The sequence below is a fragment of the Stenotrophomonas sp. genome, from assembly GCF_032056425.1.
GTDB lineage: Bacteria > Pseudomonadota > Gammaproteobacteria > Xanthomonadales > Xanthomonadaceae > Stenotrophomonas.
On record NZ_DAMBCN010000003.1, the window covers coordinates 182,021 to 291,270 of the forward strand.

The window sequence follows — 109,250 nt, forward strand, 5'->3', positions numbered from 1 at the left end:
GTGTGGAAAACCCTGGCGCGCTCTGGTCGTCGCCCACCCTGGTGGGCGCGCGGCAGGTCCATGCCCACCAAGGTGGGCATCTACCAAAGCCCGGTTCCCAAACGAACAAGGCCCGCCAATGGCGGGCCCTGCGTTCAATGTCCTGCGTTGCAGCCTGCGCTTACAGCGCGCTGCCACCAAACTTGTGGGTGTACTGAAGGTTAATCGTGCGCCCCACCGTGTCGAACCAGGACACGTCGTAGTACGGGTAGGCCGTGTACGAGGCATCCTTCGGCGGCATCTTGTTGAACACATTCACCACCGACAGCGACAGGCGCGCGTGGTCGTCGAAGCGATACTGCACCGACGCGTTGTAGCGGCAGGTCGCCTTGATGTACGGGCTGTCACCGCTGTCCCAGTCGAACACCTGGTCATAGCTGTCCGAGGTCGGCAGCTTGCCCAGCCGCGAGCCGTACACCGTGGCCGACCACGCCGCCTTTTCCCAGGTCACGCTCAGGCTGGTCTTGGTGCGCGGAATGTCGAAGCCACTGTTCACTGCGAACTGGTCTTCCACCGGGTCGCCCGGGAACTGCTGGAAGTCGTGCTTCTTCACCCAGGTGTGGTTGCCGTTGAAGGAGAACTCGCCGATGCCGGTCTGCACGCGCCAGCGCAGGCCCACGTCCACGCCCTGGGTGCGCTCGCGGGCGATGTTCACCGGGTTCACGTGCACGCCGTACAGGCGGCCGTCGTCGGTGCGGGTCACCCGGGCCAGAGCGTCCACGCAGGTGGCCGAGGTGGCGTCCAGCTCGCCCAGGCGGCAGGCTGCCTCGTCGCGCAGGATCGCATCCACGTTCATGTCCTGCACCTGGTTGCGCATGTCGATGTCGAACCAGTCCGCGCTGATGTCGAAGCCGCCGCCGGGCGACCAGACGAAGCCGGCGCTCCAGGAGGTGCTGGTTTCCGGATCGAGGCGACGGTTGCCTTCGCGGCTGCGGATCAGGTTCTCTTCGTAGTCACTGCAGTCGTCAGCGCCGTCGGACAGGCAGCCGTAGTAGTCGTTGCCAGCCGTCTCGTCATTGCCAGGGCCGGCGTACACGTAGTGCAGGTCCGGCGCACGGAAGGCGGTGCCGTAGGAGCCGCGCACCAGCAGGGTATCGATCGGGCGCCATTCCAGGCCGCCGCTCCAGGTGGCCTTGCCGATCGTGTTGCCCGAATAGCGGTACTGGTCGTATCGGCCGGCCACGCTCAGGTTCACGCTGTCCAGCAGCGGCATGCGCAGCTCGGCGGCGGTGGCCCAGCGGTTGCGCGAGCCCTGGCCGTCCGAATCCTTCCAGCTGTAGTAGTAGTACTGCGTAGCCAGCGGATCGGGATTCAGCGCGTAGGCCTGCTGGCCCACTTCCACGGTGGCGGCAAAGCCGGCATCGCCGCCGGGCAGGCCGAACAGCGCACCGTTGGTCAGGGTGAACGCGGCGGTCTCGGTGCGCGATTTCGGCGTATAGGTGGTGCGCGCAGCGATCGAATCGTATTCGGCGCGCGTCAGCGGGCGATACAGGCGCTCCGGATCGGCGTTGTAGATCGGGAAGCCGTCGTCGTCCTCGCCCAGCTGCGGGCCCAGGAACAGATCGTTGGCCTTGGCCGCCACGATCTGCGGCCAGCTGATCCGCGACTGGTACTGCGAATGGCTCAGGGCCGCTTCGTAATCCCAGTTGCCGGCCAGCTTGCCCTTGAAGCCGGTAGTCACGCTGAAGGTCTTCTGCGTGCTGCGCACCATGCCATTGCGCAGGCCGCCCATTTCCTCCGGCGAGAACTGGCGCTGCCAGAACTCGATGTCACCGGTGGCTGCGTTGTTGAAGTAGCCCGACTCGTCACCATCGGGCGCCATGCGGCCCCAGGAAGTGACATCGCGCATCAGCGCCAGGCTGTGGTAGCCCAGCTGCACATCGGCGAACCACTGCTGGCCGTTGTCGAAGTCGTAGCTGAGCGAAGCATAGCCGTTGGCGCCGCGGCGCTTGCTGAGGATGGTGCCGTAGCCGATCGACGCGTCACTGCCGCAGTAGTAGCCGTAGCGCGGGCGGAAGGCATGGTAGGTGCTGCCGTTGTTCTGCCCGGCCAGGGCATCGCAGGTCGCTGCACCCGGGTCCAGGTAGTCATCGTTGTAATCGGTGCGCAGGTAGGCGCGGCGCGCGATGCGCGAGCCCTCGGTCGGCCCGTCCTGGGTGGAGTCCTGCTGTTCGCGCTCGTACGCCCACAGCGGGGTCTGCGACTGCAGTTCCACGCTGTACACCGCATTGAAGTTGCCGCGGCTGAAGCCACTGGCCACGCTCATGTTGAACGAATCACCGCCACCTTCGGTGGTGGTGCCCATGCGCACGTCTACCGTGGTGCCATCGGCCTGCTTCTTCAGGATGAAGTTGACCACGCCGGCGATCGCATCCGAGCCGTAGATGGCCGAGGCGCTGCCGGTCAGCACTTCGATGCGCTCGATCATGCCCAGCGGGATGTTGGACACATCGGTGAAGTTGCTGCGCCCCTGGAACGGCATCGGGAAGTCGGCAATGCGGCGGCCGTTGACCAGCACCAGGGTGTGGTTCGGCCCCAGCCCGCGCAGATCGACCTGCTGTGCGCCAGGGGAGAAGTCCGCACCGCTGGACGACTGCTGGCTCTGCGTCTCACCGCCGTTCTGGGTCATCGCACGCAGCACGTCCGGCACGCTGGTGAAGCCGGCCGACCGGATCTGCTCGGCGCTGATCACCGTGATCGGCGCCGGGCCTTCCACCTGCGCACGTGGAATGCGCGAGCCGGTGACCTGCACCGCATCGAGCTGTTGAACCGAAGAGGTTGCTGGGGACTGGGCTGCTGCCGAAGCGGCCACACCCATCAACGCCAGCTGGATCGACCACGCCATCGCCTGTCTACGCATGAAGAATTCCCGGAAGTGATGCCGGCCCGCAGAGGAGGGGCCCTGTCCCCCATTCAGTTTTCCCGGATGGGCGCGCGCATTTAACGCCTTTTTTATGTTCTTGACTACTGGCTTTCTATCTGGCAAAGAATGAAAACGGTTGCAAGTCGATTCTGTTCAGGGAGATCAACATGCGACAGGTTTTTTCCCGTCCTTGGTTTCGCCTGGCCCTGTGCACAGGGCTGGCGCTGGCGTGGGTGCTCCCGACCGCAGCGCAGAGCGCGCAGGAACCCGGCTTCGCCTATTACGAGGCGGGCGACCTTGACGCACCCCGGCCCGGCCCACGTGCGCCCGCCATGATGCTGATGGGCGGGGGCGAGTGGGTACCCGAGGCCTTCCATTGGTGGTTGCGGCAGGCCGGCAACGGACGGGTCCTGATCCTGCGCGCCTCCGGCGGCGACGATCTGCAGGAGCGCCTGTACCACGACATCGGCGGTGCCACCGCGGTGCAGACCCTGGTCTTCGACAGCCGACGTGGCGCTGACGATCCGGCGGTCCTGCGGGTGGTGGCTGCCGCCGACGCCATCTTCATCGCCGGCGGCGACCAGGCGCGCTACATCCGTTTCTGGAAAGGCACCGCACTCAACCGCGCGCTCAACGCACACATACGCGCCGGCAAGCCCATCGCCGGGACCAGTGCCGGGCTGGCCATCCTCGGCGGCTATGCCTATGGCGCGCTGGATGGCGGCAGCATCGATTCGGCCAGTGCGCTGGCCGATCCCCGCGGCGCGGCCGTCACCCTCGACCACGGCTTCCTGCAGATGCCGTACCTGCAACGGGTGGTCACCGACACCCACTTCGACAAGCGCGACCGGCTGGGGCGTCTGATCGTGTTCGTCGCCCGGGCCGCGCAGGACAGTGGCGACCCGGACATGGTCGGTATCGGCGTGGACGAAGATACGGCCCTGTGCGTCGAACCCGATGGTCAGGCGCGTGTGTACAGTGCGGACGGGCAGGGCCGGGTCTGGGTGGTGCGGCCGGGGCGTGGCGCTGACCACATGGTCGAGGGCGAGCCGCTGCGTTTCCAGGCCGTGCCAGTGACGGTGGTTGCCTCCGGTGGCCGCCTGCGGCTTGATGATTTCCAGGCCGACGGGGACGATCAGATGCTGGCAGACGTCGATGACGGCCAGATCGAGCTCACCCGACGGTAGCGCCGGCCAATGCCCGGCCAGACCGAACCTCATTCCCCTGGAGATGCACCTGATGAAACTGCGCATGGCCCTGTCCGCGCTGCTGTCGCTTCCCCTGCTGGCCCACGCCGCGCCTTCGCCTTCGCCGCTGCTGGTCATCCACGGCGGCGCCGGCGTGGAGCGCAGGGACCTGTCACCGGCCGGGGAGAAGGCTGCGCGCGATGCGCTGAAGGCCGCGCTGCTGAAGGGCCACGCCGAGCTGGCGGCAGGTCGCCCGGCGCTGGCCGCGGTGACGGCTGCGATCACCGTGCTGGAGGACGATCCGACCTTCAATGCAGGCAAGGGCGCGGTGTTCACCCATGACGGGCGCAATGAACTGGATGCGGCGGTCATGGATGGCGTCAGCCAGGCGGCCGGCGCGGTGGCAGGCGTGCAGCGCGTGCGTAATCCGATCCTGCTGGCGCAGGCGGTCATGCAGAAGTCGCCGCACGTGATGATGGTGGGGCAGGGCGCCGAGGCGTTTGCCACCGAGCAGGGCATCGGCCTGGTCGATCCGTCGTACTTCCGCACCGACAAGCGCTGGCAGCAGCTGCAGCGTGCGCTGAAGGAAGAGGCCAGCGGCCAGGCCCATGCCGACCTGGAAACGGCCCGGCACTTCGGCACGGTCGGCGCAGTGGCCCTGGATGCGCAGGGCCATCTGGCTGCAGGAACATCCACCGGCGGCATGACCAACAAGCGCTATGGCCGCGTGGGTGATTCGCCGATCATCGGCGCCGGTACCTGGGCCGATGCGCAGTGCGCGGTATCCGGCACCGGCTGGGGCGAGTACTACATCCGTACCGCCGCGGCGCACGAGATCTGCGCGCGCATCCGCTACCAGGGCCAGTCGCCGGCACAGGCGGGCAGGGCGGTGATCAACGAGACCATTCCGAAGATGGGCGGCGACGGCGGCGCGATCGTGCTGTCGGCGGACGGAAAAATGGCCACGCCGTTCAACACCCAAGGCATGTATCGGGGCTGGATTGGCGCCGACGGCGTGCCACATGTCGCTATTTTCGCCAGCGAGTCCCTGCCGCTCCCAGGGCAATAACGTTGTGCATCAAGGGGTTTGCAACAACGTGTGAAAAAAGTGGAAAAAAGCGTTGACAGCACCCCGCCCCATCAGCAGAATAAGCGGCTCACCACCACACACCGCACCGCTTCGGCGGCACGGGATGGGGCGGTAAGGAGGGATACCCAAGCGGCCAACGGGGGCAGACTGTAAATCTGCTGGCTTACGCCTTCGGTGGTTCGAATCCACCTCCCTCCACCAGTTTCACGTTGTGACATTCCCGGCGCGGGAGTAGTTCAATGGTAGAACCTCAGCCTTCCAAGCTGATGGTGCGGGTTCGATTCCCGTCTCCCGCTCCATTGAATGAACTTTGAATATTATCGAGTTCGTGTCATAATGCAAAACTCGGCTCACGTAGCTCAGTCGGTAGAGCACTTCCTTGGTAAGGAAGAGGTCGAAGGTTCGATTCCTTTCGTGAGCACCATCTTAAGCATCACCTCTCAGACGAATTCGAGATAAGCAGCCATGGCCAAGGGTAAGTTCGAGCGCACCAAGCCGCACGTCAATGTCGGCACCATCGGTCACGTCGACCACGGCAAGACCACGCTGACCGCCGCACTGACCAAGATCGGTGCCGAGCGCTTCGGTGGTGAATTCAAGGACTACTCGGCGATTGATGCCGCGCCGGAAGAAAAGGCGCGTGGCATCACGATCTCGACCGCGCACGTCGAATACGAATCCACCACCCGTCACTACGCCCACGTTGACTGCCCGGGCCACGCTGACTACGTCAAGAACATGATCACCGGTGCCGCCCAGATGGACGGCGCGATCCTGGTGTGCTCGGCCGCTGACGGCCCGATGCCGCAGACCCGCGAGCACATCCTGCTGTCGCGTCAGGTCGGCGTGCCGTACATCGTCGTGTTCCTGAACAAGGCCGACATGGTTGACGATGCCGAGCTGCTGGAACTGGTCGAAATGGAAGTCCGCGAACTGCTGAGCAAGTACGAGTTCCCGGGCGACGACACCCCGATCATCTCGGGTTCGGCTCGTCTGGCGCTGGAAGGCGACCAGAGCGACATCGGCGTGCCGGCGATCATCAAGCTGGTCGACGCGCTGGATACCTGGATTCCGGAACCGGAGCGTGCCGTCGACAAGCCGTTCCTGATGCCGGTGGAAGACGTGTTCTCGATCTCGGGCCGCGGCACCGTGGTGACCGGCCGTATCGAGCGCGGCGTGATCAAGGTCGGCGAAGAAATCGAAATCGTCGGCATCCGTCCGGTGCAGAAGACCACCGTGACCGGCGTTGAAATGTTCCGCAAGCTGCTGGACCAGGGTCAGGCAGGTGATAACGCCGGTCTGCTGCTGCGCGGCACCAAGCGTGACGACGTCGAGCGCGGTCAGGTTCTGGCCAAGCCGGGTTCGATCAAGCCGCACACCAAGTTCGAAGCCGAAGTGTACGTGCTGTCGAAGGACGAAGGTGGCCGTCACACCCCGTTCTTCAAGGGCTACCGTCCGCAGTTCTACTTCCGTACCACCGACATCACCGGTGCGGTCGAGCTGCCGGAAGGTGTCGAGATGGTGATGCCGGGCGACAACATCAAGATGGTTGTCACCCTGATCAACCCGGTCGCCATGGACGCCGGTCTGCGCTTCGCCATCCGCGAAGGTGGCCGTACCGTCGGTGCCGGCGTGGTTGCCAGCATCCTCGAGTAATCCTGCAAGGCCGGCGGTTGCATAGCACTGCCGGTTGCGCGAGTGGCGGGCCGGGAACCTCGGTCCGCCTTCGCCGTCTAAGGGAAGGCAAGTTTCAATCTGTACGCCAGTAGCTCAATTGGCAGAGCAGCGGTCTCCAAAACCGCAGGTTGGGGGTTCGAGTCCCTCCTGGCGTGCCATCTGCCACCCTATCCAGCGGCCCAGCCGTCGCTAAAGCAGATATAGCCTGATGAATAGCAAGATCGAACACTCCAAGGATGCTTCCGCCACCGGTGGGGATATCGTCAAGTACGCCCTGGCCTCGCTGCTGGTGCTGGCTGGTCTGTTCGTCTGGTTCTGGTTCTCCGCTGACTCCGGTCGTGCCACCCAGCTGGGGGCGTGGACGGGTCAGCTGCGTGCGTTGGCGGTCGTGGTCGGTCTGGTTGGCGGTGTCGGCGTGTTCATGCTGACCGGCAAGGGGCGCGACACCCGCGAATTCCTCTCCGAGTCGCGCTTCGAGCTGCGCAAGGTGGTCTGGCCGACGCGCCAGGAAGCCATTCGCATGACCTGGGTCGTGATTGTCGTCGTGGTCATCCTCAGCCTGCTGCTGGGTGGCTTCGACTTCCTGATCCAGAAATTGACTCAGTGGTTCCTGAGCCGCTAAGGAGAAATGCATGAAGCGTTGGTATGTCGTTCACGCCTATTCGGGCTTCGAGAAGTCGGTTGCGCAGGCACTGCGTGATCGCATCGCCCGTGATGGCATGGAAGAGCGCTTCGGCGACGTCCTGGTCCCGACCGAAGAAGTGGTCGAGATGCGTGCCGGCCAGAAGCGTCGTTCCGAGCGCAAGTTCTTCCCGGGTTACGTGCTGGTCCAGATCGAGACCCACGAAGAAGCCGGTATCCCGCGCATCGACAACGAAAGCTGGCACCTGGTCAAGGAAACCCCGCGCGTGATGGGCTTCATCGGTGGCACCGCGGATCGCCCGCTGCCGATCGCCGATTCCGAAGCCGAGTCCATCCTGAATCGTGTTCAGGAAGGCGTGGAGAAGCCGCGTCCGAAGGTGCTGTTCGAACCGGGCCAGATGGTCCGTGTCACCGACGGCCCGTTCAACGATTTCAATGGTGTCGTCGAAGAAGTCAACTACGAGAAGAGCCGTCTGCGCGTCTCGGTGCTGATCTTCGGTCGTGCCACCCCGGTCGAGCTCGAGTTCGGCCAGGTCGAAAAGGCCGTCTAAACGACCCTGTAGAGTCGAGCCATGCTCGACTCCCGGCTTCGGAGGATGGTGCAGTCGAGCATGGCTCGACTCTACAGAAGGAACCGGGCCTGGCCCGGTTTCCTTGTTTACATGCCGCTTCAGGCACGTGAAGAAAAAACCTGTTATAGTGCGCGGCTCCCGCTGGGATGCCAGCGGAGCCAGGCCGCCGCAAGGTGGCCTTCGGCATGATTTCAAAACGCGATGCCGGGACGCGTGATTCCCGGTCCGATGGGGAGCCTGTTGTCGAAAGGCGCTAGCACCCGGAGAGCACTCAAATGGCAAAGAAAGTTGTCGGTTACATCAAGCTGCAGGTGAAGGCCGGTCAGGCCAACCCCTCGCCGCCGGTCGGTCCTGCGCTGGGTCAGCGCGGCCTGAACATCATGGAATTCTGCAAGGCGTTCAACGCTGCCACGCAGAAGCTCGAGCCGGGTCTGCCGGTTCCGGTGATCATCACGGCCTACTCGGACCGTACGTTCACCTTCATCACCAAGAGCACCCCGGCCACCACCCTGCTGAAGAAGGCCGCTGGCATCTCGTCGGGCTCCAAGCGCCCGAACACCGAGAAGGTCGGCAAGGTCACCCGTAAGCAGCTGGAAGAGATCGCCAAGGCGAAGGAACCGGATCTGACTGCCGCCGATCTGGACGCCGCCGTGCGTACCATCGCTGGCTCTGCCCGTTCCATGGGCCTCGTGGTGGAGGGTTAAGAAGATGGCACAGACCAAGCGTGAGAAGGCCATCAAGGCCGCCGTTGTCCCGGGCAAGTCGTACGCCTTCGAGGACGCGATCAACATCCTGAAGTCCGCCACCAAGGCCAAGTTCGTCGAGTCGATCGACGTTGCCGTGCGCCTGGGCGTTGACGCGAAGAAGTCCGACCAGCAGGTCCGTGGCTCCACCGTGCTGCCGGCGGGTACCGGCAAGTCGGTCCGCGTTGCCGTGTTCGCTCCGGCCGGTGCCAAGGCTGACGAAGCCCTGGCCGCTGGCGCCGAAGCCGTCGGTATGGACGACCTGGCTGAGAAGATGCAGGCCGGCGATCTGAACTACGACGTCGTCATCGCGACCCCGGACGCCATGCGCGTTGTCGGTAAGCTGGGCACCGTGCTGGGCCCGCGCGGCCTGATGCCGAACCCGAAGGTCGGCACCGTTTCCCCGAACCCGGGCGAAGCCGTGAAGAACGCCAAGTCGGGCCAGGTCCGTTACCGCACCGACAAGGCCGGTATCATCCACTGCACCATCGGCAAGGCCGACTTCGCCGAAGACGCGCTGAAGTCGAACCTGACCGCGCTGCTGCTGGACCTGATCAAGGCCAAGCCGGCGACCTCGAAGGGCACCTACCTGCAGAAGGTTTCGGTCAGCTCGACGATGGGCCCGGGCGTCACCGTCGACCAGTCGTCGCTGACCCTGAAGTAATTGTTTCAAGCGGTCACGGTACCCTCGGGCATCGTGACCGTGACATTTGAAGGCATCCCCGGCAGTTCATCGCCGGTGGTAGCCGTCAAAGACCGCAGGCGCGGTCGTGGCAGTACCGGCGACGGGCACGGAAGCTCGAACTGGCAGGGAGTCGCCGCCGGCACCGCACTGACCGCTTAATCGATTCCCCGGAATCAACCTGCGTAGATGGTGCCCTTCTGGAGTTTTTCTGGTTCACGCACGTCTGGGATCTTCCCCGATTGCACTCCAGGTCTGGAACGGCCCACCCCCGGAACATCATTCCGATGTTCCCGGCGTCCAGGACGGATGCCGCACAGGACCGCACACGGCAGGAGCCGTAAGCGGAGTTCAACTGGAGGAGTGCAATGGCTCTCAATCTGTCCCAGAAGCAAGAAGTAGTCGCCGAGCTGGCAGACGTCGCCGCCAAGGCCCACTCCTTGATCGCAGCCGAATACGCTGGCACCACGGTCGCCCAGATGACCGCGATGCGCAAGCAGGCTCGCGAAACCGGCGTTTTCTTGAAAGTTGTCAAGAACACCCTGGCGTCGCGTGCTGTTGAAGGCACCGAGTTCGCAGTGGCCCAGGACCAGATGGTTGGTCCGCTGCTGTACGCGTTCTCGCTCGAGGAGCCCGGCGCAGCCGGTCGCCTGATCAAGGAAGCCGCCAAGGGCAACGACAAGCTGAAGGCTAAGGTCGTCGCCATCGGTGGTGAAGTGTTCCCGGCAAGCCACGTCGATGTGCTGGCCTCGCTGCCGACCCGCGACCAGGCCCTGGCCATGCTGGCCCGCGTCCTGACCGAGCCGGTCACGATGTTTGCCCGCGCCATCAAGGCCGTTGGCGAGAAGCAGGGTGGTGGCGATGTCGCCGCTGACGCTGCCGAGCCGGCCGCCGAGACCGCCTGAGTTTCGACTTATCGTGGTTCCTGACGGAACCTCAACCCAGAAAATCATCCAAAGGTATCAATCATGTCCCTTACCAACGAACAGATCGTCGACGCCATCGCCGAGAAGTCCCTGATGGAAGTGATGGAGCTGGTCAAGGCCATCGAAGAGAAGTTCGGCGTCTCCGCCGCTGCTCCGGTTGCCGTGGCTGCTGCCGCTGGCCCGGCTGCTGCTGTTGAAGAGCAGACCGAATTCACCGTCACCCTGAAGACTGCCGGCGACAAGAAGGTCGAAGTCATCAAGGCCGTCCGCGCCATCACCGGCCTGGGCCTGAAGGAAGCGAAGGACCTGGCCGAAGCCGGTGGCGTCCTGAAGGAAGGCGCTTCGAAGGACGAAGCCGAGAAGATGAAGAAGGACCTGGAAGCTGCTGGCGCGACTGTCGAAGTCAAGTAAGCACTTCCCTTGCATCGTCATCGATTCACGGCGATGCAGCCAAGGCTGGGGGCGTAAGCCCCCGGCCTTTGGTCGTTCCTGCGGTGTAGTAGATCCACGCCATGCGTGGATGCAACAAGCGGCAAAAAGCCCAACACGGGCTGCAGTCAATCCCCGGCCGGCCAGCGCAACGCGCGGCAGCAGGGGCGTGGTAGCAGACGAGTTGGCAGTTGGAAGTAGCGGGAGAAGGCGTGCTGGTGCCGGCAATACCAGCGACTTCCAACTGACAATTTCAAGTTCCCTTCGGGTTGTGGACGCACGGCCCGCACAACAAGGTGGAAGACCTCATGACGTCCTATTCGTTCACCGAAAAAAAGCGCATCCGCAAGGATTTCGGCAAGCAGCGCTCGATCCTGGAAGTTCCCTTCCTGCTCGCCATCCAGGTGGATTCCTACCGTGATTTCCTCCAGGAAAACGTCGATCCGGCCAAGCGCGCCGATTACGGCCTGCACGCTGCGCTGAAGTCGGTCTTCCCGATCGCCAGCTACAGCGGCAACGCCGCCCTGGAATACGTCGGCTACAAGCTGGGCGACCCGGTCTTCGACGAGCGTGAGTGCCGCCAGCGTGGCATGAGCTACGGCGCGCCGCTGCGCGTGACCGTGCGCCTGGTCATCTACGACCGTGAGTCGTCGACCAAGGCCATCAAGTACGTGAAGGAGCAGGAGGTCTATCTGGGCGAAATCCCGCTGATGACCGAAAACGGCACCTTCATCGTCAACGGCACCGAGCGCGTCATCGTCTCGCAGCTGCACCGCTCGCCGGGCGTGTTCTTCGACCACGACCGTGGCAAGACCCACAGCTCGGGCAAGCTGCTGTACAGCGCCCGCATCATTCCTTACCGCGGCTCCTGGCTGGACTTCGAGTTCGACCCGAAGGACGCGCTGTTCACCCGTATCGACCGCCGCCGCAAGCTGCCGGTGTCGATCCTGCTGCGCGCGCTTGGCTACAGCAACGAAGAGATGCTGGCCGAGTTCTTCGAGATCAACACCTTCCACATCAACCCGGATGAAGGCGTCCAGCTGGAGCTGGTGCCCGAGCGCCTGCGTGGCGAAACCCTGGGCTTCGACCTCGCCGACGGCGACAAGGTCATCGTGGAAGCCGGCAAGCGCATCACCGCGCGCCACATCAAACAGCTGGAAGCCTCGGGCATTGCCGCCCTGGCCGTGCCGGATGATTACATCGTCGGCCGCATCCTGTCGCACGACGTGGTCGACGCGTCGACCGGTGAACTGCTGGCCCAGGCCAACGACGAAATCAGCGACGAGCAGCTGCAGAACTTCCGCAAGGCCGGCGTCGATGCGGTGGGCACCCTGTGGGTGAACGACCTGGATCGTGGCCCGTACCTGTCCAACACCCTGCGCATCGATCCGACCAAGACCCAGCTGGAAGCCCTGGTCGAAATCTACCGCATGATGCGTCCGGGCGAGCCGCCGACCAAGGATGCCGCGCAGAACCTGTTCCACAACCTGTTCTTCACCTTCGAGCGCTACGACCTGTCCGCGGTCGGCCGCATGAAGTTCAACCGTCGCGTGGGCCGCAAGGAAACCACCGGCGAAGCCGTGCTGTACGACCGCAAGTACTACGGCGAGCGTAACGACGAAGAATCCAAGCGCCTGGTTGCCGCCCACGGCGACAGCTCCGACATCCTGGACGTGATCAAGGTCCTGACCGAGATCCGCAATGGTCGCGGCGTGGTCGATGACATCGATCACCTGGGCAACCGTCGCGTGCGTTCGGTCGGTGAAATGGCCGAGAACGTGTTCCGCGTGGGCCTGGTCCGCGTCGAGCGCGCGGTCAAGGAACGCCTGTCGATGGCCGAATCCGAAGGCCTGACCCCGCAGGAACTGATCAACGCCAAGCCGGTTGCTGCGGCCATCAAGGAGTTCTTCGGCTCCTCGCAGCTGTCGCAGTTCATGGATCAGAACAACCCGCTGTCGGAAGTGACCCACAAGCGTCGCGTCTCGGCCCTGGGCCCGGGTGGTCTGACCCGTGAGCGCGCCGGCTTCGAAGTGCGCGACGTGCACCCGACCCATTACGGCCGCGTCTGCACCATCGAAACCCCGGAAGGCCCGAACATCGGCCTGATCAACTCGCTGGCCGTGTACGCCCGCACCAACCAGTACGGTTTCCTCGAGACCCCGTACCGCAAGGTCGTGGACGGCAAGGTGTACGACGAAGTCGAATTCCTGTCGGCCATCGAAGAAAACGAGTACGTCATTGCGCAGGCCAACGCGCTGACCGATGCCAACAGCGTGCTGACCGAGCAGTTCGTTCCGTGCCGCTTCCAGGGCGAATCGCTGCTGAAGCCGCCGGCGGAAGTCCACTTCATGGACGTCTCGCCGATGCAGACCGTGTCGATCGCGGCCGCGCTGGTTCCGTTCCTGGAGCACGATGACGCCAACCGTGCACTGATGGGCGCCAACATGCAGCGCCAGGCCGTGCCGACTCTGCGTGCGCAGAAGCCGCTGGTGGGTACCGGTATCGAACGCGCCGTGGCCCGTGACTCGGGTGTGACCGTGAACGCCCGTCGCGGTGGCGAGATCGTGCAGATCGACGCCGCCCGCATCGTGGTGAAGGTGGTTGAAGAAGAAATCGTCGGCGCCACCGATGCCGGCGTGGACATCTACAACCTGGTCAAGTACACCCGTTCGAACCAGAACACCTGCATCAACCAGCGTCCGCTGGTCCAGGTGGGCGACATCATCGCCCGCGGCGACGTGCTGGCCGACGGTCCGTCCACCGACATCGGCGAACTGGCCCTGGGCCAGAACATGCTGATCGCGTTCATGCCGTGGAACGGCTACAACTTCGAAGACTCCATCCTGCTCTCCGAGCGCGTGGTGGAAGAGGATCGTTACACCACGATCCACATCGAAGAGCTGACCTGCGTTGCACGTGACACCAAGCTGGGGCCGGAGGAAATCTCCGCCGACATCCCGAACGTTTCCGAGCAGGCGCTGAACCGCCTGGACGAAAGCGGCGTGGTGTACATCGGTGCCGAAGTCCGCGCCGGCGACATCATGGTCGGCAAGGTCACCCCGAAGGGCGAAAGCCAGCTGACCCCGGAAGAGAAGCTGCTGCGCGCGATCTTCGGCGAGAAGGCTTCGGACGTGAAGGACAGCTCGCTGCGCGTTCCGCCGGGCATGGACGGCACCGTCATCGACGTGCAGGTCTTCACCCGTGATGGCATCGAGAAGGACAAGCGCGCCCGTCAGATCGAAGAATCTGAAATCAAGCGCGTCAAGAAGGACTTCGACGACCAGTTCCGCATCCTGGAAGCGGCCATCTACATGCGTCTGCGTTCGCAGATCGTGGGCAAGGTGGTCAACGGTGGCGCCGGCCTGAAGAAGGGCGACGTGATCTCCGACGCCTTCCTGGACGGCCTGAAGAAGGCCGACTGGTTCGCCCTGCGCATGAAGGACGAGGACGCTTCGGAAGCCATCGAGCGCGCGCAGAAGCAGATCCAGGCGCACGAGAAGGAATTCGAGCGTCGCTTCGCCGACAAGCGCGGCAAGATCACCGCCGGCGACGACCTCGCCCCGGGCGTGCTGAAGATGGTCAAGGTGTTCCTGGCCGTGAAGCGCCGCATCCAGCCGGGCGACAAGATGGCAGGCCGCCACGGTAACAAGGGTGTGGTGTCCAACGTGGTGCCGGTCGAGGACATGCCGTACATGGCCTCGGGCGAAACCGTGGACATCGTGCTGAACCCGCTGGGCGTGCCGTCGCGTATGAACATCGGGCAGATCCTGGAAGTGCACCTGGGCTGGGCAGCCAAGGGTCTGGGTCGCAAGATCCAGGCGATGATGGAAGCCCAGGCGGCCGTGGCCGACCTGCGCAAGTTCCTGGACGACATCTACAACCACGATGACACCAACGTGGCCAACCGTGTCGACCTGTCGCAGTTCAGCGACGAGGAACTGCTGCGCCTGGCCCGCAACCTGACCGACGGCGTGCCGATGGCCACCCCGGTGTTCGACGGTGCCACCGAAGCGGAAATCAAGCGCATGCTGGAACTGGCCGACCTGCCGAGCAGTGGCCAGACCCAGCTGTACGACGGCCGCACCGGTGAAGCCTTCGATCGCCACACCACCGTTGGCTACATGCACTACCTGAAGCTGAACCACCTGGTCGACGACAAGATGCACGCCCGTTCGACCGGTCCGTACTCGCTCGTTACCCAGCAGCCGCTGGGCGGCAAGGCGCAGTTCGGCGGCCAGCGCTTCGGTGAAATGGAAGTCTGGGCGCTGGAAGCCTACGGCGCGGCCTACACCCTGCAGGAAATGCTGACGGTGAAGTCCGATGACGTGCAGGGCCGCAACCAGATGTACAAGAACATCGTCGACGGTGAGCACGAGATGGTCGCGGGCATGCCGGAATCCTTCAACGTGCTCGTGAAGGAAATCCGCTCGCTGGCCATCAACATGGAACTGGAAGACAACTGACCCATGCCGGCGCGGCGGTCACCGCCGCCGCGCCGCTGGCAGTGAACTGAAAGCCCATCGACACAGCATTCCTCCTTTCGGAGAACACCATGAAAGACCTGCTCAACCTCTTCAACCAGCAGCGCCAGACGCTGGACTTCGACGCGATCAAGATCGCGCTGGCCTCGCCGGACCTGATCCGCTCGTGGTCCTTCGGCGAAGTGAAGAAGCCGGAAACCATCAACTACCGTACCTTCAAGCCGGAACGTGACGGCCTGTTCTGCGCCGCCATCTTCGGCCCGGTGAAGGACTACGAGTGCCTGTGCGGCAAGTACAAGCGCATGAAGCACCGCGGCGTGGTCTGCGAAAAGTGCGGCACCGAAGTGACCCTGGCCAAGGTGCGCCGCGAGCGCATGGGCCACATCGACCTGGCTTCGCCGGTCGCGCACATCTGGTTCCTGAAGTCGCTGCCGTCGCGCATCGGCCTGATGCTGGACATGACCCTGCGCGACATCGAGCGCGTGCTGTACTTCGAAGCCTACGTGGTGACCGAGCCGGGCCTGACCGCCCTGGAACGCCGCCAGCTGCTGACCGAAGAACAGTACCTGCAGGCCCGCCAGGAGCACGGTGACGACTTCGACGCCGCCATGGGCGCCGAGGCCGTGTACGAACTGCTGCGCACCATCGACCTGCAGTCGGAAATGACCCGCCTGCGCGAAGAAATCGCCAGCACCGGTTCGGAAACCAAGCTGAAGCGACTGACCAAGCGCATCAAGCTGATCGAAGCCTTCCTGGAATCGGGCAACCGTCCGGAATGGATGGTCATGACCGTGCTGCCGGTGCTGCCGCCGGACCTGCGTCCGCTGGTTCCGCTGGACGGCGGCCGCTTCGCGACCTCCGACCTGAACGACCTGTACCGCCGCGTCATCAACCGTAACAACCGCCTGCGCCGCCTGCTCGAACTGAGCGCGCCGGACATCATCGTGCGCAATGAAAAGCGCATGCTGCAGGAATCGGTCGATGCGCTGCTGGACAACGGCCGTCGTGGCCGTGCCATCACCGGCACCAACAAGCGCCCGCTGAAGTCGCTGGCCGACATGATCAAGGGCAAGCAGGGGCGCTTCCGCCAGAACCTGCTCGGCAAGCGCGTCGACTACTCGGGCCGTTCGGTCATCGTGGTCGGCCCGTACCTGCGCCTGCACCAGTGCGGCCTGCCGAAGAAGATGGCGCTGGAGCTGTTCAAGCCGTTCGTCTTCGCCAAGCTGCAGCGTCGTGGCCTGGCCACCACCATCAAGGCCGCCAAGAAGCTGGTCGAGCGCGAAGAAGCCGAAGTCTGGGACATCCTGGAAGAGGTCATCCGCGAACACCCGGTGATGCTGAACCGTGCGCCGACCCTGCACCGTCTGGGCATCCAGGCGTTCGAGCCGGTGCTGATCGAAGGCAAGGCCATCCAGCTGCACCCGCTGGTCTGCACCGCGTTCAACGCCGACTTCGACGGTGACCAGATGGCCGTCCACGTGCCGCTCTCGCTGGAAGCCCAGCTGGAAGCGCGTGCGCTGATGATGTCGACCAACAACATCCTGTCGCCGGCCAACGGCGAGCCGATCATCGTGCCGTCGCAGGACGTCGTGCTGGGTCTGTACTACATGACCCGCTCGCTGGAAAACAAGAAGGGCGAGGGCATGGCCTTCGCCAACATCGCCGAAGTCAAGCGCGCCTACGACAACCGCGTGGTGGAACTGCACGCCAAGGTCAAGGTCCGCATCACCGAGGTGGTGACCGACGAAGACGGCAACAAGCAGAACAAGACCTCGATCGTGGACACCACGATCGGTCGCGCCCTGCTGGCTGAAATCCTGCCGGAAGGCCTGCCGTTCGCGCTGGCCAATGTCGAGCTGACCAAGAAGAACATCAGCCGCCTGATCAACTCCAGCTACCGCCAGCTGGGCCTGAAGGACACGGTCGTGTTCGCCGACAAGCTGATGTACACCGGCTTCGCCTACGCGACCCGCGCCGGCGTCTCCATCGGCATCGACGACATGCTGATCCCGGACGAGAAGAAGGGCATCCTCACCGAGGCCGAAGCCGAAGTGCTGGAAATCCAGGAGCAGTACCAGTCGGGCCTGGTCACCGCCGGCGAGCGCTACAACAAGGTGGTCGACATCTGGTCGCGCACCAATGAACGCATCGCCAAGGCGATGATGGACACCATTGGTACCGAGAAGGTGGTCAATGCCAAGGGCGAAACCATCGACCAGAAGTCGATGAACTCGCTGTACATCATGGCCGACTCCGGTGCGCGTGGTTCGCAGGCGCAGATCCGTCAGCTGGCCGGCATGCGCGGCCTGATGGCCCGTCCCGATGGCTCGATCATCGAGACGCCCATCAAGGCGAACTTCCGCGAAGGCCTGAACGTGCAGGAGTACTTCAACTCCACCCACGGTGCCCGTAAGGGTCTGGCCGATACCGCGCTGAAGACCGCGAACTCGGGTTACCTGACCCGTCGTCTGGTCGACGTGGCGCAGGACGTGGTGATCACCGAGGTGGATTGCGGTACCACCGAAGGCCTGATCATGACCCCGATCGTGGAAGGCGGCGACGTGGTCGAGCCGTTGAAGGACCGCGTGCTGGGTCGTGTGGTTGCCGAGGACGTGTTCCTGCCGGGCAACGACGAAGATCCGATCGTGACCCGCAACACCCTGCTGGACGAAGCCTGGGTGGCCAAGCTGGAAGATGCCGGCGTGCAGACCATCAAGGTCCGCTCGACCATCTCCTGCGAATCGGCCTTCGGCGTCTGCGCCCGTTGCTACGGCCGTGATCTGGCCCGTGGCCACCTGGTCAACATCGGTGAAGCGGTCGGCGTCATCGCCGCCCAGTCCATCGGCGAGCCGGGTACCCAGCTGACCATGCGTACGTTCCACATCGGTGGTGCGGCGTCGCGAGCTGCTGCGGTCGACAACATCACCGTCAAGACCACCGGCTCGGTCAAGTTCAGCAACCTCAAGTCGGTCGAGCACGCCAATGGCTCGCTGGTGGCAGTGTCGCGCTCGGGCGAAATCTCGGTGCTCGATGCCCACGGCCGTGAGCGTGAGCGTTACAAGCTGCCGTACGGTGCCACCATCACGTCCAAGGACGGCGATGCGATCAAGGCTGGCCAGACCGTGGCCAACTGGGATCCGCATAACCACCCGATCGTGTCGGAAGTAGCCGGTTTCATCCGCTTCATCGACTTCGTCGACGGCGTCACCGTCATCGAGAAGACCGACGAACTGACCGGTCTGGCCTCGCGCGAAATCACCGATCCGAAGCGTCGTGGTGCACAGGCCAAGGACCTGCGCCCGATCGTGCGCATCGTCGATGCCAAGGGCAATGATCTGTCCATCCCGGGTACCGATCTGCCGGCGCAGTACCTGCTGCCGCCGCGTTCGATCGTCAACCTGCAGGACGGCGCGCCGGTGGGCGTGGGCGACGTGGTTGCCAAGATCCCGCAGGAAGCGTCCAAGACCCGCGACATCACCGGTGGTCTGCCGCGCGTGGCCGATCTGTTCGAAGCGCGCAAGCCGAAGGATCCGGCCGTGCTGGCCGAGCGTTCGGGCATCATCAGCTTCGGCAAGGACACCAAGGGCAAGCAGCGCCTGATCATCAAGGACACCGATGGTTCGGAACACGAAGAGCTGATTCCGAAGTACCGCCAGGTGATCGTGTTCGAAGGTGAACACGTGACCAAGGGCGAAACCATCGTGGACGGCGAGCCGAGCCCGCAGGACATCCTGCGCCTGCTGGGTGTCGAACCGCTGGCCGCCTACCTGGTGAAGGAAATCCAGGACGTGTACCGCCTGCAGGGCGTGAAGATCAACGACAAGCACATCGAAGTCATCACCCGCCAGATGCTGCGCAAGGTCGAGATCACCGACCAGGGCAGCAGCAAGTTCCTGAACGGTGAACAGGTGGAGCGTCAGCGCGTGATCGAGGAGAATGCGCGCCTGGCCACCCGCAGCGAGCTGCCGGCGCACTTCGATCCGGTGCTGCTGGGTATCACCAAGGCTTCGCTGGCCACTGAATCGTTCATTTCGGCGGCGTCCTTCCAGGAAACCACCCGCGTGCTGACCGAAGCTGCCGTCCGCGGCACCAAGGACAACCTGCGTGGCCTGAAGGAAAACGTCATCGTCGGCCGTCTGATTCCGGCCGGTACTGGCCTGTCGTACCACAGCAGCCGCCGCCGCGACGCGTCCGGCCTGACCGAATCGGAAATGCAGACCCTGGCCGGTGCTCCGGCTGCGGTTGAAGCGCCGGTGGTCGAGGCGGAAGCTGAACAGGCTTCGGAAGACTGATACACCGGTCCGGCCTCACGGCCGGACCACCCGGGTGGTAGCGTCGACTGTCAGTCGACTGCGCCGATCGGGCCAAGGACAGGGCAGGGTGGACCGCTCGCGGTTCACCCCGCCAACCTGAACGGGGTACATGGAGGCCCCCCAGTAACGTTCCGGGATCAGGAACGGGCTTGACAGAACGCGTTTGACTGCGTTCCTGACAGGTTGCTACAATCGTCTGTCTCAGCAGGCCAGAATTTTGGCCTGCTTTAACATTTCCGCATCTCTGGCCGGATTTCCGGCCACCAATCAGAAGAACCTACTGATGGCGACGATCAACCAGCTGGTCCGCAAGCCGCGGCAAGCTACCACGTACAAGAGTGCCTCGCCGGCGCTCGACAAGTGCCCGCAGCGCCGTGGCGTCTGCACCCGCGTCTACACCACCACCCCGAAGAAGCCGAACTCGGCTCTGCGCAAGGTTGCCAAGGTCCGCCTGACCAACCAGGAAGAAGTCATTTCCTACATCGGCGGTGAAGGCCACAACCTGCAGGAACACTCCGTGGTCCTGATCCGTGGCGGTCGCGTCAAGGATCTGCCGGGTGTGCGTTACCACACCGTTCGTGGCTCGCTCGACGCCGCCGGCGTTGCCAAGCGTCGCCAGGCCCGTTCCAAGTACGGCGCCAAGCGTCCGAAGGCCTAAGGGGAGAGCACTATGTCGCGTAAGGGTAATACTCCGCAGCGTTCCGTCCTGCCGGATCCGAAGCACGGAAGCGAAACCATCGCCCGTTTCATCAACATGGTCATGCAGAGCGGCAAGAAGTCCGTCGCTGAAAAGATCGTGTACGGTGCCATGGACGTCATCTCCGAGAAGAACGCCAACTCGATCGAGCTGGTGCAGAAGGCTCTGGACAACGTCGCTCCGGCGGTCGAAGTGAAGTCGCGTCGCGTCGGCGGCGCTACCTACCAGGTGCCGGTCGAAGTGCGCGCCTCGCGCAAGATGGCCCTGGCCATGCGTTGGCTGATCGACTCCGCGCGCAAGCGTGGTGAGAACACCATGCCGAAGAAGCTGGCTGCTGAACTGATCGACGCCGCGGAAAACCGTGGTGGCGCCATCAAGAAGCGCGAAGAAACCCACCGCATGGCCGAAGCCAACAAGGCCTTCGCCCACTACCGCTGGTGAGTTTGACGGCCTTGTAAAACAGGCAGGGCAGCACCATCACGGTGCTGCCTCGCGGCCCCAGAAGGGCTGCGCCAATCCGAAGGCCGCCGCAAGGCGGCGTTCGGCCATCCGAAATCCAAGAAATCTGAGAGGCTCCCCGTGGCCCGTTCCACTCCCATCGAGCGTTACCGTAACTTCGGCATCATGGCTCACATCGATGCCGGCAAGACCACCACGTCCGAGCGCATCCTGTTCTACACCGGCAAGAGCCACAAGATCGGTGAAGTGCATGACGGCGCCGCCACCATGGACTGGATGGAGCAGGAACAGGAACGTGGCATCACGATCCAGTCCGCTGCCACCACCGCGTTCTGGAAGGGCATGGACAAGTCCCTGCCGGAGCACCGCTTCAACATCATCGACACCCCCGGGCACGTCGACTTCACCATCGAAGTGGAGCGCTCGCTGCGCGTGCTCGACGGTGCGGTGTTCGTGCTGTGTGCCGTCGGTGGCGTGCAGCCGCAGTCGGAAACCGTGTGGCGCCAGGCCAACCGCTACAAGGTGCCGCGCATCGCGTTCGTCAACAAGATGGACCGCACCGGCGCCAACTTCTACAAGGTCCGTGACCAGCTGAAGGCCAAGCTCGGCGCCGTTGCCGTGCCGATGCAGCTGCCGATCGGCGCTGAAGACGGCTTCAAGGGCGTTGTCGACCTGCTGAAGATGAAGGCCATCCATTGGGATGAAGCCTCGCAGGGCATGAAGTTCGAGTACGGCGACATCCCGGCCGACCTGCAGGAAAAGGCTGAAGAAGCCCGTACCTTCATGATCGAGACCGCGGCTGAAGCCAGCGAAGAGCTGATGGAAAAGTACCTGGGCGGCGAAGAGCTGGCCGAGTCGGAAATCATCAACGCGCTGCGTACCCGTACCCTGGCCACCGAAATCGTCCCGATGTACTGCGGTTCGGCGTTCAAGAACAAGGGCGTGCAGGCCATGCTGGACGGCGTGATCCAGCTGCTGCCGTCGCCGGTTGACGTGCCGGACGTGACCGGTACCGACGTGGATGACGAAAACGTCGCCATGACCCGCAAGTCCGACGACAAGGCTCCGTTCTCGTCGCTGGCCTTCAAGATCATCACCGACCCGTTCGTCGGCGCGCTGACCTTCTTCCGTGTCTACTCGGGCACCCTGAATGGCGGCGACACCGTGCTGAACTCGGTGAAGGGCAAGAAGGAGCGCATCGGCCGCATCCTGCAGATGCACTCGAACAACCGCGAAGAAATCAAGGAAGTTCTGGCCGGTGACATCGCCGCGGCCGTGGGCCTGAAGGACACCACCACCGGTGACACCCTGTGCGCGGTCGACCAGCCGATCATCCTGGAGCGCATGACGTTCCCGGAGCCGGTGATCTCGATGGCCGTCGAACCGAAGACCAAGTCGGACCAGGAAAAGATGGGTCTGGCCTTGGGCCGTCTGGCGCAGGAAGATCCGTCGTTCCGCGTCAAGACCGACGAAGAATCCGGCCAGACCATCATCTCGGGCATGGGCGAGCTGCACCTGGACATCATCGTCGACCGCCTGAAGCGCGAGTTCAACGTTGAAGCCAACGTCGGCGCGCCGCAGGTGGCCTACCGCGAAACCATCACCCTGGCTGACGTGAAGTCGGACTACAAGCACGCCAAGCAGTCTGGTGGTAAGGGTCAGTACGGTCACGTCGTGATCGAACTGTCGCCGATCACCGCTGAAGATCGTGCCGATGCCAAGATCGCTCCGCTGATCAAGGACGACTTCCTGTTCATCAACGACATCACCGGTGGTGTGATTCCGAAGGAATTCATCCCGTCGATCGAAAAGGGCCTGCGCGAAACCATCACCAGCGGTCCGCTGGCTGGCTTCCCGGTCGTGGACGTCAAGGTGAAGCTGGTGTTCGGCTCGTACCACGACGTCGACTCGTCGGAAATGGCGTTCAAGCTGGCCTCCTCGATGGCCTTCAAGCAGGGCTTCTCCAAGGCCAAGCCGGTCCTGCTGGAGCCGATCATGAAGGTCGAGATCGTGACCCCGGAAGACTACCAGGGTGACGTGATGGGCGACGTCAGCCGTCGTCGCGGTGTGCTGCAGGGTTCCGACACCACCGGTGACGGCTCCGCTTCGATCATCAACGCGATGATCCCGCTGGGTGAAATGTTCGGCTACGCCACTGCGCTGCGTTCGCAGACCCAGGGCCGCGCCACCTTCACCATGGAATTCGACCACTACGAGCCGGCGCCGAACAACATCGCCGAAGCCGTCATGAAGAAGGGCTGAGCCTCGCTCAGCCTCTCCTGAAAACCACTTTCAATATCAAGGTAAACAACAATGGCAAAGGGTAAGTTCGAGCGCACCAAGCCGCACGTCAACGTCGGCACCATCGGTCACGTCGACCATGGCAAGACCACGCTGACCGCTGCACTGACCAAGATCGGTGCCGAGCGCTTCGGTGGCGAGTTCAAGGATTACTCGGCAATCGACGCTGCTCCGGAAGAGAAGGCTCGTGGTATCACGATCTCGACCGCGCACGTCGAATACGAATCCACCACCCGTCACTACGCCCACGTTGACTGCCCGGGCCACGCTGACTACGTCAAGAACATGATCACCGGTGCCGCCCAGATGGACGGCGCGATCCTGGTGTGCTCGGCCGCTGACGGCCCGATGCCGCAGACCCGCGAGCACATCCTGCTGTCGCGTCAGGTCGGCGTGCCGTACATCGTCGTGTTCCTGAACAAGGCCGACATGGTTGACGATGCCGAGCTGCTGGAACTGGTCGAAATGGAAGTCCGCGAACTGCTGAGCAAGTACGAGTTCCCGGGCGACGACACCCCGATCATCTCGGGTTCGGCTCGTCTGGCGCTGGAAGGCGACCAGAGCGACATCGGCGTGCCGGCGATCATCAAGCTGGTCGACGCGCTGGATACCTGGATTCCGGAACCGGAGCGTGCCGTCGACAAGCCGTTCCTGATGCCGGTGGAAGACGTGTTCTCGATCTCGGGCCGCGGCACCGTGGTGACCGGCCGTATCGAGCGCGGCGTGATCAAGGTCGGCGAAGAAATCGAAATCGTCGGCATCCGTCCGGTGCAGAAGACCACCGTGACCGGCGTCGAAATGTTCCGCAAGCTGCTGGACCAGGGCCAGGCAGGCGACAACGCCGGCCTGCTGCTGCGCGGCACCAAGCGTGACGACGTCGAGCGCGGCCAGGTTCTGGCCAAGCCGGGCACCATCAAGCCGCACACCACCTTCGAAGGCGAAGTGTACGTGCTGTCGAAGGACGAAGGCGGCCGTCACACCCCGTTCTTCAACGGCTACCGCCCGCAGTTCTACTTCCGTACCACCGACATCACCGGTAAGGCCAACCTGCCGGAAGGCGTCGAGATGGTGATGCCGGGCGACAACGTGAAGATGGTTGTCGAGCTGATCAACCCGGTGGCAATGGACGAAGGCCTGCGCTTCGCCATCCGCGAAGGCGGCCGTACCGTCGGCGCTGGCGTGGTCTCGAAGATCATCGCGTAATCTGGTAGTATCTGCGCCCCGATGTTGCCTGGGTAGGGCATCGGGGCGTATCAAATGGGAAAGCAGGCACAGGATGTGCCTTGTGTTCCCCGGACCAGGAACGGTCAATGCCATTCAGGCGGCGTCAACAGGCAGCTGTTGACAGCTGCCTTGCGTGCCATTATGCTTCCACGTCTGGGCAGACCGGGAAACTGGCCTGCCTACGTTTTTGGGGTCTATGGATTGACCTTGTCGGCCTGCAGGAGTGCGGGCCGTCTGTATTCAGGGATTTCACGGGACAAAGCAACCCAGAGGCTTTGTCTGTCGCTCTTTTAACGAAGGAACCTACCGCCATGGCGGACCAAAAGATCCGGATCCGGCTGAAAGCGTTCGATCATCGTCTGATCGACCGTTCGGCCAGCGAGATCGTTGAAACGGCCAAGCGGACCGGCGCGCAAGTGCGTGGCCCGATCCCGCTGCCGACCAAGATCGAGCGTTACACCGTCCTCGTTTCCCCGCACGTCGACAAGGACGCGCGTGACCAGTACGAGACCCGCACGCACAAGCGCGTGCTCGATATCGTTGACCCGAATGACAAGACCGTGGACGCGCTGATGAAGCTCGAACTGGCTGCCGGCGTCGACGTTCAGATCAAGCTGACCTGAGGACTACGACCATGACGAAGAAGTATTCGTTGGGCTTCGTGGGCCGCAAGGCTGGCATGAGCCGCGTGTTCACTGAAGATGGCCGCTCCATCCCGGTGACCCTGATCGAAGCAACCCCCAACCGCATCGCACAGATCAAGACCGTCGAAACCGACGGCTACAGCGCCGTGCAGGTGACCGTCGGCGCGCGTCGCGCTGCCCTGGTCAACAAGCCGGAAGCCGGCCACTTCGCCAAGGCGAAGGTGGAAGCGGGTCGTGGCCTGTGGGAATTCCGCGTTGAAGACGCGCAGCTCGGCGATTTCGCCGTTGGCGGCGAAGTCAAGGCGGACATCTTCGAAGTCGGCCAGATCGTCGACGTCCAGGGTGTCACCAAGGGTAAGGGTTTCCAGGGCACCATCAAGCGCCACAACTTCCGTATGGGCGATGCAACCCACGGTAACTCGCTGTCGCATCGCGCGCCGGGTTCGCTGGGTCAGCGCCAGACCCCGGGTCGCGTTTTCCCGGGCAAGAAGATGTCGGGCCACATGGGCGCGGTGCAGCAGAGCACCCAGAACCTGGAAGTGGTCAAGGTCGACGTCGAGCGCGGTCTGATCGCAGTTCGCGGCGCCGTTCCGGGCGCGGCGGGTGGCGACGTGATCGTCCGTCCGGCGAGCAAGGCATAAGGAGAGATGACGATGGAACTCGTTATCACGGGTAGCAACAACAAGGTCTCGGTCTCCGACGCCGTGTTCGGTCGCGATTTCAGCGAAGATCTGGTCCACCAGGTCGTCGTTGCTTACCGCAACGCCGGTCGCGCCGGCACCAAGGCGCAGAAGACTCGCTCCGAAGTGGCAGGTACCACCAAGAAGTCGAAGAAGCAGAAGGGCGGCGGCGCGCGTCATGGCGCACTGACGGCTCCGATCTTCGTCGGCGGCGGTGTCACCTTTGCGGCCAAGCCGCGCAGCTTCGAGCAGAAGGTCAATCGTAAGCAGTACCGTGCCGCCATGTGCGCGATCCTGTCCGAGCTGAACCGTCAGGGCCGTCTGACCATCGTGGAGTCCTTCGACGTCGAAGCGACCAGCACGAAGGGTCTGATCGCCAAGCTGGCCGGCCTGGAAGTGGGCAAGCGCCCGCTGATCGTCACCGAGGAAGCCTCCGAACACCTGTACCTGTCGGCTCGCAACGTTCCCTACGTGGAAGTGCGTGACGTGCAGGGCCTGGATCCGGTGTCCCTGGTTGGTGCCGACACGGTCGTCATCACCGCTGACGCGGTCAAGAAGGTCGAGGAGTGGCTGGCATGAACAGCAACGAAAAAATCTTCAGCGTGCTGCGTGCCCCGCGTGTCTCCGAAAAGACCGCGCGCCTGCAGGAACTCTCCAACCAGTATGTCTTCGAAATTTCGAACGAAGCCACCAAGGCCGATGTAAAGGCCGCGGTTGAGCAGCTGTTCGACGTCAAGGTCGAAGCCGTCAACGTGGTCAACGTCAAGGGCAAGAACAAGTCCTTCCGTAACCGTGCTGGCCGCCGCGGCGATTGGCGCAAGGCGTACGTTCGCCTGGCCGACGGCCAGTCGATCGATGTAACGGCCAAGGCCTGAGGTACATCCCATGCCATTGATGAAATTCAAGCCCACTTCCCCCGGCCGCCGTTCGGCCGTGCGCGTGGTCACTCCCGACCTGCACAAGGGTGCTCCGCACGCCGCGCTGGTCGAGTCGCAGAGCCGCTCGGGTGGTCGTAACCACCATGGCCGCATCACCGTGCGTCACGTCGGTGGTGGCCACAAGCAGCACTACCGCATCATCGACTTCAAGCGCAACAAGCTGGGCATCCCGGCGCGCGTGGAACGCATCGAATACGATCCGAACCGCACCGCCCACATCGCCCTGCTGTGCTACGTCGACGGTGAGCGCCGCTACATCATCGCCCCGAAGGGTCTGAAGGCTGGTGATCAGGTGATCGCTGGTTCGGACGCCCCGATCAAGGCCGGCAACACCCTGCCGCTGCGCAACATCCCGGTCGGTACCACCATCCACTGCATCGAACTGAAGCCCGGCAAGGGCGCTCAGATCGCCCGCGCCGCTGGTGCGGCCGTGCAGCTGGTTGCCCGCGAAGGCATCTACGCCACCCTGCGCCTGCGCTCGGGTGAAATGCGTAAGGTTCCGGTCGAGTGCTGCGCCACCATCGGTGAAGTCGGCAACGACGAGCACAGCCTGGAAAAGCTGGGCAAGGCCGGTGCCAAGCGTTGGCGCGGCGTCCGCCCGACCGTTCGTGGTGCTGCCATGAACCCGGTTGACCACCCGCACGGTGGTGGTGAGGCGAAGGCCGGCCAGGGTAACCCGCATCCGGTCACCCCGTGGGGTGTTCCGACCAAGGGTTACAAGACGCGCCATAACAAGCGCACTCAGCAGTTCATCGTCCGCGATCGTAGGGGCTAATCGACCATGGCACGTTCACTCAAGAAGGGCCCGTTCGTCGATCACCACCTCGTCAAGAAGGTGGAGGCCGCTGCGGGCAGCAAGAAGCCGATCAAGACCTGGTCGCGCCGTTCGATGATCCTGCCTGACATGGTAGGCATCACCATTGCCGTGCATAACGGCAAGAACCACATCCCGGTTCTCGTCAACGAGAACATGGTCGGCCACAAGCTCGGCGAATTTGCCATCACCCGGACCTTCAAGGGTCACGGTGGTGACAAGAAGTCGGGCAAGTAAGGAGAGATGACAATGGAAGCGAAAGCCATCCTGCGCACTGCGCGCATCTCCCCGCAGAAGGCTCGTCTGGTCGCTGACCAGGTGCGCGGTCTGCCGGCCGAACGTGCGGTCAACCTGCTGAAGTTCTCGGACAAGAAGGCTGCCCACCTGATCAAGAAGGTGGTGGAGTCGGCTATTGCCAACGCCGAGAACAACCAGGGCGCCGACGTCGACGAGCTGAAGGTTCAGACCATCATGGTTGATGAAGGTCCGACCCTGAAGCGTTTCATGGCGCGGGCGAAAGGCCGCGGTACCCGCATCCTCAAGCGCACCAGCCACATCACTGTGGTTGTGGGCGCCGGCAAGTAAGCGGATAAGGAAAAGACCATGGGTCATAAAGTTCATCCGATTGGTATCCGTCTCGGTATTTCCAAGGACTGGAACTCCAAGTGGTACGCCAACAAGGCCGAGTTCGCTGGTTACCTGGCAGCCGACCTGAAAGTGCGCGACATGCTGCGCAAGAAGCTGGCTCAGGCCGGCATCAGCAAGATCCTGATCGAGCGTCCGGCCAAGACCGCTCGCGTGACGATCCACACCGCCCGTCCGGGCGTGGTGATCGGCAAGCGCGGTGAGGACATCGAGAAGCTGCGCAAGGAAGTGAGCGAAATGATGGGCGTCCCGGCGCACATCAACGTCACCGAAGTGCGCAAGCCGGAACTGGACGCGCAGCTCGTTGCCGAGTCGATCGCCCAGCAGCTGGAGCGTCGCATCATGTTCCGCCGTGCAATGAAGCGCTCGGTCGGCAATGCGATGCGCCTGGGTGCCCTGGGCATCAAGGTCAACGTCGGTGGCCGCCTCAACGGTGCAGAAATCGCCCGTTCGGAGTGGTACCGCGAAGGCCGCGTGCCGCTGCACACCCTGCGTGCCGACATCGACTATGGCTTCGCTGAAGCCAAGACGACCTACGGCATCATCGGCATCAAGGTCTGGATCTACAAGGGCGAGGTCTTCGATTTCTCCCAGGTTGGCCAGGAAAAGCAGGACGACACCCCGTCGCGCAACGATCGTCACGATCGCGGCGACCGCGGTGACCGTCAGCGCCCGGCTCGTGAAGCGAGGTAACGACAATGTTGCAACCCAAGCGAACCAAGTACCGCAAGGTACACAAGGGCCGTAACGAAGGCCTGAGCTGGAGCGCCAACGCTGTCAGCTTCGGCGAGTACGGTCTGAAAGCAACCGCCCACGGTCAGCTGACCGCGCGCCAGATCGAAGCGGCCCGCCGCTCGATCAGCCGCTACGTCAAGCGCGGCGGCAAGATGTGGATCCGTGTGTTCCCCGACAAGCCCATCACCAAGAAGCCCATCGAAGTTCGAATGGGTTCGGGTAAGGGCAACGTGGAATACTGGGTGGCCCAGATCCAGCCCGGCCGCATGATCTATGAAATCGAGGGTGTTACCGAAGAAGTGGCACGCGAGGCATTCCGCCTGGCCGCCGCCAAGCTCTCGGTCACCACCACTTTCGTGACCCGGACGGTGCGCTGATGGATATCAAAACTCTCCGTGAAAAGTCGGCTGACGAACTCAAGGCCCACCTGATCGACCTGCGTAAGGAACAGTTCTCTGTCCGTATGCAGCAGGTCACCGGCCAGCTGCCGAAGACCCACGACATCCGCCGGGTCCGTCGCGAGATTGCTCGCGTCAAGACCCTGCTCGGCAGCACGAAGTAAGGATGGCCGCTATGAGCGACAATACTGAAAACAAGGCGCTGCGCACGGTCGAAGGCCGTGTCGTCAGCAACAAGATGGACAAGACGGTTACCGTCCTGGTTGAGCGTCAGGTCAAGCACGCGCTGTACGGCAAGTACATCAAGCGCTCGACCAAGCTGCACGCCCACGATGCCGACAACGCCTGCAAGGAAGGCGATGTCGTCCGCGTGACCGAGATTGCTCCGATGTCCAAGACCAAGAACTGGCGCGTGGTGGAAGTCATCACGCGTGCGGCTGAATAAGGAGTCTGAATCATGATCCAGATGCAGAGCTACCTTGACGTCGCGGACAATTCGGGTGCCAAGCAGGTGATGTGCTTCAAGGTGCTGGGTGGTTCCAAGCGCCGTTACGCCGGTATCGGCGACATCATCAAGGTCACCGTGAAGGATGCGATTCCGCGCGGCAAGGTCAAGAAGGGTGAAGTGTATGACGCCGTCGTGGTGCGTACCCGCAAGGGTGTGCGTCGCGCCGACGGCTCGCTGATCCGCTTCGACGGCAACGCTGCCGTTCTGCTGAACAACAAGCAGGAGCCGATCGGTACCCGTATCTTCGGGCCGGTGACCCGTGAACTTCGTTCGGAGAAGTTCATGAAGATCGTCTCGCTCGCTCCCGAAGTGCTGTGAGCGACAGGAGATAATCATGGCTAACCGTATCAAGAAGGGCGACCAGGTTGTCGTCAATGCCGGCAAGGACAAGGGCGAGCGTGGCGAAGTGCTTCGCGTCGACGGCGACCGCGTGGTCGTTGCCAACGTGAACATCGTCAAGCGCCACACCAAGCCGAATCCGCAGGCAGGCGTTGCCGGCGGCGTGGTCGAGCGTGAAGCGTCGATCCATATCTCCAACGTGAATGTGCTGAACCCGGCTTCGGGCAAGGGCGAACGCGTTGGCTTCAAGGTGCTGGAGGATGGACGCAAACTGCGTGTGTTCCGCTCCAGCGGTGAGGCGCTCGACGCCTGAGGAATGTGAAGATGACTTCCCGTCTCGAAAAGTTTTACAAGGAAGAAGTGGTGCCGGCGCTGATGAAGCAGTTCGGCTACACCAATCCGATGGAAGTGCCGAAGCTGGTCAAGGTCACCCTGAACATGGGTGTCGGCGAAGCGGCCACCAACAAGAAGATCCTGGAAAACGCCGTCGGCGACATGACCAAGATTTCCGGCCAGAAGCCGGTTGTCACCAAGTCGCGTATCTCGGTTGCGTCGTTCAAGATCCGTGATGGTTGGCCGATTGGCTGCAAGACCACGCTGCGTCGCCACAAGATGTACGAGTTCCTGGACCGCCTGATCAACATCTCGCTGCCGCGCGTGCGCGACTTCCGTGGTGTTTCCGGTCGTTCCTTCGACGGTCGCGGCAACTTCAACATGGGTGTGAAGGAACAGATCATCTTCCCGGAAATCGACTTCGACGCTGTCGACGCGATCCGCGGCATGGATATCGCCATCACCACCACTGCGAAGACCGACGCGGAAGCGAAGGCGCTGCTGGCAGCGTTCAAGTTCCCGTTCCGTAACTGATCTGTCGAGGAAACCGAAATGGCAAAGACCTCCATGGTCAACCGCGACATCAAGCGGGAAAAGCTGGCCAAGAAGTACGCTGAAAAGCGTGCGGCTCTGAAGAAGATCGTGTCCTCCCAGGATGCGACCTACGAAGAGAAGATCGACGCCGCAACCAAGCTGGCCAAGCTGCCGCGCGATTCGTCGCCGAGCCGTCAGCGCAACCGTTGCGAGCTGTCGGGCCGTCCGCGTGGCGTCTACAGCAAGTTCGGCCTGGGCCGCAACAAGCTGCGTGAAGCCACCATGCGTGGCGACGTGCCGGGCCTGCGCAAGGCCAGCTGGTAATCCCAGCCGGTCCTGCGATCAGGAGCCCCTTCGGGGGTTCCTGAACAGGTCAGGGCAGGCATTCAGCCTTGCCCAAGCAAAAAACCCGAAGAGCCCGGCGCAAGTCGGGCTCTTTTGGCGTATACTCCCGCGTCTTGCCCTGCGCGAGCGGGGTTGTAGGGGTAGGCCATTGGCCTGCCGCAAGAAGGGACCTGGCCCGTTTCCAGGAGACAACAGATTTTCGCGAAAGCGGATATCGGTGCACTCAAAGGTATTCATATGAGCATGACTGATCCCATCGCCGACCTGCTGGTCCGCATCAAGAATGCGGCCGCGGTTGGCAAGCAGACGGTGAAAGCCCCGTCGTCCAAGATCAAGGTTGCGATCGCCCAGGTCCTGAAGGACGAGGGTTACATCACCGACCTGCGCGTGACCCAGCTGGAAAACAACAAGTCCGAGCTGGAAATCGTGCTGAAGTATTTCGAAGGCAAGCCGGTCATCGCGACCCTGAAGCGTTTCTCGCGTTCGGGCCTGCGCCAGTACCGCGGCAAGAGCGAACTGCCGAAGGTCATGAACGGCCTGGGTATCTCCATCATTTCCACCTCCAAGGGCATCATGACTGATGCGCAGGCGCGCCAGCTGGGCGTCGGCGGCGAAGTCCTGTGCTTCGTGGCCTAAGGCGAGAGGAGTAAGAATATGTCCCGCGTAGCCAAGAAGCCCATCGACCTGGGTAAGGTTGAACTGAACGTCCAGTCCGAATCTGTCACCGTCAAGGGCCCGAAGGGCACCCTGTCGCTGCCGAAGCCGGCCGGCATTGCAATCAACGTCGAGAACGGCGTTGCCACCCTGAGCGCCGAGAATGCGGAGCTGATCCCGCTGACCGGTACCGTCCGCGCCATCCTGTCCAACATGGTCAAGGGTGTTTCCGAAGGCTTCGAGCGCAAGCTGGAGCTGGTCGGCGTGGGTTACCGTGCTGCCATGCAGGGCAAGGACCTGAGCCTGTCGCTCGGCTTCTCGCACCCGGTGGTGTTCGTTGCTCCGGAAGGCATCACCATCTCCACCCCGACCCAGACCGAGATCCTGGTCCAGGGCGCCGACAAGCAGGTCGTTGGTGAAGTTGCCGCCAAGATCCGTGCGTTCCGCAAGCCGGAACCGTACAAGGGCAAGGGCGTGAAGTACTCCGACGAAGTCATCATCCGTAAGGAAGCCAAGAAGGCCTAAGCGCGAGTCCCTCACCAGGGAAAAGCCTGACCTTCAGCTTTCAAGGAAAACACATCATGAACAAGAACATCGCCCGCCTGCGTCGCGCCAAGTCGACCCGTGCTCACATCCGCGAGCTGGGTGTGGCCCGTCTGTCGGTGCTGCGCACCGGCCAGCACCTGTACGCACAGGTCTTCACCGCCGACGGCTCCAAGGTGCTGGCTGCTGCCAACACCACCCAGGCCGACATCAAGGACGGCCTGAAGAACGGCAAGAACGCCGACGCCGCTGCCAAGGTTGGCCGCATCGTTGCCGAGCGCGCCAAGGCCGCTGGCATCGAGAAGGTGGCCTTCGATCGTTCGGGTTACCGTTACCACGGCCGCATCAAGGCCCTGGCTGACGCCGCCCGCGAAGCCGGCCTGCAGTTCTAAGAGGTCAGGGCAGGGGACCTTCGTCTCCTGCCCGCCTGCTCGCCCGCCTGAGTGAGGCGGGGCGGCGCCGCTCTTCTGCAGCGGCCCACCGCAACAACGCGGTACTTCACAACCATAAGCGGCTTCGAGCCGTACATACCCAAACAACCAAGGAATCAAGATGGCAGAAGAACGTCAGCAGCGGGGTCGCGATCGCGACCGCAACCGCGAAGAGAAAGTCGACGACGGCATGATCGAGAAGCTGGTCGCGGTCAACCGCGTCAGCAAGACCGTCAAGGGCGGTCGCCAGTTCACCTTCACCGCCCTGACTGTGGTCGGCGACGGCGAAGGCAAGGTCGGTTTCGGTTACGGCAAGGCGCGCGAAGTGCCGGTCGCCATCCAGAAGTCGATGGAACAGGCTCGCAAGAACCTGGTCAGCGTTGACCTGAACAACGGCACCCTGTGGCACACCATCAAGGATGGCCACGGCGCTGCACGCGTGTTCATGCAGCCGGCTTCGGAAGGTACGGGCGTCATCGCCGGCGGTGCCATGCGCGCCGTGCTGGAAGCGGTGGGCGTGAAGAACGTGCTGGCCAAGGCCACCGGTTCGCGCAACCCGATCAACCTGGTGCGTGCCACCGTGAAGGGCCTGACTGCTGCGCAGTCGCCGGCTCGCATCGCGGCCAAGCGCGGCAAGAAGGTGGAGGAACTCAACCATGGCTAATGAGTCCAACAAGACTGTGAAGGTGCGCCTGGTGCGCGGCCTGCGTGGTGCTCAGTCGCGTCACCGCCTGTCGGTACGTGCTCTGGGTCTGAACAAGCTCAACGATGTGCGTGAACTGAAGGACAGCCCGCAGGTTCGCGGTCTGATCAACACCGTTCACTACCTCGTCAAGGTTGAGGAGTAATCGATCATGACTCTGCGTCTCAATGAACTGAGCCCGGCACCGGGCGCCCGCACCGAGCGCATCCGCGTCGGTCGCGGTATCGGCTCGGGCCTGGGCAAGACTGCCGGCCGCGGCCACAAGGGTTCGTTCGCCCGTAAGGGTGGCGGCAAGATCAAGGCTGGCTTCGAAGGCGGCCAGACCCCCATGCAGCGTCGTCTGCCGAAGATCGGCTTCCGTTCGCCGATCGCCAAGGACACCGCTGAAGTGCTGCTGTACGCGCTGGACAAGCTGCCGGCCGGTGAGATCGACTTCGCCGCCCTGCGTGCTGCCAAGCTGGTGCCGAGCACTGCCAAGAAGGCCAAGGTCGTCGTCAAGGGCGAAGTGACCAAGGCGTTCACCCTGAAGGGTATTGCTGCCACGGCTGGTGCCAAGGCCGCGATCGAAGCTGCCGGCGGCAGCGTAACGGAGTAAGAAAATCATGGCGCAAGCTGGCATCGGTAACCTCGCGGGCGGAATGGGCAAGTTCACTGAACTTCGCCAACGTTTGCTGTTCGTCGTCGGGGCTTTGATCGTCTATCGCATTGGCTGCTACGTGCCGGTGCCGGGCGTCAATCCCGATGCCATGCTTGCCATGATGCAACAGCAGGGCGGCGGCATCGTGGACATGTTCAACATGTTCTCGGGCGGCGCCCTGCACCGTTTCAGCATCTTCGCGCTGAACGTGATGCCGTACATTTCGGCATCGATCGTGATGCAGCTGGCCGTCCACATCTTCCCCGCGCTGAAGGCGATGCAGAAGGAAGGTGAGTCCGGTCGCCGCAAGATCACCCAGTATTCGCGCATCGGCGCCGTGCTGCTGGCAGTGGTGCAGGGCGGTTCGATCGCGCTGGCCCTGCAGGGCCAGGTCTCGCCGTCGGGCGCTCCGGTTGTCTACGCGCCGGGCATGGGCTTCGTGCTCACCGCCGTGATCGCGCTGACCGCCGGCACCATGTTCCTGATGTGGGTTGGTGAGCAGGTGACCGAGCGCGGCATCGGCAACGGTGTGTCGCTGATCATCTTCGCCGGCATCGTGGCCGGCCTGCCGACCGCGGTCATCCATACCTTCGATGCCTACCGCGACGGCAACATCCAGTTCATCCAGCTGCTGCTGATCGCCATCGTGGTGCTGGCCTTCACCTTCTTCGTGGTGTTCGTCGAACGCGGCCAGCGCCGCATCACGGTGAACTACGCACGTCGCCAGGGTGGCCGCAACGCGTACATGAACCAGACTTCGTTCCTGCCGTTGAAGCTGAACATGGCGGGCGTGATTCCGGCCATCTTCGCCTCCAGCCTGCTGGCCTTCCCGGCCACGCTGACCATGTGGGCCGGCCAGGCCGCCAACCAGAGCACCTTTGGCCAGATCCTGCAGAAGGTCGCCAATGCCCTGGGCCCGGGCGAGCCGCTGCACATGATCGTGTTCGCTGCGCTGATCACCGGCTTTGCGTTCTTCTACACCGCGCTGGTGTTCAATTCGCAGGAAACCGCCGACAACCTGAAGAAGTCCGGCGCGCTGATTCCGGGCATCCGTCCGGGCAAGGCCACCGCCGACTACATCGACGGCGTGCTGACCCGCCTGACCGCAGCCGGTTCGGCCTACCTGGTGATCGTCTGCCTGCTGCCGGAACTGATGCGCACGCAGCTGAACGCCTCGTTCTACTTCGGCGGTACTTCGCTGCTGATCGTGGTGGTGGTGGTGATGGACTTCATCGCCCAGGTGCAGGCGCACCTGATGTCGCACCAGTACGAGAGCCTGCTGAAAAAGGCCAACCTGAAGGGCGGCAACCGCGGCGGCTTTGCTCGCGGCTGATCAGCCTGTTATACTTTCGTCTTCCTGACGTGATGGTCCCTCCGCTTCGCGGACCCCGGCCACACAAACGAAGGGCGGCCCCCGCAGCGGTTCCGGGTGGGGGTGTGATGAGGTGGTCCCGCGCAGGAGTAGCGCGGGCGGCCCCGGAGGAAACTCCAGGTCCAACCCCATCCGGCGCCGGAGCCTGGGCACACTCCCCAGGCCGGGTTCATGAAACCAATGGTTTCACGGGCTTCCATGTAAACCGGAACCTTGTTAGTATCGCTAGTTCACTTTTTTGATCCATCCTGCCGGATTGGCGCGCCCACGGTGCGCTGTCGGCCATCACTCAGCTGGAGAACCGCGTCATGGCGCGTATTGCAGGCGTCAACCTGCCAGCCCAGAAGCACGTCTGGGTCGGGTTGCAAAGCATTTACGGCATCGGCCGTACCCGTTCGAAGAAGGTCTGCGAAGTCGCAGGCGTTGCTTCGACCACCAAGATCCGCGATCTGTCGGAGCCGGAAATCGAGCGCCTGCGCGCCGAAGTCGGCAAGTACATCGTGGAAGGCGATCTGCGCCGTGAGATCGGTATCGCGATCAAGCGCCTGATGGACCTGGGCTGCTACCGCGGCCTGCGTCACCGTCGTGGCCTCCCGCTGCGTGGCCAGCGCACCCGTACCAACGCCCGCACCCGCAAGGGTCCGCGCAAGGCGATCAAGAAGTAAGGGACTGACAAATGGCTAAGCCCGCTGCTAAGACCAAGAAGAAGATCAAGCGCGTCATCACTGATGGCGTTGCCCACGTCCACGCTTCGTTCAACAACACCATCGTGACCATCACCGACCGCCAGGGCAACGCTCTGTCGTGGGCGACCTCCGGTGGCGCTGGCTTCCGCGGTTCGCGCAAGTCGACCCCGTTCGCAGCCCAGGTGGCTGCCGAAAAGGCCGGTCGTGCTGCGCTGGACTACGGCGTGAAGTCGCTGGAAGTCCGCATCAAGGGCCCGGGTCCGGGCCGTGAGTCGGCCGTGCGTTCGTTGAACAACGTCGGCTACAAGATCACCAACATCATCGACGTGACGCCTATCCCGCACAACGGGTGCCGTCCGCCGAAGAAGCGTCGCGTCTAAAGGGAGCGATAAGAAATGGCTCGTTATATCGGTCCTACCTGTAAGCTCGCCCGTCGCGAAGGCGCCGACCTGTCCCTGAAGAGCCCGGCGCGTGCGCTGGACTCCAAGTGCAAGCTGGAGCAGAAGCCCGGCCAGCACGGCGCCACTGCCCGCAAGGGCAAGCTGTCCGACTACGCCACCCAGCTGCGTGAAAAGCAGAAGGTCAAGCGTATCTACGGCCTGCTGGAGCGTCAGTTCCGCAACTACTACAAGAAGGCCTCGACCAAGAAGGGCAACACCGGCGAGAACCTGCTGCAGCTGCTGGAAACCCGCCTGGACAACGTCGTCTACCGCATGGGCTTCGCCGTGACCCGTCCGGCTGCCCGTCAGCTGGTGTCGCACCGCGGCGTCACCGTGAACGGCAAGTCGGTCAACCTGGCTTCGTACCAGGTCAAGGCTGGCGATGCCATCGCTCTGTCGGAAAAGGCTGCCAAGCAGCTGCGCGTCCAGGAAGCCCTGACCGTCGCCGCCCAGCATGACCTGAGCCCGTCGTGGGTCGAAGTGGATTCCGGTAAGTTCACCGGCATCTTCAAGGCTGTTCCGGATCGTTCGGACCTGCCTGCGGACATCAACGAAGCGCTGATCGTCGAGCTGTATTCGAAGTAATTCACATTGGAGAGCCCCCGGCGACGGCCGGGGGTTCACTAGGAGAACCCGCAACATGACGGTTACCGCCAACCAGGTTCTGCGTCCTCGCGGTCCGCAGATCGAACGCCTTACCGACACCCGTGCAAAGGTCGTTATCGAACCTTTGGAGCGGGGTTACGGGCATACGCTGGGCAATGCCCTGCGTCGCGTGCTGCTGTCGTCCATCCCGGGCTTCGCCATCACGGAAGTCGAAATCGACGGCGTGTTGCACGAGTACACCACGGTCGAAGGTCTGCAGGAGGACGTGCTCGAAGTCCTGCTGAACCTGAAGGACGTGGCCATCCGTATGCATTCCGGCGACAGCGCCACCCTGTCCCTGTCCAAGCAGGGTCCGGGCGTTGTCACTGCTGCTGACATCAAGGTCGACCACAATGTGGAGATCCTGAACAGCGATCACGTGATCTGCCACCTGACCAAGGACACGGCGATCAACATGCGTCTGAAGATTGAACGTGGTTTCGGCTACCAGCCGGCTGCCGCGCGTCGTCGTCCGGACGAAGAAACCCGTGCCATCGGCCGCCTGGTCCTGGATGCCTCGTTCTCGCCGGTCCGCCGCGTCGCCTATGCCGTGGAAGCGGCCCGCGTCGAACAGCGTACCGACCTGGACAAGCTGGTCATCGATATCGAGACCAACGGCACCATCGATGCCGAGGAAGCCGTGCGCACCGCCGCCGACATCCTCAGCGACCAGCTGTCGGTGTTCGGTGACTTCACCCACCGCGACCGCGGTGCGGCCAAGCCGGCCAACAACGGCGTGGATCCGGTGCTGCTGCGCCCGATCGACGACCTGGAGCTGACCGTGCGTTCGGCCAACTGCCTGAAGGCGGAAAGCATCTACTACATCGGCGATCTGATCCAGAAGACCGAGGTGGAGCTGCTGAAGACCCCGAACCTGGGCAAGAAGTCGCTCACCGAAATCAAGGAAGTGCTGGCCCAGCGTGGCCTGTCGCTTGGCATGAAGCTGGAGAACTGGCCGCCGGCCGGCGTCGCCAGCCACGGCATGCTGGGCTGATAAGGCCCCCTGCTGTACCTGGAGGCTCCACCGGAAACGGTGGAGCCTTCATCTGGTTTACGAAACACGCCACGACGAACCCAACGTTCGCGGGCAGGTCGTCCAGGACGGATGACCAGGACCATCCGCAGTCCGTGCAGCAACGCCAGGAAGGCGACATCGATCCACAACGCCTCATCATTAACCAAGGAATTCCACCATGCGTCACCAGAAGTCTGGCCGTAAGTTCAGCCGCACCAGCGCCCACCGCGAAGCAATGTTCAAGAACATGGCTGCCTCGCTGTTCAAGCACGAGCTGATCAAGACCACCCTGCCGAAGGCCAAGGAACTGCGCCGCGTTGCCGAGCCGCTGATCACCCTGGCCAAGGTCGACTCCGTCGCCAACCGCCGTCTGGCCTTCGCCCGCCTGCGTGACAACGAAGCCGTGGGCAACCTGTTCACCATCCTGGGCCCGCGCTACGCGAACCGTCCGGGCGGCTACCTGCGTCTGCTGAAGTGCGGCTTCCGCGCCGGCGACAACGCGCCGATGGCCTACGTCGAACTGGTCGACCGTCCGGCCGTGGCCGAGGAAGTGGCCGAGTAATCGGACCGCTCCAACGCGACACAGCGAAAGCCCGGCTACTGCCGGGCTTTTGCGTTTCCGGGGTCGGATCCGGTGCCGTAGGCGCGGGCTCTGACCCACACCGTTCCGACAGGCGTCACCTGCAGCGGTTCGAACGGCGCGGACTGTCGGTTACGCTTGGCGCCTGATCCATTCGAGCGTTGCTGATGAATCCTCTGCGTTGGCCCTTCCGCGCCCAGTTCCTGCTGGGCTTCCTGATCTGCGCAGGCCTGCTCGGCTACGCCATCTTCCTGCAGTTGAAGATGGGGCTGGAGCCCTGTCCGCTGTGCATCTTCCAGCGCCTGGCCTTTGCCGCACTCGGCCTGCTGTTCCTGATCGGTGCGCTGCACGGGCCGTCGAACCGGCCCGGCCGCGCCACCTATGGCGTGCTGGCCTTCATCGCCGCGGCGGTCGGTTTCGGCATTGCCGCGCGCCACGTGTACGTGCAGCTGCTGCCGCCGGAAATGGGCGCAACCTGCGGCCCGCCGCTGAGCTTCCTGAGCGAAACGATGGGCCCGCTGGAAGTGTTCCGCACGGTGCTGACCGGCACCGGCAACTGCGGCAACATCGACTGGACGTTCCTGGGCCTGACCATGCCGATGTGGTCGGGTGTGTGGTTCGCGCTGCTGGCGCTGTGGGCGCTGCTGGTGTCGCTGCGCAAGGTCAAGCGCTGAAGCAGGACGGGGTCGGATCCCTTTGCATCGCAAAGGGCTCCGACCCCATTCCCGGTGCGGGGTCAGAGCCCTTTCCTGCGGAAAGGGATCCAACCCCTGTCTCCTCAGAAGTCCTGCTGCAGGCTGAGGTAAGCGCCGCGGCGCGGGCCCCACTGCGGGGCGAACACACCTACGCCGCCGCCATCACGCAGCTGGTAGCTGCGGTCCAATGCGTTGATCACCGCCACCTGCACGTGCAGCGGGTGGCCACTGTCGGCGTTGAAATCGTGCCCGGCGCTCAGGTTCACCTGCAGGTACGACGGCAGCTCGCCGCCATTGGGTACGGTGTCGGTGTCCGAACGCAGGCCGCTGCCGAACACGTAGTTCGCGCCCACCCGATTGTGCCCAGCGAAGGCATAGCTCAGGCCGCCGGACGAGGTCAGCCGCTGGTCGTGGTCCAGGTGGATCCAGTGCTCCGCGGCATAGGCCAGCGCGTCCGGATCCAGGTTGTACTGGCCGGTAACGACGTCGGTGCCGATGGCCTTGCTCAGTGCCGCATTGAAGTAGGCGCTGAAAGGCCCGTTGCTGTAGTCGGCGCTGAATTCCAGCCCACGGATGTGGCCGCGGCGGTAGTTGAAGGTGGAGTAGATGTAGGCGGCGCCGAACTGGCCTTCGTCCTGCAGGCGGTCCACCCGGCGGTCGTAGGCATCCAGACCCAGGGTGAGGTGATCGCCGACCTGCTGTGAAACGCCGATGTCGTAATAGTCGCTGCGCTCGGCCAGCGGTGTGGTCGAGCCGCCGGCGGGCTGTGCGTTGGTGGTGCCGTCGTAAAGGGCGATGTCGGTGCTGCCGATCAGTTCGCTGGCCGGTGGCGTGAAGTAGCGCGAGTAGCCGGCGTGGACGGTGGTGCTGTCGCTGGCGTTCCAGACCACGCCCAGGCGCGGGCTCAACTGGCCTTCGGTATGGCCGAAGGCCGTGTAGCGGTCGCCGCGCAGGCCGTAGTTCACGGTCCAGTCGTCACCGATGCGCCATTCGTCCTGCACATACAGCGCGGCGGTGCGCGCGGTGAATGCATTGGCATCGGCAATCTGCAGCGGCGTGGTACTGGCCTGCTGGCCCTGCGCATCTACCGGGAATACCCAGCTGGCGTTGCTGGCCCGCGCATCCTCGTGGTTGCCGTACAGCCCATAGCGCAGGGTGTGGTTCATGCCCAGCGGCGTGGAGAAATCGGCCTGCACGGTGCTGGCGCGGTTGCTGCGCTGCACCTGCGATGCGACGCCACTGAACACCAGGTCGCCGGCGACGTCGGGATTGAAGCCCACATCGCTGTAGCGCTGGCCGGCCGAGAGCTGGTAGGCGGTGTCGCCCAGGTTGCCCTGCAGCACCAGCATGCCGAAGCGGGTGGCTTCGCGCTGGGCTTCGTCCAGCTGGCTCGAGTCGAAGGTGGTGGTGTCCAGATAACCGAACTGCGGCTCCTGGCCGGGGTTCACCGGAATCTGGAAGCGGTTGTTGGCAAAGCCGGCGAACAGGCTCAGGCGCGTGCTGTCGTTGACCAGATAGGTCAGGTCGGCAAATGCCTTGCCCTGGTGGGTGTCGTCATGTTGCGGCCGGCGCGCGTTGGTCGGGCTTTCCAGGCCGACGTCGTTCTGGTCGTAGTTGCCGGTCAGGAACCAGCTCCAGCGGCCCTGGGTGCCCCACCACGAGGCGTTGGGGTTCACCTTGCCGTAGGAGCCGGTGGTGAGGCCGACGCTGCCGCCATTGCCCAGCTCGGCGCCGCTGCGGGTGGTGATGTCGACCACGGCGGCTGTGCGCTCGCCGAACTGGGCCGGGAGTGCGCCGTCCATCAGGCGGATGCTCTTGATGGTGCGGGCATCCAGGGTCTGGCCGAATCCGGAAATGGATTCGGGCAGCAGCACGCCATTGATCCGGTACTGCAGGTTGGCGTGGTCGCCGCGCACGTGTACGCCGCCGTAGGAGTCCTGGACCACGCCAGGGGCCTGCAGCAGCACCTGGCTGAGCGGGGCTGCGGCGCCCAGCGGCTGTTTCTGGATGTCCTCAGCGGTGATCTGGTACTGGCTGCTGCCGATATCCGGCGACAGCGCGTTGCGTGCCTGGTCGAGCTGGGCACTGACGGTGACCACGTCCAGGTCTTTCACGGCCGGAGACGCGGCGTCGGCCGCCAGGGCCAGGGTGGGCAGGCTGGCCAGGGCCAGGGCGAACGTGACGGCCTTTGCGAGCGGGGAGGGCTTCATGGTCGGGAGAGGGTCAAAGGGAGGGAGGGGCGGTCCATGACGGGAAGTGTTACTTCATAACAACTGAGTGCGGATCATGCGCCTGCGCGGGGCCGATGGAGCATGCCGGTTGTGGCGGATCGGCATGCGCTTTCTGCGCCGTTCAGCTGGTCGGCGACGGGCGGGCGCTTTGCGCCGGCCGCGCCCTCTGCGACCATGAACGTCCCCCTCCCGTTTCCCCGGATGTCCGCAATGAGCCTGTCCGCTGTTCCGCCTGCCGTTGACCCCGCTGCCCCTGCCGTCGGCGCTGGCTGGTCGCCGGAAAGCTGGCGCGGCAAGACCGCCCTGCAGATGCCGAGCTACCCGGACCCGGTGGCCCTGGATGCGGCCCTGCATGAACTCAAGCGGCTGCCGCCGCTGGTGACCTCCTGGGAGATCCTGGCGCTGAAGCAGCAGTTGGCCGACGCGCAGGAAGGCAAGCGCTTCCTGCTGCAGGGCGGAGACTGCGCGGAGAATTTCAGCGACTGTGAGTCGGGCACGATTTCCAACCGGCTGAAGGTGCTGCTGCAGATGAGCCTGGTGCTGGTGCATGGCCTGCGCCAGCCGGTGATCCGCGTGGGTCGCTTCGCCGGCCAGTACGCCAAGCCGCGCTCGGCCGACACCGAGACCCGCGACGGTGTGACCCTGCCCAGCTACCGCGGCGATGTGATCAACGCGCCGGCGTTCACCGAGGCGGCGCGCCTGCCGGACCCGAGGCGGATGCTGCAGGCGCACGCCCATTCGGCGATGACGATGAACTTCGTGCGTGCGCTGATCGACGGCGGCTTCGCCGATCTGCATCACCCCGAATACTGGAACCTGGATTGGGTGCGGCATTCGCCGCTGGCCGCCGAGTACCAGAAGATGGTGGCCTCGATCGGTGACGCCGTGCATTTCATGGAAACCCTGGCCGGGGCCCGGGTGCACAACCTCAACCGCATCGATTTCTACACCTCGCATGAAGCGCTGCTGCTGCACTACGAGCAGGCGCTGACCCGACAGGTGCCGCGCCAGCAGGGCTGGTTGAACCTGAGCACGCATTACCCATGGATAGGCATGCGCACGGCGGCGCTGGACGGCGCGCACGTGGAATACCTGCGTGGCGTGCGCAATCCGATCGCGATCAAGGTGGGCCCGTCGGTGCAGCCGGACCAGTTGCTGCGCCTGATCGACGTGCTCAACCCCGAGGACGAACCGGGCCGCCTGAGTTTCATCCACCGCATGGGCGCAGCGCAGATTGCGGAAAAGCTGCCGCCGCTGCTGGATGCGGTCAAGCGCGATGGCCGTCGCGTGCTGTGGGTGTGCGATGCCATGCATGGCAATACTGAAAGCACGGCGAACGGTTTCAAGACGCGCCGCTTCGACAATGTGCGCAGCGAGGTGGAGCTCTCCTTCGATCTGCATGCGGCGGCGGGTACGCGGCTGGGCGGCGTGCACCTGGAGCTGACCGGCGAGGATGTGACTGAATGCACCGGCGGTGCGCGTGAACTGACCGAGCGCGACCTGGAGCGTGCCTACCGTTCGACGGTGGACCCGCGCCTGAACTACGAACAATCGCTGGAGATCGCGATGGCGATCGTGCGCAAGCAGGAACAGGCACGGTAAGGGATTTTTGGGCAGGGCTTGCAGCCCTGCACCTGCTGCAATCAACGGCAACGGCAACGGCAACGGCAACGGCAAAAGCAAAAGCGGGTTTTCCGCGGGTGGGCGGGGCGGTGTCGCAGTGCGGGGACGCCGCAAGTACGTCCGTGTAGGCTTGGCCGCCGCATCCATGCGGCGGACACCCCGCACTGCGACACCGCCCCGCCTCTGACAGGTTCACGCGGCTGTTGGTAGGTGTCGACCTTGGTCGACACGGTTTTTCTGTCAGATATCGAATGAATCATCCACGCATGCAATCGCTGGAGATCGCGATGGCGATCGTGCGCAAGCAGGAACAGGCGCGGTAAGGGGTTTTTGGGCAGGGCTTGCAGCCCTGCACCTGCTGCAATCAACGGCAACGGCAAAAGCGGGTTTTCCGCGGGTGGGCGAGGCGGTGTCGCAGTGCGGGGACGCCGCAAGTACGTCCGTGTAGGCTTGGCCGCCGCATCCATGCGGCGGACACCCCGCACTGCGACACCGCCCCGCCTCTGACAGGTTCACGCGATCTGTCGGATCGGCACGGGGTCGGATCCCGTTGCGCAGCAACGGGATCCGACCCCGGATTCATTTCGATTCCGATTGAGATTCATCCACGCATGGCGTGGATCTACCAGACCGCGGAAATCTGTCGAAGGCGGGGTGGGTCCGGTTGCGGGGGTATCCGCGCCATGGATGGCGCGGCTAAGCCCCCATGGACGGGTTTACGGCGTCCCCCGCAACCGGACCCACCCCGCCATCCCACGGATACTCAGCTTTTGCCGTTGCTGCTGCCGTTGCTCCAGGCAGGTGCAGGGCCGCAGGCCCTGCATCAAACCCCACCCGCTGACGTGATGCTCATGCCGCCTGCGCGACCCTGTGGGTTCATGCAAAGAGCGAGGGTCTGCGGTGGGCTGGCAACATGTGCAGGACTATCTGTGGCCGATTGGTGCGGCGCTGCTGCTGGGTGGCCTGGCCGCGTGGGGCGTGCTGGCCCTGTATCGCCGCCTGCGCGGGCGTGACCGGCGGCGGGCGCGCATCGGCCGGGTGATCGGGCCGCCGTTGGCGATGGCACTGCCGCTGTTGCTGCTGGTGCCCGCGCTGCAGGCCACGCCATTGCCCGAGCGCATGCTGGACCAGGTCCTGCGGGGTGTGCATATCGGCCTGACCGCCTGCTTCATCTGGCTGCTGGTACGGGGCGTGGCGGCCGGTGAGCGCGCGATCCTGCGCAGCCATCCCATCGATGTGTCCGACAACCTGGAGGCACGCCGCATCCAGACGCAGACGCGCGTGCTCAGCCGCGTGCTGATGGGCGGCATCATCGTGCTCGGCGCGTCGCTTGTGCTGCTTACCTTCCCGATGGTGCAGAAGATCGGCACCGCGCTGCTGGCGTCGGCGGGGCTGATCGGTCTGGTTGCCGGTATCGCGGCCAAGCCGGTGTTCGGCAACCTGATTGCCGGTCTGCAGATCGCCGTCACCCAGCCGATCCGGCTGGATGATGTGGTGATCGTGGAAGGCGAGTGGGGCCGCATCGAGGAAATCGGCAGCAGCTACGTGGTGGTACGCATCTGGGACGAGCGGCGCATGGTGGTGCCGTTGACGTGGTTCATCGAACATCCGTTCCAGAACTGGACGCGGCGCAGTGCCGATCTGTTGGGTACGGCCTTCCTGTGGCTGGACTATCGCGCGCCGATCGCCGCGATCCGTACCGAGCTTGAGCGCATCTGTCGCGGTGAAGCGCTGTGGGATGGCCGTGTCTGCGTGACCCAGGTGACCGAAACCAGCGAGCGGGCGATCCAGGTGCGATTGCTGGTCAGTGCGCGCAACTCCGGTGATGCGTTCGATCTGCGCTGCCTGGTGCGCGAGCGCATGCTGGATTTCCTGGCCCGTGAACACCCGCAGGCGCTGCCGCAGGTGCGGGCACGGTTGCACCAGGACGATGAGATGGACATGCCGCGCGGGCCGCGCGCGCGTACCGCCGATGTGCGTTCGCCCGGCGCGGAGGATGGCGAGGCGGCGATCGTGCCGGTGGAATCGCTGCCCGATCGGTAGCGCCAGGCCCTGCCCGGCGAGCGCAGCGGTGGTGCCCGATCAGGGATCGCCGGTGTCGATCAGTGCATCGGTGTCGAAATGCGGCGGCCTGCGCGCGCGGGTGCGCTGTTCATAGGCATAGCCCATTTCGATCAGCTTCGGCTCGCTCCACGCGGTGCCCATGAACAGCAGGCCCGCCGGCAGGCCGTCGATCTGTCCCATCGGCACGGTCAGGCTGGGGTAGCCGGCCACGGCGGCGACGCTGTAGCTCTCGCCGGGGAAGTCGTCGCCGCGGCTGCGCAGCGGCCAGGCGGTGCCGGTGGTGGGCGCTACCAGCGCGTCCAGCCGTTGTGCCGCCAGTGCTGCGTCAATGCCTTCCGGGCCGGCCAGGCGACGGGCATCGCTGCGCGCGCGGATGTAGGCAGGGTCGGACAGGCCCGGGGTGGCGTTGGCCTCCTCCAGCAGTGACTGGCCGAAGCGGCCCAGTTCCTGTCCGCGGTTGGCCTGGTTGAAGGCAATCAGTTCGGACAGGCTGCGCAGTGGCGCGTGGTAGGTCGCAAAGTAGCGCTCCAGGCCCGCCTTGAACTCGTACAGCAGCACCAGGCGCTCGGCATCGGCCCAGGCGCCGGCGTTGGGCAGTTGTACCGGCACCACCACGGCGCCAGCGCGACGCAGTTCGGCCGCGGCCTGCTGCATCAGCGGCGCCATGCCGGGGTACTGCCACAGCGGTGTCTGCAGCAGTCCGATGCGCTTGCCGCGCAGGCCGTCCGGGTCCAGCCGTGCGGTGTAGTCGTAGACCGCTCGGCCGGGCGTGGTGGCGGTGGCCGGATCGGCCGCATCGCGACCGGCAATGGCGGTCAGCACGGCGGCTGCATCGGCCACGCTGCGGGTCATCGGCCCGGCCGTGTCCTGGCTGAAGCTGATCGGGATGATGCCCTCGCGGCTGACCAGACCGACGGTGGGCTTCAGCCCGACCACGCCATTGATCGCGGCCGGGCAGACGATGCTGCCGTCGGTTTCGGTGCCGATCGCTACGCTGCCCAGGTTGGCCGCGACGGCCACCGCACTGCCGCTGCTGGAGCCGCAGGGCGAATGGCTGAGGCGGTAGGGATTGCGGGTCTGGCCGCCGCGTGCGCTCCAGCCGGACACCGAATTGGCGTCGCGGAAGTTCGCCCATTCGCTCAGGTTGGTCTTGCCCAGCACCACGGCCCCGGCCTCGCGCAGGCGCCGCACCAGATAGGCGTCGCCGGGGCGGAAGCCCTGCAGGGCCAGCGAGCCGGCGCTGGTGGCCATGGGCGCGGCGTTGATGTTGTCCTTCAGCAGCACCGGGATGCCATGCAGGGGGCCGCGCAGGCGCCCGCTGCGGCGCTCACGGTCGCGCTCGCCGGCTTCCTTCAGGGCATCGGGATTGAGCTCGATGACCGCACGCAGGCGCGGCCCGGTCCGGTCCAGTGCGGCGATGCGCTGCAGGTAGGCGCCGGTCAGGGTGACGCTGTCCAGTTCCCCGGCGACCATGCGCGCCTGCAGATCGGCCACGTCGGTTTCTGCGTACGGGAAGGGCTGGGTGGCGGCCGCCGGTTCGGCGGCGTGGGCGCTGGGCGCGGGCGAGCTGCAGCCTGCACTGGACAGTGCCGCCAGGAGGAGGATCAGACAGGTGGGCAGGATCGGCAGGGACAGGCGCATGGCTGGGCGTGCGAGGCTCCGGCAGCCAGTCTAGCCGCTGCTCAGCGCTTGCGCTTGCGCAGGTCGCGCGCCAGCACGTAGACCACCACCAGATTGATGACCAGCACACTGGCCGAGGCCCAGCCGGGGTGGCGGATGATGGCGTAGATATCGAAGGGCAGGTAGATCGAGGCGGTCAGGCAGCCCAGCCATGAGGCCCAGGCCTTGGCCTTCCACAGGCCCCAGGCTTCGACCAGGTGCAGCAGGCCGTAGCCGATCATCGCCGCCGCGGCCAGGTGCACCGCGTCGGGACTGATCATGTTCAACAGCGAGGGCAGGGTGCCGTGATCCGGGTCCAGGCTGAAACGCCGGATCAGGGCATTGACCCCGTCGCGAAGTGGCTGCGGACCGAGCATTTCCAGCCCGGTCGCCGCCAACAACGCCAGCATCGCCTTGCTCGCTTCGAGCAGGGCGATGACATGGAGACCCGGATGCCGATGCGGATCCGGGTTGTAGCCGTTCTGGCTCACGGTCTGCTGGCTCAGCCGCCGCGCGATGCCTTCTTGCGGTCGCTTTCGGTCAGGAACTTCTTGCGCAGACGGATCTCCTTCGGGGTGATCTCGACCAGTTCGTCGTCTTCGATGAAGTCCAGGGCCTGTTCCAGCGAGTACTTGATCGCCGGGGTCAGCTGGATCGCATCGTCCTTGCCCGAAGCGCGCATGTTGGTCAGCGGCTTGGTCTTGATGGCGTTGACGGTCAGGTCGTTGTCCTTGGAGTGGATACCGACCAGCTGACCTTCATACACGTTGTCGCCTTCAGCAGCGAAGAGCTTGCCGCGTTCCTGCAGCGGGCCCAGCGAATAGGCGGGGGTGACGCCCGGCGCATTGGCGATCATCACGCCGTTGATGCGCTTGGCGATGGCGCCCTGTTCCTTCGGACCGTAGTGGTCGAACACGTGGAACAGCAGGCCCGAACCCTGGGTGAGGGTCTTGAACTCGTTCTGGAAGCCGATCAGGCCACGGGCCGGGATCGAGTATTCCAGGCGCACGCGGCCCTTGCCGTCCGGCTCCATGTTCTTCAGCTGGCCCTTGCGGGTGCCCAGCTTTTCCATCACGCCGCCCTGGTGCACTTCTTCGATGTCCACCACCAGCTGCTCGATCGGCTCCATCATCTGGCCGTCGATTTCCTTGATGATGACTTCCGGGCGCGACACGGCCAGCTCGTAGCCTTCGCGACGCATGTTCTCGATCAGCACCGACAGGTGCAGTTCGCCACGGCCGGAGACCAGGAACTTGTCGGCGTCTTCCAGCTGTTCGACCTTCAGGGCCACGTTGTGGACCTTTTCACGGTCCAGGCGGTCCTTGATCTGGCGGCTGGTCAGGAACTTGCCACCGGACAGGTCCTTGTTGCCGGCGAACGGCGAGTTGTTCACCTGGAAGGTCATCGAGATGGTCGGCTCGTCGACGGTCAGGGCCGGCAGGGCTTCCGGGGTGTCCGGGTGGCACAGGGTGTCGGAGATGGTCAGCTCCGGAATACCGGAGATGGCGACGATGTCACCGGCTTCGGCGGTGTCCTGCTCGATGCGCTCCAGGCCCAGGAAGCCCAGCACCTGCGCGACCTTGCCGTTACGCTTCTTGCCTTCACGGTCGATGACCGCGACCTGCATGTTCTTCTTCAGGGTGCCGCGCTGGATGCGGCCGATGCCGATCACGCCCACGAAGTTGTTGTAGTCCAGCTGGCTGATGCGCATCTGGAAGGCGCCTTCCGGATCGACTTCCGGCTTCGGCGCGTGCTGCATGATCGCTTCGTACAGCGGGGTCATGTCGCCGTCGCGCACGGTGTCTTCCAGGCCGGCATAGCCGTTCAGGGCCGAGGCGTAGACGATCGGGAAGTCCAGCTGCTCGTTGGTGGCGCCGAGCTTGTCGAACAGGTCGAACACCTGGTCGATCACCCACTCCGGACGCGAGCCCGGGCGGTCAACCTTGTTGACCACCACGATCGGCTTGAAGCCCATCGCGAAGGCCTTCTGGGTGACGAAACGGGTCTGCGGCATCGGGCCGTCCATCGCGTCGACCAGGATCAGCACGGTGTCGACCATCGACAGCACGCGCTCGACCTCGCCGCCGAAGTCGGCGTGCCCCGGGGTGTCGACGATGTTGATCCGGTTCTTGATACCGGTCTTCTTGTCTTCCCAGGTGATGGCGGTGTTCTTGGCCAGGATGGTGATGCCGCGTTCCTTTTCCTGGTCGTTGCTGTCCATCACGCGCTCGGCGAGGACGGTGCGCTCGGACAGGGTGCCGGACTGCTTCAGCAGCTGGTCGACCAGGGTGGTCTTGCCATGGTCGACGTGGGCGACGATGGCGATGTTGCGAAGATTTTCGATGGACATGCGAAAGGGGGCCAGTCGGCGCCGGATTTGGAAAAAGAAGTCCAACATTATACGTCTAACTTGACGCTTGGCGAAAACCCATGTTGCAGGACCGCCCAAACCCCATTCAGGTGGGGCCTGAACGCGGGGCAGGGGCTGCGCCGATGGTAGAAGCCGCCAGCGCCACGGGGCAGGTGTAAACTAGGTGGCTAGACGCGTTCCCCTCTGCATCAAGGATCTTCATGTCCCTCATCGCCACTTTCGACACCACCCAGGGCCCGATCAAGGTCGAGCTGTTCGCCGACAAGGCGCCGCTGACCGTCGCCAACTTCGTGAACCTGGTCAAGCACGGCTTCTATGACGGCCTGATCTTCCACCGCGTGATCGCCGACTTCATGATCCAGGGCGGCTGCCCGCAGGGTCGTGGCACCGGCGGCCCGGGCTACAAGTTCGAAGACGAAACCAACAACGGCGTGAAGCACGAGGTCGGCTCGCTGTCGATGGCCAATGCCGGCCCGAACACCAACGGCAGCCAGTTCTTCATCACCCACATCAAGACCGATTGGCTGGACGGCCGCCACACCGTGTTCGGCAAGGTGCTGGAAGGCCAGGCCATCGTGGATTCGGTCAAGCAGGGCGACGTGATCCATTCGATCACCCTGGAAGGCGACGTCGATGCCGCGCTGGCCGCCAAGGCCGACCGCGTGGCCGAGTGGAACAAGCTGCTCGCCGCCTGATCCCCCTTTGAAACGGCCACCCACGGGTGGCCGTTTCCACGTTCCCCGCCGCCCGCCAGGCCTGCGTGGCCACGCCCGCGGCGTCCCATCAAACGCTTGCAAGCAAGAGGAAACCCCCATGAAAGCACCCGTTCGTGTTGCTGTGACCGGCGCTGCCGGCCAGATCGGCTACGCCCTGCTGTTCCGCATCGCCTCCGGCGAAATGCTGGGCAAGGACCAGCCGGTCATCCTGCAGCTGCTGGAACTGCCGGTGGACAAGGCCCAGGCCGCCCTGAAGGGCGTGATGATGGAACTGGAAGACTGCGCCTTCCCGCTGCTGGCCGGCATGGTCGGCACCGACGATGCCGAAGTGGCGTTCAAGGACGCCGACATCGCCCTGCTGGTCGGCGCGCGTCCGCGCGGCCCGGGCATGGAGCGCAAGGACCTGCTGCTGGAAAACGCCAAGATCTTCACCGCCCAGGGCGCGGCGCTGAACAAGGTCGCCAGCCGTGACGTGAAGGTGCTGGTGGTCGGCAACCCGGCCAACACCAATGCCTACATCGCCATGAAGTCGGCCCCGGACCTGAAGCCGGAAAACTTCACCGCCATGCTGCGCCTGGACCACAACCGCGCGCTGAGCCAGCTGTCGAACAAGCTGGGCAAGCCGGTTGGCGGCATGGAAAAGCTGGTGGTGTGGGGCAACCACAGCCCGACCATGTACCCGGACTACCGTTTCGCCACCGCCGATGGTGCGTCCATCGCCGATGCGATCAACGACCAGGAATGGAACGCCAACACCTTCATTCCGACCGTGGGCAAGCGTGGCGCAGCCATCATCGAAGCCCGTGGCTCGTCCTCGGCCGCTTCGGCTGCCAACGCCGCCATCGACCACGTGCGTGACTGGGTGCTGGGCAGCAACGGCAAGTGGGTCACCATGGGCGTGCCGTCCGACGGTTCCTACGGCATTCCGGAAGGCGTGATCTTCGGCTTCGCCGTGACCACCGAAAACGGCAAGTACACCCTGGTGAAGGATCTGCCGATCGACGACTTCAGCCAGAAGTACATCGACAAGACCCTGGCCGAGCTGGAAGAAGAGCGCTCCGGCGTGGCCCACCTGCTGGGCTGATACGGGCCTCGGCCGGTAGGTGCCGACCGTTGGTCGGCGCAGAACGCGGGGAAGCTTCGGCTTCCCCGTTTTCGTTTGCATGGGCACGGAAACTGATGATCCACCTGCATTACATCGATGAGGCGCTGCTGCTGGCCGAGAAGCCGGCCGGCCTGCTGTCCGTGCCGGGCCGCAGCGAAGAGAACCAGGACTGCGTGGTGGCGCGCCTGCAGGCGCTGTACCCGGACGCGTTGACCGTGCACCGGCTGGACCAGGTCACGTCCGGCCTGCTGCTGCACGCACGCGGCAAGGCGATGCAGGCAGCGTTGTCGATGCAGTTCGAGCAGCGGCGCGTGAGCAAGCGTTACGAGGCGGTGCTGCAGGGCCTGCTGGCCGACGATGCCGGCGAAGTGGAGCTGCCGTTGATCGTGGATTGGCCGAACCGGCCGAAGCAGATGGTCGACCACGACCGCGGCAAGCCGGCGCTGACGCGCTGGCAGGTGCTGGCGCGGGATGCGCAGGCGGGCACCACGCGCGTGGCGCTGGAACCGGTGACGGGCCGCAGCCATCAGTTGCGCCTGCACATGGCCAGTGTCGGCCATCCCATCGTCGGTGACGTGCTGTATGGCGCCGCGCCGGCGCAGCGGGTGCATCTGCATGCGTGCGCGTTGGCGTTCACGCATCCGGTGACGGGTGCTGCACTTGCGTTCGAGTCCGCGGCGCCGTTCTAGGGGCTTCGGCAGGGCTTGCAGCCCTGCACCTGCTTGGATCAACGGCAACGTCAAAAGCAAAAGCAAAAGCGGGCATTCCGTGGGATGGCGGGGCGGTGTGGGCTTGCAGGACACGCCGTAAACCCGTCCATGGGGGCTCGTAGGCGCCATCCATGGCGCCTGCGGTCCTGCAAGCCCACACCGCCCCGCCCCTGACAGGGTCACGCGCCTGTTGGCAGGTGTCGACCGTTGGTCGACACATCATTCAGATATCGAGATTCTTCTGGGGTCAGAGCCCGTTGCGCAGCAACGGGATCCGACCCCTGTGCCGACCAACGGTCGGCACCCACCATCAGCAGCGGGGAACTGTCGAAGGCGGTGTGGGTCCGGTTGCGGGGGGGCACTTCATGGACGGGTTCACGGCGTCCCCCGCAACCGGACCCACCCCGCCTCCCCGCGGAGTGCAGGCCTCTGCTCTTGCTTCGGCAGGTGCAGGGCTGCAAGCCCTGCACAACACTCCCACCCCCTACCAAGGTAGGGCGGCCCGGGCGCCAGCCCGGCACTATGCTCGAACCCATGACTTTGTCTGGGAGGGCTGCGTCATGAACTACGAGGAAACCTACCGCCGTTCGATCGACGAACCGGAGGCATTCTGGGGCGAGGAAGCCAAGCGCATCCATTGGCACATCGCGCCACAGCAGGTGCTGGATTACAGCAACCCGCCGTTCCGCCGCTGGTTCGTCGGCGGCGAAACCAATCTCTGCTACAACGCCGTCGATCGCCATCTGGCCGATCGCCCCGATCAACTGGCGCTGGTGGCGGTGTCCACCGAAACCAATATCACCCGCGAGATCACCTATCGGCAGCTGTACCGCGAAGTGAATGACTTCGCCGCGGTGCTGCAGCACCTGGGCGTGAGCAAGGGTGACCGGGTGGTGATCTACATGCCCAACATGGCCGAAGCCGTGTTCGCCATGCTCGCCTGCGCGCGCATCGGTGCGGTGCATTCGGTGGTGTTCGGTGGCTTCGCCGCGCACAACCTGGCGCTGCGCATCGACGATGCCAGGCCCAAGCTGTTGATCGCCGCCGACGCCGGCATGCGCGGTGGCAAGGTCATTCCGTACAAGGGCATGGTCGATGCCGCCTGTGCCGAGGCGGCCAATCCGCCGCCGCATGTGCTGATCGTCTCGCGCGGGCTGGATGCTGCCGAACCGCGCGTGCCGGGGCGCGATGTGGACTACGCCGAACTGCGCGCGCAGGTGGGCGAAGTGGATGTGCCGGTCACCTGGCTTGAATCGAGCGAGCCCAGCTATCTGCTCTACACCTCCGGCACCACCGGCAAGCCCAAGGGCGTGCAGCGCGATGTGGGCGGCTATGCGGTGGCCATGGCGCAGTCGATGGAAACGGTGTTCGACTGCCGTCCGGGCCAGGTGATGTTTTCCACCTCGGACGTGGGCTGGGCCGTGGGCCATTCCTACAACGTGTATGGCCCGCTGATTGGCGGTTGCACGTCACTGCTGTACGAAGGGCTGCCGACCAACCCGGACCCGGGCATCTGGTGGGCGTTGTGCGAGCAGTACGGCGTGCGCACGATGTTCTCCTCGCCGACGGCGATCCGCGTATTGAAGAAACACGATGCCGACTTCATCCACCGCCACGACCTGGATGCACTGAAGTACCTGTTCCTAGCCGGCGAGCCGCTGGATGAGCCCACCGCGCACTGGATCAACGATGCGCTGGGCAAGCCGATCATCGACAACTACTGGCAGACCGAAACCGGTTGGCCGGCGCTGACCCTGCTGCCTGGACTGGACATGAAGCCGGTGCGCTTCGGATCGCCGGGTTTCCCCAATCTGGGTTACCGGATGAAGGTGATCGATGAGAACACGGGTGAAGAAGTCGCTGCTGGGCAGAAGGGTGTGCTGGTGGTCACTCCGCCGCTGCCGCCGGGCTGCATGAGCACGGTGTGGAACGATGATGCACGCTTCATGCAGAGCTACTTCAGCCACTTCAAGGAGCTGCTGTACAGCTCGCTGGACTGGGCGATCCGCGATGACGATGGCTACACCTTCATCCTTGGCCGCACCGACGATGTGATCAACGTGGCCGGCCACCGGCTGGGTACGCGTGAGATCGAGGAAGCCATTTCCGGTCACCCGCGCGTGGCCGAGGCGGCGGTGATCGGGGTGAAGGATGAACTGAAGGGGCAGGTGCCGCTGGTGTTCGTGACCCTGAAGCAGGGCTTGCAGGGCGATGACCCGGCGCCGGTGGTGGCCGAGATGATGGCCGCCGTTACCGCCTCGCTCGGCGCGGTGGCGCGGCCGGCGCACATCCACGTGGTCAACGCGCTGCCCAAGACCCGCTCGGGCAAGCTGCTGCGGCGCTCGCTGCAGGCGCTGGCCGAACAGCGCGACCCGGGCGATCTGTCCACCCTGGATGATCCGGGCGCGCTGGAAGAGATCCGCCGCGCGCTGGGGCGCTGACCGCTTGGGTAGCGCCGGGCCATGCCCGGCGTGCGAAGCGTACGGAAAAGCCGCCAGGCATGGCCTGGCGCTACCAAATCCCATCGGGACATGCGCTAAGCTCGGCCTTGGGGAGCGCGCCCCGCAGGGCGCGCAGTTACGGCGCACCAGGCAAGGGGGATGCATGGCATTGCTGCATGGCAAGACGGCCGCTGGCCGCCAGGAAATCGAAGACCGCGGCCGGCGCCTGCCGGCGGCGCTGCGCTCGATCCTGCTGATGGTCGACGGGCAACGCAACGACACGGAACTGCAGGCGCTGTTCGACGGCCTGCGTGCACCAGCGGATGCCTTGCAGCAGCTCAGCGCGCTGGGGCTGATAGAAGTGGTTGGCGGCGCGGCAGACGTGGTGCCCGCGCGCGGCATCAGCAGCGGGCGCGAACAGGATCCGGCGCTTTACCAACAGCTGTACGACGCCATGAGCGAGGCGGTGCGCCGCCACTTGGGCCTGAAAGGCTATTTCCTGCAGTTGAAGATCGAGCGCTGCAAGGATGCGCTGGCACTGGAGCGGCTGTGCCCGGAACTGCTTGCGGCGGTGGGCAGTGCGCGCAGCCCGGCACTGGCCCAGCGCTGGTGGCAGGAGACCCATGCACGGCTGGCCGCGACGGTTGCCGGGGTCGTGCCCGACTGAGGCAGGGCGTACAGTGGTCTGCTCCTTACTCTGGAAGCACCACGTGCAGGACGACATCGACGACACCGACACCCCCGGCTGGGATGCGATCAATGCGGCCCTGGCGCCGCTGTACGCCGGGCAGACGCCGCAGCACTTCGGTACTGCGTTGCCCTATACGCTGGGCGGCCAGGATCCGCTGGATGGCATCAGCGTGTACTGGGCCGATGCGCCGCAACCGCATTGGCACTACGTCACCTACGGCTTTTCCGAGCTGTATGCGAAGGAAAGCAGCGATGCGCAGGTCAGTGGCTATGGGTTCGAGCTGACCTTCCGCCTGGCTGCCAGTGCCGGTGAAAGCGCGGGCAGCACCCCGCCGGTGTGGCCGATGAACCTGCTGCAGAACCTGGCGCGCTATGTGTTCGGCAGCGGCAACGTGTTCGAGGATGGCCACCATCTGAATGCCAACGGCCCGATCGCGCTGGAGACCAATACCCGCCTGTGCCACTTGGCCTTCGTGGCCGACCCGCAGTTGCCACCGCGCGAGACCGCCAACGGCCACCTGCAGTTCCTGCAGCTGGTCGGCTTGACCGACGAAGAAATGGAAGCGATCAAGCGCTGGTCGACCCGCGGCGTGCTGCAGGTGCTGGAACCGGCCATGCCGCTGTGGATCAGCGATCTGCACCGCGGCAACCTGCTGGATGATCCGGCGCTGGCCGCGCAGGTGCAGGAAGGCGGCCAGCGTGAAGGGTCGACCACCGGCATGCTGTTCGTCGAGACGCTGCACTGGCGCCAGCAGGACGGCGTGACCACGCTGGTACTCGGCGCGGGCCAGGTGCACAGCGTTGCCGAACTGCTGGGCCTTCGCCTGCGCCACGGCAAGCCGCTGGAACTGGTCAGCGGTGAACGGCAGTGGACGTTCGCCCCGGGCGGGGCAGAGGCTGCCAGCGGGATCGACGATGACAGCGCGTACTGGGTGCTGGACGAGGCCGGCCTGCAGGCGGCTGCGACGGTTCCGGCGCAGCGCGGGGTGTACCCGCTGGATGGGGCGCTGCAGATCGAGGTGGTGCCGACCCAGCTGCGCGACGGCAAGGGCAACGTGATCCGCGAGATCGGCTGAGCGTAGCGGTGAAGCCCATGGGGTCGGAGCCGTCTGCTGCGCAGGCGGATCCGACCCCGCACTGGCATCAGGCCAAGCCTTCGGCCTTCAGCACGGCCTGCACACCGGCATCGGCGTCCATGCGCGCCTTGTAGGCGGCCAGGTTGTCCAGACCCGAAAGGTCGACCTTGGTGCCGGCGGCCCAGCGCAGGGTGATGTAGAAGTACGGGTCGGCGAAGCTGCGGAAACCGGCCAGCCAGGGCTTGTCGGCCAGCTGCTTGTCGGCGGTTTCGAACAGGGCGCGCAGGCGCTTGTGGGCGGCGGCGCGGATCGCGTCGTACTGGCCTTCGTCGGCAATGAACTTGCCCGGCGCGAACAGCGGCGAGAACGCCGGGTGCACATCGGAGTTGACGAAGGACAGCCAGCGGGCGGCTTCAGCGCGCTGGCGGGGGCTGCCATCGCCGCCCAGGCCGGCCTGCGGGAAGCTGTCGGCGATATAGCCCATGATGGCCGCGTTCTGCACCAGCACGAAGTCGCCATCGACCAGCGCCGGAACCGCGCCAGCCGGGTTGATCTTCAGGAATTCCGGACCCTTCAGGGTGTCCTTGTTCAGCAGCTCGACCTCGAACGGCTGGCCGGTCCACTGCAGGGCGATGTGGTCGGCGGTGGAGCAGGCACCGGGCTTACTGTACAGCTTCATGGGAACTCCAGAGAGGGGCGTGATGGAAACACCCACTATCCCAGAGGCGCGGCGGTGGCAGCAACGCTGCCGTCGGCAACAGATCGTTACGACTGGCGCGGCTTGAGGTTCTGCACCTTATAGAAGGTGTGATCGCCGATGGTGGCCACCTGGTACGCGTTGCGCCAGTTGGGGCTGGCAAGGGCCAGCGCGGCGAAGTGGCTGGCACCGGGCACGATCTCGCGGCGCTCGCCGGCCGGCAGCGCCCAGTTGCGCTCGGCGTCGAAGGCCACGTTCATGGCTTCACTCCAGGCAGCGTCGTTGCCCAGCTGGGTACCGGGCGATACCAGGGTGGGCGCGAACTGCTTGCGCGCGGTGACCACCTGGCACATCGAATCGCCCCACAGGCCACTGTCGAGGCGGCGCAGGGCCACTTCGGCGACGGCCTGCTGGCCGCGCAGGGTCTGGTCGCGGGCTTCCAGATAAACGGTGGTGCTCAAACACAGCGAATCAGCCGCCGGCTGCGGCAACAACTGCGACAGCCAGAGAATCCAGGCCAGTTTCATATGACTCCTTGCTCCGTATGGGCCGCACCGCTGGATTCCCGCAGCGGGGGCTACGGGCCGGGGGTACGACTTGGCGTGATGGGGAGGCGGCCATCGGGGCCGCCCCGTGGGCGGCCCCAAAAGAAACGATCAATCCGATCGAGGGGGTCGCACCGGCTCACCGGAAACTGGCTGGTGAGCAGAAAGTTGGCGCAAGGTAGGGGGCTGTTGCCGAACGTTTCCTGAATCGGTTCGCTTGACATTCAGCTTCGGGGGCAGTGACGGAAATCACACTTGCGCCCCCATTCATCTGCCTATCAGAGCGCAGCGGCCACGCGGCTGCCCTGGTTGATCGCGCGTTTTGCGTCCAGTTCGGCCGCCACATCGGCACCACCGATCAGCTGTGCGGTAATGCCGGCAGCCGCCAGTTCGGCCTGCAGCGCGCGCTGCGGTTCCTGGCCGGCGCAGACCACCACATGGTCCACCGGCAGCAGCTGTTCGCTGCCCTCCACGCGGATGCGCAGGCCGGCATCATCCACGCCCAGGTATTCCACGCCACCGAGCATGCGCACGCCCTTGGCCTTCAGCGTGGCGCGATGGATCCAGCCTGTGGTCTTGCCCAAGCGGGCACCGGGCTTGCCGGGGCTGCGCTGCAGCAGCCACAGCCGCCGCGGCGAGGCCTCCACTTCGGGCGTGGCCAGCGCGCCGCGCGCCTCGAAGCTGGCGTCCACGCCCCATTCGGCCATCCAGCGCTGCGCATCCAGCGCGGGGGAGGGGCCGGCATGGCTGAGGAATTCGCCTACGTCGAAGCCGATGCCGCCGGCGCCGATGATCGCCGCGCTGGCGCCGACTTCGACGCGGCCCAGCAGCACATCCAGGTAGTTCACCACCTTGGGATGGTCGGCACCGGGGAAATCGACCCGACGCGGCACGATGCCGGTGGCCAGCACCACGTGGTCGAAGCCGGCCAGCGCGGTGGCATCGGCACGGGTGCCCAGACGCAGCTGCACGCCGGTTTCCGCCAGCTTGTGGCGGAAGTAGCGCAGGGTCTCGTGGAACTCTTCCTTGCCGGGGATGCGCTTGGCCACGTTGAACTGGCCGCCGATCTCATCGCCGGCATCGAACAGGGTGACCTGGTGGCCACGCTCGGCAGCCACCGTTGCACAGGCCAGCCCGGCAGGCCCGGCACCGACCACGGCGATCTTCTTCGGCGCGGCGGTGGGGTGATAGACCAGCTCGGTCTCGTGCGCGGCGCGGGGGTTCACCAGGCAACTGGCCAGCGTGTTCTCGAACACGTGGTCCAGGCAGGCCTGGTTGCAGGCGATGCAGGTATTGATGGCCTCGGGGCGGCCGGCACGGGCCTTGTTCGCCCAGTGGGGGTCGGCCAGCAGCGGGCGTGCCAGCGACACCATGTCGGCGCCACCGCTGGCCAGGATGCGTTCGGCGACGTCGGGCATGTTGATGCGGTTGGTCGCCACCAGCGGTACATTCACGTGCGGCTTCAGCTTGGCGGTGACCCCGGCGAAGGCCGCGCGTGGCACCGAGGTGGCGATGGTGGGAATGCGCGCTTCGTGCCAGCCGATGCCCGAGTTGATGATCGTCGCGCCGGCGGCCTCGATGGCCTGGGCCTGCTGCACGATTTCTTGCCAGTTGCTGCCGTTGTCCACCAGGTCCACCAGCGACAGGCGGTAGATGATGATGAAATCCGGCCCGCAGGCCTCGCGGATGCGGCGCACGATTTCCACCGCGAAGCGCATGCGCTGGCTGGCATCACCGCCCCAGCGGTCGCTGCGGGTGTTGGTGCGCGGGGCGATGAACTCGTTGATGAGGTAGCCCTCCGAGCCCATCACTTCCACGCCGTCGTAGCCGGCCTCGCGGGCCAGCTTCGCGCTGCGCGCATAGTCGGCGATGTGGCGCTCCACGCCGCCGGCCGACAGCGCGCGCGGGGTGAATGGATTGATCGGCGCCTTCAGCTTTGACGGCGCCACTGACAGCGGGTGGTAGGCATAGCGGCCGGCATGCAGCAGCTGCAGGCAGATCTTCGCGCCGTGCTGGTGGGCGGCGGCGGTGAGTTGGCGGTGCGGGCGTACTTCCCACGGCCAGGACAGCTTGCCGCCGAAGGGCTTCAGCCAGCCCACCACGTTCGGTGCGAAGCCGCCGGTGACGATCAGGCCCACGCCGCCCTGGGCGCGCTCGGCGAAGTACGCGGCCAGGCGCGGGAAGTCACGTGCGCGGTCTTCCAGACCGGTGTGCATCGAGCCCATCAGGACCCGGTTGCGCAGCTGGGTGAAGCCCAGGTCCAGCGGGGCGAACAGGTGCGGGTAGGCGGTTTCGTTGGCTGGCGACATGTCGATACGCTTGCGTACGGAAGCGCGAAGCGTGCCGCGAAACGGCGGCCGGGGCAAGGGCTGGCGCAGCGACAGCGCCGCGCCATGCCCGGTGGCGTGGCTACCCGTGGCCGCGCTGGGTGCTCGCCGGGTGCGGCCCGGCGCTCCCTGCCGGCAGTGGCCGACCGATGCCGAACCAGCCCAGGGTGATGCCGCACAGCGGCCCGATCAACAGGGCGAAGGCCAGGGTGCCCAGGCCGACATCGCCGCCCAGCCACCAGCCCAGCAGCAGCACGCTGCCCTCGATCAGGCTGCGCACCTGCCAGATCGGCCAGCCGGTACGCGCGTGCAGGCCGGTCATCAGGCCGTCGCGCGGCCCCGGGCCCAGGCGCGCACCGATGTACAGGCCGGTGGCCAGTGCAACCAGCAGCAGGCCACTGGCGAACAGCGTGAGTTGCCAGACCAGGCCGGTGGCCGCGGGCAGAAGCCACAGGCCAACCTGCGCCGAGGGCCCGATCAGCAGGACATTCAGGACCGTGCCGGCACCGGGTTTCTGCCGCAGCGGCCACCACAGCAGCAGCACCAGCGCGCCGATCGCATTGGTGGCCAGGCCGAACGACAGCGGGGTCTGCGCGGCGATGCCCTGCGACAGTACATCCCAAGGGGCGACGCCGATGCCGGCACGGATCATCAGTGCAGCGCCGAAGCCGTACAGGAACAAGCCGGTGATCAACTGCAGCAGGCGCAGGGGCAGGGCGGTGGGCATGGTGGGCTCGGCGGGTGGGGGACTGTTCCCACCCTAGTTCCGATTTCCGCGAGGCAGTAGATACAGATGCCAGCCAATCCGTCCACACAGGCGCAGGTGCAGGCGGGCGTAGCGTCGAGTTTCCTCGACTGTCGTATCCCTCAGTCGAGCAGGCTCGACTCTACCCGGCCCTCATTCCCAGCCGGCCAGGGCCAGCTTGCCGATGGTGCGCCCACTGGCCAGGCGGTCATGGGCAGTCTGCAGGTTTGCTGCATTGATGCTGCCCAGCGTTTCGCTGAGGGTGCCGCGCAGCTGGCCGGCGTCGATCATGCTGGCTGCACGGTTGAGGATGCGGTGCTGCTCGATCTGGTCGGTGGTCTGGAAACGCGCCCGGGCGAACATGAATTCCCAGTGGATGCCGATGCACTTGGCCTTGTAGGGATCGCCGATGCGCAGCGGCCCCCGCGGCTCGACAACCAGGCCGACATGGCCCTGCGGGGCGACGATCTGCCCAAGTTCGTCCCAATAGTGGTCGGTGTCGGCCAGATTCAGCGCCACCTGTACCTGATCGATGCCCAGCGCCTGCAGCTGTGGTTGCAGTGGCTGGCGGTGATCGATCACCTGCGCGGCCCCCATCCGGCGGCACCAATCGATCGAGGCCTCGCGTGAAGCTGTCGCAATTACCTCGAAACCGGCGTGCTGCGCCAGCTGGATCGCCATCGAGCCAACCCCACCGGCCCCACCAATCACCAGCAGGCGTTGCCCGGCGTGGCGGCGGCCATCGAGCTGCAGGGGCATGCGCTGGAACAGCAGCTCCCAGGCGGTGAGGGTGGTCAGCGGCAGGGCGGCGGCCTCGGCGAAGTCCAGCGTGCTGGGCTTGCGTGCCACCAGCCGCTCATCCACCCATTGGTACTGCGCGTTGCAGCCCGGGCGGGTCACGTCGCCGGCGTAATATACCTCGTCGCCGGAGGCGAACAGGCTGGCCTCCTCGCCGATGGCTTCCACGACTCCGGCCGCGTCCCAGCCGAGCACGCGGGGCGCATCGAGCATGGCGCCGGTCGTGGCCGCGCGCTGCTTGGCATCGACCGGATTGACCGAAATCGCCTGCACCCGCACCAGTAGATCGCGCCCGCGTGGCGGCAATGGCGGAGGGAGCTTCACATCGTTCAGCGCAGGAAGAGTTTCACGACACAGGGCGACGGCTTTCATCAGGACTCCCGCTCGGTTCGTCGCTTCATCATAAGGTTCCTCACCTCGATGGGCGCGCGCTGAATCGTCGCGAGTTTCCCTTTTCCGCAGTTGTCACATTGTGTCCTTAATGCCCTTCAAACCCTTGTGCCACGGGGGGATTGCGGATTTTCATGATCCTGTATAGGGTTTCAACGTCGGACCGGTGGCTGGTCGGGTACGACGCTTCACATGTTACGGGACTGTTAACATGACCTTCACCCGCCTGAGCATAATGTTCGCGGCGGTGGCGTGCTGAATCGGCTGTCTGAACATCGACGCAGTAGTGCTGGCCCATGCCTCTACCGGTTTCATACCCCCGAAATAGGAGCTGTACTCAATGAACAAGAAGATCCTTACTGCCGCGCTGCTGGGCGGTCTGGCTTTCGCCCAGGCTGCGTCGGCGCAGGAGTTCGATGACCGCTGGTACCTGACCGGTTCGGCTGGCTTCAACTTCCAGGACAGCGACCGTCTGACCAATGACGCCCCGTTCGTCACCCTGGGTCTGGGCAAGTTCATCAGCCCGAACTGGTCGCTGGACGGTGAGCTGAACTACCAGAACCCGAACTTCGACGCCGACCAGGACCGTAACTGGTCGCAGTACGGCGTGTCGTTCGACCTGCGTCGCCACTTCATCAAGGAAGGCCGCGGCTGGAACCCGTACATCGTCGGTGGCCTGGGCTACCAGAAGTCGGAAGAAGAGTACCTGAACACTTCTGGCGTGCTGACTGACCGCAAGGACGGCAACCTGTCGGCCAAGCTGGGCGTCGGCCTGCAGACCACCTTCGAAAAGCGCGTTGCTGTCCGCGCCGAAGTGGCCTACCGCGCTGATTTCGACGACCAGAGCGTTGCCGCTCGCGACGAAAGCTGGTTCGGCGACGTGCTGGCTTCGGTCGGCGTCGTGATCCCGCTGGGCCCGGCCCCGGTGGCCGCTGCGCCGGCTCCGGCTCCGGTTGCCCCGAGCTGCGCCGACCTGGATGACGACGGTGACGGCGTCAACAACTGCGACGACAAGTGCCCGAACTCGCAGCCGGGTCAGACCATCGGTCCGGACGGTTGCCCGGTGCCGGTCTCGATCGACCTGAAGGGCGTGAACTTCGACTTCGACAAGTCGAACCTGCGTCCGGACGCCGTGGCCATCCTGTCGGAAGCTTCGGAAATCCTGAAGCGTTACCCGGACCTGCGCGTTGAAGTGGCCGGTCACACCGACTCGAAGGGTACCGACGCTTACAACCAGAAGCTGTCCGAGCGTCGCGCCACCGCGGTGTACAACTACCTGACCCAGAACGGCGTGGACGCTTCGCGTCTGCAGGGCCCGATCGGCTACGGCGAGAGCCGTCCGATTGCCCCGAACACCAACCCGGATGGTTCGGACAACCCGGAAGGTCGCGCCAAGAACCGTCGTACCGAGCTGAACGTCCAGAACTAAGTTCTGACGCTCTGCCTGTAAGACACAGCAGGACCCGGCTTCGGCCGGGTCTTGTTGTTTATGGGGTTGGATCCGGCAGGGCCGGCTCGAGAGTGACCGCCCATCGGTTTTTCTTCTAGAAAACCAACAAGTTGCCGTATTCATTGAAGGTTCCGCTTGAAAGCTGTGGCGGCATTGCTAAACTCGCCGCGTCACTTCCTTCTGTGGATGTCCCTCATGCTGCGCACTGCATCGGCCGCCGTTCTGGCGCTGGCCCTGGTTCCCGCTGCCCACGCCGCGGTTGATTGCTCGGTCAACACCAGCGCATCGCCGCTGCCCCTGCCGGCCACGGCCATCGCGCCGGTGGCCGACGAGCTGTACATCCGCGGCACCCAGCTGGGCATGTCGGCGGGTGTGCTGGGCAGCAGCTATGACCCGTCGCAGTCGCTTGACCAGGTGCTGCAGCGCCTGCGCATCGATGGCTGCCAGAACATCGCCAAGGCCATTCCTAGCGCGCCGGCGGTGAAGCCGAACGATCCGGCGGCCTACAAGCCGCAGACCGAGTTCGACAACACGCCGTGGCGCTTTGACATGAGCCAGAATGGCAAGCGCATGACGGCCGAAGAATTCGACGCCTGGATGAAGGCGCGCGGCGTGCGCGTGGTCAAGGCGCGCCCGGCCCCGGCTGCAGCGCCGGCGGCCGCCACCGACGCACCGGCTGAAACCAAGCCGGGCGAGAAGAAGTAAGCCGCGCGGGGAGCAGAGGCTTGCGTACGCGCCGCCCGCCTGCCACCCCCGCCGCCCGCGCCCACGCACCGCGTGGGCGTGCGAGCGCCACTGCGGCACCGGCCGGGGTGCGTCATGGCCTGGCCCGGGTGCTGTCCAAGGCGGGCGTCTGCTCGCGCACCGAAGCCGCACGCTGGATCGCCGAAGGCCGCGTGCGGGTGTCTGGGCGCATCGTCCGTGACCCCGAATTCCCGATTGCACAGCCGGCACCGCCCATTGAAGTGGACGGCCAGCCACTGGGCGCGCCACAGCGCCTGTACCTGATGCTCAACAAGCCGCGCGGCGTGGTGACCACCACGCAGGATGAGCGTGGTCGTGACACCGTCTACCGCTGTTTCGATGGGGCAGGCCTGCCGTGGCTCGCCCCGGTGGGGCGGCTGGACAAGGCCAGCGAGGGGCTGCTGCTGTTCAGTAATGACCCGCAATGGGCCGCACGCCTGACCGATCCGCAGACCGGGCCGGACAAGACCTACCACGTACAGACCGACCGTCTGCCGGACGACGCCACGCTGGCGGCGCTGCAGGCCGGCATTGAAGACGAGGGCGAATTCCTAGTCGCCCGTGCCGTGCGCGTGCTGCGCAGCGGCGACAAGACCGCGTGGCTGGAGGTGGTGCTCGAAGAGGGCCGCAACCGCCATATCCGTCGCCTGCTGGCGGCCTTCGACCTGCAGGTGCTGCGCCTGGTCCGGGTCGCGATCGGCGGGCTGGTGCTCGGCGATCTCGGCAAGGGCCAGTGGCGGGTGCTGGAGGTCAGCGACCAGCAGCGGCTGGGGGCCGCTGCACCGGGCTGAAGTCCGGCCCACGGCTGGCCGCGGCCAGCCACCGTTCCAGGCGTAGGGGGCGCCTGGTTTTCGATTTGCTTGAACGGAGTGTGCCCATGTACCCGACCCTCAACCGAACCCTGCGCTGCGCCGGCCTGCTGTTGCCGCTGGCCGTGCTGACCGCCTGCGGCGGCCACAAGAAAGTGGCCAAGGCCGACCCTCCGGCCGAAGCGCCGGTGGTGGAGGTAAAGACCCCGGAACTGGATGGCCGTGGCAGCTACCGCTTCATGATGAGCAATGGCGACCAGAAGATGACCGCCGACCAGTTCGACGCCTGGATGAAGGCCAACGGCATCCGCGTGGCCAAGGGCAACGGACAGGACGCTGCTGCCAAGCCGGTGGTGGTGGCCAGCAAGGACGAGCCCAAGGACAAGAAGAAAAAGAAGAAGTGACGCGCGTTGCGCGTCACGCCGGTAGCGCCGGCCCGTGCCCGGCGAGCGCGTAGCGCCCCCGGTAGGTGCCGACCTTGGTCGGCACGCTCTGGGTGGTGGGGTCAGAGCCCTTTCCTGCGGAAAGGGATCCGACCCCGGTGCATCATCAGCCCTTGATCACGCCCAGTTCCAGGCCGATGCGGGTGAACGCATCGATGGCGCGGTCCAGGTGCGCGCGGGTGTGTGCCGCGCTGATCTGGGTACGGATGCGCGCCTGGCCCTTGGGCACCACCGGGAAAAAGAAGCCGATCGCGTAGATGCCTTCTTCCAGCAGGCGCTCGGCGAACTTCTGTGCCAGCGGTGCGTCGTACAGCATCACCGGGCTGATCGGGTGCACGCCCGGCTTCACGTCGAAACCGGCGGCGACCATCTTCTCGCGGAAGTAGCGGGTGTTTTCCACCAGCGTGCTGCGCAGGTCATCGGCGGCGGCCAGCATCTCGAAGGCCTTGATGCCGGCAGCCACCACGTGCGGCGGCAGCGAGTTGGAGAACAGGTAGGGGCGCGAGCGCTGGCGCAGCAGTTCGATCACCTCGGCGCTGGCGCAGGTGAAGCCGCCCAGCGCGCCGCCCATGCCCTTGCCCAGGGTGCCGGTGATGATGTCGATCTTCTCCAGCACGCCCTTCACTTCGGCCGAGCCGCGACCGCTGGCGCCGAGGAAGCCGGTGGCATGGCATTCGTCGATGTGCACCAGCGCGTTGTACTTCTTCGCCAGCGCGGTGATCTCGTCCAGCGGGGCGATGAAACCGTCCATCGAGAACACGCCGTCGGTGGTGATCAGTTTGGTCTTGCAGCCGGCCGCATCGGCGGCCTGCAGCTGCGCTTCCAGATCGGCCATGTCGCAGTTGGCATAGCGGAAGCGCTTGGCCTTGCACAGGCGCACGCCGTCGATGATCGATGCATGGTTCAGCGCATCGGAAATGATCGCGTCGTTCTCGCCCAGCAGCGGCTCGAACAGGCCGCCGTTGGCGTCGAAGCAGGCCGCGTACAGGATGGTGTCCTGCTTGCCGAAGAACTCGGCAATCTGCTTTTCCAACTGCTTGTGCAGGTCCTGGGTGCCGCAGATGAAGCGCACCGAGGCCATGCCGAAGCCGTGGGTATCCAGCGCGTCCTTGGCGGCCTGGATCAGGTCCGGGTGGTCGGCCAGGCCCAGGTAGTTGTTGGCGCAGAAGTTGAGCACCGTGCGGCCGTCGTCGAGGGTGATCTCGGCCGACTGCGGGCTGGTGATGATCCGCTCGGACTTGAACAGGCCCTGGGCGCGGATGGCGTCCAGTTCGTCGGCGTAATGGCGGGTCAGGGCGGAGGAGGCGTCGGTCATGGCGTGGGCACGGCTCAGCACGGGAAACCGCTGATTCTACCGGGCAACGATGGCCGGCAGCCGTCCGCAGCGGGCCATCGCCATGGGCGGCACATGTTGCATCGCAATATCAAACAGGTTAAAAAACCGTGAACCGGTAGCGATTGCGCCGGCCGCGCCACCCGCCTCCCCTCGCCACCGCCCTCCGGAGATGCCCATGAAGACCGCCTGCCGCTGCCTCGCCGTTGCTGCTGCCCTCTGCCTTGCCCCGTTCGCCGCCAGTGCCCAGGATGAGGCCGCATCGCCGTACAGCTGGAACGTGACCGGCGTGTCCGACTACGTGTTCCGTGGCGTCTCCCAGACCGATGAAGATCCCACCCTGCAGGCCGGCTTCACCTACACCAGCCCGGTTGGCCTTTACGCCGGTGTGTGGGGATCGGGTGTCGATTTCGGGCCGGGCGACCCGAGCGTCGAGCTGGACTACCTGATCGGCTACGGCTTCGACGTCAGCGACAAGGTCAACTTCGACGTGCTGCTCAACCGCTACACCTACCCCGGTGCCAGCGAACTGAACTACAACGAGCTGATCACCACCACCACGTTTGCCGAGCAGTACAAGCTCACCGTGGCCTACACCAACGACCTGTCCGGTTCCGATACCAAGAGCTGGTACTACGGCGTTGGCGGGGAGTGGGGCCTGCCGCAGGACTTCACGCTGAGCGCCAATGTCGGCCGCACCGCGCTTGAAACGGCTTACGGCAAGGATTACACCGATTTTAACGTCGGCGTTTCCCGTCAGTTCGGCATGTTCAACCTGGGCGTGGCCTACCACGGCACCGACGGCGCAGGCCGCGACAACAACGGCAAGCTGGCCGACAACCGCGTCGTGCTGACCGTGGCGATCGGCAACTGACGCCGCGAGCGTTACGGTAGGTGCCAGGCTTGCCTGGCACGCTTTACGAAAAAGGCGCCCGATGGGCGCCTTTTTCTTGCCAGCAACGCCGGGCATGGCCCGGCGCTACCGTATGCCGGTCAGTTCCAGCTGAGGACGACCTTGCCGGCCTTGCCTTCTTCCATCAGGTCGAAGCCCTTCTGGAAATCGTCGATCGGCAGCTGGTGGGTCATCACCTTGCCCAGCGGGAAACCGGACAGCACCAGCTGGGTCATCTTGTACCAGGTCTCGTACATCTTGCGGCCGTAGATGCCCTGCACGGTCAGGCCCTTGAAGATGATCTTGTCCCAGTCGCAGCCGGCGCCCTTGGGCATGATGCCCAGCATGGCGATCTTGCCGCCGTGGTACATGCAGTCGAGCATGTCGTTGAAGGCGCGCGGGTTGCCGCTCATTTCCAGGCCCACGTCGAAGCCCTCCATGTGCAGTTCCTTCATCACGTCCTTCAGCGACTGGTTGGCGACGTTGACCACGCGGGTGGCACCCATGTCGGCCGCCAGCTTCAGGCGGAAGTCGTTGACGTCGGTCACCACCACGTTGCGCGCGCCGATGTGCTTGCAGATGCCGGCGGCGATGATGCCGATCGGGCCTGCGCCGGTGATCAGCACGTCTTCACCGATGACGTCGAACTCCAGCGCGCAGTGCGCGGCATTGCCGTACGGGTCGAAGAAGGCGGCCAGCTCGGACGGGATCTGGTCGGGGATCGGCCACAGGTTGGCGGCCGGCATCACCATGTATTCGGCGAAGGCGCCGTTGACGTTCACGCCGATGCCGACGGTGTTCGGGCACAGGTGCGGGCGCCCGCCGCGGCAGTTGCGGCAGTGGCCGCAGACGATGTGGCCTTCGGCCGACACGCGCTGGCCGATTTCATAGCCGGTCACGGCCGAGCCCAGCGCTGCGATGCGGCCAACGAATTCATGGCCGATGGTCAGGCCCGGCTTGATGGTGCGCTGGCTCCACTCGTCCCACAGGTAGATATGCAGGTCGGTGCCGCAGATGGCGGTCTTTTCCAGCTTGATCAGCACCTCGTTCGGGCCCGGGGTCGGAACCGGAACCTCTTCCAGCCAGATGCCCTTGGCGGCTTCGCGCTTGACCAGGGCCTTCATCGTTTGCTGCGCCATCGGGTGGAACTCGTCAGGGGGAAAACGCGGATTATAGAGCGCTGGGCGCAATTCCCATGTTGCGCTGCGGGTGTGCAGCACCCGCGGTAGCGCCGGGCCATGCCCGGCGGACAGCCGGGTTGGCCCATGACTTCCGGGCATCGGGCGGGGCAGGGGGCTGGGCTACACTCGGCGATTCCATCATCAGGGGCTGCTCGATGCGCTCGAACCTGCTTGCTTTCTCCATCGTTGCCAGCCTTGGGCTGGTCCAGGTCGCCCATGCCGCCGAAGGCATGTGGGTGCCGCAGCAGCTGCCGGAAATCGCCGGCCCGCTGCAGAAGGCCGGCCTGAAGCTGTCGCCTGAACAGCTGGCCGACCTGACCGGCGACCCGATGGGCGCGGTGGTGGCGCTGGGCGGCTGCACCGCCAGCTTCGTCTCCCCGCAGGGCCTGGTGGTCACCAACCACCACTGCGCCTATGGCGCCATCCAGCTCAATTCGACCGCGCAGAAGAACCTGATCAAGGACGGCTTCAATGCGCCGACCCAGAAGGACGAACTGAGCGCCGGCCCGAACGCGCGCGTGTTCGTGCTTGACCAGATCACCGACGTCACCGCCCAGGCCAAGGCCGCCATTGCCGCCGCCGGCAAGGATCCACTGGCCCGCAGCCGCGCCCTGGATGCCTTCGACAAGGCCCAGGTCGCTGCCTGCGAAGCCGATGCCGGCTTCCGCTGCCGCCTGTACTCGTTCAGCGGCGGGAACACCTACCGCCTGTTCCGCAACATGGAAATCAAGGACGTGCGCCTGGTCTACGCGCCCCCGGGCAGCGTCGGCAAATTCGGTGGTGACATCGACAACTGGATGTGGCCGCGCCACACCGGCGATTTCTCGTTCTACCGCGCCTATGTGGGCAAGGACGGCAAGCCGGCGGCGTTCTCGGCCGACAACGTGCCCTACCAGCCCAAGCACTTCCTGAAGTTCGCCGACCAGCCGCTGGGCGCCGATGACTTCGTGATGGTGGCCGGCTACCCGGGCCGCACCAACCGCTACGCGCTGGCCGGTGAGTTCAACGAAACCGCCAGCTTCACCTACCCGACCATCGCCCGCCACTACAACGCGGTGCTGAAGATGATCGACGAGGCCGGCAAGGCCGACCCGGACGTGAAGGTGAAGTACGCCGCCACCGCGGCCAGCATGAACAACGTGGCCAAGAACTACCAGGGCCAGCTGGAAGGCTTCAAGCGCATCGACGCCGCCGGCCAGAAGCAGGCCGAAGAAGCGGCCGTGCTGGCGTGGCTGAAGAAGCAGGGCGCCGCCGGCAAGCCGGCCCTGGCCGCGCACGCGCAGCTGGTCCAGCACCTGGCCACCAGCAAGGCCACCCGTGAACGCGATCTGTTCGTGGGCCAGTTCAACAACACTTCCGCGGTGGGCGCGGCCATCACCCTGTACCGCCTGTCGATCGAGCGCAGCAAGCCGGACGCCGAGCGCGAAGCGGGTTTCCAGCAGCGTGACCTGACCACCATCGAAGGTGGCCTGAAGCAGATGGACCGCCGCTACGTGGCGAAGATGGACCAGCAGCTGCAGACCTACTGGCTGGATCAGTACGTGGCCCTGCCGGCCGCGCAGCGTGACAACGAAGTGCTGAACACGTGGCTGGGCGGCAGCGACGAGGCCGCCGTGAAGTCGATGGTCGGCAAGCTGTCGGGCACCGAGCTGGGCAGCCTGGACGCGCGCCTGAAGTGGTTCAACGCCGACCGCGCCGCCTTTGAAGCCAGCACCGATCCGGCCATCCAGTACGCCGTGGCAGTGATGCCGGCGCTGCTGAAGCAGGAAGAGCAGAAGAAGATCCGCGAAGGCGAATCGCTGACTGCCCGTCCGCTGTACCTGCAGGCCGTGGCCGACTACAAGAAGAGCCAGGGCGAGTTCGTCTATCCCGATGCCAACCTGTCGCTGCGCATCACCTTCGGCAACGTGATGGGCTACGGCAAGGACGGCGTGCAGTACACCCCGTTCACTACCCTGGAAGGCGTGGCCGCCAAGGAAACCGGCGAAGACCCGTTCGATTCGCCGAAGGCGCTGCTCGATGCGGTCAAGGCCAAGCGTTACGGCGGCCTGGAAGACAAGCGCATCGGTTCGGTGCCGGTGAACTTCCTGTCCAACCTGGACATCACCGGTGGCAACTCCGGCTCGCCGGTGCTTGACGCGCACGGCAAGCTGGTCGGCCTGGCCTTCGACGGCAACTGGGAATCGGTCAGCTCCAACTGGGTGTTCGACCCGGTGATGACCCGCATGATCGCCGTGGACAGCCGCTACATGCAGTGGATCATGCAGGAAGTGGCGCCGGCGCCGCAGCTGCTGAAGGAACTGAACCTGGCGAAGTAAGATCCGCCGTCCTCGCGCAAGCGGGGACCGCCGGTTGTAGCGCCGAGCCGCGCCCCATGACCTGTGGGCGCCATTGCAATGAGCGCATTGCAATGCGCGCGGAACCTCCCGCTCGGCATTGAAAACGGTTCATGCTCAGCGGGAATGGCCGGGAGACACCAGAACCCCGCGACTGACGTCGCGGGGTTTTTTCATGCGCGGCCCGGCCTGGCGCGCCGAACAGGTATCATCCCTGTTCCGCGCACTTCACAGGATGTGAACGAAACGCGGAAACCTCCTCCCCCCAGGACCCCTTGTTCGCATGCGCATCCTGCTTGCCCGTCACGGCGAAACGCCGTGGAACGCCGAAGGCCGCTACCAGGGCCAGATCGACATCCCGCTTTCGCCCATCGGCGAAGCCCAGGCCCAGGCTTTGGGCGCCCGTCTCGCTTCGGTGGACATCACCCGTGCGGTGGCCTCGCCGCTGTCGCGCGCCCAGCTGACCGCCCAGCTCGCCCTCGGTGCCGACCGCGCCGGCATGCTGCAGACCGAACCGGAACTGCAGGAAATCGCCCACGGTGAGTGGGAAGGCCTGCTGGCCAGCGAGATCAACGAAAAAGACCCGTCGCGCCTGAAGGCCTGGCGCGAGGAACCCGATACCGTGCTGATGCCCGGCGGCGAATCGCTGCGCCTGGTGCTGGAGCGCAGCTGGCGTGGTCTGGCCCGTGCCGCTGAAGGCCTTGGCGAGCACGACACCCTGCTGGTAGTCGCCCACGACGCGGTCAACCGGGTGATCCTGTGCAAGGTGCTGGGCCTGCCGATCTCCCGCCTGTGGACCTTCCGCCAGGCGCCGACCACCCTGAACCTGCTCGAAGGCGCCGATTTGGACAGCCTGGAAGTGGTGCGCCTGAACGATTGCGCCCACCACACGCCGTTCTTCGGCGAAGCCAAGCACCGCGCGCTGTAAACCCTTCCAACGAACCACCTGCTGCTGCTGGAACCCTTGCCGTGACGAACACCCCGACCACCCTGGCCGATTGGCTGGACTACATTGAACGCCAGCACCCGGCGAGCATCGACATGAGCCTGGAGCGCGTGCGCACCGTGGCCGCAGCGATGGGCCTGGGCGCACCGGCCGGGCGCACCATCGTGGTCGGTGGCACCAACGGCAAGGGTTCCACCGTCGCCTTCATCGAAGCCATCGCCCGGGCCGCCGGCTGGAAGGTCGGCGCCTACACCTCGCCGCATCTGCTGCGCTACAACGAGCGCGTGCGCATCGATGGCCAGGACGTGGACGATGCCGCGCTGGTGGCGGCGTTCAACGCGGTGGAAGCGGCACGCGGGCAGACCACGCTGACCTATTTCGAGTACGGCACGCTGGCCGCGCTGCACCTGTTCGCGGCGGCCGGGCTGGACCTGGCCGTGCTGGAAGTGGGGCTGGGCGGTCGCCTGGATGCAGTGAACATCGTTGACGCCGATGTATCGGTGATCACCACCGTGGATATCGACCATGCCGAATGGCTGGGCGAGGACCGCGAAGCGATCGGTGCCGAGAAGGCCGGCATCATCCGCGGCTGGAAGCCGGTGATCCTGGGCGAGACCGATCCGCCGTCCAGCGTGCTGGCCCGGGCCTATCTGCTGGGCGCCAATGCGATCCGCGGTGGCAGCGATTACTTCTATGAACCGATCGACGCGCAGCGCTGGCGCTGGCGCGATGTCGGTACCCGGCTGGAACTGCCGACTCCGGCCCTGGCCGGTCCGATCCAGCTGGCCAATGCCGGTGCGGCCATCGCTGCGCTGCGCGCGCTGGACAAGCCGGTGCCGCGTGCGGCGTGGGCCGAGGGCGTTGCCGCCGCGCGCATTGCCGGCCGCCTGCAGGCCTTCGAGCGCGATGGCGTGCAGATCCGCGTGGATGTGGGCCACAACCCGCAGGCTGCGGCGCAGCTGGCGCGTGCGCTGAACGCCGAAGTGGTGCCCGGCCGCACCCTGGCGGTGTACGCCGCGCTGCAGGACAAAGACGCGGTGAGCGTGGTGAACGCGCTGCAGGACGTGGTCGCGCAGTGGACCCTGGCCGGCCTGGACGGTGCCCGCGGGCAGAGCGCGCAGCAGCTGCAGGCGCGTCTGGCCGAGACCGCCGCGGCAGCGGCCACCCTGGCCGACAACGTCGAGCAGGCCCTGCAGCAGGTGCTGGCGCAGGCGCAGCGTGGCGATCGCGTGCTGGTCTTCGGTTCGTTCCACACCGCGGCACAGGCGCTGGCGTGGCTGCAGGCCTCGGCCTGACCCGCGTTCAGCCGCCGCCGACGCCGTTTCGCCCAGCACCCGTATAATCGACCCAACTTCCGCCTGTCGCCTGCCTCACGTGGATACACCCCTGAAACAGCGTTTGATTGGCGCCATCGTCCTGGTGGCCTTGGCCGTGATCTTCCTGCCGATGCTGGTCAAGGGGCCGGCCCCGGACAGCGGTGTGGCCAATGTGCCGATCACCGCGCCTGACGCGCCGGGCGATGGCCAGTTTGAAACCCGTGAACTGCCGTTGGTTGCCCCGGCAGGCGGCGCCACCGGTCTGCAGAGTGGCCAGGCCCGCCCCCTGGACGAAGCGGCCGCGCCTGCAGCGCCGCCGACCGTGGACACCTCGCCGGCAGTGGCTGCCGGCAACTACGCCGTCACGTTTGGCGCCTACGCCAGCCAGGCCGACGCCGATGCGGTGATCGCCTACCTGAAGCGCTCGCAGCTGCCGGGCTTCTCGGATACCACCACCATCAACGGCCGCGCTGCGTGGCGGGTGCGCGTGGGGCCGTATGCCGACCGCGCCCAGGCCGAGGCGGCCCGCCTGCAGGCGGTGAAGGTGCGTGCTGACGTGAAGGCCGAGGTGATCACGTTGGACGCAGCACCGGCTGCGGCCGTCGCTGCCAGTCCGGCCGCGCCCAGCGCCAGCACTCCGGTCGCCGCGCCGTCGCCGGCCGCCACGACCAACCCGGTGCGCAGCGAAGCCCTGCCAGCCGCCCCGGTGGCCGCCGCGCCGAAGCCGGAAGCGCCCAAGCCGGCCCCCAAGCCGGAAGCGCCGAAACCTGAAACCCCGAAGCCGCAGCCCAAGCCGGAGGGCACGGCGGCGGCCAAGCCAGCGCCGGCAACGCCCGCCGCGCCGGCGGCCAGCAGCGTCGGCTTCGCCGTGCAGCTGGGCGCCTTCGGCCAGGCCAGCGATGCCAACGCCCTGCGCGACAAGGTGCGTGCAGCCGGTTTCAGCGCTTTCGTTGAACAGGTGCGTACCGACAAGGGGACCCTGCACCGGGTGCGCGTGGGGCCGGTGGCCAACCGCGCCGACGCTGACCAGCTGAAGGCCCAGGTGGCCGCCAAGGTCGGCGTGGCCGGCATGGTGCGCCCGCACCCATGACCTGTCGGCAGCCCCGTTGCCAGCGCCGCCGAAGGAGCGGGGCGCCATGATCGACGTGGTGCTGCTGATCGTGATCGCCGCCTCCACCCTGTTGGGGTTGCTGCGCGGCTTCGTCAGCATCGTCATCGGCACGGTGTCGTGGCTGGTCGCCGCCTGGGCGGCCTTCGCCTTCGGCAATGATGCCGCGCGCTGGTGGGCCGCGCCGGCCGCACCCGGCGGCGAACATTTCGTCGGCGGCTACCTGGGCGTCGGCATCGGCGTGATGATCGTGGTGGCCGTGATCGGCATGGTCATCAAGCACATCGTCCACCGCAACATGCTGGGCAGCCTGGACCGCCTGCTGGGCGGGGTCCTGGGCGCGGTGCGTGGCGGTCTGATCGCCGCCATCCTGCTGCTGCTGGGCAGCTTCACCCCGCTGGCCGGCGAACGGTCGTGGCATGCCTCGGCCATCCGCCCGGTGCTGAACCCGGCCGTGGCCTGGATGAACAGCAAGCTGCCGCACTGGCAGGTGCCCGGCGCCGACCTGCTGCCCAAGGCCTTGCCGATGGACGCTATGTCCCCATCTGCGTTGATGGAACTGGGCAAGAGCGCTGGCGCCGATTTGGGCAAGCCGGGCGCGACAGGCGATAATGGCATCCTCAACCAGGTAGTGGCGGGCAGCGGATGGCTGCGGCCCGCGAAAGCGGAACAGGGCGAAGCATACGATCCGGCCGAAGTGCGCCCGGATGCCCCTGCACTGCCGGGCAACATCGAGCCGGACGATCCGGCCAACGTCGACCGCAGGCGCGGCGACCACTAAAGGCCAGGCACGGCCACCTTCCTTGTAACTGGGCACTGCCCAGCGGAGACCTCGCACCATGTGTGGCATCGTCGGAATCGTCGGCAACCAGAACGTCGCCGGGCAGTTGTATGACGGCTTGACCGTCCTCCAGCACCGTGGCCAGGACGCGGCAGGCATCGCCACCGCCAGCGGCAGCCGCCTGCGGGTGCAGAAGGCCACCGGGCTGGTGCGCGACGTGTTCGACGCGCGCACCATGTCCACCCTGGAAGGCAGCGTCGGCATCGCCCACGTGCGCTACCCGACCGCCGGCTCGGAAGGCATGGACGAGGCACAGCCGTTCTACGTCAATTCGCCCTACGGCATCGCCCTGGCCCACAACGGCAACCTGATCAACACCGAGGCGCTGCGCCAGCAGGTGTTCGAACAGGACCGCCGCAACGTCAACACCGATTCGGACAGCGAAGTGCTGCTGAACGTGTTCGCCTACGAACTGGAGCAGCAGCGCCAGCTGAGCCCGGAAGCGGCGATCCGCGCCGTGGCCGGCGTACACCGCCGCTGCAAGGGTGGCTATGCGGTGGTCAGCGTGGTGCTGGGCCTGGGCCTGGTCGCCTTCCGCGATCCGCATGGCATCCGTCCGCTGGTGCTGGGCAAGCGCAGCCACGCCGAAGGCGATGAATACATCGTGGCCTCCGAATCGGCGGCGCTGGACATCCTCGGCTTCCAGCGCGTGCGCGACGTGCAGCCCGGCGAAGCGCTGGTGATCACCGCGCGCGGCGAACTGTTCTCGGAAATCTGCGCCGAGCCGGCCGAACACACCCCGTGCATCTTCGAGTACGTGTACTTCGCCCGTCCCGATTCGATGATCGACAACGTGTCGGTGCACAAGGCGCGCATGCGCATGGGCATCAAGCTGGGCGAGAAGATCCTGCGCCTGCGCCCGGACCACGACATCGACACCATCATTCCGATTCCCGATACCTCGCGCGACGCCGCGCTGGAAATTTCCAACGTGCTGGGCGTGAAGTACCGCGAAGGCTTCATCAAGAACCGCTATGTCGGCCGCACGTTCATCATGCCGGGGCAGGGCGAGCGGGTGAAGTCGGTGCGCCGCAAGCTCAACCCGATCCACCTGGAATTCCGCAACCGCGTGGTGCTGCTGGTGGATGATTCCATCGTACGCGGCACCACCAGCCAGCAGATCGTGCAGATGGCGCGCGACGCCGGCGCCCGCAAGGTCTACCTGGCCAGCGCCGCACCGCCGGTACGTTTCCCGAACATCTACGGCATCGACATGCCGGCGGCCGAAGAGCTGGTGGCGCACAACCGCAGCGTGGAAGAGATCGAAGCGCACCTGGGCTGCGACTGGCTGATCTACCAGGACATCGAAGACATGGAAGCGGCGGTGCGCGAAGGTAACGCCGCACTGCAGAACTTCGATTCGTCGTGCTTCAACGGGCATTACCCCACCGGTATCGAGCCGGGCTATTTCGAGCGCATCCAGCAGTTGCGTTCGGACGATGCCAAGCACAAGCGCCGCGCCTGAGGCGCAGGCCGTGGGTGACGTGCCTGACATGGACGGTGACCTGCTGCGCGCTGCGCAGCAGTGTCTGGCCGAAGCCGATCCGCTGCGCAAGGTGGCACTGACCCAGGCGTACGCGGCGGCCTTCCGCGCCGGTCGCCTGAAGGTGCCGGCCGACGCCGCGCCGCCTGCATCGATCCGCATGCCCGGGCGACCGGCACACCTGCGCCTGGTGCATCCGCGCGAAGTGCCACGGCGTGGCCTGGGCGGCGTGGAAGGGCGTGCGGCCTTCATCCACGCCATCGCCCATATCGAACTGAACGCCATCGACCTGGCCTGGGATGCGGTCTACCGTTTCCGTGGCCTGCCCGCGGCCTTCCATGCCGATTGGGTGAGCTGCGCCGACGACGAGTCGCGTCATTTCCTGCTGCTGCGCGAGCGCCTGTTGGCGCATGGCCACGACTATGCTGATTTCCCCGCGCACAACGGGTTGTGGGAAATGTGCGAAAAGACCGCGCATGACGGCCTGGCACGCATGGCCCTGGTGCCGCGCGTACTGGAAGCGCGTGGCCTGGATGTCACCCCGGGCATGATCGAAAAGCTGCGCAATGTCGGCGACGGTGCAACGGCCGATGTGCTGGAGGTGATCCTGCGCGAGGAAGTGGCCCACGTGGCGGCCGGTTCGCGCTGGTACCGCTGGTATTGCGACCGCGCTGGCATCGAGCCGCGTGCGCGCTTCAAGGAACTGCTGCACGAGTATGCCGGTGGTTACCTGCACGGGCCGTTCAACCTGGAAGCGCGGCTGCTGGCCGGCTTCGATGAGGATGAGCTGGCCAACCTGGTGGAACAGGCCGGCTGAGCCGCGTTGCAGGGGTTATCCACGCCCTGCGTGGATGGCCGCGCGTTGATGCGCTGTGCCCAGCAAGCTTGGCACCTACCAGAAGCGGGTTGGCGCAGTAGATCCACGCCATGCGTGGATGCGCCTCACGCGTTGGGCAACACCACCCGCCGCCCGTCCACCGTCGGCCGGTTGATGTAGAACAGGCCCGGCCCGGGGCGGTATGGCAGCTCGCTTACCCCTGCATCAGCGGCATACGTGAGCGCGGTATCGCCCAGTGCATCAAAATTCCAGTGTGCCGACTGCATCAGGTAACGACGGCGCAGCAGTGCTTCCTGGGTGGGGGTCAAGGCTTGCCCGGCCAGCAGCCTGCGGGCGATCGGCTGCAGCGCCGCGGGCAGTTCCCAGCCTTCCACCTGTGCGGCGTCGGCGCTCCACTGCACCCCGGCCTGCGCGGCGTGCTGTTGCATCACCTGCAGCGCGATCAACTGGTAACGCCAGTCGATGCGCCGCCGCAACACCACCGCCGCGGTCACATGCAGCACCGGCGCCATCACCACGCTGCGGCTGCCGGCCCGACGCTGCTGCTGCCACTGGTGCCACACATCCACCCACACTTCCTGTTCGGTTGCCCCGAGCTGCTGGCGCCAGCGTTCGGCATCAGCCTGCGCTTCGGCGTAGACCGTCGTGGCCTGCAGCATGGCCAGTGCAGGTGTCTGGTAATCATCCACCGGCGCACGGCGAAGAGGTTGGCGGCGTGGCCTGCCCAGCAGCTTCGGGCCTTCCTCGCGCTGGTCGTAACCACCGCCGATGTTGGCATGCACGCCTGGCAGCGCGATTTCCTCGTGCGACGGGGCCACGGTGGTCAAGGCGTAGTGCTGGCGGTGCTCATCGCGCGCGCTCAGCTGCACCACGCGCTCGGCAATCCCGGGGGGCAATGCAATGCGCGGCTGTTCGTCGGCACGTCGGCCGCTGACCGCCACGACCGTGTCGAACAGGCCGATGAAGCGCAGCGCCGGGCGCGGCAAGGCGAAGTCGTCGCTGCAGCGCAGGCCGGCACCCTGCAGGCGCAGGCGCCACTGGCCGGCATCCCAGCCGCGCAGCTGGTTGGCCAGGTCGCGCGCGGCGGCCGCGCCACGTGAGTAGCCAAACAGGTCGACCTGCACCGACTGCAGCGGCTGCTGCCAATGCGCCGCCAGGGCCGAAAGTGCGCCCGTCAGCAGTTCCTGCAGCGCGCGCTGCACCTTGGCCCGCACGCCGCTGGCGCCGATGCCGAAGGCCAGGCCGATCAGGTCATCCTCGGCATCGTCGCGGGTGCCGACGCCTTCCACGTAGATCGCCAGCGAGGGTTGGGCCAGCGGCGCGCGGCGGCTGTCCGGGTACAGCCGGTGCAGGCGCGCGATGTTGGTGGTGCCGTTGTCGTAGCTGCTGGTCAGCCGGCTCTGGTAGGTCGAATCATCGTCTGCGCGCAGCAAAGCGGGACGGGGTTGCACCGGCTGTGCTCTGCCGCGCGCCAGGTTGTGCGCATTGTTGCGGGTGCCATCGAAGAACAGGCCGATGCGCAACACGCCAGGAGTACCGTGGATGTCTGCGAGGTGCTGTGCTGCGGCCATGTGCATCCCCTGTCGTGGCACAGACACGGTAGCGCGAAAGGCGGCCCTTTGGCGCGTTTGGTCGCATCTGGCCCGAATGGCCCGCTACGCTCGATACCGGACTGCAGCATCACCTGCGCAGCGTGTGGCCGGCGATGTTGGACAGGCAGCCGCGCCGGTGAGGCGCGGCCGCACCCCCTGTCAGAGGGAATCCAGGCGCCAGCCGCCAGCGTCCACGCGCAGCACCGAGCCCTGTTCGTACCAGTCGCCCAGCACGATGCGGGTACACGCGCGGCCACCGGCCTGGATGCTGTGGATGGCCGGGCGGTGGGTATGCCCGTGGATCATCGTATCCACACCGTGGCGTACGAAGGTGGCATCCACCTCGGCCGGGGCGACATCGGTCACCGTTTCGAACTGTGCGCGGTCGCCGTGCTTCATTTCCGACTGGCGTGCCTGGCTGGCATCGCGTGCTTTCTGCGCGAAGGCAATGCGTGCGGCCAGCGGCTGCGCCAGGAACTGCGCCTGGAACACCGGATCGCGGGTCTGCGCGCGGAACTGCTGGTAGGGAATGTCATCGGTGCACAGCAGGTCGCCGTGCTGCAGCATGACCGCGCGGCCGTACAGATCGATCACGCAGGGGTCGGGCAGGATGCGCAGTCCGGCGCGGCGCGCATAGTCCTCGCCCAACAGGAAATCGCGGTTGCCACGGATGAAGTAGACCGGCACACCGCTGTCGACAAGCGTCTTCAGCGCGTCGGCCACGGCATCGGCCACCGGCGACGGGGTGTCATCGCCGATCCAGGCTTCGAACAGATCGCCGAGGATGTACAGCGCATCGGCGCCAGGCACTTCCTCACGCAGGAAGCGCAGGAACAGGTCGGTGATGGCTGGACGGCTGGGGTCCAGATGCAGATCGGAAATGAACAGCGTGGTCATGCGGTCATTCTAGGGCATCATCCGCCGGGCATGGCCCGGCGCTACCGCTGGCGCGGCGCGATGGCCGGCGGATCAGCCGCCGATTACACCGGCAGCGGCAGCCAGCTCAGGCTGGCCCACGCCAGCAGCGTGGCGATGCCGGTCGCGGCCAGCACGTCGCTGGGGTAATGCAGGCCCAGCACCACCCGCGACAGGCCCACGCCCAGGGTGAAGGGCACCAGCAGCGGCGCCAGCCACGGGTAGTACGCCAGCGCCACGATGGTGAAAGACACCGCGTGCAGGGTGTGCCCGGACGGGAAGCTGAACTCGTCCAGCGGCGCGACCCAGGCACGGATGCGCAGGTCGGCCGCATAGGGGCGCGGGCGACGGGTCCAGCGCTTCAGGCCCTTGTACAGCAGCAGTGCGGCCAGCCCGGTGGCGGCCATGTGCACCGACGCACGCAGGCCGTCGAAGCCATCGACCAGCACCAGCGCGCCCATCAACACGTACCAGAACACGCCGTCGCCCAGGCGGCTGATGAGTGAGAACAGGCGGCGCACCCGGCGGCGCCGGCAGTAGTGGTTGGCCCGCCGGCACAGCCGTGCTTCGCGCCCGGCCAGTCCTTCAAGCGGCGTGGTGCGCATGTCCGCTCCTCCGTGCCAGGGCCAGCTCGGCCAGCAGCGTTTCGAATTCGGCCACCACCTGCTGCGGGTGCAGGCGCTTCATGGCGCGGGCCGCGTTGTCACCCAGCTCGCGGCGCAGCGCATCGTTGCTGGCCAGCTGCACGGCCGCGTCCACGAACTGTGTGTCGTCATCCACGGCCGCGCCGTTCTCGCCGTGGCGCAGGTACTCGCGGGCGGCGCCATAGTCGAAGGCCACCGTGGCCAGGCCGCTGGCCATGCTTTCCAGGGTCACGTTGCCGAACGTCTCGCTGCGGCTGGGGAACAGGAACAGATCGCCGCTGGCGAAATGGCGGGCCAGGGCGTCGCCGCGCTGGATGCCGCAGAAGATGAAATCGGGGTTGTCGTGGGCCAGCTTGTCGCGTGCCGGGCCGTCACCCACGAAGACGAAGCGCGCCTTCGGCCGTACCTGCTGCAGACGGCGGAACGCCTTCACTGCCAGCCCCAGATTCTTCTCTGCGGCAATGCGGCCGACGTAAAGGGCAACCAGCCCGTTGCCGTCCACGCCCCATTCCTCGCGCAACGCGGGATCGCGGCGGCTCGGGTCGAACTGCTGGCTGTCCACCGCGCGCGCCAGCAGGCGCACGCGCTCGAATCCCTGGTCGCCGAGGAACTGCTGCAGCTCGCGGGTCGGCACCAGAGTGGCGTCGGCCTGGTTGTGGAAGCGTCGCATCCAGCGCATGGCCGCCGACTGCAGCCACGCCACGCCATAGTCGGGCAGGTATTCGTCGAAGCGGGTGTGGAAGCCGGTAGCAACGGGAATGCCGAGCCGCCGCGCGGTGCGCAGCGCCGACCAGCCCAGCGGGCCTTCGGTGGCGATGTAGATTGCGTCGGGGCGGTGCTGCTGCCAGTGGCGTCCCAGGCGGATCGGTGCGGGCAGGCCGAAGCGCAGGCCGGGGTAGCGGGGCAGGGCGGCGCCCGGCACCAGCAGGGTGCCCGGCGCCGCTTCCAGCGCTTCACTGGCCTGTCGTGGGCGGATCAGATCGACCTCATGGCCGGCGGCGCGCAGTCCCTGCTCCAGGCTTTGCACGGTCAGTGCAACGCCGTTGACCTCCGGCGGATAGGTCTCGGTGACGATGGCATGGCGCATGGCGGGCCTCCGGTTTTCCGGCATGCTCGGCGCTGGCGATGTAGCCGTTGTGACCGTAATGCGACCGTCCGATGACGGTGTCCAGGCCTGCCGGACGCAGAAAAAAACCACGGCCCCGAAGGGCCGTGGTCGTGTCACTTTACTGCGGCAACGCGCGGGATCAGAAGCGCTGCTGGTACTTCAGGTAAACGAAGCGACCGATGTCGTAGCCACCGTAGTAGGAGAACACCGAGTTCGGCTTGGTGTACATGTTCGGGCCGTACTTCTCGAACACGTTGTTGGCACCGACGGCCACGGTTGCATCCCACGGCAGGTTGTAGCGGAACTGCACGTCGTGGAAGGTCACCGAACCACGCTCGTTGTAGTTGCGCGAACCGGAGAACCACGGTGCACGCACGCCCGGATCGGAACATTCATCCGGATGCGTGACCGCGTTCAGGCAGGTCTCCTTCACACCGGAGTAGTAGCGGGCGGTCCAGCTGACACCAAAGTCGCCCTTGTCCCAGCCCACCGTCAGGTTGGAACGTACGCGGAAGCCGTTGGTGGTGTTGGTGGCGATACCGTTGACCGGGGTCGGCACCACGGTCGGATCGTTGGTGGAACGGAAGATGTTCGAGCTGACGTAGGTGGTCGACCACTGGGTGCTGAAGGTGCCCAGCGCGTCGGTGTCCAGACGGTGGGTCAGCTCCATGTCGTAACCTTCGGTTTCCAGGAAACCGGCGTTACGGTTGCCGTAGGTCAGCTTGTTGACGATGCCCAGCGACGGGTCGCGGGTGAACTGCGTGCAGCGCGAATCGATGCCCTGCTCGTAGCAGTCGATCAGGATCTGGTTCGGGCTGTCGGCCACGATGGTGTTGTCGATGCGGATCTTCCACCAGTCCAGCGAAACGTTGAAGTTCTGGATGAAGTTCGGGCTCCACACCAGGCCCAGGGTCTTGCTCGTGGAGGTTTCCGGCTGCAGCAGCGGGTTGGAGCCGTTGGTGAACGGCACCGGGGTCTGGTCGGTGCTGCTGGTGATCGGCACGTTGCCCTGCTTCAGCTGACGGTAGGTGTCGGCGTTGGCGATGTCGCGGGCGCAGCGCGCGCGCACGGCGGCACTGTCCTTGGACGGGCCGTAGACGGTGTCGCAGGGATCGGCGTAGCCGGTGGTGAAGGTTTCCGAACCGCCGCCGTACAGGTCGTTGATGGTCGGGGCGCGGAAGCCTTCAGCCCAGGTGCCACGCACCATCAGCTGTTCGATCGGGCGCCACTTGAAGCCGAACTTGCTGTTCAGCGTGTTGCCGAAGGTGTCGTAGTCCGAGAAGCGCGTGGCGGCGTTCAGGGTCAGCTCCTGCGCGCCCGGCAGGCCGGCCAGGATCGGCGCGTTCAACTCCAGGTAGGCTTCCTTCACCTTGTAGCCGCCACCGGTCGGGCCGGCGGCCAGGTTGGTGGTGGCACCGGTCTGGGCCAGCGCATCGGGGATGAATTCGCCGGTTTCCTTGCGGTGTTCCACACCGAAGGCAAAGCCCAGATCGCCGCCCGGCAGGGTCACGATGCTGCCGGCGATGGTGGCGAAGAAGTTCTTGCCGACGGTCTTGCCGGAAGAATCCTCGGCCGGCATCAGGTAGTCGATCAGGGCCTGGTTGCCGGTCAGGCCGTACGGGTTCACCACACCGGCCGCGACCAGCGGGTTCCAGACCATGCAGTTGGCGATCGGCGCGGTGGCGCTGCCACACTCGACCTTGCCGGTGGTGGCGTTGTAGTACGACGGGCCCACCGCGTTCTTCACGCGTTCCTTGTGCAGGTTGCCGGTGGCGTGCTGGCGCAGCTCGTTCTTGTTGTACTGGTAGCCCACTTCCCAGTCGAAGTAGCGCTCGCCGATGTTGAAGGTACCGTCGAAGGCGGCCACGGCGCGATAGGTCTTCAGTTCACTGTCGCTGACGCGCGGCACTTCCCAGGTGCGGTGGTTCCAGGCCACCGCGGTCGGGGTGGCATAGCCGTTCTTGCGACCGAACGGGTTGAAGTAGCTGTCGATCGACATCGAACCGATGCCGGCGGTGGACGACTGCAGCGGATAGCCGGCGATCTGGCGGCTCGACTCGCGCTTGTTGTAGCCCAGCTGGGTGCTGAAGTGCACGTTGTCGGTGATGTTCAGGCGGCCATCGACGAACACCGAATCACGCTTCAGCGGGTAGTTCAGGTGCATCTGTTCGTTGGTGTTGCTGACATCGCCATCCGGTGCACTGGCATTGGTCAGGTGGTAGTTGGCCGGGTTCAGCGGGTCGGCGCCGCGGTTCAGCGAATAGCTGCAGGTGCCGTTGTTGGGCGCGGTGCAGCCCGGGCCGCGCAGGCCGGTGATCTGGCCCCACTGGCTGACCGTGGTCCACGCCTCGGTCGGGTGGCGGGCGGTGTTGCCGAAGGCGCTGAAGTCGCGGTCCTTGGCCCACACGGCCTTTTCTTCGGAATGTTCGGCCGACAGCGTGATGGAGCCATGGTCGTTGGCCCAACCGGCCACCACGTCGAAGCGGTCGCGTGCACCGTCGCCCTGGCTGTACTGGCCGTGGTAGACGTTGGCGGTCACGCCGGTGGCGTTGTGGCGGGTGATGATGTTGACCACGCCGGCCATGGCGTCCGAACCATAGATGGCCGAGGCGCCGTCCTTCAGCACTTCAATGCGCTCCACCGCCGACACCGGCAGGCTCGACACGTCCTGGTAACCGGACGTGCTAATGCCCAGGCGCTTGCCGTTCACCAGCACCAGGGTGCGCTGGGCGCCCAGGTTGCGCATGTCGATGTAGGTGCCGCCCGCGTTTTCACCGGCGCTCAGCACGTTGGCGCGGCTGATGGCCGGGCTGCCCATGGCGGTGACGTTCTGCAGGATGTCGGCCACCGAGCTGAAGCCCTGGCGTTCGATGTCCTTGCGCGAGATCGCCAGCACCGGGTTGGCGTTTTCCACGTCGACCTGGCGGATGCGTGAGCCGGTGATCTCGATGCGATCGAGGGTGGTGGGGGCGCCGTCCTGGGCCAGTGCAGGCAGCGCAATGGTTGCGGTGCCGACGATCAGGGCATGGCGGATCGCCTGGCCCAGCACGGTGGAGCGTGAAGTCATCGAGTCTCTCTCTCTCGTTGAGGCTGCAGATGCAGGCCAAAAGGGCCTGCGAAAGCCGGTGTCGCCTGTCAGGACTGAGCCGGTGACTTCGATTTATTCTCGTTCGTTAACCATCTGTAAAGGGGGTGTTACGAAATGTGTCGATTTTTGTCGCCTTGAGATCACGAAAATTTAATGAAAGCAAGGGCTTAGGGTCATGCAGACCGGCACGACACAGGTCCTGACAAGAAAGCTGAATCCGCATTCAGCTTGAAGTTTGCGCAAAACACAGACGAGAACGGCCCGTTGCCGGGCCGCTTTCGGAGGCTTTCGGAGGCCGGCGCGGAGCCGGCTTGGGGTCACACCACGAAGGGGCGGAACTGCAGGCCGAGCCCGGCCAGGCCTTCGGTTTCGCCGATCAGATCCGCACGCAGCAGCGGCCGGGCATCGATGAAGGCCTGCGGCACGATCAACGAGAGGCGATTGTCGTCGGCGGTCAGTTCCAGTGCCGGCGGCGGCACGTCTTCGTGGGCACGGTTGAGCAGTACGGCCAGCCGCAGCAGTGCGGTCAACCGGCGTGCCGTCAGCAGCAGGCGCTCGGGCAGAGCATCGAAGGCGGACTTGCCGACGTTGCGCCGATGGCTGCGTACCAGTGCCGCCAGCATCTGCTGTTCCTGCCGCGAGAAGCCGGCAATGTCGGAATTTTCCAGCACGTAGCTGCCGTGCACGTGGTAGCCGCTGTGGGCGATCATCAGCCCCAGCTCATGCAGGCGCGCGGCCCAGCCGAGCATGCGCGCATCATCGGCATCCAGCTTCCAGCGCTCCTGCACCTGTTCCAGCAGCCCCAGGGCGGTGTCCTGCACGCGGTCGGCCTGGGCGGTATCAATGCCGTAGCGCTGGGTCAGCGCAGCTACCGATTCGTCGCGTGGGTCGTTCTCGCCGGCGCGGCCGACGATGTCGTACAGGATGCCTTCGCGCATGGCGGCCTTGCTGACCAGCAGCTTCTGCAGGCCCAGCGCCTGGAACGCCGCCTCCAGCACCAGGATGCCGCCGGCGATGATCGGCCGTCGGTCGCTGGACAGGCCGGGCAGCACGATGTCGTCGATCTTCTTGGCCTTCAGCAGCTCATCGCGCAGCTGTGGCAGGGCTTCGGCGGTGATCGCGCCCTTGCTCAGCTTCATGCTGGCGCAGATCTCGCTGATCGCCTTGTGCGTGCCCGAGGATCCGAGTGCCTCGTGCCAGCCCAGCACGCGGTATTTGCTGGCAAAGGGCTGGAACTCGCGACCGATCTCGGCCAGTGCGTCCTTCCAGCGCTTGCGGCTGAGCTTGCCGCCGGGGAAGAAGCGGCGCGTGCTGGCAATGCAACCGGCCTGCAGGCTCTCGCGTTCCAGGGTCTGCATGCCCTGGCCGATGATGAACTCGGTGGAGCCACCGCCGATGTCGATCACCAGGCGGCGCTGGTCGGCCTTGGGCGGCTGGGCATGGGCCACGCCCAGGTAGATCAGGCGGGCTTCTTCGCGGCCGCTCACCACTTCAATGGCGTGCCCCAGCGCGGTTTCGGCCGGCATCAGGAACGCCTGCGGCGATCGCAGCTGGCGCACGGTGTTGGTGGCCAGGGCGCGCACGCGGTGCGGGGGCACGTTGCGGATGCGCTGGCCGAAGCGGGCCAGGCATTCCAGCGCGCGCTGGCGGGCGGCGGCGGACAGGCCGCCCTTGCCGTCCAGGCCATCGGCCATGCGTACCGTTTCGCGCAGGCGGTCGATTACCCGCAACTGGCCAAGCGTGTAGCGCGCGATGACCATATGGAAGCTGTTGGAGCCAAGGTCGATGGCGGCCAGCAGGTCGCCATCCTGCAATGCGGGCGGAGTCGTGGTGGTATGCGGCATGGGCGAATGTTAGCCGAAGGGGCGGTGTGCTCGTCACCGCGCGGCCTTCACATTTTGCAGGGGGCGTGCGGCAGGGCTGCGCCCTGCACCTGCCGGATCAATGTCAACGTCAACGTCAAAGGCGGGCTGTCCGTGGGATGGCGGGGTGGGTCCGGTTGCGGGGGACGGCGTAAATACGTCCATGTAGCCTCGATCGCGCCATCCATGGCGCTCACGCCCCCGCAACCGGACCCACCCCGCCTTCGACAGTTCCCGCGGTCTGTCGGAACGGCACGGGGTCAGATCCCGGTGTTGAATCGCTTCTGTAGAGTCGAGCCATGCTCGACTGCTTTTGCTGTAGCTAGGTGTCGACCTTGGTCGACACCCGCCGGGTCACAGCCCTTGCATCAACGCCATCTGTGCCGAATGCGGCGCTTCATCGTGGGCCGGCGCACGCTTGTGGTACACGCCCTCGGCATCCAGCTCCCACGCGTTGAGGTTGTCGTCCAGGTAGTTCTGCAGCACTTCGCGGTACACCCGCTTGGCCAGTTCCGGGTCCAGGATCGGGAAGCCGGTTTCGACCCGGCGCAGCAGGTTGCGTTCCAGCCAGTCGGCGCTGGCGCAATACAGTTCCGGGGCGCCGTCATTGCCGAACCAGTACACCCGGCTGTGTTCCAGGAAACGGCCGACGATGGAGCGCACGCGGATGGAGTCCGACACGCCCGGCACGCCCGGGCGCAGGGTGCAGGCGCCGCGGATGATCAGGTCGATCTGCACCCCGGCCTGCGATGCGGCGTACAGGGCGCGCACCACCTGCGGTTCGTTCAGTGCGTTCATCTTGGCGATGATGCGCGCCGGGCGGCCGGCCGCGGCGATGCGGGTTTCGCGCTCGATCCGGCCCAGGATGCCGGCGTGCAGGGTGAAGGGCGACTGCAGCAGGCGCTTGAGCTTCATCTTCGAGGCCAGCCCGGACAGCTGCTGGAACAGCAGGTGCACGTCGTTGCCGATGTCTGCATCGGCGGTGATCAGGCTGATGTCGGTGTACGCGCGGGCGGTGCCGCTGTGGTAGTTGCCGGTGCCCAGGTGCACGTAGCGGCGCAGCTTGCGGCCTTCGCGGCGCACGATCAGCAGCATCTTGGCGTGGGTCTTGTAGCCCACCACGCCGTACACCACCTGTACGCCGGCTTCCTGCAGGCGGTCGGCCAGGCCCAGGTTGGCCTCTTCGTCGAAGCGCGCGCGCAGTTCCACAACTACGGTCACGTCCTTGCCGTTGCGTGCGGCCTGGATCAGTGCCTCCACGATCTGCGAGTCCTTGCCGGTGCGGTACAGGGTCTGCTTGATCGCCAGTACGTTCGGGTCGATCGCCGCCTGCTTGATCAGGTCCAGCACCGCACTGAAGGCATCGAACGGGTGATGCAGCAGCAGGTCCTGGCGGGCCACAGTGTCGAAGATGCCGTCGCTGTCGCGCAGCGTTCGCGGGGTCATCGGCGGGTACTTCAGATCCGGCTGCGCGATCAGGTCGTACAGCTGGATGATGCGGTTGAGATTCACCGGGCCGTCGATGCGGTACACCGCGTTTTCTGTCAGGCCGAAGTTCTGCAGCAGGGTGCGCACGATCTCGCGCGGCATGTCATGGGCAATCTCCAGCCGCACCGCCGGCCGGTAGCCGCGGTCCACCAGTTCGTCGCGCAGGGCCAGCGCCAGGTTCTCCACTTCTTCCTCGTCCACCACCAGTTCCGAATTGCGGGTGACGCGGAACTGGTAGGCGCCCTGGACTTCCATGCCCGGGAACAGCTCGTCCACGAAGGTGGACAGTACCGAGGACAGGAACACGAAGTTCTGCGGGCCGCCCAGCTTTTCCGGCAGCTGGATGATGCGCGGCAGCGAACGCGGCGCACGCACGATGGCCAGGTGGCCAGCGCGACCGAACGCATCGGTGCCCTTCAGCACCACCACGATGTTCAGCGATTTGTTGAGGATCTTCGGGAACGGATGCGCCGGGTCCAGGCCCAGCGGCGACAGCACCGGCATGATCTCGTTGCGGAAGTACGCGCGCAGCCAGCGGCGCTGGCGGTCGCTCCAGGAATGGCGGCCGAGCACGCCGATGCCCGCCTCCATCAACGCCGGGCGCAGGGTCTCGTTCCAGCAGCGGTACTGCTGGTCCACCAGTTCGGCGGCGCGCTCGTGGATGGCGTTGAGGATGGTCTGCGGGCTCATGCCGTCCGGGGCCGGCGGCAGGCCGAATTCCTGCGCGTGGCGCACGGCCGCAGCGCGGATCTCGAAGAACTCGTCCAGGTTGGTGCAGGAAATGCACATGAAGCGCAGGCGCTCCAGCAGCGGCACCTGCGGGTCCATGGCCTGGGCCAGCACGCGGAAGTTGAAATCCAGCTGCGACAGTTCGCGGTTGATGTACAGCGCCGGATCGCGCAACGGATCGTTGTCCGGGCTCACGGGGAGGGGGAGGGATCCGAGGCTGCTCATGGCGTCATTCTTCGATGGAAGTCAGGGGGGCGGTGTCGCGCGTTCGTACGTGGTCGGCATCGAAATGGCAGGCGAACACCGAGCCCTTGCCCACTTCGCTGTCGATCTCCAGCCGTGCGTGGTGCAGGCCAAGGATGTGCTTGACGATGGACAGGCCCAGCCCGGTGCCACCGCTTTCGCGCGAACGGCTGCTGGACACGCGATAGAAGCGTTCGGTCAGGCGCGGAAGGTGGTTGGCGGGAATGCCGTAGCCGGTATCGCGCACGGCAAGCACCACGCCGTCGCCTTCGCGGCGGAACTGCACGTCGATGCGGCCACCTGCAGGCGTGTAGCGCACGGCATTGGTCACCAGGTTGGAGAAGGCACTGTGCAGTTCCTTGGTTGAACCCTGCAGGTCCACCCCGGCCAGATCCTCCACACTGATCTGGTGGCGGCCCTGGCTGTGTGCCTCGGCTTCGCGGCGCAGGGTGGCCAGCATCGGCTGCATGGCCACGGTCTCTGCCTCGCTGTGTTCCTGCGACTCCAGCCGCGACAGGGTCAGCAGATCTTCCACCAGCTGGGCCATGCGCTGGCTCTGCTTGCGCATTTCTTCCAGCATCGGGCCGGTACCCGGGAAATCCTCCGGGTCCATCATGTCCAGATAGCCATGCACCACGGTCAGCGGCGTGCGCAGTTCGTGCGACACGTTGGCCACGAAATCGCGGCGGACCTGTTCCAGGCGCAGCAGCTTGCTGACATCGCGCGCGATCAGCAGCCAGTAGTCCTGCGAGTAGGGAATCAGCCGCAGGTTCAGGCGGATGGCCGGGTCCACCGGCGAGGGCACGTCCAGGATCGGTTCGGCGTTGCGGCCGCCGGCCAGCCAGTGCGCCAGCGGCATCGGTTGCAGGCGGTCCACCAGTGCTTCGCCCAGATCGCCGGGGTGGTGCAGGCCGAGCAGGGCGGTGGCCGCTTCGTTGAACCACTGCACGCGCTGGCTGTTGCGGTCCAGTACCACCACCGCATCGGGCAGGGCAGCGGCGGCGGCGCGGTAGCTGCGCAGCATGTCCAGCAGGCGGCGCTTGCGCACGCGCATTTCCACTTGGTTGCGGTACAGCAGGCGGTCCAGCTCGTTCCACACGCCGGACCCTTCCTCGGCGGTTTCCCAGCGCTGGCGCGCGGTCAGCCGGCGCAGCACGCTGCGCAGGCGCCAGTAGTGCCAGGCCAGCGTGGCCAGTGCGGCCAGTGCGATGCACAACCACAGATGCCCGCTCATCCCCCCGACCACGCCGGCCAGCAGCACTATCGCCGCCACGGAGGCCAGCGTCTTCAACCAGGCGGAGCGGATGTGGCGGGGCATTGCGGTCTCGTCGTTGGAGGCGGCGGTTCACGCGGTGAACCGAGGGTTATAGCAGAGATGCCGACACCGGCACCGGCAGGTGCGCGGTGCCGGCACGACGAGGCTCAGGTGGCGGTGGAGAAGCGGTAGCCGGCGCCGCGCACGGTCTGCACCATGTTCTCGGCATTGAACGGTTCCAGCGTCTTGCGCAGGCGGCGGATGTGCACGTCGATGGTGCGCTCTTCCACGTACACGCTGCCGCCCCACACATGGTCCAGCAGCTGCGCGCGGGTGTAGACGCGCTCGGGGTGGGTCATGAAGAAGTGCAACAGACGGTATTCGGTCGGGCCGATCGGCACCGGCTGGTCGTTGGCGAATACGCGATGGGCGGCGCCGTCGATGCGGATCGGGCCGACCGACACGCTGCCGTCCTCGTCGTCATCGCGGGCGCGGCGCATGACCGCGCGGATGCGGGCCAGCAGCTCGCGGGCCGAAAACGGCTTGACCACGTAGTCGTCCACACCGGCTTCCAGACCACCGACGCGGTCATTTTCCTCGCCGCGTGCGGTCAGCATGATGATCGGCACTTCGCGGGTCAGGGTTTCCTTGCGCCAGCGGCGGGCCAGGTCCAGCCCGCTGGTGCCGGGCAGCATCCAGTCCAGCAGGATCAGGTCGGGCACGCGGTCGGCAATGGCGGTCTGGGCTTCGCGGGCATCGCCAGCGTGTACGGGCTCGTAGTCGCCCTTGCGCAGGGCGAAGGCGACCATTTCTCGGATCGCGGGCTCGTCATCGACGATCAGGATGCGTTTCTGCACGAGGACACCGTAGGGCTCGGTTACTGGAGTGGTGCCAGTAGACTACGGTTTGATGACATGTTTGTGACGACCCGGCCGAATAAATGACCGGCTGCCATCGGCCGGTCATGCGCGCCTCAGCGGCGGTCGAGTTCCGGGTCCTGTACGCCCTGGCGGCGCAGCTCCAGCACGGTGGGGGTGATCGCCTCGATACGTGCATCCACGCGGGCGCGGCCCACGTAATCCAGTTCCGGGTTGCGCTTCAGAGCCTGCAGCTGCAGCAGGGCCTGCTCCGGGCGGCCGCCCAGGAAGGCGGCTTCGGCGTAGGCCTCGCTGGCGCGCACGCTGTCCCCGGCCAGTTCACTGGCACGGGCGTACCGCTGCTGGAAGACCGGATCGTTACCACTTTGCGACAGCAGTGGGCGCAGCATGGCCTGTGCGCGCTGGCCGGCCTCGCGGCCGCCCTGTTCGTTCAGGATCTCGGCATAGGTCAGGGCGACCGGCCGGCTGTTAGGGTGCTGGCGCAGCAGCTGCTCGAAGCGCGCGTTGGCCTGGGCGGGCTGGCCCGAGCGCGATTCGGCTTCGGCCAGGGCCAGTGCCAGCCACAGGTTGTCCGGGTGGGTCTGGGCCAAGTCGGCCAGCGCCTGGCGCGACTGCAGCGCACCGCTGCGGCCCCCGCGCATGCCGGCCAGGGCCTGGCCATAACGCTGCGCATCGGTCAGCCCGGTCTTCTGCCGTTTGGCCAGATCGGCGTACTCGCGGTCCACGTCGCCGCTGCTGTCGCCGCTGAGCACGCGCAGGCGCTCGCGGGCCCACTCGAAATCACCACTGGGGCCGCGGTTGAGCTGGCCGATCGGCAGGCGCAGCACGTTGCCGGGCAGCAGCGGGTTGTTGCCGCGCAACAGCGGCTCGGACAGGCTGGGGTCGGCAGGATTCACCCGTTCCTTGCGTTCACCACCGGGCGTGGTGGTGGTCAGCACCACCGTGTCCTTCTTCATCTGCTCGGCACGCGCCTTGGCTTCGCTGATGCGCGTGGTATTGACCGGGTGGGTGCGCAGGAAGTCGGGAATGCTGTAGCCGCCGTCGTTGCCGCGCATGGCCGCCGACATGCGTTCGAAGAAGCCGGCCATCGCGTCCACGTCATAGCCGCTGCGCGACAGGGTGCGGATGCCCAGACGGTCGGCCTCGGATTCGTTGGAACGGGTGTAGTTGATCTGCCGCTGCTGAATCAGGCCCATGCCCGAACTGATCGCGGCCATGGTCGCGTTGCCGGAGGAGGAGCTGTTGCTGGCCTGGGCGGCCACCACTGCCGCCAGCATGCCCAGCAGGATCGGAATCTGGTCGCGCTGGGCCCGTTCCACCCCGCGCAGCACGTGCTGCTGGGTGACGTGGGCGATTTCATGGGACAGCACCGCGGCCACTTCATCTTCGCGCTCGGCGGTCAGCACCAGCCCCGCGTTGACCCCGATATAGCCGCCCAGGGTGGCGAAGGCGTTGATCTGCCGGTCCTTCATCATGAAGAAGGTGTACGACTGCCGGGGCTGGTCGCTGTTGGAGCCCAGACGGGTGCCCATGGTCTGCAGCCAGTCGTTCACCAGGGGGTCGTCCAGCAGGTAACCGTAGTTGCGCAGTTCGCGCAGCATCATGGCCCCGTACTCGGCCTGGCGGGCCGGGGTCAGCAGCTCGCCGGCCGACGAACCGATGTCGGGCAGCTTTTCCTGGGCGCGGGCCAGCGGCATGGCCAGGGCCAGGGTCACGGCGGTGGTCAGCAGCAGGGCTCGCAAGCGGGACATCCTCGGGGCAGGGCGGGCACAGCGTGGCAGGACAGGGGGCAACCCTTCGTTAATCCACAGTGTTGCGGTGGTGGCGTGGAAATTCCAGCGCACCGGTACCATATACAGACCGTCGATCCATCGTGGAGTTTCCCGTGACAGCCCAGCCCTCCAGCGCCAGCCCCGCCATCACCCTCTATTCCACCGCCGTCTGCCCGTACTGCGTGGCCGCCAAGAACTTCCTCAAGAGCAAGGGCCAGCAGTGGACCGAGGTCCGCATCGACCTGGATCCGGCCGAGCGCGAGAAGATGATGGCGCTGACCCGCCGTACCAGCGTGCCGCAGATCTTCATCGGGGATGTCCACGTCGGCGGTTACGACGACATGATGGCCCTGCACCGTGAAGGCAAGCTCGAGCCGCTGCTGGCCGGGCAGGGCCAGGCATGAGCGCGGCAGACGACGGCAGCAAGGACCGCATCGCCGAATTCACCGCGTTCCGCAAGCGCATGAACGAGCGCATCCTGGGCGAGCCGAACCAGGTCGTGCGCCGCTTCTTCGCGCTGGACACGCAGACCTACCAGGCCGGCGCGCTGGATGTGAAGACCAAGGAACTGCTGGGTCTGGTCGCCTCGATGGTGCTGCGCTGCGATGACTGCATCAGCTACCACGTGGCCCAGTGCAAGGAGGCCGGGGTGAGCCGCGAAGAGTTCTTCGAGACCTTCTCGGTCGGCCTGGTGGTGGGCGGTTCGATTGTCATTCCGCACCTGCGCCGCGCGGTCGATTTCCTCGACCAGCTGGAAGGCGGCGCCGCCGCCCCCGAAGCGCACGAGCACTGAGGCAACGCCGGGCCACGCCCGGCGTCCACCTGAACGAACAGCCGCCGGCCACGCCCCGGCGCCGGCGCCCCCCACTGCGCGGGGGGCCCCGGCGCCGGCGCCCCCCACTGCGCGGGGGGCCTTTCCCGCGATCCGACCGCCCAGGAGCCCCTTCTTGTTGAAGGGGCGCGCCGACAGGCGGGGGTAGAGGAGGAATGCGCGGGCAATTCTGCCTGAGCCGGGGACTGGGACCATGGTCTATTTGGGACCTCGGCCCCGGCTCAGGCATAATTGCGGGTGAAACTTCCTTTGCGCCGGCGTTTCCGGGCACGTCCGGACGGCGTACTTCCCCCTGTTCGGAACATCGATCAATGACGCAGAAAATTACGGTCATCCGCGGCGACGGCATCGGCCCGGAAATCATGGACGCCACCCTGTACGTGCTGGACCAGCTGAACGCTGGCCTGGAGTACGAAGACGCTGACGCCGGCCTGGTGGCGCTGGAAAAGCATGGCGACCTGATGCCGGCGGTGACCCTGGAATCGATCGCGCGCAACAAGGTGGCGCTGAAGAGCCCGCTGACCACCCCGGTCGGTGGTGGCTTCACCTCGATCAACGTCAGCCTGCGCCGCCATTTCGACCTGTACGCCAATGTGCGTCCGGCCCACACCTTCCCGAACACCAAGTCGCGTTTCGACAACGTCGACCTGATCACCGTTCGTGAGAACACCGAAGGCGCTTACCTGGCTGAGGGTCAGGAAGTCTCGGCCGATGGTGAGACCGCGTTCTCGGGCACCCGCATCACCCGCAAGGGCTCCGAGCGCATCGTGCGCTACGCCTTCGAGCTGGCCCGCAGCGTCGGCCGCAAGAAGGTCACCGCCGTGCACAAGGCCAACATCATCAAGTCGACCTCGGGCCTGTTCCTGAACGTTGCCCGTGAAGTGGCCGCGCAGTACCCGGACATCGAGTTCCAGGAAATGATCGTCGACAACTGCTGCATGCAGTTGGTGATGCGTCCGGAACAGTTCGACGTGATCGTGACCACCAACCTGTTCGGCGACATCATCTCCGACCTGTGTGCCGGTCTGGTCGGCGGCCTGGGCCTGGCCCCGGGTGCCAACATCGGCAAGGACGCGGCGATCTTCGAAGCCGTGCACGGCACCGCGCCGGACATCGCCGGCCAGGGCAAGGCCAACCCGTGCGCGCTGCTGCTGGCCGCCGCACAGATGCTGGACCATATCGGCCAGCCGGAAAACGCCGAGCGCCTGCGCAAGGCCATCGTGGCCACCATGGAAGCCAAGGATTCGCTGACCGGCGACCTCGGCGGCACCGGCACCACCATGGGCTTTGCCAAGGCCATCGCCAGCCGCCTGTAAGCGGCTGCGCCTTCCTGCTGGGGATCGTTTCAGGCGATGTCCAGTACAGGCAGGAAGTGTTGAAGACGGGCCGTTCTTGGACGGCCCGTCTGCGTTTTCAACGGAGGTTTTCACCGAAAGGATGTTTTTTCAGATGCCCGAAGCGGCTGTGTGGGTCGTGGCGGCCGTTGCCGTCTATGCCATCGGCGTGGCGATCTACGCCACCTTCTACTGGCCGTGGTCCCGCGCCCAGCGCGCGCTGCGCCGCCTGCGTAAGCAGGGCGTGCCCCTGCGCCGCCTGCGGGAGAGCGAGGCGCGCATCCTGCGGCTGATCGAATTTCCAGCAGGGCTGCCTGTGTATCTGCTCGAAGGCAATTGTGCGGCGTTCGTGATCAGGCTCCAGTTTTCTCCGCCCGAGCACGTACAGACGCTGGCCGGCGTGCCAGTGAAGTATCCGCCAGGCCTCGCAGGTGCCGTGCGTGGCGGCAGCAATACCGCCGAAGTGGTGCTGGGGCGCGACCACGCGATGATCGTGCGGCTCAACGGGGTCAAGCTGGCGTCTTAGCGGCGAGCCGTGCTCTACGCAGCGCAATCGAGCATGGCTCGACTCGCCTGTGCGTTTTCTGCACAGATCATGTGCTCTTGCGCGGCTGGTTCGTGCGTCGTCCGCACCACATCCTGTGCCCACTTTCCCCTCGCACAGGAGTTGCCCCATGAACCTTACCGCTTTCGGCCTGGCCAGCCTGATCGGCATGGCCACCACCGCTCCGGTCGCCGCGGCCGAGCCGGCCCATCCCACCATCCGCCATATGGCCGGCGCGCCGACGGTAGCGGCCCTGGATGCCGCCCGCACCGCCGTGCTGGTGATCGACTTCCAGAACGAGTACTTCGATGCCAGCGCCGCGTCTGGCTTCAGCGGCGGCCGCATGGTCATTCCCGATGGGGTGGTGGCGCTGCGACAGGCCAAGCGCGTGGTCGAGTTCGCCGATGCCAATGGCATCCGCGTGATCCATGTGCAGCACGTGCTGCCGGCCGGCGCGCCGCTGTTCGCGCAGGGCAGCGTCAATGCCGCATTCCACCGTGACCTGCAGCCGCGCAGCGGCGAAACCGTGGTGCAGAAGGACAACGTCAGCGTGTTCGCGGGTGCCTCGGCCGCCGTGCTGGACAAGACGCTGAAGGACGCCGGCATCGACACCCTGATCGTGACCGGCCTGCAGACCCATGCCTGCGTGGTCGGCGCTGCCCGTGATGCCGCCGCGGCCCCGCGTGGCTACCGGGTGATGGTGGCCGGCGATGCCACCGCCAGCCGCGACCTGGATCTGGCCGGCGGCCAGCGCATCGGCCATCGCGCGCTGCATGAAGCATCGCTGGCGCAGATCGAAGATGCGTTCGGTGAGGTCCTCAGCACCGATGCGATCCTGGCGCTGCCGGTGCGCAAGACCGGCGACGGCGCTTGATAAGCTGGCGGGGCCCGCAGCTGGCGGGCCCCGCCGCAGGAGCCGTGCCCGATGGATCATCTTGCTACGTTGCGGGCGCTGCGCGCGATCGTCGAAACGGGCAGTTTCACTGCGGCTGCCGAACGGCTGGGCACCACCCATTCGGCCATGTCACGGCAGCTGCGACAGTTGGAAGAGCACCTGCAGGTGCGGCTGCTTGATCGCAACAGTCGCCGCATGTCGCTCACCGAGGCCGGGCGCGACTACTACCGCGAGGCCGTGAGCCTGCTCGATCGGCTTGAGGCGGCCGACGACCGCGCCCGCGCCGGCCAGGCGCAGCCCAGCGGACGCCTGCGCATCAGCGTGCCGCAGGTGGTGGCCAGCCAGGAGTTGCCGCACTGGTTGCCGGGTTTCCTGGCGCGTTACCCGCAGGTGTCGCTGGACCTGTCAGCCGATGACCAGCTGGTAGACGTGGTGGGCGGTGGGTTCGATCTTGCGCTGCGCATCGCGCCGTCGCTGCCGGACAGCCAGCTGGTGGCACGCGAACTGGCCCGCTGTCCGCGCATCCTGGTGGCTGCCCCGGCCTATCTGGCCCAGCATGGGCTGCCGCGGCAGGCGCCGGATCTGCAGCAGCACACGCTGCTGGGCTTCAGCCCGACCGCAGCCAGTGCGCCCTGGCACCTGCAAGGGCCGCGCGGAGCTACGGCCAGCATCGAGGCCGGGCAGCGCGTGCGCGTGGATGCCACGCCGGCGCTGCATGCGGCCGTGCTGGCGGGCATGGGCATCAGTCTGTTCACCGCGCTGACCGTGCAGGAGGACCTGCGTGCCGGTCGCCTTATTCATGTACTGCCAACCTGGCATGGCGGACAGCGCTGCTACTTCGCCCTGTATCCGCACGCGCGTGCGCTGGCGCCCAAGGTGCGGGCGCTGGTGGAGTACCTGGCCACGCACTACGCTGCGTGGCGAAGCGCGTGACCTTCAGGCGGCACGGAACATGCGGAAGCGCTGTTCGGCGCTGACTCGGAAGTAGTCTGCCGGGCCGCCACCGCGCAGGATGGGGTCGCCGGCGGCGGTGTCGTAGATGCCATCGACGAGCAGGCGCTGATCGATGTGTACGGCCACCACTTCACCCAGCACCAGCCACCCATTGGTGTCCTGCCCGGCCGCATCGCGCAGGCGCACGATCTGGGTGCAGCGGCACTCCATGCTGACCGGGCTCTGCGCCACGCGCGGCGGCCGCACCTGGGTGGAGGTCAGTGGGGCCAGCCCGGCCAAAGCGAACTCATCCACGTCCGGTGGCACCGCGCGGCAACTCTCGTTCATCGCTTCGGCCAGCGCGAACGTGGCCAGGTTCCAGACGAACTCGCCGGTGGCCTCGATGTTGTGCAGCGAATCCTTGCGGCCCTGGCTGGAGAAGCCAATGATCGGCGGGGTGTAGTTGAACGCGTTGAAGAAGCTGTAGGGCGCCAGGTTCAGCGCGCCCTCGGCGTTGCAGCTGGAGATCCAGCCGATCGGTCGCGGGCCGATGATGGCGTTGAACGGATCGTGCGGCAGGCCGTGGCCCTCGGCCGGGCGGTAACTGTGGAAGCGGGGGAGGGACGTGTTCTGCATGGCGTGGGGTTCCAGATGAAAAAAACCGCGACCCTTGCGGATCGCGGCTTGTCGTTTACAGCCCTGTCTGCGATCAGCGCTGCTGGATCTTCGACAGCAGGCGCAGGAATTCGACGTACAGCCAGACCAGGGTCACCATCAGGCCGAATGCGCCGTACCACTCCATGTACTTCGGCGCGCGCTGGGCGACACCGCTTTCGATGAAGTCGAAATCCAGCACCAGGTTCAGTGCGGCCACCACCACCACGAACAGGCTGAAGGCGATGCCCAGCCAGCCGGAGCTATGAATCACCGGCACGTTGATGTTGAAGAAGCCCAGCACGAACGAGGCCAGGTAGAGCAGGGCGATGCCGCCGGTGGCGGCGACCACGCCCAGCTTGAAGTTCTCGGTCGCCTTGATCACGCCGCTGCGGTAGGCCATCAGCAGGGCGAACAGGGTGCCGAAGGTCAGCAGCACGGCCTGGAACACGATGCCCGGGAAGCGCAGCTCGAACACCGCCGAAATGGCGCCCAGGAACAGGCCTTCCACCAGCGCGTACAGCGGCGCGGTCACCGGCGACCATTCCTTCTTGAACACGGTGATCAGTGCCAGTACGAGGCCGCCGATGGCGCCGCCCATGGCGTACAGCTTCGCCCCGGCCATCACCTGGCCGTAGTCGTCCACGGTCTGGTTCCAGGCGAAGGCAGCGGTCAGCACGGTCAACAGCAGCAGGATGCCGGTCTTGTTGACGGTGCCATTGAGGGTCATGGCCTGGTCGGGCTGGGTCACCACCGAGCCGCTGGCCAGGTCCAGGAAGGTCGACTCGGAAAGAGCCGGGTTGCCGCTGCGCATGCGAAGTCTCCGTGCGAAAAGGGGATCGATACGGCCATCCGGCCGCTGGCTGCGAGCATAGCCGATGGCTGCTTACGCTGCTGTGGTGGTCGTGCTGCGGCGCCTTGGTTGCTACCGGCCGCGTTGACAGGCTGCGCCACGCTTGGCCACAATGGCCAGCTCGCCGGGCGTCTGCCTGGGGAGACGCATCAACCGGGGTATAGCGCAGTCTGGTAGCGCGCCTGCTTTGGGAGCAGGATGTCGGGGGTTCGAATCCCTCTACCCCGACCAATCCCACGCCATGTCGGATTGGACGCCGTTCCGGTTCGGGCGCCCGTAGCTCAACTGGATAGAGCACCGGCCTTCTAAGCCGGCGGTTACAGGTTCGATTCCTGTCGGGCGCGCCATCGGCGCGACAGTCCAGGGTATCGCTGGTGCGATGTGAAGAAGTGCTTGCAAAAGCGCGGCGGCTGCACCAGAATGTCGGACTCGCTTCGGCGGATCGGAACTTCGGTGACGGCCCCGGGCAACGTATCAAGCTTCAACGCCAGCAGCATCGGCGGTGCGGCGAAAGTTTCAGTGGTGGCTGTAGCTCAGTTGGTTAGAGTACCGGATTGTGATTCCGGTGGTCGGGGGTTCGAATCCCCTCAGCCACCCCACTGATTCAACCGCATCGGCAACGCCGACACGGTATTGCAATAAACGGAATGCACGTTACAATGTGCGTCTGAGTTTCACGGGCTGTTAGCTCAGTTGGTAGAGCAGTTGACTCTTAATCAATAGGTCCAAGGTTCGAATCCTTGACAGCCCACCAAGACGGAAGCCACCTGGTCAACCAGGTGGCTTTTTTCTTCAGATGTAACCCTTCGCGATGGATCGCCGGTTGCAGTGCTTGTTTCAACGATGTTGAAGAAAGTGCTTGCAATGCCCTCGCGGATCGGGCCATAATTCGCGCCCCGATTTCGGGCTGTTAGCTCAGTTGGTAGAGCAGTTGACTCTTAATCAATAGGTCCAAGGTTCGAATCCTTGACAGCCCACCAAGACGAAAGCCACCTGGTCCGCCAGGTGGCTTTTTTCTTTTCTGCGCCATTTGCTACAGGTGCTTGGCGCCTCAGCCCCGCATCCGTGCCACATGCGTCAGCGATGTTCTGCAGGGTGTGCGCTGCATCCCAGCGCGCTCCCGGCGGGTACGTCCCAATGGAGATTCCGCGCCGCCGTGCGCATCTTCCAGGAATGCTCTGATGATCAAGATGTCCCACCCCGCCGCGGTCGTGGCAATGCTTGCCGCAATGATCACTGCGGGTTGTGTCGCAGATGACCCGCCGGTACAGGCGGAGGCTGCCGTGGCAGTGCCCGATCCGGCGCACACCGTCGAACGCCCGCAGGGCACTGCGTTCCAGCCCGCGCAGCCGCTGGATCCCGCCGAAGGGCAGCCGTCCGCTCTCGCAGGCGTCGCCGTGCAGCGCTCGGCCGATGGGCAGGCAATGCAGATCCGTCAGCTGGACGAAGCCGAGGCGGCCGCGGCGGGCGACGATGCCCGGCCCGCCCGGCCGGTCGATCCCGCTCCCTGACCCCGGCAAGGGGGACGGCCAAGCCCTGCACAGTGCCTGCGCGGTGGGGGTGGGAAAATACGGGCATGGATCCCGATACCTCCCACTCCCGCCCGCGCTGGCTGGGTTCGCGCCAGCAATGGCTGGAACGCCTGGCCCTGTGGGGCGGCGCGGTGGCCGTGGCGCTGGCCGCGATTGTCTTCGCCAAGGCCAGCGACGCGGCCTTCGCCGTGTTCCGTCGCGTGCACGATGCCTCGCCGTGGTGGCCGCTGCTGCTGACCCCGGCGCTGTTCGCCCTGCTGGCCTGGCTGACCCAGGGCATTCTGCGGCCGACCCGGGGCAGTGGCATTCCCCAGGTCATCGCCGCGCTGGACACGCCTGATCGCGCCTTCCGCAGGCAGAACCTGTCGTTGCCGGTGTCGCTGGGCAAGCTGGGCCTGACCGTGCTGGCCTTGCTGGGCGGTGCGTCGGTGGGCCGCGAAGGGCCCACCGTGCACATCGGCGCCAGCCTGATGTACGTGATCGGCCGTGCGCTGGGCTTCCGCGATCCGCGCCAGGCGACCCACTTCCTGCTGGCCGGTGGCGCGGCCGGTATCGCCGCCGCCTTCAATACGCCGCTGGCCGGCGTGGTGTTCGCCATCGAAGAGCTGTCCGGGCGCTTCGAACACCGCTTCTCCGGCACCCTGCTGACCGCGGTCATCGTGGCCGGCGTGGTGTCGCTGGGCCTGCTCGGCAACTACACCTATTTCGGCCGGGTCAGCGCCACCCTGCCGCTGGGCATGGGCTGGCTGGCCGTGCTGCTGTGCGGCTTGGTGGGTGGCCTGGCCGGTGGCTTGTTCAGCCGGATGGTGCTGGCGGCAGTGGATGGCCGGCCGCGCTGGCTGGGGCGCAGCCGCGCCGCCCAGCCGGTGCTGTTCGCCGGCGCCTGTGGTCTGGCCCTGGCCGTGCTGGGCCTGGTGTTTGGTCTGGGGGCATTCGGTACCGGTTACGACCAGGCCCGCGAACTGGTGCAGGGCGGTGGCGGGGTAGGGCACAGCTTCGGTTTGATGAAGTTTGCGGCCAACCTGGTGTCGTACGTGGCTGGCATTCCCGGCGGTCTGTTCTCCCCGGCCTTGGCCGTAGGCGCGGGCATCGGCCACAACCTGGCCGTGCTGCTGCCGGGCGTGGACCCGGCCGCGGTGGTGGTGCTGGGTATGTGCGCCTACCTGACCGGCGTGACCCAGGCACCGCTTACCTCGGCGGTCATTTCGCTGGAACTGACCGACACCAGTGACATGCTGCTGCCGATCCTGGCGGCGGTCCTGCTGGCGCGTGTTGCCTCGTCGTGGGTCTGCCATGTGCCCATCTACCGCGCGCTGGCCGAGCGCCTGACCGCCGCGATGCCGGCGCCGGCGCCGCCTGCCAGCACGCCAGGTCCCTGAATCCAGCGTGTTCAGCTTTGTCACGCCTTCCGCTTTGCAGCCCCGCCTGCGACAATGAACGTCTGTGCCGGCCACGCGAAAGTGGCGGAATTGGTAGACGCCCTGGATTTAGGTTCCAGTGCCGCAAGGCGTGGGGGTTCGAGTCCCCCCTTTCGCACCAGTGCCGGCCTGTCCCCGCCCTGATCGGGCCCTGCGCGGCTGCTTGACCGCCGCGCGCTGGCAGTACACGCCGAATTGGGCGAAACTAAAGGGCTGCGGCAATGCAGGCGCGTCCCAGACGCCGTGTCCTTACAACCGATTCATCCATCATCGAGCCGGGGGCGAGCGCCGCCGGTGGCAGGAGTCAACATGCAAGCTTCGATCGAATCCACCGGCAACCTGGAACGCCGCCTGAGCTTCTCGCTGCCGGAAGACCGTCTGCAGAGCCACATCAGCGGCCGCCTGGGCGAAATCGCCCGTACCACCCGCATCAAGGGTTTCCGTCCGGGCAAGGTGCCGGCCAAGGTGATCGAGCAGCGTTTCGGCGCGCAGGTCCGTGGCGAGGCGCTGGACGGCCTGCTGCGCGAAACCTTCGACGCGGCCGTGCGTGAGCACGACCTGCGCATCGTCGGCAGCCCGCGCATCGACAAGGGCGAAGAAGGCGAATTCTCCTTCGTGGCCACCGTGGAAGTGGTGCCGGACTTCGGCGACATCGACGTCAGCAAGCTGACCGTGGTGCGTCATTCGGCCGAGATCACCGATGCCGACATCGACCAGATGATCGAAAACCTGCAGAACCAGCGTCGCACCTGGGCCCCGGTCAGCCGTGGCGCGCAGGACGGTGACCTGGTCGCGGTGGAAACCTGGTCGCAGGCCGGCGAAGAGCGCCTGCCGGCCGAGGGCACCGAGAAGGGTTCGATCGTGCTCGGCCAGGGCATGATGTTCGACACCATTGAAAAGGGCCTGGTCGGCCTGGCCAAGGGTGAAGAGAAGACCCTGGACGTGGACTTCCCGGCTGACTGGCGCGTGCCGGTGCTGGCCGGCAAGACCGTGCAGGTCACCGTGAAGGTGGCCGAAGTGTCCGAGCCGGTCGTGCCGGCGGTGGACGAAGCCTTCATCAAGAGCTTCGGCGTCAAGGGCGGCGACGTCGAGCAGTTCCGCAGCGACATCCGCGCCAACCTGGAGCGCGAGCTGAAGGGCGCGCTGATGAACCGCCTGCGCCGCGAAGTGGGTGAGCAGCTGATCGCCGCCTATTCGTCGGTGGAAATGCCGCCGCGCCTGGTCGAGAACGAAGCCCGCGCCATGCTGGCCCAGCAGGTCGAGCAGGCCCGCCGCAACGGCCAGAACGTCGGCCAGGTGCCGGCCGATGCCCACGAAGGCTTCAAGGACGCGGCTGCCAAGCGCGTGCTGGTCGGCCTGGTGGTGGGTGAAGTGGCCCGCGGCAACGACCTGCGCCTGGACCCCAAGCGCCTGAACGAAACGATGCGCCTGATCGCCTCGACCTACGAAGAGCCGGAGCAGGTCATTGAGATGTACCGCAACGACCCCCAGCTCATGTCGGGTCTGCAGAACCGTGTGATGGAAGAGCAGGTGATCGACTGGATCGCCGAGCGCGCCCAGCACACCGAAGAAAAGCTGTCGTTCCAGGACGCGATCCGCCAGTAAGATCGGGCGGATCGTCCCAAACCCCGCGCCAGCCCTGGCGCGGGGGTGTTTCCCCCCAAGATAGGTACCTCACGAAATGGACAACCGGACCAAAGCCCTGAACATGGTGCCCATGGTGGTCGAGCAGACCAGCCGCGGCGAGCGTGCCTACGACATCTATTCGCGCCTGTTGAAGGAGCGCCTGATCTTCCTCGTGGGCCCGATCGACGATCACATGGCCAACGTGGTGGTGGCGCAGCTGCTGTTCCTGGAAGCGGAAAACCCGGAAAAGGACATCAGCATCTACATCAACTCGCCGGGTGGCGTGGTCACCGCCGGTATGGCGATCTACGACACCATGCAGTACATCAAGCCGGACGTCAGCACTATCTGCGTCGGCCAGGCCGCTTCGATGGGCGCGCTGCTGCTGGCCTCGGGCGCTGCCGGCAAGCGTTATGCGCTGCCGAACTCGCGCGTGATGATCCACCAGCCGCTGGGCGGCTTCCAGGGCCAGGCGACCGATATCGACATCCACGCCCGCGAGATCCTGACCCTGCGTGCGCGCCTGAACGAGGTGCTGGCCAAGCACACCGGCCAGTCGCTGGAAACGATCGCCCGTGACACCGAACGCGACAACTTCAAGAGCGCGGTTGACTCGGTGGCCTACGGCCTGGTCGACCAGGTGCTGGAGCGTCGTCCGGAAGAGTCGATCCAGGCCGGCTGATCGGCCTTCACGGGGCCTGCAAGGCCTCGTTCCTGCAGGGTCGGACCGGGACTGGCGTCCCTCCGGCCCTGTGCTATTCTCGAATCGAACCCCCGTTCAGCGGGTGGGGTAACTGGGTAAGCGAAGCATGAGCGAAGACCGCCAAGGTCGTTCCACGGACACCGGCAAGATCCTCTACTGCTCTTTCTGCGGCAAGAGCCAGCATGAAGTGCGCAAGCTGATTGCGGGTCCGAGCGTGTTCATCTGTGATGAATGCGTAGAGCTGTGCAACGACATCATCCGCGAGGAACTTGAGGAAAAGGCGCAGTCGGCGCGCAGTTCGCTGCCCAAGCCGCGCGAGATCCTCGAGGTGCTCGATCAGTACGTGATCGGCCAGAACCGTGCCAAGCGCACCCTGGCCGTGGCCGTGTACAACCACTACAAGCGCATCGAGAGCCGGCAGAAGAACGACGACGTCGAACTGGCGAAGTCGAACATCCTGCTGGTCGGCCCGACCGGTTCGGGCAAGACGTTGCTGGCCGAAACCCTGGCCCGCCTGCTCAACGTGCCGTTCACCATGGCCGATGCCACCACGCTGACCGAAGCCGGTTACGTGGGCGAGGACGTGGAAAACATCATCCAGAAGCTGCTGCAGAAGTGCGACTACGATGTCGAGAAGGCGCAGCAGGGCATTGTCTACATCGATGAAATCGACAAGATCTCGCGCAAGAGCGAGAACCCGTCGATCACCCGCGACGTGTCCGGCGAAGGCGTGCAGCAGGCCCTGCTGAAGCTGATCGAAGGCACCGTGGCCAGCGTCCCGCCGCAGGGCGGCCGCAAGCATCCGCAGCAGGAATTCCTGCAGGTGGACACCAAGAACATCCTGTTCATCTGCGGCGGCGCGTTCGCCGGCCTGGACAAGGTGATCCAGCAGCGCTCCAACGACGCCGGCGGCATCGGCTTCGGCGCCAAGGTGAAGAGCACCGAGCGCAAGCAGGAAGTGGGCAAGGTGCTGGCCGAAGTCGAGCCGGAAGATCTGATCAAGTTCGGCCTGATTCCCGAGTTCGTCGGCCGCCTGCCGGTCGTGGCGACCCTGGAAGAGCTGGACGAGCCGGCCCTGATCAAGATCCTGACCGAGCCCAAGAACGCCATCACCAAGCAGTTCAAGAAGCTGTTCGAGATGGAGAACGTGGAGCTGGAGTTCCGCCCGGATGCCCTGTCGGCCATTGCCCGCAAGGCGCTGAAGCGCAAGACCGGTGCCCGCGGCCTGCGTACCATCGTCGAATCGGTCCTGCTGGACACTATGTACGACCTGCCGTCGCAGGAAAACGTCAGCAAGGTGGTGGTGGACGAATCGGTGATCGAACACAAGTCCGAGCCGTACCTGATCTACCAGACCCCGGCGGCCCCTGAACAGAAGGCCGCAGGCGCCGAATGACGCTTTCAAGCTGCTGATTTGAAAGTAGTTTTCACGAACGCCTTGCATCTGAAAGCCGATGGCCCCATAACGGGGCCATCGGCTTTTTTTGTCTCCGGAAGATGCCCTCCCGGAGACGGTTTTCCCCTTCCCTGGAGCCCCCATGGCCCGTTCCCCAAGTGAGACCCTCGACCTGCCGGTCCTGCCGCTGCGCGACGTAGTGGTGTTCCCGCACATGGTCATTCCGCTGTTCGTCGGCCGTGACAAGTCCATGCACGCGCTCGAACAGGCAATGGAGGCAGACAAGCGCATCCTGCTGCTGGCGCAGAAGTCCGCCGAAACCGACGACCCGCACGCGGCCGACCTGTACCAGGTCGGTACCCTGGCGCAGGTGCTGCAGCTGCTGAAGCTGCCCGACGGCACCATCAAGGTGCTTGTCGAAGGCCTGTCGCGCGTACAGGTCACCCACGTCGACGAGCGCGACGGCTCACTGCACGGCCAGGCCGTGGAGATCGAGGCCGAGGACGCACGCGAACCGCGCGAGATCGAGGCGATCGCCCGCTCGCTGATGTCGCTGTTCGAGCAGTACGTGAAGACCAACCGCAAGCTGCCGCCGGAACTGCTGCAGACACTGGCCGGGATCGACGAGCCGGCGCGCCTGGCCGACACCATCGCCGCGCACATCAGCGTGCGCCTGGCCGACAAGCAGCGCCTGCTGGAAACGCTGGCCGTGGGCGAGCGCCTGGAGATGCTGGTCGGTCTGGTCGACGGCGAGATCGACGTGCAGCAGATGGAAAAGCGCATCCGCGGCCGCGTGAAGTCGCAGATGGAAAAGAGCCAGCGCGAGTACTACCTCAATGAACAGATGAAGGCCATCCAGAAAGAACTGGGTGACCTGGACGATGCGCCGGGTGAGCTGGAAGAGCTGGCCCGCAAGATTGCCGAAGCCGGCATGCCCAAGGCGGTGGAAGCCAAGGCGCGCAACGAACTGAACAAGCTCAAGCAGATGTCGCCGATGTCGGCCGAAGCGGCCGTCGTGCGCAATTACCTGGAATGGCTGCTGGGCGTGCCGTGGAAGAAGCGCACCAAGGTGCGCAAGGACCTGAAGGCCGCGCAGGACACCCTGGACGCCGACCACTACGGTCTGGAGAAGGTCAAGGACCGCATCCTGGAATACCTGGCAGTGCAGTCGCGGGTGAAGCAGATGAAGGGCCCGATCCTGTGCCTGGTCGGCCCGCCGGGCGTGGGCAAGACCTCGCTGGGGCAGTCCATCGCCAAGGCCACCAACCGCAAGTTCGTGCGCATGTCGCTGGGCGGCGTGCGCGATGAGGCCGAGATCCGCGGCCACCGTCGCACCTATGTCGGTTCCATGCCGGGCCGCATCGTGCAGAACCTCAACAAGGTCGGCAGCAAGAACCCGTTGTTCGTGCTCGACGAGATCGACAAGATGTCGATGGACTTCCGTGGCGATCCGTCTTCGGCGCTGCTGGAAGTGCTCGATCCGGAACAGAACAACGCCTTCAACGACCACTATCTGGAAGTGGACCTGGACCTGTCCGAAGTGATGTTCGTGGCCACGTCCAATTCGCTGAACATTCCCGGCCCGCTGTTGGACCGCATGGAAGTGATCCGCATTCCCGGCTACACCGAGGATGAGAAGCTCAACATCGCCACCCGTTACCTGTCGCCGAAGCAGATCAAGGCCAACGGCCTGAAGCCGGAAGAGCTGGAGATCGGCAGCGATGCGATCCAGGACATCGTGCGTTACTACACGCGCGAATCGGGCGTGAGAAACCTGGAACGCGAAATTGCCAAGATCTGCCGCAAGGTGGTGAAGGAAATCGCGCTGGCCGGGCCGCAGGCGGCCAAGCCGAAGAAGGGTGCGAAGAAGTCCAAGGCGCTGGTCAGCGTGACCAGCAAGAATCTGGACAAGTACCTGGGTGTGCGTCGCTTCGACTTCGGTCGTGCCGAAGAAGAGAACGAGATCGGCCTGGTGACCGGCCTGGCCTGGACCGAAGTGGGTGGCGATCTGCTGCAGATCGAATCGACCCTGGTGCCGGGCAAGGGCCAGCTGATCCTGACCGGCCAGCTGGGCAACGTGATGAAGGAATCGGCCTCGGCCGCGCTGTCGGTGGTGCGTTCGCGCGCCGATGGTTTCGGCATCGATGGCGACTTCCTGCAGAAGCACGACGTGCATGTGCACGTGCCCGATGGCGCCACCCCGAAGGACGGCCCCAGTGCCGGTGCGGCCATGGTCACCTCGCTGGTGTCGATGCTGACCAAGGTGCCGGTGCGTGCCGATGTGGCGATGACCGGCGAGATCACCCTGCGTGGTCGCGTCACCGCCATCGGTGGCCTGAAGGAAAAGCTGCTGGCCGCACTGCGTGGCGGTATCCGCACGGTCATCATTCCCGAGGAGAACCGCAAGGATCTGGCCGACATTCCGGCCAACGTCACCCGCGATCTGCAGATCGTGCCGGTGAAGTACATCGAGGAAGTGCTCGACCTGGCCCTGGAGCGTCCGCTGGCGCCGAAGAAGGCACGCAAGAGTGCGCAGCGCGTCACGGTGCGTGGCAAGGGCAAACCGGCTTCGAACGCGCGCGTCAAGCATTGACGCGCGCTGTCGAAATGCTCGAAACCCGCGTCGTTGCTGGCTTTCCGGCTTGCGTGGGGGTAGGGCCGCTGGTATAAAAGCAGCACTCGCGAATGAGTGATCGCAATCGCTGATCGCTGAATTCGGCGAACCGTTTCCACATGGCGGCCGTGCGCAGTTGGCGTGCGGTTGCTTCCCTGTCGAATAAGCGGAACCCACCGCCAAAGGAGCTGTAAAGAATGAACAAGACCGAATTGATCGATGCCGTTGCTGAAGCCGCCGACCTGACCAAGGCCGAGTCCAGCCGCGCTGTCGATGCTGTCGTTGCTGCCGTCACCAAGGCGCTGAAGGACGGCGATGCGGTCACCCTGGTTGGCTTCGGTACCTTCCAGGTGCGCGACCGTGCCGCCCGTACCGGCCGCAACCCGAAGACCGGCGACACCATCAAGATCGCTGCTTCGAAGAATCCGTCGTTCAAGGCTGGTAAGGCCCTGAAGGATGCTGTAAACTAAGCGGCTCGCTGGGGTGCTTAGCTCAGCGGTAGAGCGTCTCCTTTACACGGAGAGGGTCGGGGGTTCGAAACCCTCAGCACCCACCACAGCACCGTAGTAAAAGTTTGAGTGTGGAGCGGTAGTTCAGCTGGTTAGAATGCTGGCCTGTCACGCCGGAGGTCGCGGGTTCGAGTCCCGTCCGCTCCGCCAGTTGCAAAGGCTTCCGGGCAACCGGGCGCCTTGTTTCCTTCCCGGCCCTGGCCGGGCGGAAGCAGAAAGGTTTACGACAACGTGGAGCGGTAGTTCAGCTGGTTAGAATGCTGGCCTGTCACGCCGGAGGTCGCGG

Annotated in this window: 100 protein-coding genes and 12 tRNA genes; 88 read left to right on the top strand and 24 right to left on the bottom strand. The window is 65.5% G+C overall.

Features of this window, described 5'->3' with window-relative positions; translation table 11 throughout:
* Window positions 1–160: 160 nt before the first annotated feature.
* Entirely contained in the window at window positions 161–2,899 is a 2,739-nt protein-coding gene (locus tag RTY46_RS03660; RefSeq protein WP_312706725.1) for a TonB-dependent receptor, read from the bottom strand.
* A 170-nt stretch (window positions 2,900–3,069) separates the two neighbouring features.
* Between RTY46_RS03660 and RTY46_RS03665 the strand changes: the two genes are divergently transcribed.
* From RTY46_RS03665 to RTY46_RS03895, 47 genes are all read left to right on the top strand, one after another.
* Window positions 3,070–4,089, top strand: a complete 1,020-nt coding sequence (locus RTY46_RS03665; RefSeq protein ID WP_312706726.1) for a cyanophycinase — start codon at window positions 3,070–3,072, stop codon at window positions 4,087–4,089.
* Window positions 4,090–4,141: 52 nt separating this feature from the next.
* Entirely contained in the window at window positions 4,142–5,158 is a 1,017-nt protein-coding gene (locus RTY46_RS03670; RefSeq protein ID WP_312706727.1) for an isoaspartyl peptidase/L-asparaginase, read from the top strand.
* A gap of 136 nt (window positions 5,159–5,294) precedes the next feature.
* Window positions 5,295–5,380 (top strand) — tRNA-Tyr (locus RTY46_RS03675).
* Window positions 5,381–5,404: 24 nt separating this feature from the next.
* Window positions 5,405–5,478: transfer RNA gene (locus RTY46_RS03680), tRNA-Gly, on the top strand.
* 49 nt (window positions 5,479–5,527) lie between these two features.
* Window positions 5,528–5,603 (top strand) — tRNA-Thr (locus RTY46_RS03685).
* Between the two features lie 41 nt (window positions 5,604–5,644).
* Window positions 5,645–6,835 (top strand): elongation factor Tu, encoded by a 1,191-nt coding sequence (gene tuf / locus RTY46_RS03690; RefSeq protein WP_312706728.1) that lies wholly within the window; start codon window positions 5,645–5,647, stop codon window positions 6,833–6,835.
* Window positions 6,836–6,938: 103 nt separating this feature from the next.
* Window positions 6,939–7,014, top strand: a tRNA-Trp gene (locus RTY46_RS03695).
* Between the two features lie 50 nt (window positions 7,015–7,064).
* A complete protein-coding gene (gene secE / locus RTY46_RS03700; RefSeq protein WP_312706729.1) occupies window positions 7,065–7,478 on the top strand; it encodes a preprotein translocase subunit SecE in 414 nt (137 codons plus the stop codon).
* Window positions 7,479–7,488: 10 nt separating this feature from the next.
* Window positions 7,489–8,049, top strand: coding sequence for a transcription termination/antitermination protein NusG (nusG, locus tag RTY46_RS03705; protein ID WP_312706730.1), 561 nt, complete (start codon window positions 7,489–7,491; stop codon window positions 8,047–8,049).
* 296 nt (window positions 8,050–8,345) lie between these two features.
* Window positions 8,346–8,774, top strand: a complete 429-nt coding sequence (rplK, locus tag RTY46_RS03710; protein WP_004145248.1) for a 50S ribosomal protein L11 — start codon at window positions 8,346–8,348, stop codon at window positions 8,772–8,774.
* A 4-nt stretch (window positions 8,775–8,778) separates the two neighbouring features.
* On the top strand, window positions 8,779–9,477 hold the full coding sequence (gene rplA, locus RTY46_RS03715; protein ID WP_108748650.1) for a 50S ribosomal protein L1: 699 nt from the start codon (window positions 8,779–8,781) through the stop codon (window positions 9,475–9,477).
* 386 nt (window positions 9,478–9,863) lie between these two features.
* Window positions 9,864–10,400, top strand: a complete 537-nt coding sequence (gene rplJ / locus RTY46_RS03720) for a 50S ribosomal protein L10 (protein WP_005408203.1) — start codon at window positions 9,864–9,866, stop codon at window positions 10,398–10,400.
* Between the two features lie 63 nt (window positions 10,401–10,463).
* Window positions 10,464–10,832 carry a 50S ribosomal protein L7/L12 gene (rplL, locus tag RTY46_RS03725; protein ID WP_108752271.1) on the top strand — a complete coding sequence of 123 codons (369 nt, stop codon included), beginning with the start codon at window positions 10,464–10,466 and terminating at the stop codon, window positions 10,830–10,832.
* Window positions 10,833–11,158: 326 nt separating this feature from the next.
* Window positions 11,159–15,313 (top strand): DNA-directed RNA polymerase subunit beta, encoded by a 4,155-nt coding sequence (rpoB, locus tag RTY46_RS03730; RefSeq protein ID WP_108751480.1) that lies wholly within the window; start codon window positions 11,159–11,161, stop codon window positions 15,311–15,313.
* 89 nt (window positions 15,314–15,402) lie between these two features.
* Window positions 15,403–19,623 (top strand): DNA-directed RNA polymerase subunit beta', encoded by a 4,221-nt coding sequence (gene rpoC / locus RTY46_RS03735; RefSeq protein WP_312706731.1) that lies wholly within the window; start codon window positions 15,403–15,405, stop codon window positions 19,621–19,623.
* A 304-nt stretch (window positions 19,624–19,927) separates the two neighbouring features.
* Window positions 19,928–20,302, top strand: a complete 375-nt coding sequence (gene rpsL / locus RTY46_RS03740) for a 30S ribosomal protein S12 (protein ID WP_004145320.1) — start codon at window positions 19,928–19,930, stop codon at window positions 20,300–20,302.
* Window positions 20,303–20,314: 12 nt separating this feature from the next.
* A complete protein-coding gene (rpsG, locus tag RTY46_RS03745) occupies window positions 20,315–20,782 on the top strand; it encodes a 30S ribosomal protein S7 (RefSeq protein WP_108748654.1) in 468 nt (155 codons plus the stop codon).
* 138 nt (window positions 20,783–20,920) lie between these two features.
* The gene (gene fusA / locus RTY46_RS03750; RefSeq protein ID WP_312706732.1) at window positions 20,921–23,062 is read left to right on the top strand and encodes an elongation factor G; all 2,142 of its coding nucleotides are present in this window, start codon (window positions 20,921–20,923) and stop codon (window positions 23,060–23,062) included.
* 51 nt (window positions 23,063–23,113) lie between these two features.
* Window positions 23,114–24,304 carry an elongation factor Tu gene (gene tuf / locus RTY46_RS03755; RefSeq protein ID WP_108752270.1) on the top strand — a complete coding sequence of 397 codons (1,191 nt, stop codon included), beginning with the start codon at window positions 23,114–23,116 and terminating at the stop codon, window positions 24,302–24,304.
* Window positions 24,305–24,636: 332 nt separating this feature from the next.
* On the top strand, window positions 24,637–24,948 hold the full coding sequence (rpsJ, locus tag RTY46_RS03760) for a 30S ribosomal protein S10 (protein WP_005408208.1): 312 nt from the start codon (window positions 24,637–24,639) through the stop codon (window positions 24,946–24,948).
* An 11-nt stretch (window positions 24,949–24,959) separates the two neighbouring features.
* Entirely contained in the window at window positions 24,960–25,610 is a 651-nt protein-coding gene (gene rplC, locus RTY46_RS03765; protein WP_004145336.1) for a 50S ribosomal protein L3, read from the top strand.
* A 12-nt stretch (window positions 25,611–25,622) separates the two neighbouring features.
* On the top strand, window positions 25,623–26,228 hold the full coding sequence (rplD, locus tag RTY46_RS03770) for a 50S ribosomal protein L4 (protein WP_102944279.1): 606 nt from the start codon (window positions 25,623–25,625) through the stop codon (window positions 26,226–26,228).
* Window positions 26,225–26,524 carry a 50S ribosomal protein L23 gene (gene rplW, locus RTY46_RS03775; protein ID WP_049470489.1) on the top strand — a complete coding sequence of 100 codons (300 nt, stop codon included), beginning with the start codon at window positions 26,225–26,227 and terminating at the stop codon, window positions 26,522–26,524. The genes rplD and rplW overlap by 4 nt, the downstream gene beginning before the upstream one ends.
* A gap of 10 nt (window positions 26,525–26,534) precedes the next feature.
* Window positions 26,535–27,362, top strand: coding sequence for a 50S ribosomal protein L2 (rplB, locus tag RTY46_RS03780; RefSeq protein WP_108748657.1), 828 nt, complete (start codon window positions 26,535–26,537; stop codon window positions 27,360–27,362).
* A 6-nt stretch (window positions 27,363–27,368) separates the two neighbouring features.
* Window positions 27,369–27,638, top strand: coding sequence for a 30S ribosomal protein S19 (gene rpsS, locus RTY46_RS03785; protein ID WP_005415413.1), 270 nt, complete (start codon window positions 27,369–27,371; stop codon window positions 27,636–27,638).
* Between the two features lie 12 nt (window positions 27,639–27,650).
* Window positions 27,651–27,986, top strand: coding sequence for a 50S ribosomal protein L22 (gene rplV / locus RTY46_RS03790; RefSeq protein ID WP_080375339.1), 336 nt, complete (start codon window positions 27,651–27,653; stop codon window positions 27,984–27,986).
* An 18-nt stretch (window positions 27,987–28,004) separates the two neighbouring features.
* Window positions 28,005–28,739, top strand: coding sequence for a 30S ribosomal protein S3 (rpsC, locus tag RTY46_RS03795; protein WP_005415414.1), 735 nt, complete (start codon window positions 28,005–28,007; stop codon window positions 28,737–28,739).
* Window positions 28,740–28,744: 5 nt separating this feature from the next.
* On the top strand, window positions 28,745–29,158 hold the full coding sequence (rplP, locus tag RTY46_RS03800) for a 50S ribosomal protein L16 (protein ID WP_025879305.1): 414 nt from the start codon (window positions 28,745–28,747) through the stop codon (window positions 29,156–29,158).
* Window positions 29,158–29,343 (top strand): 50S ribosomal protein L29, encoded by a 186-nt coding sequence (gene rpmC, locus RTY46_RS03805; protein ID WP_004154487.1) that lies wholly within the window; start codon window positions 29,158–29,160, stop codon window positions 29,341–29,343. Before rplP ends, rpmC begins: the two co-directional genes overlap by 1 nt.
* 11 nt (window positions 29,344–29,354) lie before the next feature.
* Entirely contained in the window at window positions 29,355–29,624 is a 270-nt protein-coding gene (rpsQ, locus tag RTY46_RS03810; protein WP_004145355.1) for a 30S ribosomal protein S17, read from the top strand.
* A gap of 12 nt (window positions 29,625–29,636) precedes the next feature.
* Complete coding sequence (gene rplN, locus RTY46_RS03815; protein WP_010483978.1) at window positions 29,637–30,005, top strand: 50S ribosomal protein L14; 369 nt, start codon at window positions 29,637–29,639, stop codon at window positions 30,003–30,005.
* A 16-nt stretch (window positions 30,006–30,021) separates the two neighbouring features.
* Window positions 30,022–30,339 (top strand): 50S ribosomal protein L24, encoded by a 318-nt coding sequence (gene rplX / locus RTY46_RS03820; protein ID WP_108748658.1) that lies wholly within the window; start codon window positions 30,022–30,024, stop codon window positions 30,337–30,339.
* Window positions 30,340–30,350: 11 nt separating this feature from the next.
* Complete coding sequence (gene rplE / locus RTY46_RS03825; RefSeq protein WP_004145361.1) at window positions 30,351–30,893, top strand: 50S ribosomal protein L5; 543 nt, start codon at window positions 30,351–30,353, stop codon at window positions 30,891–30,893.
* An 18-nt stretch (window positions 30,894–30,911) separates the two neighbouring features.
* Window positions 30,912–31,217: a 30S ribosomal protein S14 gene (rpsN, locus tag RTY46_RS03830; RefSeq protein ID WP_199932085.1), complete on the top strand. Its 306-nt coding sequence runs from the start codon at window positions 30,912–30,914 to the stop codon at window positions 31,215–31,217.
* A 258-nt stretch (window positions 31,218–31,475) separates the two neighbouring features.
* The gene (gene rpsH, locus RTY46_RS03835) at window positions 31,476–31,874 is read left to right on the top strand and encodes a 30S ribosomal protein S8 (protein ID WP_005408210.1); all 399 of its coding nucleotides are present in this window, start codon (window positions 31,476–31,478) and stop codon (window positions 31,872–31,874) included.
* Between the two features lie 18 nt (window positions 31,875–31,892).
* A complete protein-coding gene (rplF, locus tag RTY46_RS03840) occupies window positions 31,893–32,417 on the top strand; it encodes a 50S ribosomal protein L6 (RefSeq protein ID WP_312706733.1) in 525 nt (174 codons plus the stop codon).
* A 56-nt stretch (window positions 32,418–32,473) separates the two neighbouring features.
* Entirely contained in the window at window positions 32,474–32,827 is a 354-nt protein-coding gene (rplR, locus tag RTY46_RS03845; RefSeq protein WP_108748662.1) for a 50S ribosomal protein L18, read from the top strand.
* Between the two features lie 160 nt (window positions 32,828–32,987).
* Window positions 32,988–33,530, top strand: coding sequence for a 30S ribosomal protein S5 (gene rpsE, locus RTY46_RS03850; RefSeq protein ID WP_053448882.1), 543 nt, complete (start codon window positions 32,988–32,990; stop codon window positions 33,528–33,530).
* The gene (gene rpmD / locus RTY46_RS03855; RefSeq protein WP_004145412.1) at window positions 33,523–33,714 is read left to right on the top strand and encodes a 50S ribosomal protein L30; all 192 of its coding nucleotides are present in this window, start codon (window positions 33,523–33,525) and stop codon (window positions 33,712–33,714) included. Before rpsE ends, rpmD begins: the two co-directional genes overlap by 8 nt.
* Window positions 33,715–33,720: 6 nt before the next feature.
* The gene (rplO, locus tag RTY46_RS03860; RefSeq protein WP_312706735.1) at window positions 33,721–34,164 is read left to right on the top strand and encodes a 50S ribosomal protein L15; all 444 of its coding nucleotides are present in this window, start codon (window positions 33,721–33,723) and stop codon (window positions 34,162–34,164) included.
* 7 nt (window positions 34,165–34,171) lie between these two features.
* On the top strand, window positions 34,172–35,539 hold the full coding sequence (secY, locus tag RTY46_RS03865) for a preprotein translocase subunit SecY (protein WP_108752276.1): 1,368 nt from the start codon (window positions 34,172–34,174) through the stop codon (window positions 35,537–35,539).
* A gap of 347 nt (window positions 35,540–35,886) precedes the next feature.
* A complete protein-coding gene (gene rpsM / locus RTY46_RS03870) occupies window positions 35,887–36,243 on the top strand; it encodes a 30S ribosomal protein S13 (protein ID WP_004154500.1) in 357 nt (118 codons plus the stop codon).
* Window positions 36,244–36,254: 11 nt separating this feature from the next.
* Window positions 36,255–36,644 (top strand): 30S ribosomal protein S11, encoded by a 390-nt coding sequence (gene rpsK / locus RTY46_RS03875; protein WP_042614211.1) that lies wholly within the window; start codon window positions 36,255–36,257, stop codon window positions 36,642–36,644.
* A gap of 15 nt (window positions 36,645–36,659) precedes the next feature.
* Window positions 36,660–37,289: a 30S ribosomal protein S4 gene (gene rpsD / locus RTY46_RS03880; RefSeq protein ID WP_004145446.1), complete on the top strand. Its 630-nt coding sequence runs from the start codon at window positions 36,660–36,662 to the stop codon at window positions 37,287–37,289.
* Window positions 37,290–37,344: 55 nt separating this feature from the next.
* Window positions 37,345–38,343, top strand: coding sequence for a DNA-directed RNA polymerase subunit alpha (gene rpoA / locus RTY46_RS03885; RefSeq protein ID WP_079220762.1), 999 nt, complete (start codon window positions 37,345–37,347; stop codon window positions 38,341–38,343).
* Window positions 38,344–38,542: 199 nt separating this feature from the next.
* Complete coding sequence (gene rplQ / locus RTY46_RS03890; protein ID WP_053519752.1) at window positions 38,543–38,926, top strand: 50S ribosomal protein L17; 384 nt, start codon at window positions 38,543–38,545, stop codon at window positions 38,924–38,926.
* Window positions 38,927–39,111: 185 nt separating this feature from the next.
* A complete protein-coding gene (locus RTY46_RS03895) occupies window positions 39,112–39,618 on the top strand; it encodes a disulfide bond formation protein B (RefSeq protein WP_312706737.1) in 507 nt (168 codons plus the stop codon).
* A 104-nt stretch (window positions 39,619–39,722) separates the two neighbouring features.
* On the opposite strand, the gene RTY46_RS03900 is transcribed toward RTY46_RS03895, so the two are convergent.
* Window positions 39,723–41,849, bottom strand: coding sequence for a TonB-dependent receptor (locus tag RTY46_RS03900; RefSeq protein ID WP_312706738.1), 2,127 nt, complete (start codon window positions 41,847–41,849; stop codon window positions 39,723–39,725).
* 231 nt (window positions 41,850–42,080) lie between these two features.
* Here RTY46_RS03900 and RTY46_RS03905 point away from each other — a divergent pair, with 231 nt between their 5' ends.
* Both RTY46_RS03905 and RTY46_RS03910 read left to right on the top strand, forming a co-directional pair.
* Window positions 42,081–43,472 carry a 3-deoxy-7-phosphoheptulonate synthase class II gene (locus tag RTY46_RS03905; RefSeq protein WP_312706739.1) on the top strand — a complete coding sequence of 464 codons (1,392 nt, stop codon included), beginning with the start codon at window positions 42,081–42,083 and terminating at the stop codon, window positions 43,470–43,472.
* 921 nt (window positions 43,473–44,393) lie between these two features.
* Window positions 44,394–45,536 (top strand): mechanosensitive ion channel family protein, encoded by a 1,143-nt coding sequence (locus RTY46_RS03910; protein WP_108748667.1) that lies wholly within the window; start codon window positions 44,394–44,396, stop codon window positions 45,534–45,536.
* Window positions 45,537–45,575: 39 nt separating this feature from the next.
* On the opposite strand, the gene RTY46_RS03915 is transcribed toward RTY46_RS03910, so the two are convergent.
* Genes RTY46_RS03915 through typA form a run of 3 tightly spaced genes read right to left on the bottom strand, consistent with a single transcriptional unit; the run spans window position 45,576 to window position 49,566 of the window.
* Window positions 45,576–47,198, bottom strand: coding sequence for an amidase (locus RTY46_RS03915; RefSeq protein WP_312706740.1), 1,623 nt, complete (start codon window positions 47,196–47,198; stop codon window positions 45,576–45,578).
* A gap of 41 nt (window positions 47,199–47,239) precedes the next feature.
* A complete protein-coding gene (locus tag RTY46_RS03920) occupies window positions 47,240–47,707 on the bottom strand; it encodes a DUF2127 domain-containing protein (RefSeq protein ID WP_312706741.1) in 468 nt (155 codons plus the stop codon).
* A gap of 11 nt (window positions 47,708–47,718) precedes the next feature.
* Entirely contained in the window at window positions 47,719–49,566 is a 1,848-nt protein-coding gene (gene typA, locus RTY46_RS03925; RefSeq protein WP_108748670.1) for a translational GTPase TypA, read from the bottom strand.
* Between the two features lie 221 nt (window positions 49,567–49,787).
* On the opposite strand from typA, the gene RTY46_RS03930 reads away from it, so the two are divergent.
* The 6 genes from RTY46_RS03930 to RTY46_RS03955 all read left to right on the top strand — a co-directional run bounded on the left by RTY46_RS03930 (window position 49,788) and on the right by RTY46_RS03955 (window position 56,325).
* A complete protein-coding gene (locus RTY46_RS03930; RefSeq protein WP_312706743.1) occupies window positions 49,788–50,282 on the top strand; it encodes a peptidylprolyl isomerase in 495 nt (164 codons plus the stop codon).
* 118 nt (window positions 50,283–50,400) lie between these two features.
* A complete protein-coding gene (locus RTY46_RS03935) occupies window positions 50,401–51,387 on the top strand; it encodes a malate dehydrogenase (RefSeq protein ID WP_108748672.1) in 987 nt (328 codons plus the stop codon).
* A 95-nt stretch (window positions 51,388–51,482) separates the two neighbouring features.
* Window positions 51,483–52,097, top strand: coding sequence for an RluA family pseudouridine synthase (locus tag RTY46_RS03940; protein ID WP_312706744.1), 615 nt, complete (start codon window positions 51,483–51,485; stop codon window positions 52,095–52,097).
* Window positions 52,098–52,678: 581 nt separating this feature from the next.
* Window positions 52,679–54,559, top strand: coding sequence for a propionate--CoA ligase (prpE, locus tag RTY46_RS03945; protein ID WP_312706745.1), 1,881 nt, complete (start codon window positions 52,679–52,681; stop codon window positions 54,557–54,559).
* Window positions 54,560–54,722: 163 nt separating this feature from the next.
* Complete coding sequence (locus tag RTY46_RS03950; protein ID WP_312706747.1) at window positions 54,723–55,226, top strand: hypothetical protein; 504 nt, start codon at window positions 54,723–54,725, stop codon at window positions 55,224–55,226.
* Window positions 55,227–55,269: 43 nt separating this feature from the next.
* On the top strand, window positions 55,270–56,325 hold the full coding sequence (locus tag RTY46_RS03955; protein ID WP_312706749.1) for a suppressor of fused domain protein: 1,056 nt from the start codon (window positions 55,270–55,272) through the stop codon (window positions 56,323–56,325).
* Between the two features lie 67 nt (window positions 56,326–56,392).
* On the opposite strand, the gene RTY46_RS03960 is transcribed toward RTY46_RS03955, so the two are convergent.
* The 5 genes from RTY46_RS03960 to RTY46_RS03980 form a co-directional block, all read right to left on the bottom strand.
* A complete protein-coding gene (locus tag RTY46_RS03960) occupies window positions 56,393–57,004 on the bottom strand; it encodes a glutathione S-transferase N-terminal domain-containing protein (RefSeq protein WP_312706751.1) in 612 nt (203 codons plus the stop codon).
* A gap of 86 nt (window positions 57,005–57,090) precedes the next feature.
* Complete coding sequence (locus RTY46_RS03965; protein WP_312706753.1) at window positions 57,091–57,549, bottom strand: cell wall hydrolase; 459 nt, start codon at window positions 57,547–57,549, stop codon at window positions 57,091–57,093.
* Window positions 57,550–57,845: 296 nt separating this feature from the next.
* Complete coding sequence (locus RTY46_RS03970; protein ID WP_312706755.1) at window positions 57,846–59,876, bottom strand: NADPH-dependent 2,4-dienoyl-CoA reductase; 2,031 nt, start codon at window positions 59,874–59,876, stop codon at window positions 57,846–57,848.
* A gap of 100 nt (window positions 59,877–59,976) precedes the next feature.
* Complete coding sequence (locus RTY46_RS03975) at window positions 59,977–60,621, bottom strand: hypothetical protein (protein ID WP_312706756.1); 645 nt, start codon at window positions 60,619–60,621, stop codon at window positions 59,977–59,979.
* Window positions 60,622–60,792: 171 nt separating this feature from the next.
* The gene (locus RTY46_RS03980) at window positions 60,793–61,809 is read right to left on the bottom strand and encodes a zinc-binding alcohol dehydrogenase family protein (protein ID WP_312706758.1); all 1,017 of its coding nucleotides are present in this window, start codon (window positions 61,807–61,809) and stop codon (window positions 60,793–60,795) included.
* A gap of 358 nt (window positions 61,810–62,167) precedes the next feature.
* Here RTY46_RS03980 and RTY46_RS03985 point away from each other — a divergent pair, with 358 nt between their 5' ends.
* The 4 genes from RTY46_RS03985 to RTY46_RS04000 all read left to right on the top strand — a co-directional run bounded on the left by RTY46_RS03985 (window position 62,168) and on the right by RTY46_RS04000 (window position 65,234).
* Window positions 62,168–63,256, top strand: coding sequence for an OmpA family protein (locus RTY46_RS03985; protein WP_312706759.1), 1,089 nt, complete (start codon window positions 62,168–62,170; stop codon window positions 63,254–63,256).
* A gap of 216 nt (window positions 63,257–63,472) precedes the next feature.
* A complete protein-coding gene (locus RTY46_RS03990; RefSeq protein ID WP_312706760.1) occupies window positions 63,473–63,982 on the top strand; it encodes a hypothetical protein in 510 nt (169 codons plus the stop codon).
* Between the two features lie 20 nt (window positions 63,983–64,002).
* Window positions 64,003–64,812: a pseudouridine synthase gene (locus RTY46_RS03995; RefSeq protein WP_312706762.1), complete on the top strand. Its 810-nt coding sequence runs from the start codon at window positions 64,003–64,005 to the stop codon at window positions 64,810–64,812.
* A gap of 86 nt (window positions 64,813–64,898) precedes the next feature.
* Complete coding sequence (locus RTY46_RS04000) at window positions 64,899–65,234, top strand: hypothetical protein (RefSeq protein WP_312706763.1); 336 nt, start codon at window positions 64,899–64,901, stop codon at window positions 65,232–65,234.
* A gap of 145 nt (window positions 65,235–65,379) precedes the next feature.
* Here the strand turns inward: RTY46_RS04000 and kbl are convergent, their stop codons facing one another.
* Window positions 65,380–66,588 carry a glycine C-acetyltransferase gene (gene kbl / locus RTY46_RS04005; RefSeq protein ID WP_312706764.1) on the bottom strand — a complete coding sequence of 403 codons (1,209 nt, stop codon included), beginning with the start codon at window positions 66,586–66,588 and terminating at the stop codon, window positions 65,380–65,382.
* A 196-nt stretch (window positions 66,589–66,784) separates the two neighbouring features.
* Between kbl and RTY46_RS04010 the strand changes: the two genes are divergently transcribed.
* Complete coding sequence (locus RTY46_RS04010) at window positions 66,785–67,480, top strand: TorF family putative porin (RefSeq protein ID WP_312706765.1); 696 nt, start codon at window positions 66,785–66,787, stop codon at window positions 67,478–67,480.
* 119 nt (window positions 67,481–67,599) lie between these two features.
* Here RTY46_RS04010 and tdh read toward each other — a convergent pair whose 3' ends face one another.
* Complete coding sequence (gene tdh, locus RTY46_RS04015) at window positions 67,600–68,622, bottom strand: L-threonine 3-dehydrogenase (RefSeq protein WP_312706768.1); 1,023 nt, start codon at window positions 68,620–68,622, stop codon at window positions 67,600–67,602.
* 212 nt (window positions 68,623–68,834) lie between these two features.
* On the opposite strand from tdh, the gene RTY46_RS04020 reads away from it, so the two are divergent.
* The 7 genes from RTY46_RS04020 (at window position 68,835) to RTY46_RS04050 (ending at window position 77,526) form a co-directional block, all read left to right on the top strand.
* Window positions 68,835–70,997 carry a S46 family peptidase gene (locus tag RTY46_RS04020; RefSeq protein ID WP_312706769.1) on the top strand — a complete coding sequence of 721 codons (2,163 nt, stop codon included), beginning with the start codon at window positions 68,835–68,837 and terminating at the stop codon, window positions 70,995–70,997.
* 301 nt (window positions 70,998–71,298) lie between these two features.
* Entirely contained in the window at window positions 71,299–71,943 is a 645-nt protein-coding gene (locus RTY46_RS04025; RefSeq protein ID WP_312706771.1) for a histidine phosphatase family protein, read from the top strand.
* A 41-nt stretch (window positions 71,944–71,984) separates the two neighbouring features.
* On the top strand, window positions 71,985–73,256 hold the full coding sequence (folC, locus tag RTY46_RS04030) for a bifunctional tetrahydrofolate synthase/dihydrofolate synthase (protein ID WP_312706772.1): 1,272 nt from the start codon (window positions 71,985–71,987) through the stop codon (window positions 73,254–73,256).
* Window positions 73,257–73,335: 79 nt separating this feature from the next.
* Window positions 73,336–74,367, top strand: a complete 1,032-nt coding sequence (locus RTY46_RS04035; RefSeq protein ID WP_312706774.1) for an SPOR domain-containing protein — start codon at window positions 73,336–73,338, stop codon at window positions 74,365–74,367.
* A gap of 46 nt (window positions 74,368–74,413) precedes the next feature.
* Window positions 74,414–75,166 carry a CvpA family protein gene (locus RTY46_RS04040; protein ID WP_312706775.1) on the top strand — a complete coding sequence of 251 codons (753 nt, stop codon included), beginning with the start codon at window positions 74,414–74,416 and terminating at the stop codon, window positions 75,164–75,166.
* Window positions 75,167–75,224: 58 nt separating this feature from the next.
* A complete protein-coding gene (gene purF / locus RTY46_RS04045) occupies window positions 75,225–76,691 on the top strand; it encodes an amidophosphoribosyltransferase (protein ID WP_108752299.1) in 1,467 nt (488 codons plus the stop codon).
* A gap of 10 nt (window positions 76,692–76,701) precedes the next feature.
* Window positions 76,702–77,526, top strand: a complete 825-nt coding sequence (locus tag RTY46_RS04050; RefSeq protein ID WP_312706812.1) for a ferritin-like domain-containing protein — start codon at window positions 76,702–76,704, stop codon at window positions 77,524–77,526.
* A 125-nt stretch (window positions 77,527–77,651) separates the two neighbouring features.
* Here the strand turns inward: RTY46_RS04050 and RTY46_RS04055 are convergent, their stop codons facing one another.
* From RTY46_RS04055 to RTY46_RS04100, 10 genes are all read right to left on the bottom strand, one after another.
* Window positions 77,652–79,118 (bottom strand): DUF2235 domain-containing protein, encoded by a 1,467-nt coding sequence (locus RTY46_RS04055; RefSeq protein ID WP_312706776.1) that lies wholly within the window; start codon window positions 79,116–79,118, stop codon window positions 77,652–77,654.
* A gap of 180 nt (window positions 79,119–79,298) precedes the next feature.
* Window positions 79,299–80,036 (bottom strand): UDP-2,3-diacylglucosamine diphosphatase, encoded by a 738-nt coding sequence (gene lpxH, locus RTY46_RS04060; protein WP_312706777.1) that lies wholly within the window; start codon window positions 80,034–80,036, stop codon window positions 79,299–79,301.
* An 83-nt stretch (window positions 80,037–80,119) separates the two neighbouring features.
* A complete protein-coding gene (locus RTY46_RS04065; protein WP_312706778.1) occupies window positions 80,120–80,659 on the bottom strand; it encodes a phosphatase PAP2 family protein in 540 nt (179 codons plus the stop codon).
* Window positions 80,640–81,785 (bottom strand): glycosyltransferase family 1 protein, encoded by a 1,146-nt coding sequence (locus RTY46_RS04070; protein WP_312706779.1) that lies wholly within the window; start codon window positions 81,783–81,785, stop codon window positions 80,640–80,642. The genes RTY46_RS04065 and RTY46_RS04070 overlap by 20 nt, the downstream gene beginning before the upstream one ends.
* A gap of 160 nt (window positions 81,786–81,945) precedes the next feature.
* Window positions 81,946–84,873: a TonB-dependent receptor gene (locus tag RTY46_RS04075; protein ID WP_312706780.1), complete on the bottom strand. Its 2,928-nt coding sequence runs from the start codon at window positions 84,871–84,873 to the stop codon at window positions 81,946–81,948.
* Window positions 84,874–85,211: 338 nt separating this feature from the next.
* Window positions 85,212–86,738, bottom strand: a complete 1,527-nt coding sequence (gene ppx, locus RTY46_RS04080) for an exopolyphosphatase (protein ID WP_312706781.1) — start codon at window positions 86,736–86,738, stop codon at window positions 85,212–85,214.
* Between the two features lie 372 nt (window positions 86,739–87,110).
* Window positions 87,111–89,198 (bottom strand): polyphosphate kinase 1, encoded by a 2,088-nt coding sequence (gene ppk1, locus RTY46_RS04085; RefSeq protein WP_312706782.1) that lies wholly within the window; start codon window positions 89,196–89,198, stop codon window positions 87,111–87,113.
* 4 nt (window positions 89,199–89,202) lie between these two features.
* Window positions 89,203–90,534, bottom strand: a complete 1,332-nt coding sequence (phoR, locus tag RTY46_RS04090; RefSeq protein WP_312706783.1) for a phosphate regulon sensor histidine kinase PhoR — start codon at window positions 90,532–90,534, stop codon at window positions 89,203–89,205.
* Between the two features lie 104 nt (window positions 90,535–90,638).
* A complete protein-coding gene (gene phoB, locus RTY46_RS04095) occupies window positions 90,639–91,328 on the bottom strand; it encodes a phosphate regulon transcriptional regulator PhoB (RefSeq protein ID WP_108748700.1) in 690 nt (229 codons plus the stop codon).
* A gap of 116 nt (window positions 91,329–91,444) precedes the next feature.
* Window positions 91,445–93,100: a M48 family metalloprotease gene (locus RTY46_RS04100; RefSeq protein WP_312706784.1), complete on the bottom strand. Its 1,656-nt coding sequence runs from the start codon at window positions 93,098–93,100 to the stop codon at window positions 91,445–91,447.
* A gap of 134 nt (window positions 93,101–93,234) precedes the next feature.
* On the opposite strand from RTY46_RS04100, the gene grxC reads away from it, so the two are divergent.
* The 6 genes from grxC (at window position 93,235) to RTY46_RS04130 (ending at window position 97,659) form a co-directional block, all read left to right on the top strand.
* Window positions 93,235–93,525: a glutaredoxin 3 gene (gene grxC / locus RTY46_RS04105; protein WP_312706785.1), complete on the top strand. Its 291-nt coding sequence runs from the start codon at window positions 93,235–93,237 to the stop codon at window positions 93,523–93,525.
* The gene (locus RTY46_RS04110) at window positions 93,522–93,914 is read left to right on the top strand and encodes a carboxymuconolactone decarboxylase family protein (protein WP_312706786.1); all 393 of its coding nucleotides are present in this window, start codon (window positions 93,522–93,524) and stop codon (window positions 93,912–93,914) included. The genes grxC and RTY46_RS04110 overlap by 4 nt, the downstream gene beginning before the upstream one ends.
* A 350-nt stretch (window positions 93,915–94,264) precedes the next feature.
* Complete coding sequence (locus tag RTY46_RS04115) at window positions 94,265–95,269, top strand: isocitrate dehydrogenase (RefSeq protein ID WP_199934493.1); 1,005 nt, start codon at window positions 94,265–94,267, stop codon at window positions 95,267–95,269.
* Between the two features lie 133 nt (window positions 95,270–95,402).
* Window positions 95,403–95,813, top strand: a complete 411-nt coding sequence (locus RTY46_RS04120; protein WP_312706787.1) for a hypothetical protein — start codon at window positions 95,403–95,405, stop codon at window positions 95,811–95,813.
* 148 nt (window positions 95,814–95,961) lie between these two features.
* Window positions 95,962–96,705 carry a cysteine hydrolase gene (locus tag RTY46_RS04125; RefSeq protein WP_312706788.1) on the top strand — a complete coding sequence of 248 codons (744 nt, stop codon included), beginning with the start codon at window positions 95,962–95,964 and terminating at the stop codon, window positions 96,703–96,705.
* 51 nt (window positions 96,706–96,756) lie between these two features.
* A complete protein-coding gene (locus RTY46_RS04130) occupies window positions 96,757–97,659 on the top strand; it encodes a LysR family transcriptional regulator (RefSeq protein WP_312706789.1) in 903 nt (300 codons plus the stop codon).
* A gap of 3 nt (window positions 97,660–97,662) precedes the next feature.
* Here the strand turns inward: RTY46_RS04130 and RTY46_RS04135 are convergent, their stop codons facing one another.
* Both RTY46_RS04135 and RTY46_RS04140 read right to left on the bottom strand, forming a co-directional pair.
* On the bottom strand, window positions 97,663–98,295 hold the full coding sequence (locus RTY46_RS04135; protein WP_312706790.1) for a flavin reductase family protein: 633 nt from the start codon (window positions 98,293–98,295) through the stop codon (window positions 97,663–97,665).
* Window positions 98,296–98,368: 73 nt separating this feature from the next.
* Window positions 98,369–99,127, bottom strand: coding sequence for a Bax inhibitor-1/YccA family protein (locus RTY46_RS04140; RefSeq protein WP_312706791.1), 759 nt, complete (start codon window positions 99,125–99,127; stop codon window positions 98,369–98,371).
* A 193-nt stretch (window positions 99,128–99,320) separates the two neighbouring features.
* Here RTY46_RS04140 and RTY46_RS04145 point away from each other — a divergent pair.
* The 15 genes from RTY46_RS04145 to RTY46_RS04215 all read left to right on the top strand — a co-directional run bounded on the left by RTY46_RS04145 (window position 99,321) and on the right by RTY46_RS04215 (window position 109,114).
* Window positions 99,321–99,397 (top strand) — tRNA-Pro (locus RTY46_RS04145).
* A gap of 39 nt (window positions 99,398–99,436) precedes the next feature.
* Window positions 99,437–99,513, top strand: a tRNA-Arg gene (locus RTY46_RS04150).
* A gap of 175 nt (window positions 99,514–99,688) precedes the next feature.
* Window positions 99,689–99,765 (top strand) — tRNA-His (locus tag RTY46_RS04155).
* Between the two features lie 79 nt (window positions 99,766–99,844).
* Window positions 99,845–99,920, top strand: a tRNA-Lys gene (locus RTY46_RS04160).
* A gap of 150 nt (window positions 99,921–100,070) precedes the next feature.
* Window positions 100,071–100,146: transfer RNA gene (locus RTY46_RS04165), tRNA-Lys, on the top strand.
* Between the two features lie 201 nt (window positions 100,147–100,347).
* Window positions 100,348–100,677 carry a hypothetical protein gene (locus RTY46_RS04170; RefSeq protein ID WP_312706792.1) on the top strand — a complete coding sequence of 110 codons (330 nt, stop codon included), beginning with the start codon at window positions 100,348–100,350 and terminating at the stop codon, window positions 100,675–100,677.
* Window positions 100,678–100,742: 65 nt separating this feature from the next.
* A complete protein-coding gene (locus RTY46_RS04175) occupies window positions 100,743–102,077 on the top strand; it encodes a chloride channel protein (RefSeq protein WP_312706793.1) in 1,335 nt (444 codons plus the stop codon).
* A gap of 75 nt (window positions 102,078–102,152) precedes the next feature.
* Window positions 102,153–102,237: transfer RNA gene (locus RTY46_RS04180), tRNA-Leu, on the top strand.
* 188 nt (window positions 102,238–102,425) lie between these two features.
* Complete coding sequence (gene tig / locus RTY46_RS04185) at window positions 102,426–103,721, top strand: trigger factor (protein WP_312706794.1); 1,296 nt, start codon at window positions 102,426–102,428, stop codon at window positions 103,719–103,721.
* Between the two features lie 76 nt (window positions 103,722–103,797).
* Window positions 103,798–104,424, top strand: coding sequence for an ATP-dependent Clp endopeptidase proteolytic subunit ClpP (clpP, locus tag RTY46_RS04190; protein WP_312706796.1), 627 nt, complete (start codon window positions 103,798–103,800; stop codon window positions 104,422–104,424).
* 127 nt (window positions 104,425–104,551) lie between these two features.
* On the top strand, window positions 104,552–105,841 hold the full coding sequence (gene clpX / locus RTY46_RS04195) for an ATP-dependent Clp protease ATP-binding subunit ClpX (protein ID WP_312706797.1): 1,290 nt from the start codon (window positions 104,552–104,554) through the stop codon (window positions 105,839–105,841).
* A gap of 142 nt (window positions 105,842–105,983) precedes the next feature.
* A complete protein-coding gene (lon, locus tag RTY46_RS04200; protein WP_108748714.1) occupies window positions 105,984–108,434 on the top strand; it encodes an endopeptidase La in 2,451 nt (816 codons plus the stop codon).
* A gap of 218 nt (window positions 108,435–108,652) precedes the next feature.
* The gene (locus RTY46_RS04205; protein ID WP_004146343.1) at window positions 108,653–108,925 is read left to right on the top strand and encodes an HU family DNA-binding protein; all 273 of its coding nucleotides are present in this window, start codon (window positions 108,653–108,655) and stop codon (window positions 108,923–108,925) included.
* An 11-nt stretch (window positions 108,926–108,936) separates the two neighbouring features.
* Window positions 108,937–109,011: transfer RNA gene (locus RTY46_RS04210), tRNA-Val, on the top strand.
* Window positions 109,012–109,037: 26 nt separating this feature from the next.
* Window positions 109,038–109,114 (top strand) — tRNA-Asp (locus tag RTY46_RS04215).
* Window positions 109,115–109,250: the final 136 nt, after the last annotated feature.

Excerpts from the sequence above, each read along its gene's own strand:
- RTY46_RS03660 (WP_312706725.1), bottom strand. The coding sequence starts at position 2,899 with ATGCGTAGACAGGCGATGGCGTGGTCGATCCAGCTGGCGTTGATGGGT.
- RTY46_RS03665 (WP_312706726.1), top strand. The coding sequence starts at position 3,070 with ATGCGACAGGTTTTTTCCCGTCCTTGGTTTCGCCTGGCCCTGTGCACA.
- RTY46_RS03670 (WP_312706727.1), top strand. The coding sequence starts at position 4,142 with ATGAAACTGCGCATGGCCCTGTCCGCGCTGCTGTCGCTTCCCCTGCTG.
- tuf (WP_312706728.1), top strand. The coding sequence starts at position 5,645 with ATGGCCAAGGGTAAGTTCGAGCGCACCAAGCCGCACGTCAATGTCGGC.
- secE (WP_312706729.1), top strand. The coding sequence starts at position 7,065 with ATGAATAGCAAGATCGAACACTCCAAGGATGCTTCCGCCACCGGTGGG.
- nusG (WP_312706730.1), top strand. The coding sequence starts at position 7,489 with ATGAAGCGTTGGTATGTCGTTCACGCCTATTCGGGCTTCGAGAAGTCG.
- rplK (WP_004145248.1), top strand. The coding sequence starts at position 8,346 with ATGGCAAAGAAAGTTGTCGGTTACATCAAGCTGCAGGTGAAGGCCGGT.
- rplA (WP_108748650.1), top strand. The coding sequence starts at position 8,779 with ATGGCACAGACCAAGCGTGAGAAGGCCATCAAGGCCGCCGTTGTCCCG.
- rplJ (WP_005408203.1), top strand. The coding sequence starts at position 9,864 with ATGGCTCTCAATCTGTCCCAGAAGCAAGAAGTAGTCGCCGAGCTGGCA.
- rplL (WP_108752271.1), top strand. The coding sequence starts at position 10,464 with ATGTCCCTTACCAACGAACAGATCGTCGACGCCATCGCCGAGAAGTCC.
- rpoB (WP_108751480.1), top strand. The coding sequence starts at position 11,159 with ATGACGTCCTATTCGTTCACCGAAAAAAAGCGCATCCGCAAGGATTTC.
- rpoC (WP_312706731.1), top strand. The coding sequence starts at position 15,403 with ATGAAAGACCTGCTCAACCTCTTCAACCAGCAGCGCCAGACGCTGGAC.
- rpsL (WP_004145320.1), top strand. The coding sequence starts at position 19,928 with ATGGCGACGATCAACCAGCTGGTCCGCAAGCCGCGGCAAGCTACCACG.
- rpsG (WP_108748654.1), top strand. The coding sequence starts at position 20,315 with ATGTCGCGTAAGGGTAATACTCCGCAGCGTTCCGTCCTGCCGGATCCG.
- tuf (WP_108752270.1), top strand. The coding sequence starts at position 23,114 with ATGGCAAAGGGTAAGTTCGAGCGCACCAAGCCGCACGTCAACGTCGGC.
- rpsJ (WP_005408208.1), top strand. The coding sequence starts at position 24,637 with ATGGCGGACCAAAAGATCCGGATCCGGCTGAAAGCGTTCGATCATCGT.
- rplC (WP_004145336.1), top strand. The coding sequence starts at position 24,960 with ATGACGAAGAAGTATTCGTTGGGCTTCGTGGGCCGCAAGGCTGGCATG.
- rplD (WP_102944279.1), top strand. The coding sequence starts at position 25,623 with ATGGAACTCGTTATCACGGGTAGCAACAACAAGGTCTCGGTCTCCGAC.
- rplW (WP_049470489.1), top strand. The coding sequence starts at position 26,225 with ATGAACAGCAACGAAAAAATCTTCAGCGTGCTGCGTGCCCCGCGTGTC.
- rplB (WP_108748657.1), top strand. The coding sequence starts at position 26,535 with ATGCCATTGATGAAATTCAAGCCCACTTCCCCCGGCCGCCGTTCGGCC.
- rpsS (WP_005415413.1), top strand. The coding sequence starts at position 27,369 with ATGGCACGTTCACTCAAGAAGGGCCCGTTCGTCGATCACCACCTCGTC.
- rplV (WP_080375339.1), top strand. The coding sequence starts at position 27,651 with ATGGAAGCGAAAGCCATCCTGCGCACTGCGCGCATCTCCCCGCAGAAG.
- rpsC (WP_005415414.1), top strand. The coding sequence starts at position 28,005 with ATGGGTCATAAAGTTCATCCGATTGGTATCCGTCTCGGTATTTCCAAG.
- rplP (WP_025879305.1), top strand. The coding sequence starts at position 28,745 with ATGTTGCAACCCAAGCGAACCAAGTACCGCAAGGTACACAAGGGCCGT.
- rpmC (WP_004154487.1), top strand. The coding sequence starts at position 29,158 with ATGGATATCAAAACTCTCCGTGAAAAGTCGGCTGACGAACTCAAGGCC.
- rpsQ (WP_004145355.1), top strand. The coding sequence starts at position 29,355 with ATGAGCGACAATACTGAAAACAAGGCGCTGCGCACGGTCGAAGGCCGT.
- rplN (WP_010483978.1), top strand. The coding sequence starts at position 29,637 with ATGATCCAGATGCAGAGCTACCTTGACGTCGCGGACAATTCGGGTGCC.
- rplX (WP_108748658.1), top strand. The coding sequence starts at position 30,022 with ATGGCTAACCGTATCAAGAAGGGCGACCAGGTTGTCGTCAATGCCGGC.
- rplE (WP_004145361.1), top strand. The coding sequence starts at position 30,351 with ATGACTTCCCGTCTCGAAAAGTTTTACAAGGAAGAAGTGGTGCCGGCG.
- rpsN (WP_199932085.1), top strand. The coding sequence starts at position 30,912 with ATGGCAAAGACCTCCATGGTCAACCGCGACATCAAGCGGGAAAAGCTG.
- rpsH (WP_005408210.1), top strand. The coding sequence starts at position 31,476 with ATGAGCATGACTGATCCCATCGCCGACCTGCTGGTCCGCATCAAGAAT.
- rplF (WP_312706733.1), top strand. The coding sequence starts at position 31,893 with ATGTCCCGCGTAGCCAAGAAGCCCATCGACCTGGGTAAGGTTGAACTG.
- rplR (WP_108748662.1), top strand. The coding sequence starts at position 32,474 with ATGAACAAGAACATCGCCCGCCTGCGTCGCGCCAAGTCGACCCGTGCT.
- rpsE (WP_053448882.1), top strand. The coding sequence starts at position 32,988 with ATGGCAGAAGAACGTCAGCAGCGGGGTCGCGATCGCGACCGCAACCGC.
- rpmD (WP_004145412.1), top strand. The coding sequence starts at position 33,523 with ATGGCTAATGAGTCCAACAAGACTGTGAAGGTGCGCCTGGTGCGCGGC.
- rplO (WP_312706735.1), top strand. The coding sequence starts at position 33,721 with ATGACTCTGCGTCTCAATGAACTGAGCCCGGCACCGGGCGCCCGCACC.
- secY (WP_108752276.1), top strand. The coding sequence starts at position 34,172 with ATGGCGCAAGCTGGCATCGGTAACCTCGCGGGCGGAATGGGCAAGTTC.
- rpsM (WP_004154500.1), top strand. The coding sequence starts at position 35,887 with ATGGCGCGTATTGCAGGCGTCAACCTGCCAGCCCAGAAGCACGTCTGG.
- rpsK (WP_042614211.1), top strand. The coding sequence starts at position 36,255 with ATGGCTAAGCCCGCTGCTAAGACCAAGAAGAAGATCAAGCGCGTCATC.
- rpsD (WP_004145446.1), top strand. The coding sequence starts at position 36,660 with ATGGCTCGTTATATCGGTCCTACCTGTAAGCTCGCCCGTCGCGAAGGC.
- rpoA (WP_079220762.1), top strand. The coding sequence starts at position 37,345 with ATGACGGTTACCGCCAACCAGGTTCTGCGTCCTCGCGGTCCGCAGATC.
- rplQ (WP_053519752.1), top strand. The coding sequence starts at position 38,543 with ATGCGTCACCAGAAGTCTGGCCGTAAGTTCAGCCGCACCAGCGCCCAC.
- RTY46_RS03895 (WP_312706737.1), top strand. The coding sequence starts at position 39,112 with ATGAATCCTCTGCGTTGGCCCTTCCGCGCCCAGTTCCTGCTGGGCTTC.
- RTY46_RS03900 (WP_312706738.1), bottom strand. The coding sequence starts at position 41,849 with ATGAAGCCCTCCCCGCTCGCAAAGGCCGTCACGTTCGCCCTGGCCCTG.
- RTY46_RS03905 (WP_312706739.1), top strand. The coding sequence starts at position 42,081 with ATGAGCCTGTCCGCTGTTCCGCCTGCCGTTGACCCCGCTGCCCCTGCC.
- RTY46_RS03915 (WP_312706740.1), bottom strand. The coding sequence starts at position 47,198 with ATGCGCCTGTCCCTGCCGATCCTGCCCACCTGTCTGATCCTCCTCCTG.
- typA (WP_108748670.1), bottom strand. The coding sequence starts at position 49,566 with ATGTCCATCGAAAATCTTCGCAACATCGCCATCGTCGCCCACGTCGAC.
- RTY46_RS03930 (WP_312706743.1), top strand. The coding sequence starts at position 49,788 with ATGTCCCTCATCGCCACTTTCGACACCACCCAGGGCCCGATCAAGGTC.
- RTY46_RS03935 (WP_108748672.1), top strand. The coding sequence starts at position 50,401 with ATGAAAGCACCCGTTCGTGTTGCTGTGACCGGCGCTGCCGGCCAGATC.
- RTY46_RS03940 (WP_312706744.1), top strand. The coding sequence starts at position 51,483 with ATGATCCACCTGCATTACATCGATGAGGCGCTGCTGCTGGCCGAGAAG.
- prpE (WP_312706745.1), top strand. The coding sequence starts at position 52,679 with ATGAACTACGAGGAAACCTACCGCCGTTCGATCGACGAACCGGAGGCA.
- RTY46_RS03950 (WP_312706747.1), top strand. The coding sequence starts at position 54,723 with ATGGCATTGCTGCATGGCAAGACGGCCGCTGGCCGCCAGGAAATCGAA.
- RTY46_RS03960 (WP_312706751.1), bottom strand. The coding sequence starts at position 57,004 with ATGAAGCTGTACAGTAAGCCCGGTGCCTGCTCCACCGCCGACCACATC.
- RTY46_RS03965 (WP_312706753.1), bottom strand. The coding sequence starts at position 57,549 with ATGAAACTGGCCTGGATTCTCTGGCTGTCGCAGTTGTTGCCGCAGCCG.
- RTY46_RS03970 (WP_312706755.1), bottom strand. The coding sequence starts at position 59,876 with ATGTCGCCAGCCAACGAAACCGCCTACCCGCACCTGTTCGCCCCGCTG.
- RTY46_RS03975 (WP_312706756.1), bottom strand. The coding sequence starts at position 60,621 with ATGCCCACCGCCCTGCCCCTGCGCCTGCTGCAGTTGATCACCGGCTTG.
- RTY46_RS03980 (WP_312706758.1), bottom strand. The coding sequence starts at position 61,809 with ATGAAAGCCGTCGCCCTGTGTCGTGAAACTCTTCCTGCGCTGAACGAT.
- RTY46_RS03985 (WP_312706759.1), top strand. The coding sequence starts at position 62,168 with ATGAACAAGAAGATCCTTACTGCCGCGCTGCTGGGCGGTCTGGCTTTC.
- RTY46_RS03990 (WP_312706760.1), top strand. The coding sequence starts at position 63,473 with ATGCTGCGCACTGCATCGGCCGCCGTTCTGGCGCTGGCCCTGGTTCCC.
- RTY46_RS04000 (WP_312706763.1), top strand. The coding sequence starts at position 64,899 with ATGTACCCGACCCTCAACCGAACCCTGCGCTGCGCCGGCCTGCTGTTG.
- kbl (WP_312706764.1), bottom strand. The coding sequence starts at position 66,588 with ATGACCGACGCCTCCTCCGCCCTGACCCGCCATTACGCCGACGAACTG.
- RTY46_RS04010 (WP_312706765.1), top strand. The coding sequence starts at position 66,785 with ATGAAGACCGCCTGCCGCTGCCTCGCCGTTGCTGCTGCCCTCTGCCTT.
- tdh (WP_312706768.1), bottom strand. The coding sequence starts at position 68,622 with ATGAAGGCCCTGGTCAAGCGCGAAGCCGCCAAGGGCATCTGGCTGGAA.
- RTY46_RS04020 (WP_312706769.1), top strand. The coding sequence starts at position 68,835 with ATGCGCTCGAACCTGCTTGCTTTCTCCATCGTTGCCAGCCTTGGGCTG.
- RTY46_RS04025 (WP_312706771.1), top strand. The coding sequence starts at position 71,299 with ATGCGCATCCTGCTTGCCCGTCACGGCGAAACGCCGTGGAACGCCGAA.
- RTY46_RS04040 (WP_312706775.1), top strand. The coding sequence starts at position 74,414 with ATGATCGACGTGGTGCTGCTGATCGTGATCGCCGCCTCCACCCTGTTG.
- purF (WP_108752299.1), top strand. The coding sequence starts at position 75,225 with ATGTGTGGCATCGTCGGAATCGTCGGCAACCAGAACGTCGCCGGGCAG.
- RTY46_RS04055 (WP_312706776.1), bottom strand. The coding sequence starts at position 79,118 with ATGGCCGCAGCACAGCACCTCGCAGACATCCACGGTACTCCTGGCGTG.
- lpxH (WP_312706777.1), bottom strand. The coding sequence starts at position 80,036 with ATGACCACGCTGTTCATTTCCGATCTGCATCTGGACCCCAGCCGTCCA.
- RTY46_RS04065 (WP_312706778.1), bottom strand. The coding sequence starts at position 80,659 with ATGCGCACCACGCCGCTTGAAGGACTGGCCGGGCGCGAAGCACGGCTG.
- RTY46_RS04070 (WP_312706779.1), bottom strand. The coding sequence starts at position 81,785 with ATGCGCCATGCCATCGTCACCGAGACCTATCCGCCGGAGGTCAACGGC.
- RTY46_RS04075 (WP_312706780.1), bottom strand. The coding sequence starts at position 84,873 with ATGACTTCACGCTCCACCGTGCTGGGCCAGGCGATCCGCCATGCCCTG.
- ppx (WP_312706781.1), bottom strand. The coding sequence starts at position 86,738 with ATGCCGCATACCACCACGACTCCGCCCGCATTGCAGGATGGCGACCTG.
- ppk1 (WP_312706782.1), bottom strand. The coding sequence starts at position 89,198 with ATGAGCAGCCTCGGATCCCTCCCCCTCCCCGTGAGCCCGGACAACGAT.
- phoR (WP_312706783.1), bottom strand. The coding sequence starts at position 90,534 with ATGCCCCGCCACATCCGCTCCGCCTGGTTGAAGACGCTGGCCTCCGTG.
- RTY46_RS04100 (WP_312706784.1), bottom strand. The coding sequence starts at position 93,100 with ATGTCCCGCTTGCGAGCCCTGCTGCTGACCACCGCCGTGACCCTGGCC.
- RTY46_RS04110 (WP_312706786.1), top strand. The coding sequence starts at position 93,522 with ATGAGCGCGGCAGACGACGGCAGCAAGGACCGCATCGCCGAATTCACC.
- RTY46_RS04115 (WP_199934493.1), top strand. The coding sequence starts at position 94,265 with ATGACGCAGAAAATTACGGTCATCCGCGGCGACGGCATCGGCCCGGAA.
- RTY46_RS04120 (WP_312706787.1), top strand. The coding sequence starts at position 95,403 with ATGCCCGAAGCGGCTGTGTGGGTCGTGGCGGCCGTTGCCGTCTATGCC.
- RTY46_RS04125 (WP_312706788.1), top strand. The coding sequence starts at position 95,962 with ATGAACCTTACCGCTTTCGGCCTGGCCAGCCTGATCGGCATGGCCACC.
- RTY46_RS04130 (WP_312706789.1), top strand. The coding sequence starts at position 96,757 with ATGGATCATCTTGCTACGTTGCGGGCGCTGCGCGCGATCGTCGAAACG.
- RTY46_RS04135 (WP_312706790.1), bottom strand. The coding sequence starts at position 98,295 with ATGCAGAACACGTCCCTCCCCCGCTTCCACAGTTACCGCCCGGCCGAG.
- RTY46_RS04140 (WP_312706791.1), bottom strand. The coding sequence starts at position 99,127 with ATGCGCAGCGGCAACCCGGCTCTTTCCGAGTCGACCTTCCTGGACCTG.
- RTY46_RS04170 (WP_312706792.1), top strand. The coding sequence starts at position 100,348 with ATGATCAAGATGTCCCACCCCGCCGCGGTCGTGGCAATGCTTGCCGCA.
- RTY46_RS04175 (WP_312706793.1), top strand. The coding sequence starts at position 100,743 with ATGGATCCCGATACCTCCCACTCCCGCCCGCGCTGGCTGGGTTCGCGC.
- tig (WP_312706794.1), top strand. The coding sequence starts at position 102,426 with ATGCAAGCTTCGATCGAATCCACCGGCAACCTGGAACGCCGCCTGAGC.
- clpP (WP_312706796.1), top strand. The coding sequence starts at position 103,798 with ATGGACAACCGGACCAAAGCCCTGAACATGGTGCCCATGGTGGTCGAG.
- clpX (WP_312706797.1), top strand. The coding sequence starts at position 104,552 with ATGAGCGAAGACCGCCAAGGTCGTTCCACGGACACCGGCAAGATCCTC.
- lon (WP_108748714.1), top strand. The coding sequence starts at position 105,984 with ATGGCCCGTTCCCCAAGTGAGACCCTCGACCTGCCGGTCCTGCCGCTG.
- RTY46_RS04205 (WP_004146343.1), top strand. The coding sequence starts at position 108,653 with ATGAACAAGACCGAATTGATCGATGCCGTTGCTGAAGCCGCCGACCTG.